General features: G+C 64.0%; 103 protein-coding genes, 1 other RNA gene and 1 pseudogene (2 of these 105 only partly in view). 64 read left to right on the top strand and 41 right to left on the bottom strand.

The window, feature by feature from the left end:
• Nucleotides 1-47 carry the beginning of a glutathione synthase gene (gene gshB, locus HOP53_RS18155; RefSeq protein WP_010626048.1) on the bottom strand. The gene continues 928 nt to the left of window position 1, outside the view, so only the first 47 of its 975 coding nucleotides appear in the window; its start codon is at nt 45-47; its stop codon lies beyond the left edge, outside the window.
• Nucleotides 48-218: 171 nt separating this feature from the next.
• Here gshB and HOP53_RS18160 point away from each other — a divergent pair, with 171 nt between their 5' ends.
• Nucleotides 219-764, top strand: a complete 546-nt coding sequence (locus HOP53_RS18160; protein ID WP_010626047.1) for a VOC family protein — start codon at nt 219-221, stop codon at nt 762-764.
• 20 nt (nt 765-784) lie between these two features.
• Here HOP53_RS18160 and HOP53_RS18165 read toward each other — a convergent pair whose 3' ends face one another.
• The 4 genes from HOP53_RS18165 to HOP53_RS18180 all read right to left on the bottom strand — a co-directional run bounded on the left by HOP53_RS18165 (nt 785) and on the right by HOP53_RS18180 (nt 3,325).
• Nucleotides 785-1,531 (bottom strand): CvfB family protein, encoded by a 747-nt coding sequence (locus HOP53_RS18165; protein ID WP_234271310.1) that lies wholly within the window; start codon nt 1,529-1,531, stop codon nt 785-787.
• A gap of 63 nt (nt 1,532-1,594) precedes the next feature.
• Nucleotides 1,595-2,323, bottom strand: a complete 729-nt coding sequence (locus HOP53_RS18170; protein ID WP_234271311.1) for a 16S rRNA (uracil(1498)-N(3))-methyltransferase — start codon at nt 2,321-2,323, stop codon at nt 1,595-1,597.
• Nucleotides 2,324-2,336: 13 nt separating this feature from the next.
• Nucleotides 2,337-2,861 carry a protein-export chaperone SecB gene (gene secB / locus HOP53_RS18175; RefSeq protein ID WP_010626035.1) on the bottom strand — a complete coding sequence of 175 codons (525 nt, stop codon included), beginning with the start codon at nt 2,859-2,861 and terminating at the stop codon, nt 2,337-2,339.
• Nucleotides 2,862-2,902: 41 nt separating this feature from the next.
• Nucleotides 2,903-3,325, bottom strand: coding sequence for a rhodanese-like domain-containing protein (locus tag HOP53_RS18180; RefSeq protein WP_234271312.1), 423 nt, complete (start codon nt 3,323-3,325; stop codon nt 2,903-2,905).
• Nucleotides 3,326-3,618: 293 nt separating this feature from the next.
• On the opposite strand from HOP53_RS18180, the gene gpmI reads away from it, so the two are divergent.
• The 3 genes from gpmI to HOP53_RS18195 all read left to right on the top strand — a co-directional run bounded on the left by gpmI (nt 3,619) and on the right by HOP53_RS18195 (nt 7,758).
• On the top strand, nt 3,619-5,187 hold the full coding sequence (gene gpmI / locus HOP53_RS18185; RefSeq protein ID WP_234271313.1) for a 2,3-bisphosphoglycerate-independent phosphoglycerate mutase: 1,569 nt from the start codon (nt 3,619-3,621) through the stop codon (nt 5,185-5,187).
• A 58-nt stretch (nt 5,188-5,245) separates the two neighbouring features.
• Nucleotides 5,246-6,388 carry a murein hydrolase activator EnvC family protein gene (locus HOP53_RS18190; protein ID WP_234271314.1) on the top strand — a complete coding sequence of 381 codons (1,143 nt, stop codon included), beginning with the start codon at nt 5,246-5,248 and terminating at the stop codon, nt 6,386-6,388.
• A gap of 71 nt (nt 6,389-6,459) precedes the next feature.
• Nucleotides 6,460-7,758 carry a S41 family peptidase gene (locus HOP53_RS18195; RefSeq protein WP_422677625.1) on the top strand — a complete coding sequence of 433 codons (1,299 nt, stop codon included), beginning with the start codon at nt 6,460-6,462 and terminating at the stop codon, nt 7,756-7,758.
• 97 nt (nt 7,759-7,855) lie between these two features.
• Here the strand turns inward: HOP53_RS18195 and HOP53_RS18200 are convergent, their stop codons facing one another.
• The 4 genes from HOP53_RS18200 to HOP53_RS18215 all read right to left on the bottom strand — a co-directional run bounded on the left by HOP53_RS18200 (nt 7,856) and on the right by HOP53_RS18215 (nt 12,454).
• A complete protein-coding gene (locus HOP53_RS18200) occupies nt 7,856-9,103 on the bottom strand; it encodes a UbiH/UbiF/VisC/COQ6 family ubiquinone biosynthesis hydroxylase (RefSeq protein ID WP_234271315.1) in 1,248 nt (415 codons plus the stop codon).
• A 105-nt stretch (nt 9,104-9,208) separates the two neighbouring features.
• Nucleotides 9,209-10,420, bottom strand: coding sequence for a 2-octaprenyl-6-methoxyphenyl hydroxylase (gene ubiH / locus HOP53_RS18205; RefSeq protein ID WP_234271316.1), 1,212 nt, complete (start codon nt 10,418-10,420; stop codon nt 9,209-9,211).
• A 77-nt stretch (nt 10,421-10,497) separates the two neighbouring features.
• Nucleotides 10,498-11,835 (bottom strand): Xaa-Pro aminopeptidase, encoded by a 1,338-nt coding sequence (pepP, locus tag HOP53_RS18210; RefSeq protein ID WP_234271317.1) that lies wholly within the window; start codon nt 11,833-11,835, stop codon nt 10,498-10,500.
• 43 nt (nt 11,836-11,878) lie between these two features.
• Nucleotides 11,879-12,454, bottom strand: coding sequence for a UPF0149 family protein (locus HOP53_RS18215; protein WP_234271318.1), 576 nt, complete (start codon nt 12,452-12,454; stop codon nt 11,879-11,881).
• Nucleotides 12,455-12,612: 158 nt separating this feature from the next.
• Here HOP53_RS18215 and HOP53_RS18220 point away from each other — a divergent pair, with 158 nt between their 5' ends.
• The 3 genes from HOP53_RS18220 to HOP53_RS18230 all read left to right on the top strand — a co-directional run bounded on the left by HOP53_RS18220 (nt 12,613) and on the right by HOP53_RS18230 (nt 13,793).
• A complete protein-coding gene (locus tag HOP53_RS18220) occupies nt 12,613-12,933 on the top strand; it encodes a cell division protein ZapA (RefSeq protein ID WP_234271319.1) in 321 nt (106 codons plus the stop codon).
• A gap of 36 nt (nt 12,934-12,969) precedes the next feature.
• Nucleotides 12,970-13,154: non-coding RNA, 6S RNA (gene ssrS, locus HOP53_RS18225), on the top strand.
• Nucleotides 13,155-13,163: 9 nt separating this feature from the next.
• Nucleotides 13,164-13,793 carry a 5-formyltetrahydrofolate cyclo-ligase gene (locus tag HOP53_RS18230; protein ID WP_234271320.1) on the top strand — a complete coding sequence of 210 codons (630 nt, stop codon included), beginning with the start codon at nt 13,164-13,166 and terminating at the stop codon, nt 13,791-13,793.
• Between the two features lie 389 nt (nt 13,794-14,182).
• On the opposite strand, the gene ilvA is transcribed toward HOP53_RS18230, so the two are convergent.
• The gene (ilvA, locus tag HOP53_RS18235) at nt 14,183-15,697 is read right to left on the bottom strand and encodes a threonine ammonia-lyase, biosynthetic (protein WP_234271321.1); all 1,515 of its coding nucleotides are present in this window, start codon (nt 15,695-15,697) and stop codon (nt 14,183-14,185) included.
• A 444-nt stretch (nt 15,698-16,141) separates the two neighbouring features.
• On the opposite strand from ilvA, the gene rpiA reads away from it, so the two are divergent.
• The gene (rpiA, locus tag HOP53_RS18240) at nt 16,142-16,816 is read left to right on the top strand and encodes a ribose-5-phosphate isomerase RpiA (protein WP_234271322.1); all 675 of its coding nucleotides are present in this window, start codon (nt 16,142-16,144) and stop codon (nt 16,814-16,816) included.
• Nucleotides 16,817-16,831: 15 nt separating this feature from the next.
• Here the strand turns inward: rpiA and waaA are convergent, their stop codons facing one another.
• Genes waaA through HOP53_RS18255 form a run of 3 tightly spaced genes read right to left on the bottom strand, consistent with a single transcriptional unit; the run spans nt 16,832 to nt 20,650 of the window.
• Nucleotides 16,832-18,133 (bottom strand): lipid IV(A) 3-deoxy-D-manno-octulosonic acid transferase, encoded by a 1,302-nt coding sequence (gene waaA / locus HOP53_RS18245; protein WP_234271323.1) that lies wholly within the window; start codon nt 18,131-18,133, stop codon nt 16,832-16,834.
• The gene (gene hldE / locus HOP53_RS18250) at nt 18,133-19,563 is read right to left on the bottom strand and encodes a bifunctional D-glycero-beta-D-manno-heptose-7-phosphate kinase/D-glycero-beta-D-manno-heptose 1-phosphate adenylyltransferase HldE (RefSeq protein WP_234271324.1); all 1,431 of its coding nucleotides are present in this window, start codon (nt 19,561-19,563) and stop codon (nt 18,133-18,135) included. Before hldE ends, waaA begins: the two co-directional genes overlap by 1 nt.
• Complete coding sequence (locus HOP53_RS18255; protein WP_234271325.1) at nt 19,553-20,650, bottom strand: glycosyltransferase family 9 protein; 1,098 nt, start codon at nt 20,648-20,650, stop codon at nt 19,553-19,555. Before HOP53_RS18255 ends, hldE begins: the two co-directional genes overlap by 11 nt.
• On the opposite strand from HOP53_RS18255, the gene HOP53_RS18260 reads away from it, so the two are divergent.
• Nucleotides 20,649-21,362 (top strand): 3-deoxy-D-manno-octulosonic acid kinase, encoded by a 714-nt coding sequence (locus HOP53_RS18260; protein ID WP_234271326.1) that lies wholly within the window; start codon nt 20,649-20,651, stop codon nt 21,360-21,362. The genes HOP53_RS18255 and HOP53_RS18260 overlap by 2 nt on opposite strands.
• Here the strand turns inward: HOP53_RS18260 and HOP53_RS18265 are convergent.
• The gene (locus HOP53_RS18265) at nt 21,338-22,381 is read right to left on the bottom strand and encodes a glycosyltransferase family 9 protein (RefSeq protein ID WP_234271327.1); all 1,044 of its coding nucleotides are present in this window, start codon (nt 22,379-22,381) and stop codon (nt 21,338-21,340) included. The two genes, HOP53_RS18260 and HOP53_RS18265, sit on opposite strands and share 25 nt — an antisense overlap.
• Complete coding sequence (locus tag HOP53_RS18270; RefSeq protein ID WP_234271328.1) at nt 22,378-23,514, bottom strand: glycosyltransferase family 4 protein; 1,137 nt, start codon at nt 23,512-23,514, stop codon at nt 22,378-22,380. Before HOP53_RS18270 ends, HOP53_RS18265 begins: the two co-directional genes overlap by 4 nt.
• Nucleotides 23,515-23,555: 41 nt before the next feature.
• Between HOP53_RS18270 and HOP53_RS18275 the strand changes: the two genes are divergently transcribed.
• Nucleotides 23,556-24,665 carry a glycosyltransferase family 9 protein gene (locus HOP53_RS18275; RefSeq protein WP_234271329.1) on the top strand — a complete coding sequence of 370 codons (1,110 nt, stop codon included), beginning with the start codon at nt 23,556-23,558 and terminating at the stop codon, nt 24,663-24,665.
• On the opposite strand, the gene HOP53_RS18280 is transcribed toward HOP53_RS18275, so the two are convergent.
• On the bottom strand, nt 24,619-25,398 hold the full coding sequence (locus tag HOP53_RS18280) for a glycosyltransferase family 2 protein (protein WP_234271330.1): 780 nt from the start codon (nt 25,396-25,398) through the stop codon (nt 24,619-24,621). The genes HOP53_RS18275 and HOP53_RS18280 overlap by 47 nt on opposite strands.
• 154 nt (nt 25,399-25,552) lie before the next feature.
• Between HOP53_RS18280 and HOP53_RS18285 the strand changes: the two genes are divergently transcribed.
• A complete protein-coding gene (locus HOP53_RS18285) occupies nt 25,553-27,235 on the top strand; it encodes a sulfatase-like hydrolase/transferase (RefSeq protein WP_234271331.1) in 1,683 nt (560 codons plus the stop codon).
• A gap of 5 nt (nt 27,236-27,240) precedes the next feature.
• Here HOP53_RS18285 and waaF read toward each other — a convergent pair whose 3' ends face one another.
• Both waaF and rfaD read right to left on the bottom strand, forming a co-directional pair.
• Nucleotides 27,241-28,293: a lipopolysaccharide heptosyltransferase II gene (gene waaF, locus HOP53_RS18290; protein WP_234271332.1), complete on the bottom strand. Its 1,053-nt coding sequence runs from the start codon at nt 28,291-28,293 to the stop codon at nt 27,241-27,243.
• Complete coding sequence (gene rfaD / locus HOP53_RS18295; RefSeq protein WP_234271333.1) at nt 28,290-29,255, bottom strand: ADP-glyceromanno-heptose 6-epimerase; 966 nt, start codon at nt 29,253-29,255, stop codon at nt 28,290-28,292. The genes waaF and rfaD overlap by 4 nt, the downstream gene beginning before the upstream one ends.
• A gap of 98 nt (nt 29,256-29,353) precedes the next feature.
• Here rfaD and glyQ point away from each other — a divergent pair, with 98 nt between their 5' ends.
• The 3 genes from glyQ (at nt 29,354) to gmhB (ending at nt 33,181) form a co-directional block, all read left to right on the top strand.
• Complete coding sequence (glyQ, locus tag HOP53_RS18300; protein ID WP_234271334.1) at nt 29,354-30,370, top strand: glycine--tRNA ligase subunit alpha; 1,017 nt, start codon at nt 29,354-29,356, stop codon at nt 30,368-30,370.
• Nucleotides 30,370-32,436, top strand: a complete 2,067-nt coding sequence (gene glyS / locus HOP53_RS18305; RefSeq protein WP_234271335.1) for a glycine--tRNA ligase subunit beta — start codon at nt 30,370-30,372, stop codon at nt 32,434-32,436. The genes glyQ and glyS overlap by 1 nt, the downstream gene beginning before the upstream one ends.
• A gap of 190 nt (nt 32,437-32,626) precedes the next feature.
• Nucleotides 32,627-33,181 carry a D-glycero-beta-D-manno-heptose 1,7-bisphosphate 7-phosphatase gene (gene gmhB / locus HOP53_RS18310; protein WP_234271336.1) on the top strand — a complete coding sequence of 185 codons (555 nt, stop codon included), beginning with the start codon at nt 32,627-32,629 and terminating at the stop codon, nt 33,179-33,181.
• A gap of 171 nt (nt 33,182-33,352) precedes the next feature.
• On the opposite strand, the gene gyrB is transcribed toward gmhB, so the two are convergent.
• From gyrB to dnaA, 4 genes are all read right to left on the bottom strand, one after another.
• Nucleotides 33,353-35,773, bottom strand: a complete 2,421-nt coding sequence (gene gyrB / locus HOP53_RS18315; protein ID WP_234271337.1) for a DNA topoisomerase (ATP-hydrolyzing) subunit B — start codon at nt 35,771-35,773, stop codon at nt 33,353-33,355.
• A 3-nt stretch (nt 35,774-35,776) separates the two neighbouring features.
• Complete coding sequence (gene recF, locus HOP53_RS18320; protein ID WP_234271338.1) at nt 35,777-36,901, bottom strand: DNA replication/repair protein RecF; 1,125 nt, start codon at nt 36,899-36,901, stop codon at nt 35,777-35,779.
• Between the two features lie 150 nt (nt 36,902-37,051).
• Complete coding sequence (dnaN, locus tag HOP53_RS18325; RefSeq protein ID WP_234271339.1) at nt 37,052-38,155, bottom strand: DNA polymerase III subunit beta; 1,104 nt, start codon at nt 38,153-38,155, stop codon at nt 37,052-37,054.
• A gap of 69 nt (nt 38,156-38,224) precedes the next feature.
• The gene (gene dnaA, locus HOP53_RS18330) at nt 38,225-39,697 is read right to left on the bottom strand and encodes a chromosomal replication initiator protein DnaA (RefSeq protein WP_234271340.1); all 1,473 of its coding nucleotides are present in this window, start codon (nt 39,695-39,697) and stop codon (nt 38,225-38,227) included.
• A gap of 513 nt (nt 39,698-40,210) precedes the next feature.
• Here dnaA and rpmH point away from each other — a divergent pair.
• From rpmH to mnmE, 4 genes are all read left to right on the top strand, one after another.
• On the top strand, nt 40,211-40,345 hold the full coding sequence (gene rpmH, locus HOP53_RS18335; RefSeq protein WP_010626003.1) for a 50S ribosomal protein L34: 135 nt from the start codon (nt 40,211-40,213) through the stop codon (nt 40,343-40,345).
• Between the two features lie 13 nt (nt 40,346-40,358).
• The gene (gene rnpA, locus HOP53_RS18340; RefSeq protein WP_234271341.1) at nt 40,359-40,730 is read left to right on the top strand and encodes a ribonuclease P protein component; all 372 of its coding nucleotides are present in this window, start codon (nt 40,359-40,361) and stop codon (nt 40,728-40,730) included.
• Nucleotides 40,731-40,847: 117 nt separating this feature from the next.
• A complete protein-coding gene (yidC, locus tag HOP53_RS18345) occupies nt 40,848-42,533 on the top strand; it encodes a membrane protein insertase YidC (RefSeq protein ID WP_234271342.1) in 1,686 nt (561 codons plus the stop codon).
• 76 nt (nt 42,534-42,609) lie between these two features.
• A complete protein-coding gene (mnmE, locus tag HOP53_RS18350) occupies nt 42,610-43,980 on the top strand; it encodes a tRNA uridine-5-carboxymethylaminomethyl(34) synthesis GTPase MnmE (protein WP_234271343.1) in 1,371 nt (456 codons plus the stop codon).
• 5 nt (nt 43,981-43,985) lie between these two features.
• Here the strand turns inward: mnmE and HOP53_RS18355 are convergent, their stop codons facing one another.
• From HOP53_RS18355 to rdgB, 4 genes are all read right to left on the bottom strand, one after another.
• Nucleotides 43,986-44,831: a 23S rRNA (adenine(2030)-N(6))-methyltransferase RlmJ gene (locus HOP53_RS18355; protein WP_234271344.1), complete on the bottom strand. Its 846-nt coding sequence runs from the start codon at nt 44,829-44,831 to the stop codon at nt 43,986-43,988.
• A gap of 91 nt (nt 44,832-44,922) precedes the next feature.
• Nucleotides 44,923-45,600 (bottom strand): YiaD family glycine zipper/OmpA-like lipoprotein, encoded by a 678-nt coding sequence (locus HOP53_RS18360; protein WP_234271345.1) that lies wholly within the window; start codon nt 45,598-45,600, stop codon nt 44,923-44,925.
• 28 nt (nt 45,601-45,628) lie between these two features.
• Nucleotides 45,629-46,831 carry a radical SAM family heme chaperone HemW gene (hemW, locus tag HOP53_RS18365; RefSeq protein WP_234271346.1) on the bottom strand — a complete coding sequence of 401 codons (1,203 nt, stop codon included), beginning with the start codon at nt 46,829-46,831 and terminating at the stop codon, nt 45,629-45,631.
• On the bottom strand, nt 46,831-47,442 hold the full coding sequence (gene rdgB, locus HOP53_RS18370) for an RdgB/HAM1 family non-canonical purine NTP pyrophosphatase (protein WP_234271347.1): 612 nt from the start codon (nt 47,440-47,442) through the stop codon (nt 46,831-46,833). Before rdgB ends, hemW begins: the two co-directional genes overlap by 1 nt.
• Before the next feature lie 422 nt (nt 47,443-47,864).
• Between rdgB and HOP53_RS18375 the strand changes: the two genes are divergently transcribed.
• From HOP53_RS18375 to HOP53_RS18390, 4 genes are all read left to right on the top strand, one after another.
• Complete coding sequence (locus HOP53_RS18375) at nt 47,865-49,247, top strand: sigma-54 dependent transcriptional regulator (protein WP_234271348.1); 1,383 nt, start codon at nt 47,865-47,867, stop codon at nt 49,245-49,247.
• Between the two features lie 688 nt (nt 49,248-49,935).
• Nucleotides 49,936-50,604, top strand: coding sequence for a LuxR C-terminal-related transcriptional regulator (locus HOP53_RS18380; protein WP_234271349.1), 669 nt, complete (start codon nt 49,936-49,938; stop codon nt 50,602-50,604).
• A gap of 50 nt (nt 50,605-50,654) precedes the next feature.
• Nucleotides 50,655-52,007 carry a sigma-54 interaction domain-containing protein gene (locus HOP53_RS18385; RefSeq protein WP_234271350.1) on the top strand — a complete coding sequence of 451 codons (1,353 nt, stop codon included), beginning with the start codon at nt 50,655-50,657 and terminating at the stop codon, nt 52,005-52,007.
• A gap of 43 nt (nt 52,008-52,050) precedes the next feature.
• Complete coding sequence (locus HOP53_RS18390; protein ID WP_234271351.1) at nt 52,051-53,145, top strand: transporter; 1,095 nt, start codon at nt 52,051-52,053, stop codon at nt 53,143-53,145.
• Nucleotides 53,146-53,218: 73 nt separating this feature from the next.
• Here the strand turns inward: HOP53_RS18390 and HOP53_RS18395 are convergent, their stop codons facing one another.
• From HOP53_RS18395 to HOP53_RS18410, 4 genes are all read right to left on the bottom strand, one after another.
• Nucleotides 53,219-53,842: a hypothetical protein gene (locus HOP53_RS18395; RefSeq protein WP_234271352.1), complete on the bottom strand. Its 624-nt coding sequence runs from the start codon at nt 53,840-53,842 to the stop codon at nt 53,219-53,221.
• Between the two features lie 2 nt (nt 53,843-53,844).
• Nucleotides 53,845-54,543, bottom strand: coding sequence for a C39 family peptidase (locus tag HOP53_RS18400; RefSeq protein ID WP_234271353.1), 699 nt, complete (start codon nt 54,541-54,543; stop codon nt 53,845-53,847).
• A 30-nt stretch (nt 54,544-54,573) separates the two neighbouring features.
• Nucleotides 54,574-54,939, bottom strand: coding sequence for a hypothetical protein (locus HOP53_RS18405; protein ID WP_234271354.1), 366 nt, complete (start codon nt 54,937-54,939; stop codon nt 54,574-54,576).
• Between the two features lie 98 nt (nt 54,940-55,037).
• Complete coding sequence (locus HOP53_RS18410; RefSeq protein ID WP_234271355.1) at nt 55,038-56,225, bottom strand: hypothetical protein; 1,188 nt, start codon at nt 56,223-56,225, stop codon at nt 55,038-55,040.
• A 965-nt stretch (nt 56,226-57,190) separates the two neighbouring features.
• Between HOP53_RS18410 and HOP53_RS18415 the strand changes: the two genes are divergently transcribed.
• The 10 genes from HOP53_RS18415 to HOP53_RS18460 all read left to right on the top strand — a co-directional run bounded on the left by HOP53_RS18415 (nt 57,191) and on the right by HOP53_RS18460 (nt 67,645).
• On the top strand, nt 57,191-57,895 hold the full coding sequence (locus tag HOP53_RS18415) for a LuxR C-terminal-related transcriptional regulator (protein WP_234271356.1): 705 nt from the start codon (nt 57,191-57,193) through the stop codon (nt 57,893-57,895).
• Between the two features lie 20 nt (nt 57,896-57,915).
• A complete protein-coding gene (locus HOP53_RS18420) occupies nt 57,916-58,446 on the top strand; it encodes a curli production assembly/transport protein CsgE (protein ID WP_234271357.1) in 531 nt (176 codons plus the stop codon).
• A 34-nt stretch (nt 58,447-58,480) separates the two neighbouring features.
• Entirely contained in the window at nt 58,481-58,900 is a 420-nt protein-coding gene (locus tag HOP53_RS18425) for a curli assembly protein CsgF (protein ID WP_234271358.1), read from the top strand.
• A gap of 11 nt (nt 58,901-58,911) precedes the next feature.
• Nucleotides 58,912-59,748 carry a CsgG/HfaB family protein gene (locus HOP53_RS18430; protein ID WP_234271359.1) on the top strand — a complete coding sequence of 279 codons (837 nt, stop codon included), beginning with the start codon at nt 58,912-58,914 and terminating at the stop codon, nt 59,746-59,748.
• 212 nt (nt 59,749-59,960) lie between these two features.
• Nucleotides 59,961-60,452, top strand: a complete 492-nt coding sequence (locus HOP53_RS18435; RefSeq protein WP_234271360.1) for a hypothetical protein — start codon at nt 59,961-59,963, stop codon at nt 60,450-60,452.
• A gap of 183 nt (nt 60,453-60,635) precedes the next feature.
• Nucleotides 60,636-61,589: a hypothetical protein gene (locus HOP53_RS18440; RefSeq protein WP_234271361.1), complete on the top strand. Its 954-nt coding sequence runs from the start codon at nt 60,636-60,638 to the stop codon at nt 61,587-61,589.
• A 114-nt stretch (nt 61,590-61,703) separates the two neighbouring features.
• Entirely contained in the window at nt 61,704-64,133 is a 2,430-nt protein-coding gene (gene pgaA / locus HOP53_RS18445; RefSeq protein WP_234271362.1) for a poly-beta-1,6 N-acetyl-D-glucosamine export porin PgaA, read from the top strand.
• Entirely contained in the window at nt 64,130-66,088 is a 1,959-nt protein-coding gene (pgaB, locus tag HOP53_RS18450) for a poly-beta-1,6-N-acetyl-D-glucosamine N-deacetylase PgaB (RefSeq protein ID WP_234271363.1), read from the top strand. Before pgaA ends, pgaB begins: the two co-directional genes overlap by 4 nt.
• Nucleotides 66,085-67,332: a poly-beta-1,6-N-acetyl-D-glucosamine synthase gene (gene pgaC / locus HOP53_RS18455; RefSeq protein ID WP_234271364.1), complete on the top strand. Its 1,248-nt coding sequence runs from the start codon at nt 66,085-66,087 to the stop codon at nt 67,330-67,332. The genes pgaB and pgaC overlap by 4 nt, the downstream gene beginning before the upstream one ends.
• A complete protein-coding gene (locus tag HOP53_RS18460; protein WP_234271365.1) occupies nt 67,325-67,645 on the top strand; it encodes a hypothetical protein in 321 nt (106 codons plus the stop codon). The genes pgaC and HOP53_RS18460 overlap by 8 nt, the downstream gene beginning before the upstream one ends.
• A 36-nt stretch (nt 67,646-67,681) precedes the next feature.
• Here HOP53_RS18460 and HOP53_RS18465 read toward each other — a convergent pair whose 3' ends face one another.
• From HOP53_RS18465 to HOP53_RS18490, 6 genes and pseudogenes are all read right to left on the bottom strand, one after another.
• Nucleotides 67,682-68,059: a hypothetical protein gene (locus tag HOP53_RS18465; RefSeq protein ID WP_234271366.1), complete on the bottom strand. Its 378-nt coding sequence runs from the start codon at nt 68,057-68,059 to the stop codon at nt 67,682-67,684.
• 7 nt (nt 68,060-68,066) lie between these two features.
• The gene (locus tag HOP53_RS18470) at nt 68,067-69,308 is read right to left on the bottom strand and encodes a P-loop nucleotide/nucleoside kinase family protein (protein WP_234271367.1); all 1,242 of its coding nucleotides are present in this window, start codon (nt 69,306-69,308) and stop codon (nt 68,067-68,069) included.
• Nucleotides 69,309-69,336: 28 nt separating this feature from the next.
• Nucleotides 69,337-70,620, bottom strand: a complete 1,284-nt coding sequence (hemL, locus tag HOP53_RS18475) for a glutamate-1-semialdehyde 2,1-aminomutase (protein WP_200825258.1) — start codon at nt 70,618-70,620, stop codon at nt 69,337-69,339.
• A 189-nt stretch (nt 70,621-70,809) separates the two neighbouring features.
• A pseudogene (gene thiD, locus HOP53_RS18480) lies at nt 70,810-71,601 on the bottom strand (bifunctional hydroxymethylpyrimidine kinase/phosphomethylpyrimidine kinase); the annotation flags it as partial.
• Nucleotides 71,602-71,603: 2 nt separating this feature from the next.
• Entirely contained in the window at nt 71,604-72,035 is a 432-nt protein-coding gene (hemJ, locus tag HOP53_RS18485) for a protoporphyrinogen oxidase HemJ (RefSeq protein WP_234271368.1), read from the bottom strand.
• A 116-nt stretch (nt 72,036-72,151) separates the two neighbouring features.
• A complete protein-coding gene (locus HOP53_RS18490; protein WP_234271369.1) occupies nt 72,152-73,915 on the bottom strand; it encodes a chloride channel protein in 1,764 nt (587 codons plus the stop codon).
• Between the two features lie 139 nt (nt 73,916-74,054).
• Between HOP53_RS18490 and argC the strand changes: the two genes are divergently transcribed.
• From argC to HOP53_RS18575, 17 genes are all read left to right on the top strand, one after another.
• On the top strand, nt 74,055-75,089 hold the full coding sequence (argC, locus tag HOP53_RS18495; protein WP_234271370.1) for an N-acetyl-gamma-glutamyl-phosphate reductase: 1,035 nt from the start codon (nt 74,055-74,057) through the stop codon (nt 75,087-75,089).
• A 125-nt stretch (nt 75,090-75,214) separates the two neighbouring features.
• A complete protein-coding gene (gene erpA / locus HOP53_RS18500; RefSeq protein ID WP_234271371.1) occupies nt 75,215-75,568 on the top strand; it encodes an iron-sulfur cluster insertion protein ErpA in 354 nt (117 codons plus the stop codon).
• A gap of 534 nt (nt 75,569-76,102) precedes the next feature.
• The gene (mnmG, locus tag HOP53_RS18505) at nt 76,103-77,998 is read left to right on the top strand and encodes a tRNA uridine-5-carboxymethylaminomethyl(34) synthesis enzyme MnmG (protein ID WP_234271372.1); all 1,896 of its coding nucleotides are present in this window, start codon (nt 76,103-76,105) and stop codon (nt 77,996-77,998) included.
• Nucleotides 77,995-78,660 (top strand): 16S rRNA (guanine(527)-N(7))-methyltransferase RsmG, encoded by a 666-nt coding sequence (gene rsmG / locus HOP53_RS18510; RefSeq protein WP_234271373.1) that lies wholly within the window; start codon nt 77,995-77,997, stop codon nt 78,658-78,660. The genes mnmG and rsmG overlap by 4 nt, the downstream gene beginning before the upstream one ends.
• A 29-nt stretch (nt 78,661-78,689) precedes the next feature.
• On the top strand, nt 78,690-79,460 hold the full coding sequence (locus HOP53_RS18515) for a ParA family protein (RefSeq protein WP_234271374.1): 771 nt from the start codon (nt 78,690-78,692) through the stop codon (nt 79,458-79,460).
• 51 nt (nt 79,461-79,511) lie between these two features.
• On the top strand, nt 79,512-80,426 hold the full coding sequence (locus HOP53_RS18520) for a ParB/RepB/Spo0J family partition protein (protein ID WP_234271375.1): 915 nt from the start codon (nt 79,512-79,514) through the stop codon (nt 80,424-80,426).
• 214 nt (nt 80,427-80,640) lie between these two features.
• Nucleotides 80,641-81,027 (top strand): ATP synthase subunit I, encoded by a 387-nt coding sequence (locus HOP53_RS18525; protein WP_234271376.1) that lies wholly within the window; start codon nt 80,641-80,643, stop codon nt 81,025-81,027.
• Nucleotides 81,028-81,038: 11 nt separating this feature from the next.
• Nucleotides 81,039-81,866, top strand: coding sequence for a F0F1 ATP synthase subunit A (gene atpB / locus HOP53_RS18530; RefSeq protein WP_010625959.1), 828 nt, complete (start codon nt 81,039-81,041; stop codon nt 81,864-81,866).
• A 64-nt stretch (nt 81,867-81,930) separates the two neighbouring features.
• Nucleotides 81,931-82,158, top strand: a complete 228-nt coding sequence (atpE, locus tag HOP53_RS18535) for a F0F1 ATP synthase subunit C (RefSeq protein ID WP_010625958.1) — start codon at nt 81,931-81,933, stop codon at nt 82,156-82,158.
• Nucleotides 82,159-82,231: 73 nt separating this feature from the next.
• Nucleotides 82,232-82,702 (top strand): F0F1 ATP synthase subunit B, encoded by a 471-nt coding sequence (locus HOP53_RS18540; protein WP_010625957.1) that lies wholly within the window; start codon nt 82,232-82,234, stop codon nt 82,700-82,702.
• A 12-nt stretch (nt 82,703-82,714) separates the two neighbouring features.
• A complete protein-coding gene (locus HOP53_RS18545) occupies nt 82,715-83,251 on the top strand; it encodes a F0F1 ATP synthase subunit delta (protein WP_234271377.1) in 537 nt (178 codons plus the stop codon).
• A 16-nt stretch (nt 83,252-83,267) separates the two neighbouring features.
• Nucleotides 83,268-84,812 carry a F0F1 ATP synthase subunit alpha gene (gene atpA, locus HOP53_RS18550; RefSeq protein WP_234271378.1) on the top strand — a complete coding sequence of 515 codons (1,545 nt, stop codon included), beginning with the start codon at nt 83,268-83,270 and terminating at the stop codon, nt 84,810-84,812.
• A gap of 68 nt (nt 84,813-84,880) precedes the next feature.
• Nucleotides 84,881-85,765, top strand: a complete 885-nt coding sequence (gene atpG, locus HOP53_RS18555) for a F0F1 ATP synthase subunit gamma (RefSeq protein WP_010625954.1) — start codon at nt 84,881-84,883, stop codon at nt 85,763-85,765.
• A 67-nt stretch (nt 85,766-85,832) separates the two neighbouring features.
• Nucleotides 85,833-87,209 (top strand): F0F1 ATP synthase subunit beta, encoded by a 1,377-nt coding sequence (atpD, locus tag HOP53_RS18560; protein ID WP_010625953.1) that lies wholly within the window; start codon nt 85,833-85,835, stop codon nt 87,207-87,209.
• 25 nt (nt 87,210-87,234) lie between these two features.
• A complete protein-coding gene (locus HOP53_RS18565; RefSeq protein WP_234271379.1) occupies nt 87,235-87,663 on the top strand; it encodes a F0F1 ATP synthase subunit epsilon in 429 nt (142 codons plus the stop codon).
• A 156-nt stretch (nt 87,664-87,819) separates the two neighbouring features.
• Nucleotides 87,820-89,193 carry a magnesium transporter gene (mgtE, locus tag HOP53_RS18570; RefSeq protein ID WP_086509020.1) on the top strand — a complete coding sequence of 458 codons (1,374 nt, stop codon included), beginning with the start codon at nt 87,820-87,822 and terminating at the stop codon, nt 89,191-89,193.
• 90 nt (nt 89,194-89,283) lie between these two features.
• A complete protein-coding gene (locus tag HOP53_RS18575; protein WP_267955410.1) occupies nt 89,284-90,342 on the top strand; it encodes an SLC13 family permease in 1,059 nt (352 codons plus the stop codon).
• 494 nt (nt 90,343-90,836) lie between these two features.
• On the opposite strand, the gene HOP53_RS18580 is transcribed toward HOP53_RS18575, so the two are convergent.
• Both HOP53_RS18580 and mgtE (HOP53_RS18585) read right to left on the bottom strand, forming a co-directional pair.
• Complete coding sequence (locus HOP53_RS18580) at nt 90,837-91,994, bottom strand: cation diffusion facilitator family transporter (protein WP_234271380.1); 1,158 nt, start codon at nt 91,992-91,994, stop codon at nt 90,837-90,839.
• Nucleotides 91,995-92,064: 70 nt separating this feature from the next.
• Complete coding sequence (mgtE, locus tag HOP53_RS18585; protein WP_234271381.1) at nt 92,065-93,414, bottom strand: magnesium transporter; 1,350 nt, start codon at nt 93,412-93,414, stop codon at nt 92,065-92,067.
• A gap of 499 nt (nt 93,415-93,913) precedes the next feature.
• On the opposite strand from mgtE (HOP53_RS18585), the gene HOP53_RS18590 reads away from it, so the two are divergent.
• From HOP53_RS18590 to HOP53_RS18610, 5 genes are all read left to right on the top strand, one after another.
• Nucleotides 93,914-94,726, top strand: coding sequence for an undecaprenyl-diphosphate phosphatase (locus HOP53_RS18590; protein WP_234271382.1), 813 nt, complete (start codon nt 93,914-93,916; stop codon nt 94,724-94,726).
• A 28-nt stretch (nt 94,727-94,754) separates the two neighbouring features.
• Nucleotides 94,755-95,825, top strand: a complete 1,071-nt coding sequence (locus HOP53_RS18595) for an FAD:protein FMN transferase (protein WP_234271383.1) — start codon at nt 94,755-94,757, stop codon at nt 95,823-95,825.
• A 96-nt stretch (nt 95,826-95,921) separates the two neighbouring features.
• The gene (glmU, locus tag HOP53_RS18600) at nt 95,922-97,289 is read left to right on the top strand and encodes a bifunctional UDP-N-acetylglucosamine diphosphorylase/glucosamine-1-phosphate N-acetyltransferase GlmU (RefSeq protein ID WP_234271384.1); all 1,368 of its coding nucleotides are present in this window, start codon (nt 95,922-95,924) and stop codon (nt 97,287-97,289) included.
• A gap of 21 nt (nt 97,290-97,310) precedes the next feature.
• Nucleotides 97,311-99,146 (top strand): glutamine--fructose-6-phosphate transaminase (isomerizing), encoded by a 1,836-nt coding sequence (gene glmS / locus HOP53_RS18605; RefSeq protein WP_234271385.1) that lies wholly within the window; start codon nt 97,311-97,313, stop codon nt 99,144-99,146.
• A 136-nt stretch (nt 99,147-99,282) separates the two neighbouring features.
• Complete coding sequence (locus HOP53_RS18610; RefSeq protein ID WP_234271386.1) at nt 99,283-100,992, top strand: DUF945 family protein; 1,710 nt, start codon at nt 99,283-99,285, stop codon at nt 100,990-100,992.
• A 43-nt stretch (nt 100,993-101,035) separates the two neighbouring features.
• Here the strand turns inward: HOP53_RS18610 and HOP53_RS18615 are convergent, their stop codons facing one another.
• Nucleotides 101,036-101,638, bottom strand: coding sequence for a phosphatase PAP2 family protein (locus HOP53_RS18615; protein ID WP_234271387.1), 603 nt, complete (start codon nt 101,636-101,638; stop codon nt 101,036-101,038).
• 99 nt (nt 101,639-101,737) lie between these two features.
• On the opposite strand from HOP53_RS18615, the gene HOP53_RS18620 reads away from it, so the two are divergent.
• Both HOP53_RS18620 and HOP53_RS18625 read left to right on the top strand, forming a co-directional pair.
• Entirely contained in the window at nt 101,738-102,604 is an 867-nt protein-coding gene (locus HOP53_RS18620; protein ID WP_234271388.1) for a DUF72 domain-containing protein, read from the top strand.
• Nucleotides 102,605-102,734: 130 nt separating this feature from the next.
• Entirely contained in the window at nt 102,735-104,081 is a 1,347-nt protein-coding gene (locus HOP53_RS18625) for a sodium-dependent transporter (RefSeq protein WP_234271389.1), read from the top strand.
• A gap of 89 nt (nt 104,082-104,170) precedes the next feature.
• Here HOP53_RS18625 and HOP53_RS18630 read toward each other — a convergent pair whose 3' ends face one another.
• The gene (locus tag HOP53_RS18630) at nt 104,171-104,371 is read right to left on the bottom strand and encodes a PA3496 family putative envelope integrity protein (RefSeq protein ID WP_234271390.1); all 201 of its coding nucleotides are present in this window, start codon (nt 104,369-104,371) and stop codon (nt 104,171-104,173) included.
• A gap of 193 nt (nt 104,372-104,564) precedes the next feature.
• On the opposite strand from HOP53_RS18630, the gene hexR reads away from it, so the two are divergent.
• The 3 genes from hexR (at nt 104,565) to HOP53_RS18645 (ending at nt 109,077) form a co-directional block, all read left to right on the top strand.
• Nucleotides 104,565-105,428 (top strand): transcriptional regulator HexR, encoded by an 864-nt coding sequence (gene hexR, locus HOP53_RS18635; protein WP_234271391.1) that lies wholly within the window; start codon nt 104,565-104,567, stop codon nt 105,426-105,428.
• A gap of 209 nt (nt 105,429-105,637) precedes the next feature.
• Entirely contained in the window at nt 105,638-107,845 is a 2,208-nt protein-coding gene (uvrD, locus tag HOP53_RS18640) for a DNA helicase II (protein ID WP_234271392.1), read from the top strand.
• Between the two features lie 143 nt (nt 107,846-107,988).
• The gene (locus HOP53_RS18645) at nt 107,989-109,077 is read left to right on the top strand and encodes a TRAP transporter substrate-binding protein (RefSeq protein WP_234271393.1); all 1,089 of its coding nucleotides are present in this window, start codon (nt 107,989-107,991) and stop codon (nt 109,075-109,077) included.
• A 58-nt stretch (nt 109,078-109,135) separates the two neighbouring features.
• On the opposite strand, the gene HOP53_RS18650 is transcribed toward HOP53_RS18645, so the two are convergent.
• The gene (locus tag HOP53_RS18650) at nt 109,136-109,543 is read right to left on the bottom strand and encodes an acyl-CoA thioesterase (protein ID WP_234271394.1); all 408 of its coding nucleotides are present in this window, start codon (nt 109,541-109,543) and stop codon (nt 109,136-109,138) included.
• Between the two features lie 154 nt (nt 109,544-109,697).
• On the opposite strand from HOP53_RS18650, the gene HOP53_RS18655 reads away from it, so the two are divergent.
• The 5 genes in view from HOP53_RS18655 to phoU are tightly spaced (at most 45 nt apart) and all read left to right on the top strand, a layout consistent with a single transcriptional unit that may run on beyond the window.
• Nucleotides 109,698-110,660 carry a PstS family phosphate ABC transporter substrate-binding protein gene (locus HOP53_RS18655; protein ID WP_234271395.1) on the top strand — a complete coding sequence of 321 codons (963 nt, stop codon included), beginning with the start codon at nt 109,698-109,700 and terminating at the stop codon, nt 110,658-110,660.
• Nucleotides 110,661-110,705: 45 nt separating this feature from the next.
• Nucleotides 110,706-111,839 carry an ABC transporter permease subunit gene (locus HOP53_RS18660; protein ID WP_234271396.1) on the top strand — a complete coding sequence of 378 codons (1,134 nt, stop codon included), beginning with the start codon at nt 110,706-110,708 and terminating at the stop codon, nt 111,837-111,839.
• On the top strand, nt 111,836-113,380 hold the full coding sequence (gene pstA / locus HOP53_RS18665) for a phosphate ABC transporter permease PstA (RefSeq protein WP_234271397.1): 1,545 nt from the start codon (nt 111,836-111,838) through the stop codon (nt 113,378-113,380). The genes HOP53_RS18660 and pstA overlap by 4 nt, the downstream gene beginning before the upstream one ends.
• Nucleotides 113,381-113,397: 17 nt before the next feature.
• The gene (gene pstB, locus HOP53_RS18670; RefSeq protein WP_103968774.1) at nt 113,398-114,213 is read left to right on the top strand and encodes a phosphate ABC transporter ATP-binding protein PstB; all 816 of its coding nucleotides are present in this window, start codon (nt 113,398-113,400) and stop codon (nt 114,211-114,213) included.
• A gap of 23 nt (nt 114,214-114,236) precedes the next feature.
• Nucleotides 114,237-114,271, top strand: partial view of a phosphate signaling complex protein PhoU gene (gene phoU, locus HOP53_RS18675; RefSeq protein WP_234271398.1) — the start only. Its footprint extends 694 nt past the window's final position; only the first 35 of its 729 coding nucleotides appear in the window; the start codon lies at nt 114,237-114,239; its stop codon lies beyond the right edge, outside the window.

Raw genomic sequence — 114,271 nt, forward strand, 5'->3', positions numbered from 1 at the left:
ATCACCACCCCTACCCGCAGGGATCGTGCGCTCGTCTGTCGGCTCATCGGCAGCGTTCCATCATGATCGGGGAAATGAGCGCAGTATGACGCAGGCTTCCCGGCAACACCAAGGCGGCTTGACACGGCACGGGGGCGCCTCTATTTTAGTTTCAAATGAAACTAAAAAGACAAGAGCAGGCCCTGACGTTCCCCAGCCCACCACCGCGAGCCCCCGTCATGATCCAGATCCAGCAGATTCACCACGTCGCCTATCGCTGCCGCGACGCCAAGGAAACCGTCGAGTGGTACCAGGACAAGCTCGACATGGAATTCCTGGTCGCCATCGCCGAGGACCGCGTGCCCTCCACCAAGGCACCCGACCCCTACATGCACCTGTTCCTGGATGCCGGCAACGGCAACATCCTGGCCTTCTTCGAGCTGCCCAACTCCCCCGAGATGGGCCGCGACCCCAACACCCCCGAGTGGGTGCAGCACATCGCCTTCCGCGTGGCCGACGAAGCGGCCCTGCTGTCAGCCAAGGAGCAGTTGGAGAGCAAGGGGGTGGAGGTGGTCGGCCCCACCGAGCACGGCATCATCCGCTCGATCTACTTCTTCGACCCCAACGGCCATCGCCTGGAGCTGACCTACGTGAAGGGCACGCCGGAGCAGATGCGCCAGCTCAAGGAGGTGGCGCCGGCGATGATCGAGGAGTGGTCGAAGACCAAGCGCGCGCCCAAGCATGCCGCCTGGCTGCACGAGGAGGAGTTCAAGGCGCTCGACTGAGCGCCTCATTCAAGCCGAACTCAGGACGGAGCTGCAGTGGCCCCCGGCACCAGGCGGATGCCGTGGGCCTCGATGACGATCAGGCGCCGCTTGTAGAGCCGCCCGATGGCCTGCTTGAAGGCGTTCTTGCTCACCCCCAGGCGAGTCTTGATCGCGGCGGCGTCGCTGCTGTCGGAGAGCGGCAGATAGCCGCCGCTCTCGCGCAGCGCCTTGAGCACCTGTTCACCCACCACGTCGAGGCGCGCCGGCCCCGGCGGCAACAGCGAGAGGTCCAGACGCCCATCGTCGCGCACCCGCTTGACGTAGCCCTGGGTACGCTGCCCACGCCGCAGCGGCCGGGTGACGTCGTCGCGATAGAGCAGCCCCCAGTAACGGTGGTTGACCACCACCTTGTAGCCGAGATCGGTGGCGTCGGCGACGATCAGCTCGACCTCGTCGCCCGGCGTCAACCCCGTCGCCTCGTCCTGCACGAAACGGTCGAGCTTCTGCGATGCCACCGGCCGCCCCTGCTGATCCTCGTAGAGCCGCACCAGCACCCGCTTGCCCGGCGTGGGCCGGAAGCGCTGCTCGCCGAAAGGCAGCAGCACGTCGCGCGGGTGGCCCCAGTCGAGAAAGGCGCCGGTCTCGTTGACCGTGACCACCTCCAGATAAGCCACCTCGCCAATCTGGGCCTTGGGCACACGTGAGGCACGCTCGCGCGTACCGGACGCGGTGGGCCGAGAAGATGTCGGGCGACCCTGGCGGCGATCGTTGGGGGGAGAGGCCATGACAAACTCCGCGTCGATTTGCGGTCATTATGGTGCTTGCCGAGGCGTGAGCAAGCCTGAAGGTCAAAAGTCGCCGAAGCGATACTGCAGCAGCGACAGCGCCACTACCGGCGCGGTTTCGGTGCGCAGGATGCGCGGACCGAGGGTGAGCGGGGCGAAGCCAGTGGCCTTGGCGCTTTCGACTTCGGCCTCGGCAAGCCCGCCTTCGGGGCCGATCAGCAGCGCGGCGTCGGTGGGCGTGTCGGCCTGCTCGAGCGCCCTCGCCGTGCCCGGATGCAGCACCAGCCGCAGCGTCTCGTGGCGCTGGTCGAGCCATTTGGCCAGCGGCTTCGGCGAATGCACGGTGGGCACCACGGCACGACCGCACTGCTCGCAGGCGCTGACGGCAACCGCCTGCCAATGGGCCAGCTTCTTGGCTTCGCGCTCGCCCTTGAGGCGCACGTCGCCGTGCTCGGTATAGAGCGGCGTGATGGCGGCCACGCCCAGCTCGACGGCCTTCTGGATGGCGTAGTCCATGCGGTCGCCCTTGGAGATCGCCTGGCCCAGGTGCACCGCCAGCGGCGACTCGCCGTGGCCTGCCTCGACGGCCTCCACGCGGGCCACCACGCGCTTGCGCCCGGCCTCGACCAGCACTGCCCGGGCCTCAAGACCGGCGCCGTCGAACAGGCGCACCGGCGCGCCCTCGCTCATGCGTAGCACCCGAGCCAGGTGGTGCGCCGGTCCTTCGGGCAGAACGACGTCGCCGCCGACGGTAAAGTCGGCGGCGACGTGAATGCGTGGCGCAGAGGACACGGCGAGCCTGCCCTTACTGGGTGGTCTGCTCGCCCTGCTGCTGGGCCTGCTCGGCCTCGCGCTTCTTCTTCTGGGCGAAGATCGCCTCGAAGTTGACCGGCGCCAGCATCAGGGGCGGGAAACCGCCGCGGTTGACCAGGTTGTCGATGCACTCACGAGCGTAGGGGAACAGCACGTTGGGGCAGAAGGCGCCCAGGGTGTGCTCGAGCTGAGCTCCCTCGATGCCGCTGATGCGGAACAGGCCGGCCTGCTCGATCTCGGCCAGGAAGGAGGTGGTGCCTTCCTCGCTGTGACGCACCTGAGCGGTCACCTTGATCGACACCTCGTAGAGATCCTCGCCGACCTTGCGGCTGCTGGTGTTCAGATCCAGGCCGACCTTGGGCTTGAACGGCTGCTGAAAGACCGCCGGCGAGTTGGGCGCCTCGAAGGAGATGTCCTTGACGTAGATGCGCTGCACGGCGAACTGAAGCTGCTGCTTCTGCTGGTCGGCGGCGGCCTGGTTGCCGCCGGCGGCGTTCTGGCTGTTCTCTTCGGCCATGAGAAGATTCCTTTTACGTTCACTTACGTCTTGTGTGTTGGCTATTTCTTGACCATCGGCAGGCCGTCGGCCTGCCACTGCATCATGCCGCCCTTGAGCTTGAAGACCCGTGAGAAGCCGGCCTTGGCCAGCTTGGCCACGGTGATGCCGGAAGACTGGCCGCTCTTGCACACCACGATGATCGGCTTGTCCTTGAGCTTCTCGAGCTCCTTCATACGCTCGTCGACCTTGCTCTGGGGAATGTTGCGCGCCCCGGCGATATGGCCGGCCTTGAAGTCGCCCGCCTCGCGGGTATCGACCACGACGGCATCCTCACGATTGATCAGTTGGGTCGCCTGGGAGGACGTCACGCCGCTGGCGGCACTGTTGCGGGTCTCGTAGATGATCCAGGCGGTCAGCACCATGAGGAAGGCGCCCACCAGAAGCGGGTGATTCTGCACGAATTCGAACAGCTGATCGATCATGGGTCCGGCACACTCTTTGTCGGAAATAGCGAGAATATCGGTAGGGTAGGGCACCCGAAAGGCGAGAGTATACACCATGCGGCAATGCCCCGCGGCAACGCCGCCGCCAACGTGTCGGGGTCATGACGCTCGCCTGACCGTGCGTTATGATGCCGCAAGCCGACTCAAGTCGCGACCCCCGTCGTCCAGGAGCCTGTCTCGCCGCGCTCTTCACCACCTAGCCCGACCGGCGCGGACAGCCTCCCGGACGGCCCGCTGTCGCGCCCACCACGCTCAAGAGGCTTTTTACCCCGATGACGACTCAGACCGCCCCACGTCCCGTTGCGCTGATCATTCTCGATGGCTACGGCCACAATCCCGACCCCACCGACAATGCCGTGGCTGCCGCACACACGCCCAACATGGACCGCCTGTGGCAGCAGCAGCCCCACGCGCTGCTGCATACCGACGGCAAGTACGTGGGCCTGCCCGAGGGGCAGATGGGCAACTCCGAGGTGGGGCACATGAACCTGGGCGCCGGCCGGGTCGTTTATCAGGAGCTCACCCGCATCTCCAAGGCTATCGAGGATGGTGATCTCGACCTCATTCCCGCCCTGACCGATAGCATCGATGCCGCGGTGAGCGCCGGCCGCGCCGTGCACCTGCTGGGCCTGCTCTCGCCGGGCGGCGTGCACAGCCATGAGGATCACATCCTGGCCATGGCCGAGCTGGCCGCCCGCCGCGGCGCCCAGCGCATCTACGTGCACGGCTTCCTGGACGGCCGCGACACCGCGCCGCGCAGCGCCCTGGCCTCCATCGAACGCACCAATGCGCGCCTCGCCGAGCTGGTCGGCGCCGACAACGGCTTCGTCGCCTCCATCGTCGGTCGCTACTTCGCCATGGACCGCGACAACCGCTGGGACCGCGTCGAGAAGGCCTATCGGCTGCTCACCGAGGGCGTCGGCGAATTCGAGGCCTCCAGCGCCGAGCAGGGGCTGCGGGACGCCTACGAGCGCGGCGAGAACGACGAGTTCGTCTCGGCCACCGTGATCCAGACGGAGCAGGGGCCGGCCAGCATCGCCGATGGCGATGCTGCCATCTTCATGAACTTCCGCGCCGACCGCGCCCGTGAGCTGACCCGCGCCTTCGTCGAGGACGGCTTCAGCGGCTTCGAGCGGCGCGTGTGCCCGACGCTTGCCGGCGGCAGCCTGGTCACCCTGACCCAGTACGCCGCCGACATTCCCGCCCCGGCCGCCTTCCCGCCGGCAGACCTGCACAACACCCTGGGCGAAGTGATGGAGCAGCGCGGCCTGACCCAGCTGCGCATCGCCGAGACCGAGAAGTACGCCCACGTCACCTTCTTCTTCTCCGGCGGCCGCGAGGCCGAGTTCGAAGGCGAGACCCGCGTGCTGGTGCCCTCGCCCCAGGACGTCAAGACCTACGACGAGAAGCCCGAGATGAGCGCCGTGGAAGTGACCGACCGCCTGGTGGAGGCGATCGACTCGGGCCGCTACGACCTGATCGTGTGCAACTACGCCAACGGCGACATGGTCGGCCATACCGGCGACTTCGACGCCGCGGTGAAGGCCATCGAGGCGGTCGACGCCTGCGTCGGCCGGGTGGTGGAAGCCATCGAGCGCGCCGGTGGCGCCGGCCTGATCACCGCCGACCACGGCAACGCCGAGCAGATGGTCAACCCCGCCACCGGCGTGGCCCAGACCGCCCACACGACCTTCGAGGTGCCGCTGATCTACGTCGGCCCCGACGCCGTGAAGCTGCTCGACGACGGCCGCCTGTGCGATATCGCACCGACGCTGCTGACCATGATGCACCAGCCGATTCCCGAGGAGATGAGCGGTCGGGTACTGATCGAGCCGGCATGATCATCGTCTGCGAGCACCACCGGCCATGAGGCGAGCCCGACGGCAACCGCAACGGGCCTTGACCGTCGCCCTGCTCCTGCTGTCGGGTCTGGTCTGGCTCGGGCCGGGGCTGGCCGGGGCACAGGCCCAGCCCAGCGAACGTGAGGCCCAGGAGCGTCTCGACGCCATCGGCAGCGAGATCCAGGCGCTGAGTCGGCGCCTGGGCCAGACCCGCGAGGCCCAGGACGAGGCCAGCCGCGAGCTGCGTCAAGTGGAGACGGCGCTCGGCGAGACCCACCGCCGGCTGGACGGCATCCAGGCCGATCGCCGCAGCCTCGCCGACGAACTTGCCGCACTGGAGTCCGCCCGCGACGAGCTGCAGGTCGAGCGGGCCGAGCAGGTCGAGATGCTCAATGCCCAGCTCGATGCCCTCTATCGCCTGGGACTCACGCCGCAGCTGAAGCTACTGCTCAACCAGGACGACCCGGCCCGCCTCGACCGCCTGCAGACCTATCTCAACCATCTGGCCCGGGCGCGCAACGAGCGCCTCGACGAGATCGCCCGCCTCGATGCCGAACTGGCCGAGAACCGGCGCGAGCGGGAGGCCCGCGGTCGGCAGCTCGATGCCTTGGCCGACGAGCTGGAAACCCGCAGCAGCGAGCTGGCCGAGCGCATGGCCGATCGTGAGCGTCTGGTGGCGGAGCTCGGCGCGCGCTACAGCGACGAGCAGTCGCGCATGGCACGCCTCGACCGTGACCGCAGCGAGGCGGAGCAGGTGCTCGAGCGGGTGCGCGAGGAGCTCGCCCGCATGCAGCGCCCACCGCCTTCCACCGCCATCGAGCGCACCCGCGGCGACCTGCCCTGGCCGGTGCAGGGCAATGTGACCTCGAACTATCGGCGCGGCGACGGCGTTCACTACAACGGCATCCTGATCGAGGCCCGCGAGGGCACGCCGGTGGCAGCCGTGCATGCCGGCCGTGTGGTCTTCGCCGACTGGATGCGCGGCTTCGGCAACCTGCTGATCATCGACCACGGCGACAACGTGATGACACTGTATGCCCATCTGCAGCACTTCGACGCCGAAGTCGGCCGGGCCGTCTCGCGCGGCGACTCGCTCGGCGCGGTGGGCAACAGCGGCGGCCTCGGCACGCCGGCCCTCTACTTCGAAGTCCGCCGCAACGGCGACCCCATCGACCCCCAGGCCTGGATGGCACGAAGATGAACCGTGGTGTTTCACAAGCTCCTGGCCACGGGCTATGCTGGACAGCCTCGCCTCGTAACAGCGGAGTTAGCATGTCTTCACGTACCGCCCGCCGACCTTCCGCCGCCAGCCGAACGATGAGTGCGCTAGCGTCGGCAACGCTGTTGATGCTGGCCCTGGCCGCTCCGCCGGCCCTTGCCCAGTCCTCTGCCGTGGACGAGCTGCCGCTGGAGGACATCCAGACCTTCGCCGAGGTGTTCGAGCGCATCAAGCGCGCCTACGTGGACGAAGTGGACGACAGCACCCTGCTACGGAATGCCATGCGCGGCATGCTCAGCGAGCTCGATCCGCACTCCGCCTACCTCGACCGGCGCGAATTCCAGAGCCTGCGCGAGTCCACCGAGGGCGAATTCGGCGGTATCGGCATTGAGGTCGGCCTGGAAGAGGGGCGTCTGACCGTCATCACGCCGATCGACGACACGCCCGCTTCCCGCGCCGGTCTGCAGGCCCGCGACGTGATTCTGGAGATCGACGGTAATCCCACCGAGCGCCTGTCGCTGCAGGAGTCGGTGACCCTGATGCGCGGCGAGCCCGGCAGCCAGATTCGCCTGAGCATCCTGCGCAGCGGCCAGGAGGAGGCGCTCGACGTCACCCTGACTCGCGAGATCATTCGTACCGAGAGCGTGCGCAGCGAGATGTTGGAGCCGGGCTACGGCTACCTGCGGGTCAGCCAGTTCCAGAGCCGCAGCGGCGAGCAGGTCAACAACGCCATTCGCCGCATGGAGCGCGACGGCCCGCTGCAGGGCCTGGTACTCGATCTGCGCAACAACCCGGGTGGCGTACTGCAGGCCGCCGTCGCCGTGGCCGACGCCTTCCTGCAGAGCGGCCTGGTGGTCTACACCGAGGGGCGCCTGCCGGACACCCAGATGCGCTTCTCCGCCAGTCGTGAGACGGCCGCCCCCGACGTGCCGCTCGTGGTGCTGATCAACGGTGGCAGCGCATCCGCCGCGGAAATCGTTGCCGGCGCGCTGCAGGACCAGCGCCGCGGCGTGATCATGGGCACCGAAAGCTTCGGCAAGGGCTCGGTGCAGCAGGTGATGCCGCTGGGCAACGGTGAAGGGCTGAAGCTGACCACGGCGCTCTACTACACGCCCAACGGCCGCTCGATCCAGGCCATGGGCATCGAGCCCGACGTCAGGGTGGTGCGCGGCCGCCTGGAAGTGACCGAGAGCAGCCGTCAGCTGCGCGAAGCGGACCTGGAGGGCCATCTGCGCTCGCGCAGCGAGCCGCGCGCCATGACCCAGGAGATGACCGAGCGGCTGCGCGAGGACTACCAGCTCGGCGAAGCGCTCAACCTGTTGAAGGCGCTCAACGTGCTCGAGCGCCGCTAGGCTATTGTTGAAGGTTGAACGGTCTGATGGTTGAACGGGCTGAGGGTTAACGGACCACAGGGAGCCGGCTGCACTTGCCGGCTCCCTGCGTCCAGAGTCAACGACAGGAGGCCGGCAGCCGCCCCCGCTCGCCGATGGCCTGACGCATCAGCAGGCGCTTGATCGGCACCAGGCGATCAACCCCGGAAAGTCCCAGGTTACGGGACAGAGTCACCAGCGGGTGACGGGTGCCGAACAGCAGCCGGAAGCCGTCCATCAGCGCCAGCATGGCGCCGTTGTCGCCGCGCCGGCGCCGCGCATAGCGCGCCAGCATTCGCGGTTCGCCCAGGTCGATGCCACGCCGCCGCGCCGTGACGAGTTCTTCGGCCAGCACCGCCACATCCATCAATCCCAGATTCACCCCCTGGCCCGCCAGCGGGTGAATGCTGTGCGCCGCATCGCCCACCAGGGCGAAGCCGGGCTGCACGTAATCCTGTGCGTGACGCTGGGTGAGCGGCACCGATACCGCCCGGTCGACGACCTCCACCGCTCCCAGGCGCGCCTCGAAGGCGACCTCGAGCGCCTGCCCCAGCGCCTTGGCATCGAGTGCCGTGAGCCGCTCGGCTTCCTCGGGGGTGGTCGACCAGACGATCGAGCAGTAGTGCGGGTCGCCGTCGATGGTCAGCGGCAGGAACGCCAGCGGGCCGCTGTCACGGAACACCTGGCGCGCCACGCCACCATGACCCCGTTGGGTACGCACCGTCGTAACCACGGCCACGTGACCGGTGTCCCGGGCCTCCACGCCGATGCCCGCCATCTCGCGCAGCGGCGACTGGGCACCATCGGCGGCCACCACCAGCGGTGCAGTGAGATGGCGGCCATCCTCGAGCAGTACGCTGCGCTCGGCGCCCATCTCTTCGAGCCCGGTCACGCGCCTGCCCAGCTCGACGCAGACCGTGGGCAGCTCGGCCAGACGCCGCTCCAGCGCGGCCAGCACCACGTCGTTCTCGACGATATGGCCCAGCACCGGCACGCCGGCCTGCTCCGCCGAGAAGTTGACCTCGCCGCTGCCCTCGCTGTCCCACACCTGCATGAAGCGATAGGGCGTTACCCGGCGCGCCGCCATCCACGGCCAGGCGCCGAGCCCCTCCAGCAGACGCTGGGAGATCGGCGTCAGGGCGCTGACACGAAGCGCCGGCCTGCCCGTGCCCACCGCCTCGGCGGCCAGCGGCTCGGGGCGCGCATCGAGCAGCGCCACGCTGACGCCCGCCTGCCCCAGCAGCGCCGTCAGGGCAGCTCCCACCATGCCGCCACCGACCACGATCACCTCGAATCGGGCCGCCGTCGGCCGTGCCGTTTCCGTCATTGCTCGCTCACTCGTGAGTGCCTCTTTGGCGTTACCGTCGTCAGACGTGAAACTCGTGCTTCCACTGCCACCCCGGCCTCAGCGCTCCAGCTCATCGCTCCAACCTCATCTCTCCAACCCCATGGCCCGGCGCGCCAGCCCCCGGCGCAGCGGACCGAACAGGTTGAGGCCCACCAGCCCGGCCGCTCGGGCGTGGGCCAGCAGGCCGCTGTCGATGCCGAACAGGCGTACCAGGCCATCGCTGAAGCGTATCACCTGATGGCGGTCGACGATGCGCCTGGCCTCGAAGTCGCGCAGCGTCAGCATGCCGCCCAGCGACTCGCCGCTGGCCAAGGCCTGTTCGAGCGCAGCCGTCAGGTCGGTCACGCCGCGCAGCGCCAGGTTGAAGCCTTGCCCCGCGACCGGGTGCAGCGAGTGGGCGGCGTTGCCCAGCACCGCCAGGCCGGGCCGTATCGTCTCCTTGGCGGTGACCAGGCTCAGCGGATAGGCATGACGGCTGCCGACCCGGCGGAAGCGCCCGACGCGGTCGCCGAAGGCCTGCTGCAGCTCGGCGAGAAAATCGCCGTCGCCAAGCGCGAGGTGGGCCGCTTCCCGCCCGGCAGGCAGGGTCCAGATCAGCGCCATCTGCTGGCCCGGCAGCGGCAGCAGGGCGATGGGCCCCTCGCGGGTGAAACGCTCGTAGGCGATACCGTCGTGAGGGCGGCTGATCTCGACATTGGCGATCAGCGCCACCTGGTCGTAGGACGCCGAGTCGCTGGCGATGCCCAGTTGCTCCTTGAGCCCCGAGCGGCCGCCGTCGGCCAGCACCGTCAATGCCGCCCGCAGCGTACAGCCATCGGAGAGGGTGAGTCGATGCCCGTCACCCTCGGGCACGATCGCCTCGACGCCGGCCGGGCAGTGCCACTCGATGGGCAGCTCGGCCAGGCGGCGATGCAGCACCTGCCCCATCCAGGCGTTGGGCAGTACGTAGCCCAGCGCCGGCTGATCGAGCTCGGCGGCGGTGAGCCGGGTCACCCCCAGACGCCCCCTTTCGCTGACATGAATACGCCGGATGGCAGCGGCCTGCTCGGCCATCTCTTGCCACAGGCCCATGGCGCGAAAGCGCTCCGCCGAGCCCTGGGCAATGGCACTGGAACGCGCATCGAAGCTGGGCTGCCACGCCGTGTCCGCCAGCTCGGGCATGGGAGCGGCCTCGATCACGGTCACCGACAGCCCATGGCGCTCGATCAGCGGCGCCAGAGCACAGGCCAGACTGGCCCCCACCAGGCCGCCGCCGACGATGGCGACATCCACCTGACGCGTAGCAACCGGCGTCATGAGGCCAGACCCGTGCTACAGCCTGCCGTTTCGTAACGTAAATTACGTAATATCATGAAGGAAACGTCCTTTACTGGTTACTTGCTAGCCATCAACGCCTCGATATCGGCCACCCGCTTTGGCACTTCGCCAGTCAGCACCTCGCATCCCTCGGCCGTCACCGCCACGTCGTCTTCGATACGAATGCCGATGCCACGATAGGGCAGCGGGATGTCGTCATCGGCCGGCACGTACAGCCCGGGCTCCACCGTCAGCACCATGCCCGCTTCCAGCGGCCGCGGCTTGCCATCGAGGCGATAGTTGCCCACGTCGTGCACGTCGAGCCCCAGCCAGTGCGAGGTCGAGTGCAGATAGAAGCGCTTGTAGCTTTCGTCCTCGATCCGCGCTTCCACTTCGCCCTGGAGCAGGCCCAGGCGGATCAGCCCGGCCGTGAGGTCGCGCACCACGCCATCATGGATTTCGACCAGGGTCACGCCGGGGCGAACGGCGGCCACGGCGCGCTCCTGGGCGGCCAGCACCAACTCGTAGAGCTCGCGCTGGGCCTCGCTGAAGCGACCACTAACGGGAAAGGTGCGGGTGATGTCGCCGGCATAGAGGTCGAACTCGACGCCGGCATCGATCAGCACCAGCTCGCCGTCACGCAGCGGCTCGCTATTCTCGATGTAGTGCAGCACACAGGCGTTGGCGCCGCCACCCACGATGCTGGCGTAGGCCGGGCCGCTGCCGCCATGCCAGCGGAACTCATGTTCCAGCTCGGCCAGCAGGTGGTATTCGGCCAGACCGGGGCGGGCTGCCTGCATCGCTCGCCGATGGGCACACGCCGAGATCCTGGCCGCGTGACGCATCAGGGCGAGTTCGCCCTCGCTCTTGATCAGGCGCATTTCGTGCAGCAGCGGAGCGAGATCGACATAGCGCTGCGGCGGGCAGGCGCCGCGCCGCACTCGCCCGGCCAGGCGCTCGCGTATCTCATCGGCCAGCGCCATGCTCTCGGCGTCACCGAGCATCAGATAGAGACTGGTGCGCCCATCGAGCAGACTCTCCAGCCGTTCGTCGCGCTCGGCGTTCTCGAAAGCTTGATCGACCCCGAGCTCGCGCACCGCGCCCTCGGCGCCCAGGCGAATGCCGTTCCAGGCTTCGAGGCTCGGGTCGCGGTCCTGGCAGAACAGCACGCTTTCGCCTTCGCTGCGGCCCGGCAGCAGCAGCAGCAGGGCGTCGGGCTCGGCAAAGCCGGTGAGGTAGTGAAGGTCGCTGTTCTGACGGAAAGGGTAGTCGCTGTCGCGCGAACGGGTGACCAGACCGGCGCCGGGCAGCAGCACGGCGCCGTCGGTCAGCAGCTGCGCCATCAGCGCCTGGCGGCGGGCGCGGTATTCGTCGTTGCCGATCGGCTCGGGGCGGGGAAGGGGGGCGGGCAGCATCGTGGCTCCTTGCGTGCTCCGGATGGATGGGGACGGTTCGGGTTCAGTGCCGGGTAGGCTCGCCGTTCTCCACCTGCGGCTGACCGGGATGCTGTTCGGTATAGAGCAGCATGGCGGCCATGCGTGCATGCTCGGTCAAGGCGAACAGGTCGTTCTCGTTCTCGGCGCTATCGTCGATGTCGGTCTCGATGACCGCAAGCCCGGTCAAGTCCTCGATGGCCTCGCGCAACGCCTGGGACCAGTCTTCGCGCTTGGCCTCGTCGGCATCGTCGATGACTTCGAGGAAGCCGAGCGTCCACTCCTGCAGGCCCCGAGCACGTTCGGCCAGCGAGAAGAGCTCGTCGGGCAGCAGCGGCTCGTAGTTGAGGCCGCTGTCAGCCAGCGCTTCGAGGCTCTGCCGGCGCCAGGCCAGCAGCGTCTCGCCGCTTTCGCGATCGCGGGGCTGCTCGACGCCGAGCCCCAGGCACACCTCTTCGAGCCAAGCTTCGGCGGTGACGTCGTGTAGCGCCAGCTCGGCGCACAGCCGGCCATCGAGAAAGGCCGGCGACTGCATACTGCCATGATGCAGGAAGAGGTCGGCCAGGGTGGAAAAATCCAGGCGTTCATCGGGCGAAGACATGCAATGGCACCTCTTGAGAATCGCGGTGAGAGGCCTGATGCCGGCGGCGCTGCGTTGACCGCCTGCGAAGGGCTCTCTTATAGTGGATGATCGAATTGATGTGTCTTGATTCGCCGATGTTAACGCATCGGGCCGACAAGCCGACACCGGAGCCCTCCATGAGCGATGACGCCACTCGCCCCACCGCCCAGGTGACCCTGCTGGGAAGGCACTACGTGTTCGCCTGCAACCCCGGCGAAGAGCGCAAGCTGGAGCGGGCCGCGCGCTATCTGGATCGCGCCATGCACGGTATACATTCGCAGAACAATCTGCTGGCCAGTGAGAGCGTGGCGCTGATGGCCGCGCTGAACATCGCCCACGAGCTGCTCGAGATCCAGGATGCCCGGCGTGACGAGGAGCAGCAGTTGGGGCAGCTCAGCGAACGCCTGGAGCGAGCCATGGCGAGCGCTGCCCTGGGTAACAGAACTCCTGCCGAATGACGTTGGACGCACCCGACAGCTCTGTTAGGATGAAGGTGTTCCCTGGGGTGTTGGCCAGTCGTTGAAGTCCCTCGAGCCTATGAGCAATACCCAGGGCGGCCATTAGCTAGCCGGACCCGTGTGCATGTCCGTGCGTCGGAAAGCCTGACGGTTCGGCTGCGGCCACCCACCTTGAACCAAGGGTTCAAGGGCCAGAACGACAGCGGCATTCTGGGGAACCTCACCTTGCCATGAATCTTCCTATTGACGCTCTCAGCGCCGATGCCTTCTCTTCTCGTCGTGAGCTACGCCAGGAGCTGAGACGCCGACGCCGGGCTCTGAGCCCACGCCAGCGCCAGCAAGCCGATCGCGCCCTGTGTCAGCGACTGAAGCAGCTGCCCGAACTGCACCGGGCCAGGCGCGTAGCGCTCTACCTGCCCAACGATGGCGAGATCGATCCACGACCGCTCATCGCCTGGCTCGACCGACGCGGGGTTCGCATTTACCTGCCGGTGTTGAAGCCACTCTCGGACAACAGCCTGTGGTTCGTCCACTACCACCCGGGCACGCCCATGCGGCGCAATCGCTTCGGCATTCCCGAGCCCCATACCCGCCATGGCGCGCATCGCGCTCGCCGCATGCAGGCCTGGGCGCTGGATCTGATCCTGCTGCCGCTGGTGGGTTTCGACGACCAGGGCCAGCGCATGGGCATGGGTGGCGGCTTCTACGACCGCAGCCTGGCTTTCACCCAGCGGCCCGGCCCGCGGCCGACATTGATCGGCCTGGCCCACGACTGCCAGCGGGTGGACCGCCTGCCGGCAGCCCCTTGGGACGTACCGCTGGACGCCATCGTCAGTGATACCCGGGTCGTGCGCCCCTGAGCCTCGCGATGCCCAATTAAAAAAAGGGCGTAAAAAAACCGGCCGAAGCCTGGCTTCGACCGGTTTCATTGCTTTCGGATCCTGCGCTATCTGATCATGGCACTGCCTGCCGACTCAGCCGCCTGTAAGCGCCTGGGCGTAACCGGTGACGACGACACCAATGCCAAAGGCCAGCACCAGTGCCATGACCAGATCGGGCTTACGCTTCATTGTTACCAGCTCCTGACGTTCCCGTGATTGTACCGTGACGGCGGCAGCCGCGACTGCGCCGACTATAGGGCTTGGCAGGTGTTGATGACAACCGCTTGAAGCGACGATTACAAAAAGAAACCCATGCCACTTCTCGCCTTTGCCGTAAGTCAGCGCTCACCCCACGGTTTTTTCGAGTATCAGGCCATGAACAGCCGATAGGCGTCGTTGTCCGACTCCTTCCAGTAGCGATAGCCGATCTCGTCGAAGTGCTCCTCGACGTGGGAGCGATCGCCGTTGGGAATCTGCATGCCGACCAGTACGCGACCGAAGGCAGCGCCGTGGTTGCGGTAGTGGAACAGCGAGATGTTCCAGTCCTGGGGCAGGTGGGTGAGAAAGTTCATCAGCGCCCCGGGGCGCTCGGGGAACTCGAAGCGGTAGACCTCCTCGTCGAAGTGCTCCTTGGGCCGGCCGCCGCCGAGATGGCGAATGTGCAGCTTGGCCAGCTCGTTGTCGGTGAGATCGACCACCGGGTAGCCGGCTTCACGCAGCTTTTCGATCACCGCCTGACGATCTTCGCCGTCCGGCTTGACCTGCACGCCGACGAAGATGTGCGCCTCCTCGGGGTCGGCATAGCGGTAGTTGAACTCGGTCACCATGCGCTTGCCGATGGTGCGGCAGAACTTCTTGAAGCTGCCGGGACGCTCTGGGATGGTCACGGCCAGGATCGCTTCGCGCTGCTCGCCGAGTTCGGTGCGCTCGGCGATGTGCTGCAGGCGGTCGAAGTTGGTATTGGCACCGGAATTGATGCACAGCAGGGTCTGGCCCTCGACGCCGGTCTGCTGGATGTACTTCTTCAACCCGGCCAGCGACAGCGCCCCGGAGGTCTCGGATACCGCCCGGGTGTCGTCGAAGATGTCCTTCACCGCTGCGCACATCTCGTCGGCGTTGACGGTGATGACGTCATCGATCAGGTCGCGCACGATCTTGAACGGTATCTTGCCGATCTGCGCCACCGCCACGCCCTCGGCGAACACCCCGACCTGCTCCAGGGTCACGCGCTTGCCGGCGGCCAGCGCCGCCTTGAGGCAGGCGCTGTCCTCGGCCTCGACGCCGATCACCTTGATGTCCGGGCGCAGGTACTTGACGTAGGCCGCCACGCCGGCGATCAGCCCGCCGCCGCCCACCGGCACGAAGATCGCGTCGAGCGGCCCGGTGTGCTGACGCAGGATCTCCACCGCCACGGTGCCCTGGCCGGCGATGACGTCGATGTCGTCGAAGGGCGGGATGTAGGTGTAGCCGTGCTCGGCCATCAGCTCCTGGGCATGCTCAGCGGCGGCGGCGAAGGCGTCGCCCTTGAGCACCACCTTGGCGCCCCGGGCGCGCACCGCCTGGACCTTGATCTCCGGGGTGATGCGCGGCATGACGATCACCGCCTTGACGCCCATCAGCTTGGCCGCCATGGCCAGCCCCTGGGCATGGTTGCCGGCCGAGGCGGCAATCACGCCCTTGGCCTTCTGCTCCTCGGAGAGCTGCGCCATCTTGTTGTAGGCGCCGCGAATCTTGAATGAGTAGACCGGCTGCAGGTCCTCGCGCTTGATCAGGATCTGGTTGTTGAAGCGCCGTGACAGGAAGGGGGCCGGGGAAATGGGCGTTTCACGGGCCGCTTCGTAGACGTGGGCCTGGAGGATCTTCTTGACGGTAGCTTCGAGCATCCTGACGTTTCCAAGGGTGGCGCAGAGGGGCGGCAGCCTGTGCTGCACTGCAGAGAACCCCTATAGGTAGCATTCTCGGCGCCTCGCCGTCCAGCTAAGGAAACACTGCACAAGTGCCTGCGCGAGCGAATCGCTGCGTTGCGCGGTGCTGGAGCGCCAGCCCGGTCGAATCCTCACATATACCCCATATGCTCCGGTTGACTCGAAGCCTGCGGCTTCTCGCCCCTTCGGGGCCAGCCTACGGCTGTTTGTCGCTTCGCTCGGTACTGTGCTCCGTGCGCCTTGCGACCCACAGGGATGTGGGAAGTGCGTTGGTTCGTCGGGAACGAACCTAGCCGCTTCATCTCGCTCGGCGATCTGTTCAGCATTCCCTGACGCGTCGGCAGGAAGCGCAACGTGACCTATAATGGCGCGGCACCCGCCATCCACAGATACGAGCAAGACATGACCCAGGACGAACTGAAGGACGCCGTGGCCGCCGCCGCCATTGCCGAAATCGAACCGTGGCTCGAGCGCGACACCATTCTCGGCATCGGTACCGGCTCCACTGCCAACCTGTTCATCGACCGCCTGGCGCGGCTGCGTGACGACTTCAAGGGCGCCGTGGCCAGCTCGGAGGCCAGCGCCAAGCGCCTGCGCGACCACGGGATCGAGGTGTTCGAGCTCAACAGCGTGGGCACGGTGCCTTTCTACATCGACGGCGCAGACGAAGTGAACGCTCACTTGCACATGATCAAGGGCGGCGGCGCGGCGCTCACCCGCGAGAAGATCGTGGCCGCCTGCGCCGACCGCTTCATCTGCATCGCCGACGGCTCCAAGCGGGTCGAGCGCCTGGGCGCCTTCCCGCTGCCGGTGGAGGTGATTCCCATGGCCCGCTCCTACGTCGCACGCGAGCTGGTCAAGCTGGGCGCCGACCCGGTCTACCGCGAGGGGGTGGTCACCGACAACGGCAACCAGATCCTCGACTGCTATGAGTTCATGATCGACGACCCGGTGGCCATGGAGGCGCGCATCAACGCCATCGTCGGCGTGGTGACCAACGGCCTGTTCGCCGCCCGCGGTGCCGACGTGCTGCTGCTGGGCACCGAGCGGGGGGTGGAGCGGCTGACCCCAGCCTGAGCGGTCGGCAGGGGTTCACTCTCCGGGCAACAGGTGCTGCAGGCCGGCCATGGTGCGTGCCAGGGCACCGCGATTGGCGGCCACCACCGCCAGGCCGGCCTCGGCCAGGCGGTGGCGCTCGGCCTCGTCGAGGAACAGGGTAACCAGCGTATCGGCCAGCATGGCGCTGTCTCTCACTTCCACCAGCGCGCCACCCTGACGCAGCGTCTCGGCCACATCGGTGAAGTTGGCCAGCTCCGGGCCGGTCAGCACCGGCACGCCCATGGCGGCGGGCTCGAGCAGATTGTGCCCACCCACCGCCACCAGGCTGCCGCCGACGAAGGCCAGGTCGGCGGCGCCGTACAGCATCATCAGCTCGCCCATGGTGTCGCCCAGATAGACGGCTGTGCGCGCATCGGGCCACTCGTCGCGGGAGCGCCGCGCCAGCGCCATGCCGCGCTCGCGGCAGAGTTCGGCCACCGCCTCGAAGCGCTGCGGATGGCGCGGCACCAGGATCAACAGCGCGTTGGGGTAGGACTGGCGCAAGCGAGCATGCGCCTCGAGCAGCCGCTCGTCCTCGCCGGGGTGGGTGGAGCCGGCCACCCACACGGGACGCGAACCCAGCCGCGTGCACAGCCGTTTGCTCTGCTCGCTGGCGGCGTCGTCCGGGGTCAGGTCGTACTTGAGCGAGCCCACCACGTCGGTGCGGGTGGCCGGCATGCCCAGGGCACAGAAGCGCTCGGCATCGCCACGGGACTTGGCGGCCAGCCAGTCGAGCTGGGCCAGCGCCGAGGCCATCAAGGGCCGCAGACGGCGATAACCGCGAAAGGCGCGCGGCGAGAGACGTCCGTTGACCACTGCCGTGGGCACGCCGCGACGACGACACGCCGTCAGCAGGTTGGGCCACAGTTCAGTCTCGAAGAAGATGGCGAGCTCCGGGCGCAGGCGTGCGACGAAGCGCTTCGCGGCCCCGGGGTAATCCAGCGGCAGGAAACGATGCGCGAGACGCTCGGGCTCGCCTGCCCGGCTTCGCGCCTCCATCAGGGCATGCACCCGCTCGGCGCCGGTGGCGGTCATGGTGGTCACCAGCAGCCGATGGCGGGGGTAGTGCGTCAGCAGCGCCTCGATCAGCGGGCGGGCCGCCTGCACCTCGCCCACCGAGGCGCAGTGCAGCCATAGCCAGGGGCCGCCGGCGGGTGAGCGGGGCAGCAGCCCGAGCCGCTCACCGCGGGAGTTGGTGAGCGCATGCTCACGCCAGACCCTGTGCCAGACGAGAGGGGCGAGCAGGTAGAGCGTCGCCGAGTAGAGCCAGCGCGGCCAGCGTCGCGGCGCCGACATCAGCTCTCGCGGTCGAGAATGGTGGCGATCATGGCGGTGGTGGAGACCCCGTCCTCGAAGCCCAGCACCTTCACCTCACCGCCGGCGGCACGTACCGCCTCGCCGCCGGCGATCTCGTCGACGCGATAGTCGCCGCCCTTGACCAGCACGTCGGGCAGCACCGCTTCGATCAAGCGCTGCGGGGTGTCCTCGCTGAACGGCACCACCCAGTCCACCGCGCCGAGGCCGGCTAGCACCTGCATGCGTCGGGCGAGGGGATTGATCGGCCGCGTGGGGCCCTTGAGCCGACCGATGGAGGCGTCATCATTGACCGCCACCACCAGCCGGTCGCCGAGCTGACGGGCGTGCTCCAGATAGGCCACGTGACCGGCGTGCAGGATGTCGAAACAGCCGTTGGTCATCACCACCCGCTCGCAGCGCATCTGGGCGGCACGCACCGCCTCGACCAGCGCCGCCTCCTCGATGACGCCGAACTCGGCCAGCTTGTCGCCGTGTACGGCGGTGTAGAGCTCGGCGATGGAGAGCGTGGCGGTACCGGGTTTGGCCACCACCAGGCCGGCGGCCAGGTTGGCCAAGGTCATCGCTTCGGGGAAGCCGTGGCCGGCCGCCAGCGCCAGCCCCAGCACGCCGATCACGGTATCGCCGGCGCCGGTGACATCGAACACTTCCCGTGCCCGGGTGGGCAGGTGCAGCGGCTCGTGATCGCCGCGAATCAGAGTCATGCCCTTCTCGCTACGGGTGATCAGCAGCGCCTCGAGCTCGAGGCGGGCGCACAGCGCCGCACCCTTGGCGGCCAGCTCCTCGTCGTCGCGACAGTGGCCGACCACCGCCTCGAACTCGGCCAGATTGGGAGTGATCACGCTGGCACCGCGGTACTTGGTGAAGTCGCTGCCCTTGGGATCGATCAATACGCGCTTACCCGCGCCGCGCACCAGCGCGATCAGCTCCTCGACCCGGCTGAGCGTGCCCTTGCCGTAGTCGGAAAGGATCACCAGATCGCAGTCGGGAAGCCCCTGCTCGACCCGGGCCAGCAGTCCGCGGGTATCGAGCTCATCGAGGCCATCCTCGAAGTCGAGCCGGATCAGCTGCTGGTTGCGGCTCATCACGCGCAGCTTGGTGATGGTGGGAATCCCGGGGCTGCTCTGGAAGTAGGTGTCGACCCCGGCGGCGTCCAGCCGCTCGACCAGCCGGCGGGCATTGTCGTCGTCGCCGACCATGCCGCTGAGGGCGGCATGTGCCCCCAGCGAGGCGATGTTGAGCGCCACGTTGGCCGCCCCGCCGGGACGGTCCTCGCACTCTTCCACCCGAACCACCGGCACCGGAGCCTCCGGCGAGATGCGCGAGGTGCCGCCATGCCAGTAGCGGTCGAGCATCACGTCACCCACCACCAGCACGTGCGCCTGTTCCAGCGCGGTCAGGTCAAGCTTCATCGGGACGTTCCTCTTCCTTGCGGTCGTTGGGGCGCACCAGCAGCGCATCGAGCCGTTCGACGACATCGTCGACACGAATCAGCGCCATGGCATCGGGATGGCGTACGCGCTGGCCCCAAGTAATGTCGTCGGGTTCGCGGTGCATGTAGGCACGCACCGCATCCGGGTAGCGGTTGACCACGTAGTCGCGCCACAGGTAGGGCGCGGCGCGGTCCGGATTGGTAGTGGCGAACAGCCCCACGACCGGCGTGCCCATGGCATTGGCCATGTGCACGGGGCCGGAGTCGGGTGCGATCACCGCCCGGGCGCCGGCGATCAGCGCCAGTAGGCCCTTGAGCGAGGTGGCGCCGATGGCGTCGATCACCGCTCCCGGCCGGCAGAGGGCGGCGATACGCTCGCCCATCTCACGCTCCTGGGTGCTGCCGCCGCCGGTGAGCACCGTCTTCAGACCGTACTGGGCCCAGGCGTGTTCGATGACGGCGGCATAGCCCTCCGCCGACCAGTTACGAAAATTGCGCAGCCGCGGGTTGGCGCAGGGGCTCATCAGCAGGTAGGCGGCTTCGCCGGTCAGCGCCGTGGCCTCTTCGAAGGCCATCTCCGGCACCGGCATGTCCCAGGCCAGCGACGTGTCCTCCACCCCCAGCAGGCGGGCGAAGTCGAGGAACGACTCCAGCACGTGGGCACGGGGATGGGGCGCCAGCTGACGATGCGTGAACCAGTGCTGGGCGTCCTTGGCGCGCGCCTTGTCGTAGCCCACCCGCACCTTGGCCTTGAGCCCCAGCGAAAGCACGCTGGCCCGCAGCGCCTGCTGCATGTGCAGCAGCACGTCGAAGCGGGCATCGCCCAGCTCGCGCCACAGGCGGCGCATGCCGGCCAGCCCCGAGGCCTTGTCGTAGACCACGAATTCGACCCCCGACAGACCAGCCAGTAAACTGTGTTCCGCCTTGCCGATGATCCAGGTGATGCGCACGCCGGGCCACTGGCGCTGCAAGGCGCGAACGGTGGGCACCAGGTTGCAGACGTCGCCGAGGGCGGAGAGTCGCAGCACGGCGATGTGGCGCGGTTGGGCGGGCAGAGGATGCTTCATGCAGTTGGCAACGTGTCGGACGGGAAAGACCTTCATTCTATATGATGCGGACAGTGTATGTGACGCCGAACCGGCGCCTCAAATCGGCCCACCGCTGTTCGACCCCGCGCATTGGCGCCGCAGCGGAAACGTGGTGGGCGAAGCCCCCGGTCGCGGCAGCAGCCTGTTTCTCGACGCCGGACGCGAGCAGTGGGTGCTGCGTCCCTACCGTCGCGGCGGCCTGATCGCCAGGCTGAGCGGGAGCCGCTATCTATGGACGGGGCTCGAGCGCACCCGCGCCTTTCGCGAGCTGCGCCTCACCGCCCATCTGCACGCCCAGGGGCTGCCGGTGCCGCGACCGGTGGCCGCCGCCGTCACACGCGACGGGCCGACCTACACGGCCGCCCTGATCACCGTGCGCATCCCCGGTGCCAGCGCCCTGGCCGAATGCCTGGCCGAGGCCGAGCCGGCGCTGCTCGAACGGGTCGGCGCCAGCGTGCGCCGCTTCCATGAGGCAGGCCTCGACCATGTCGACCTCAACGCCCGCAATCTGCTGATCGATGCCGACGGCCGCGTCTGGCTGATCGACCTCGACCGCTGCCGGCTGCGCCCCCCCGGCGCCTGGCAAGAGGCGAACCTGGCGCGACTCGCCCGCTCGCTGGTCAAGTTCGGCGCTCCCGCTGCGGCCATGGAGGCGATACACCGCGGCTACGTCTCCGACGATGCTGGCTGACGCGCCTTACCACGCTCGGGGTAGAGACGCTCGAGCAGTTCTTCCAACCCCTGCAGAATATCCATCTTGCCCGGCACCTGGCCGTCGCGATGGAACACCGCCTCGTGGCAATCCTCGTAGCGCGGCCAGTAGCGAAACGGCACGGTCATGAAGAAGATGCCCAGCGTCGGGGTATGGGTCGCCAGCGCCAGGTTGCGCACGCCGGTATCCCCCGACACCAGCACACTCGAGGCCGCCATCCACGGCGCCAGCCGCTCCAGGTCCATGCGTCCCTCGATCTCTACGTTGTCGTGACGGGCCGCCACCTCGGCGAGGAAGTCGCCGGACTCTTCGGCCTTGTGACCTTCGAGCAGCACATGACGGTAGCCGGGAAATTCGGTTGCCGCCTGCTCGATCAGCTGGCGCCATGACGCCTGGGACAACGACTTCTCCGCCACGGCGGCATAGGGGAAGTAGACGATGCGCGGTTTCGCCAGGGCGCGCTGATGGCGCGGCATGGCGAATTCCAACGGGTACTGGGGCTTGTGCCCCATGATCTTGAGAAAGTCGAGCAGTACCTCGGCCTCGTAGTGAAAGTCCGAGCGCAGGATGCCGACGTCGAACAACAGCTTGTTGAGCCCGCTACGGTAGGGGAAGCCGAGCTTGACCCGCGCCGGAGTCAGCAGGGTCTGCAGGCGCGAGCGGGCCGTGTCGGCCAGATCGAAGAGCACGTCGATATCGCGGTACTGGCGCAGGGAGTTTACCTGTTCACGCAGCGAACCGCGGGAGTCCAGCACGTGCACCTCGTCGACCAGGTCGTCAGGCACCGCGTACTGATACTTGCTCACCGTACTCAGGGTGATGTGCGCCCGGGGAAATAGACGCCGGAGTTCGACCAGGAACGGCCGTGTCGCCATCATGTCGCCGAAGGCGCACTGGCGGATCACCAGAATGCAGCGCACCTGCTCCACATGTAGACGCGACAGCCATTTGCGACCGCGATTGTTGAGATAGCCGCCCTTTTCGATCCAGGCTTTCATGGTGTTGGCTCCTTCCCGGCGTATTCTCGAATCAGGGCTTCGACATGCTCCGCCACGCCGAAATGGCACTCGGCTCTTGCCCTTGCCGCCTGGCCGAGGCGTTCGCGCAGTACCGCGTCCTGGCCGAGCTCCGCCATGGCGTCGGCCCAGGCCTGCGGATCCTCTGCGGCGGCAAGGCGCCCGCAGTCGGCCTCGAGCAGCTCGGGAATCGCCCCGCTGCCGGCACCGACGATGGCTTTGCCCGCAGCCATGGCCTCGACCACGGTGAGACCGAAAGCCTCGTTGCGCGATGGCACGCAGACGATGTCCAGTGCCTCGAACAGGCGTGGCAGATCTGGACGAAACCCGGCAAAGGTCACGCGTTGCTCCAGCTTCAGGTCCCGGACCCGTGCGCGCAAGTGCGAAACGTAACGTTCGTCACTGCCCTCACGGGCCGAGAGGCCGCCGATCAGCACGCCGTGCCAGTCCAGCTCGGGAGCGCGCTCGGCCAGACAGCCCAGCCCTTCCAGCCACACCTCATGGCCCTTGCCGTCGGTCAGCCGCCCGGGCAGGCCGATCGCCACCTGACCCGGTATGACCCCCAGCTCGCGGCGCAGCGCCTCACGTGCCGGCTCACCCAGCTGCGGGGCGTAGGGTGACAGATCGATGCCCAGATAGAGCCGGCGGATGCGCTCCGGCGGCAGCGGAAAGGCCGCCAGGTTGCGCCGTCGGGTGGCCTCACTGATGGCGAAGAGCCGGCTGACGCGCCCGTAGGCCCAGCGATGGTAAACATCCTTCTTCGGCCGGGTCACGCCCATGTGATCGGTGAAGAACAGCTTGAGCGTCGGCCGCAGGGTCGCCAGCAGCGCCCCCAGGCGCAGGTCGCTGGACTTGTGGCAGTGCAGCACCTCGATGCCATGGCGCTTCAGGTAGCCCAGTATGTGCCCCACCTGCAGCAGCGCCCGGCCGCGCGAGGGCACCGTCAGCGGTGCGATTCCGCTCGACGCCAGACTCTCGGCGACCCTCGAGCCGGCCAGCGCCAGACCATGGGCCTGCCACCCCTGACGTTGCAGCTCGGGTATAATCCGCGCAGGATACATTTCGAGTCCGCCCCAGCCATCCGAGAGGCAGATATGCATGACCTTGTGCGACAAGGCTGTCTCCTTCGTCGGTCAACCGGGGCTCGGGAGCCCAGATGACGTCTTCTTCCCGCGTGGCCGCTCGCCACGCAGCGAATCGGCCGCCGCACATCCTGGTGGTGCGCAACGACAAGCTCGGCGATTTCATGCTCGCCTGGCCAGCGCTGGCCTGTCTCAAGGCCGCCGCCCCGCAAGCGCGGATCAGCGTGCTGGTGCCGGCCTATACGGCGCCGCTGGCCGAGCTGTGTCCATGGATCGACGCGATCATCGTCGATCCCGGTGACGGCGCCGGAAAACAGGCGCAGCGCGAGCTTCTGGCAAGGCTGCGCAGCGAACGCTTCTGCGCCATGCTCACGCTCTACTCCACGCCGCGTATCGGCTGGCTCGGCTGGCGAGCCGGCATCCCCTGCCGCGTGGCGCCCGCCACCAAGTGGGCGCAGCTATTCTACAATCATCGCGTCGTCCAGCGCAGGTCGCGCTCCGACAAACCGGAGTATCTGTACAACGTCGAGCTGGCCGAAGCGCTGCTGGCGGCCCAGGGCCGGCAGCCCCAGGCGCGCCCCTCGCCGCCCTACTGGCCGCTGTCGCCCGACACCGTGGCCGCCCAGCGCGACTCGATGGCCGAGACGCTGGAGCTGGATCCGTCGCGGCCGTGGCTGTTCCTGCACGCCGGCAGCGGCGGCTCGGCGGTCAATCTCTCTGCGTCCCAGTACGCCGAACTAGCCACCGCCATCGACTCCCGGCTTGGCGCAGACGGCATTCGCGCCCCTTGGGTGCTGACCGCCGGCCCCGGGGAGGAGTCCGCAGCACACGAATTGTGCGAGATGCTGCGCAGCAGGCAGTTGCAGGCCGAGGTACTGCCGCCGCGTAAGGGTCTCGCCGATTTCGCCCTGGCGCTCAGCGCCGCCGACCTGTTCGTCGCCGGCTCCACCGGGCCGCTGCATATCGCCGGTTGCCTGAACCGGCCCACAGCCGGTTTCTACCCCGCGCGCCGCTCCGCCACTGCGTTACGCTGGCAAACCTGCAACGACGAGAGCCGCCGCCTCGCCTTCAGCCCCCCCGAGGGCGCCGGCGAAAGCGAGATGTCGGCCATCGACCTCGAGGCCGCGGCCGCTGCGATCAGCGCTCTGGTGTATCGTCGGGCGGCGGAGACGTCCGCGTCCTGACCCACAGGTCGGCGTACTTGGCAAAGGTGGAATGCGCCGACAGCAGCGCCAGCAGCAGCCCCTGGCGGCCATCGAGAAAGCCCGCGCGCAGCAGGTACATGCGCAGGAAGCAGCCCAACCCGTGGACGAGCCCGGCCGCAAGGCTGCCCTTCTTTCCGCGCGCGGCACGCTGCTCGGCCCAGGCCTGAGCGTAGTGGGCCGACTTCTCGAGGTAGTGGCGCAGGTCGCGGTAGGTGTAGTGCAGCAGGTCGCCCTCGAGCGCCCTGACCGGTAGCCCCGCAGGATTGTGCAGTTTTTCGTGCACCAGGGCCGCGTCGTAGCCGGCCTTTCCACGCGGATAGAGACGTGCCACCCGGTCGGGATACCAGCCCGAATGGCGAATGAAGTCGCCGAAACACCAGGACAGGCGCGGCAGGGTATGGATCGTCGGCTCGTCGCTGGCGACGGCGGCCTGGATGCTGCGGCGCAGCTCCGGCGTCACCCGCTCGTCGGCATCGACCATCAGGATCCAGTCGCTTTCGACCATGGCTTCGGCACGCTGACGCTGCACGCCGAAGCCCTGCCAGTCGGCGTTCACCGCCACCTTGTCGGTGAACTCCCGGGCGATGGCGCAAGTGGCATCGTCACTGCCGGCATCGAGGACCACGATCTCATCCACCCAGCGCAGCGTCTCCAGGCAGGCACGCAGATGCGCAGCCTCGTTCTTGACGATCAGTACCGCAGCCAGGCTCATCGCCCTCTCCTCGTCGCTTCGGCGGCTGGCCAGTTTACTGCCGCAGGCCGGCGGCCAGCAAATCGCTGGCCGCCGCAGGCCGCTGTGCGATTCGTGGTGCATGGGGCGCGAGACTTGATAAGCTGGGAAGCGAATTCAATGGATGAATCCTCACATGCCGATTCCCTCCAAGCTATTCGAGTTGCTGCGCCCGCGCTGGTTGTCGCTGTCGATCATCGGGCTTTGCCTGGGCTATGCCATCACCGTGCTGACGCTCGCTCCCACCTGGAGCCTGCCCTTGCTGGCGCTCGTCTGGCTGAGGCTGGGTGCGCTCTTCCGCTGGGGAGAGCCGGACTCACCGGCGCACAGCTACGTCCCGCGCAGATGGTGCTGGTCGCTGCTGCCCATCGCCCTGTGGGGGCTCTATATCTACCTGACCGAGAGCTTCGGCATCGTCGACCTGGCCGCGGTCTTCTTCCACCTGCAGGCCGGCATGGCCGATCATGGCGGAGTCAGCCGCATCGGCGCCGCCTTCATGTATTCCTTGGCGATGGCGGCTTTGCTGGGCTCGGTCATCTGGCTGGTACGTCATGACCGCCGCTGGCGCCGCGTCGAGCCCTTTCTCGCCCTGGTGCTGCTGGCCAGCAATCCGCTGCTTTACGGCGTCGGGCAACGCGGTGCCGCCATCGTCACCAAGCCCGGTGCCTGGCTCGAACGCCAATACGTCGAACCGATCCTGCTCGAGGCGCCCGAGGACCCGCCCAACCTGCTGTTCCTGTACCTGGAAAGCATCGAGCGCACCTACGCCGACCGGGAGCGCTTCGGCGAGGCCTACGCCGATCTGGATGTCATCGGCGAACACGGCCTGGTCTACGAAGGCGTCAGGCAGATCGACAACACCGGCTGGACCATGGCCGGCATGATCGCCAGCCAGTGCGGCACGCCCTTGATGCCGGCCGGACTGCTGCATGACCGCCAGTTCTCGCCGCTGGAAAAGGTGGTACCCGGCGTCGACTGTCTGGGCGATCTGCTCTCCGAACAGGGCTATGAGCTCAGCTACCTGGGCGGAGCCAGCACGGCCTTTGCCGGCAAGGGCCTTTTCTACAAGGGGCACGGCTTCGATACCGTGCTCGGGCGTGAAGACCTGCAGCCTCTGCTGGACGACCCGGAGTACGTCAACAACTGGGGGCTCTACGACGACTCGCTCTATGACTTCACGCTGCAAGAGCTGCGCCGTCTCAACGAGACGGGGCGTCCCTGGGGATTGATCAACCTCACCATTGCCGGCCATGCGCCGCGCGGCTATCCCGCCCAGGCCTGTATCGACCGGCAGGGCGAATTCGACGGCGTCGACATCCTCTACTCGGTAGAGTGCTCAGCCTGGCTGGCACGCGAGTTTCTCGAGCGCGCCGACGCCGAGGGGCTGCTCGACAACACCATCGTGGTAGTTGCCAGCGATCACCTGACCATGCGCGTCTCGGCCTGGGAACAGCTGATCCAGGGCGAGCGCGACAACACCTTCATGCTGCTGGGGCCGGGAATCCCCGTGGGACGCGAGAGCCGCGAGGCCTCCATGGTGGACGTCTTCCCGACGGTGCTCGAGGCCATGGGCTTCACCATCGACTGGCACCGGGCCGGGCTCGGTGTCTCGCTGCTGTCGGGCGAGCCGACGCTGCTCGAGGAGCACGGCAAGCAGTACGTCAACGACCGCATGCGCGAGGAGATCGCGCTGCAAGAGCGCCTGTGGGAAGGGCTGGCTCCGCCGCGCCAGGAAACCGAAGAAGAGGACACGCCTCAGGAGCAGATCGTGGAGGCACCGGACGACACCACCGGCGAGCGCCCGGCCGACGTGCAGTGATGCGCTCAGCCGCGCACGATGACGGCGGCGTCGGCGGCCTTCAGGACAGCGGCCAGCACCCGCTGGGGCGACAACTGCACCAGGCAGTTGGTGTGCCCCAGCGGACAGGTCCGCTCGAAGCAGGGTGAACAGCCGAGCCCCAGGGTGTGAATCTCGGCCCTGTCGGTGAGCGGCGGCGTATAGGCCGGCGACGACGAACCATAAAGCGCATGCACGCGGGTGCCCACCGCCGCGGCCACGTGCATCAGTCCGGAGTCGTTGGTCACGACCTGCTGGCAGTCGGCGAGCAGATCGACCGCATCGGCCAGCCGGGTCTGTCCGCACAGGTTGTGAACGTGTGGCAGGCCTTGGGCAATCGCCGCCCCGGCGGCGACATCCTTGGGACCACCCATCACGCGGACCTCGACGCCCTCGTCCACCAGCCGCTCGGCAAGCTCGCGAAAATGGCCCAGCGGCCACTGCTTGGCCGGCCCGTACTCGGCCCCAGGCATCATGCCGACGGCCGGCCGTGTGGTCAGTCCCAGACGCCTGTGCAGCTCATCGAGATTGTCCGAGTCGACCCGCAAGCGCGGCCGGGGAATGGCGAAATCGCCGCGCCGGGCCTCCTCGGCCGTCAGCCCCAGCGCCACGAAGCGCTTGACGGTCTGGTCCAGCAGGGTCTTGTCGAGTTCGCGGCGATCGTTGAGCAGGCCATAGCGCTGCTCACCGGTGAAGCCGGTGCGACGCGGAATCCGGGCCAGGAACGGCACCAGGGCCGATTTCCACGAGCGCGGCAGCACGATGGCCCGGTCGAAGCGTCCGCGCAGCCGCCCGGCCAGCGCACGCCGGATCGACCAGCCGAATTCGCCATGGCCGACATCCAGGCTCGCCACCTCATCAACTTCGGCCATGCGCTCCAGAATCGGCTGTGACCAGCCCGGTGCCACCACACCGATGCGGCATCCCGGCTGATCCTGTTTGAGGGTCATGAACAGACTCTGGGCCATGACCATGTCGCCGACCCAGGAGGGGCCGACCACCAGGATACGCGGGGCTGTGGCAGCCGCCGCCTGGCTCATCCCCTGGCCCCGGCCAGCCACTCGAGATAGGCCTTCACACCCTCGGCCACGGTGCGGAACTCGCCCTCGTAGCCGGCCTCGCGCAGGCGCGTGATGTCGGCGCGGGTATAGCTCTGGTAGCGCCCCTTGAGCTCGTCGGGAAAGTCGATGTACTCGATGCGCCCACGGCCATGAAAATCGATGACCGCCTCGGCGATGGCCTTGAACGGCTCGGCCCGACCGGAGCCGAGATTGAAGATGCCTGACTTGTCGGGGTTGTCGAGGAACCACAGGTTGACGTTCACCACGTCGCCGACATAGACGAAGTCGCGGCTCTGCATGCCCGCCTCGTAGCCGTCCCAGCCGCCGAACAGCCTGAGGCCCTGACCCGCCGAAATCTGGGTGTGGTTGTGATAGGCCACGCTCGCCATCTTGCCCTTGTGCTGCTCACGCGGGCCGTAGACGTTGAAGTAGCGGAACCCCACCACCTGGCTGGTGAACTCATTCCAGTGCTGACGCACGTACTGGTCGAACAGCAGCTTGGAGTAGCCGTAGACGTTGAGCGGCTTCTCGTGCTCCGGCTCCTCGCGAAACACCTGGCTGCCGCCGTAGGTGGCCGCCGACGAGGCATAGAGGAAGGGGATGCCCCGCTGCTGACAGAAGTGCAGCAGCACCTTGGAGTACTCAAAGTTGTTGTCGAGCATGAAGCGGCCGTCCCACTCGGTGGTGTCCGAGCAGGCCCCCTCGTGGAAGATCGCCTCGATCGGCGGCAGGCGCGAGGGCTCGCCTCGCAGCGCCGCCTCGACACGGGCACGGAAGTCGTCCTTGTCGAGATAATCGCCTAAGGTGCAGTCCGCCAGGTTGACGAACTTGGTGCCGTCGGAGAGATCGTCGACCACCAGCACGTCGTTTCGCCCACGCTCGTTGAGAGCCTTGACCAGATTCGAGCCGACGAAGCCGGCGCCACCTGTCACTACGATCATGTAAACCTCGCTGGGGCGCAAGCGCTGCGCCTATAACCCATGTGCCTGTGATTGTATACTTGACGCCCTGTGAATTCATGGCCAACGGTGCTTCCGCAATGACACTCTCGTCAAACCCGTCGCAGACGCTCTCGACACCCTCGTCGACCTCGGCCTCAGGGTCGGCGCCAGACGCGACCACATTTCAGGGCCTGATCCTCGCCCTGCAGCAGTACTGGGCCGAACACGGCTGCGTGGTGCTCCAGCCGCTGGACATGGAGGTCGGGGCCGGCACCTTCCACCCCGCCACCTTCCTGCGCTCCATCGGCCCGGAGACCTGGAACGCCGCCTATGTGCAGCCTTCCCGTCGCCCCACCGACGGTCGCTACGGCGAGAACCCCAACCGCCTTCAGCACTACTACCAGTTCCAGGTGGTGATGAAGCCCTCCCCCGCCGACCTGCAGGAGCGCTTCCTGGGCTCGCTGGAGCGTATCGGCATCGACCCGCTGGTGCATGACATTCGCTTCGTCGAGGACAACTGGGAATCGCCGACCCTGGGCGCCTGGGGCCTGGGTTGGGAAGTCTGGCTAAACGGCATGGAGGTGACCCAGTTCACCTACTTCCAGCAGGCCGGCGGGCTCGAGTGCTACCCCGTCACCGGCGAGCTGACCTACGGTCTCGAGCGCATCGCCATGTACCTGCAGAACGTCGACAGCGTCTACGACCTGGTGTGGACCATCGCCCCGGACGGCACCAAGGTCACCTATGGCGACGTCTACCTGCAGAACGAGCGCGAGCAGTCGGCCTACAACTTCGAGCATGCCGACGTGCCGGCACTATTCAAGGCCTTCGACCATCAGGAGCGCGAGTGCACCAAGCTGCTCGAGGCGGGGCTGCCGCTGCCGGCCTATGAGCAGGTGCTCAAGGCCTCCCACACCTTCAACCTGCTGGACGCCCGCCACGCCATCTCGGTGACCGAGCGGCAGCGTTTCATCCTGCGCGTACGTACCATGGCCCGCGACGTGGCCCACGCCTATTACGCCTCGCGCAAGGCCGCCGGCTTCCCGCTGGCCCCCGAAGCCCTGCGCCAGGAGCTGCTGGCTCGGGACATGAACGCCGAACAGGGAGACGCGTGATGGCTGCCAATACCTTTCTGATTGAATTGGGCGTCGAGGAATTGCCGCCGCGTGCCATCGACACGCTCTCCGATGCCCTGGCCGAGGGCATTCGCCGCGGCCTCAGCGAGGCCGAGATCGCCTTCGGCGACATTCGCGCCTATGCCACGCCGCGCCGCCTGGCGGTGCAGGTGATGGAGCTGGCCGACAAGCAGCCCGACCGCGAGGTCGAGCGCCGCGGCCCGGCCTTGGCCGCCGCCTACAAGGACGGCCAGCCGACCAAGGCCGCCGAAGGCTTCGCCCGCTCCTGCGGCGTCGCCGTTGCCGACCTGATCCACCTGGAGACCGACAAGGGCACCTGGCTCGGCTATCGCGAGCAGCAGCAGGGCGAAGCCACCACACGGCTGCTGCCGGCAATCGTCGACAAGGCCATTGCCGGCCTGCCGGTGCCCAAGAACATGCGCTGGGGCGCCTCGCGGGTCGAGTTCTCGCGCCCCGTGCACTGGCTGGTGATGCTCTACGGCAGCGAAGTGGTGGCAGCCCAGGCGCTGGGCCTGACCTCGGACCGTACAACCCGCGGCCACCGCTTCCATGCCCCCGAGACCATCGAGCTGGCCCATGCAGACGACTACCTGGCCACCCTCGAGCAGGCCTGGGTACTGGCCGATCGCGATCGTCGTCGCGAACGTATCCGCGAGCAGGTACTGGCCGAGGCTGAGGTCCAGGACGCCCAGGCGGTGATCGACGAGGCACTGCTCGTCGAGGTGAGCGGCCTGGTGGAGTGGCCCGTGGCGCTGTCCGGCAGCTTCGACGAGCGTTTCCTCGAGGTTCCGGCGGAGTGCCTGATCTCGTCGATGAAGGCCAACCAGAAATACTTCCACCTGCTTGACGACCAGGGCCGGCTCAAGCCGCAGTTCATCACCATCTCCAATATCGACAGCCAGGACCCGCAGCAGGTGATCGAAGGCAACGAGAAAGTCATTCGCCCGCGTCTGGCCGATGCCGCCTTCTTCTACGACACCGACCGCAAGCAGCCGCTGGCGGCGCGCATCCCCGGCCTGGCCAACGTGGTGTTCCAGCAGCAGCTCGGCACCCTGGCCGACAAGGCGCACCGCAGCGCCGCCGTGGCCGCCTTCATTGCCGGCCGCATCAATGGCGACGTGGCCCAGGCACGCCGAGCCGCCGAACTGGCCAAGTGCGATCTGGTCACTGAGATGGTGCTCGAGTTCCCTGAACTGCAGGGCATCATGGGCCGCTACTACGCCAGCCACGACGGCGAGCCGGCCGAAGTGGCCCAGGCCCTCGAAGAGCAGTATCTACCGCGCTTCGCCGGCGACGAGATCCCCGCCTGTCGTACCGGCCAGGCTCTGGCGCTGGCCGACCGCCTCGACACCCTGACCGGCATCTTCGGCATCGGCCAGCGGCCCAGCGGTACCAAGGATCCCTTCGCCCTGCGTCGCGCCGCCATTGGCGTGCTCAACATCATGATCAAGGGCGAGCTGGATCTGGACCTGCGCGAGCTGCTCGAGCTGGCCGCTGCGCAGCACCAGGAGTTGCCCTACGCGGAGACGCTGGTCGATGAGGTGCTGGGCTACATGCTCGACCGCTTCCGCGCCTGGGGTCTGGACGAGGGCATTCCCGCAGAGGTCTACCTGGCCGTTCGTGCGCGCCCGGTGACCAAGCCGCTGGATTTTGCCCGTCGCATGCGTGCGGTTTATGTCTTCACCCAGCGTGAGGAAGCCGCTGCCCTGGCCGCCGCCAACAAGCGGGTTTCCAACATCCTGGCCAAGCAGGCCGGCGAGCTGGGCGGGCAGGTCGACGCGGCTCTGCTTCAGGAACCGGCCGAGCGCACGCTGAACGAGGCCGTCTCGACCAGCCGCGAGCGTGTCCTGCCGCTGTTCGGTGAAGGTCGCTACCGCGAGGCGCTGGACGTTCTTGCCGGCCTGCGCACCCCGGTGGACGCCTTCTTCGATGACGTCATGGTCATGGCCGATGACGACGCCGTGCGACGCAACCGACTGGCGCTGCTGGCCGGCCTGCAGGCGCTGTTCCTCGAAGTGGCCGATATCGCTCTGCTGCAACAGTAAGCGTTTCATGCCGAAGCCGGTCGGGTGCAGCCCGGCCGGCTTCTTCATGCCCGCTCATCCGGTTGCTCTGGTACGGCGCCAAACCTACGCCCGTGTTTCACGTGAAACATCCCCAGCCACACGCGCATGCTTGGCATAGGGTGTTTCACGTGAAACACTGCCCCCTTCACTCTTCTGCTTATGGTGCAAGATGCCCAGCGCACCCCGACTCGTGATTCTCGACCGCGACGGCGTCATCAACCGCGACTCCGACGCCTATATCAAATCTCTCGACGAGTGGATTCCCTACCCCTCCTCCATCGAGGCGATTGCCCGACTGAGCCGAGCCGGCTGGAAAGTGGCCATCGCCACCAACCAGTCCGGCATCGCACGCGGCTACTATGACGAAGCCACCCTGACCACGATGCACGCCGAGCTGGAACGGTTGGTGACCGCCGCCGGGGGCGAGATCGCCTACATCGCCTACTGCCCCCACGGCCCGGACGACGGCTGCAGCTGTCGCAAGCCCCTGCCAGGCCTGCTCGAAGAAATACGCACTGCGCTAGGGTTGGATAGCCTGGAAGGCAGCTGGATAGTGGGCGACAGTCTACGCGACCTGCAGGCAGGAGAAGCAATGGGCTGTCGCTCCGTGCTCGTGCGCACCGGCAAGGGCAGCCGCACCGAAACGAAAGGCGCGGGATTGGAAAACGCAAAAATTTTCAATGACCTGGCGACGTTTACCGATTGGCTTCTGAGCCAGGGCTAGGCGCTTTACGAGAACAAGGCCGATAACAGCTGTACTAGGAAATCTGGACGTTACGCCTTTACCTGGCACATATGAAAAAGCCGACCTCCGAAGGGTCGGCTTTTTTCCGCTTATGCCACTCACTGCCAGGCAGAGCAGCGATGTTTCACGTGAAACATCGCCGAACTCGCATCACACGTCCAGGTTGGCCACCAGCGCATTGCTCTCGATGAAGGCACGCCGCGGCTCGACTTCGTCGCCCATCAACGTGTTGAACATCATGTCGGCGGCCACTGCATCCTCGATGGAAACACGCAGCAGGCGTCGCGTATCGGGATCCATGGTGGTCTCCCACAGCTGGTCCGGGTTCATCTCGCCCAGCCCCTTGTAGCGCTGCACCGCAAGGCCGCGCTGGGCCTCGGCCATCAGCCATTCCAGGGCCTGGTAGAAGGTAGTGACCGCCTTCTTGCGCTCACCCCGCGCGATGTAGGCGCCCTCTTCGAGGAGACCGTCCAGCGTCTCGCCAAGCGCTGCCATGGCACGGTAGTCGGCGCTGGTGAAGAAGTCGATGCCCCACACGTAGTCGGAGCTGACTCCGTGCGCCGTCAGCGTGACCGCCGGCAGGAACAGCTCGCGCTCGGTGTCCTCTTCGAGGCGGAAGGTATAGCGCGGGCCGCCTTCGTAAGCGACTAGCGCATCCATTTCCTGCTGCAGGTACTCGATCCAGTTCTGCATGGTGACGCGATCCTTGAGGCTCGCTTCACCTTCCAGGCGCGCGGCGTGGACCACCTTGCGCAGCACCTCGTTGGGGTAGACACGCGAGAGGCGATCGATCCGCTTCATCACGTCGCGGTACTGGCCCACCAGCGACTCCAGCTGCGCACCGGTAACGGGCGGCGCTTCCGGATTGACGTAGAGCCGGGCACCGTCCATGGCCGTGGTGGTGAGGTAATCGATCAGCGCCTGCTCATCCTTGAGGTAGGTCTCCTGCTTGCCGCGCTTGATCTTGTACAGCGGCGGCTGAGCGATGAAGACATGCCCACGCTCGATCAGCTGCGACATCTGACGGAAGAAGAAGGTCAGCAGCAGCGTACGAATGTGCGAGCCGTCGACGTCTGCGTCGGTCATGATGATGATCGAGTGGTAGCGCAGCTTGTCCGGGTTGAACTCCTCGCGCCCGATGCCGCAGCCCAGGGCGGTGATCAGGGTGCCCACCTCGGCGGAAGAGAGCATTTTGTCGAAACGCGCCTTTTCGACGTTCAGGATCTTGCCCTTGAGCGGCAGAATCGCCTGGGTGCGCCGATCACGACCCTGCTTGGCACTGCCGCCGGCCGAGTCACCCTCGACCAGGAACAGTTCGGAGAGGCTCGGGTCCTTCTCTTGGCAGTCGGCCAGCTTGCCCGGCAGGCCGGCGATGTCCAGCGCGCCCTTGCGGCGGGTCATGTCGCGCGCCTTGCGCGCCGCTTCTCGTGCACGGGCCGCGTCGAGCATCTTGTTGACGATCGACTTCGCGTCGTTGGGACTCTCGATCAGATAGTCCGAGAATAGGCGCCCCATCTCCTGCTCCACCGCGGTCTTGACCTCGGAAGAGACCAGCTTGTCCTTGGTCTGGGAGGAGAACTTGGGATCCGGCACCTTGACCGAAATGATCGCCGTCAGCCCTTCGCGTGCATCGTCACCGGACGTGGCCACCTTGGACTTCTTGAGCAGTCCTTCGGACTCGATGTAGCCATTCAAGGTGCGGGTCAGCGCCGCACGAAAACCGGCCAGGTGAGTACCACCATCGCGCTGCGGTATGTTATTGGTATAACAGAAAATATTCTCGGCGAACGAATCGTTCCACTGCATCGCCACCTCGACCACCACGCCGTCCTCTCGCTCGGCTTCGAAGTGAAACACGGGGTTGAGCACGGTTTTGTTGCTGTTGAGGTGATTGACGAACGCTTTCAGCCCGCCCTCGTAGTGGAACAGCTCTTCCTTGCCGCTGCGCTCATCTGTCAGACGAATCGCCACCCCGGAGTTGAGGAAGGAGAGTTCGCGCAAGCGCTTGGCCAGGATATCGTAGTGGAACTCGATATTGGCGAAGGTATCCGGGGAAGGCTTGAAGTGCACCCGGGTGCCGGTCTTTTCCGTCTTGCCGACTACGCTGAGCGGGGCCTGAGGTACACCGTGACGATAGATCTGCTCGTGCACCTGTCCGGCACGCCAGATCGTCAGCTTCAGCTCTTCCGACAGCGCGTTCACCACCGAGACGCCGACGCCGTGAAGTCCGCCCGACACCTTGTAGGAGTTGTCGTCGAACTTGCCGCCGGCGTGCAGCACCGTCATGATCACCTCCGCCGCCGATACGCCCTCTTCCTCGTGGATGTCGGTAGGCACGCCGCGACCATTGTCACTGACGGTGATGGATTCGTCAGGGTGGATGATCACGCGCACTTCGCTGCAGTATCCGGCCAGGGCTTCATCGATGGAGTTGTCCACCAGCTCGAACACCATATGGTGCAGACCTGTCCCGTCATCGGTATCGCCGATGTACATACCAGGACGCTTTCGCACGGCATCCAGGCCCTTGAGAACCTTGATGCTCGACGAGTCGTAAGCTTGCTCGCTCATTGACTACTCCATGATGAAGTCTATCTGTGCCTCTGACCCTAGCTGCCCCGCTGCGGAAGCCGCTTGTTTCACGTGAAACATCGCGATGGGCGTCTGGGGCTCCCATGGCCCCGCCAGGGCATCGTGTTCGACACTCGTGATGAATGCCTGGCAGCGCATCGACTCGAGCAGGCGACAAAAGACGCGCCGATGCTCGGCATCGAGCTCTGCAGGCAAGTCGTCGATCAGGTAAAGACAGTTACGCCCTGTCGACAGCTCAAGCAGCCTTCCTTGCGCCAGCTTGAGCGCACTCACTACCAGTTTCTGCTGTCCGCGGGACAGCACCTCCACGGCAGGCCGTCGCCCCAGCCGGATTCTGAGATCGGCACGCTGGGGTCCATGCTGCGTGAAGCCCACATGAAAATCCTGCTCGCGACCCTGCTCGAGCACGTCGTGCAGATCGCGCTGCTTGTCCCAGCCGCGGGAGTAGCGCAGACGCAAATCAGGCAGCTGGATCAGCCGGCCGAGAGTCTCCTCGAATACCGGCACGAAGCTCGTCATCCATTCGCGGCGCAGCACATCGACGCGCTCTCCCCAGTGGGCCAGCTCCTGCTCCCAGGCAGCCAGACTACTGACGTCCATTCTATCACGCCTGAGGAGCGCATTCCGATGCTTCAGCGCACGCTTGGCGCGGCGCCAAGCGTCGTAGAAGTCGTGTTTCACGTGAAACACACCCCAGTCGAGAAACTCTCTTCGTCCGGCCGGCGCACCCTCGAGCAGGCGGAAGGCATCGGGATTGACTAGCTGCAGTGGAAGGGCCTCGATCAGCTGTGCCAGCCTGGGTACCCGCTCCCCCGCCATGCGCATTTCGAGCTCGCCGCCTTCACGCTCCCGGCGTATGCCGATGGGTACGGGCGGTGTACCTTCGAGCCGGGCAAACAGCGTCATCTCCGCTGCATCATGGGCAATCGCATGCTTCAGCTGCCGCGTGCGGAAAGACCGCCCCATGCCCAGGATGTGCAGTCCCTCGAGCACGCTGGTCTTGCCACTACCGTTGCGCCCAACGATCAGGTTGATACCGGGGCTCGGCGTGACATCGAGCGGGGCCAGATTTCGCAAGCCGGTGAAGGCCAGGCGTTCGATCAGCATACAACGTAGCGCAGGAGGGCGTGGCAACGGTACCCAGCCGGCATTCGCTGCGGCTGTGTACCCAGAGAGGAAAGAGCAGCGTTCGCGAGCCCGGCGATGCCCTGCACGCGCAGCGGTGCGAGAGTCGGCGCGAACACGAGGTCAGCGCTCCTAGAGGCGCATGGGCATGACGACATACATGGCATCGCCGCCACCGGGCTCTTCCATCAAGGCGCTGCTATTGGAATCTGCAAGCGTCATCTGCACGCGGTCCTCTCCAATAACATTAAGAACATCAATGAGATAGCCAACATTAAAGCCAATTTCCAGCGAGTCGCCGCCATACTCGACCGCCACGTTTTCTTCGGCTTCTTCCTGCTCGGGGTTGTTGGCCATGACCTGCAGATTGCCCTCCTGCAGATGCAGGCGCACGCCGCGATACTTCTCGTTGGAGAGAATGGAGGTGCGCGAGAGTACCTGGCGCAGCTCGGCGCGCTCGGCAATGAAGACCTTGTCGCCGCCGCGCGGCACCACACGCTCGTAGTCGGGGAACTTGCCATCGACCAGCTTCGAGGTGAAGGTGAAATCGCCAGTATGGGCACGCACATGGCTCGCGCTGAGCGTCAGCGTCACCGGCTCGTCGCTGTCGTCGAGCAGCCGTACCAGCTCCAGCACACCCTTGCGCGGCACGATCAGCTTGCGCGCCGGCTCGACCTGGATCTCCGCCGAACGCGAGCAGACAGCCAGCCGGTGGCCGTCGGTGGCCACGGTACGCACCAAGCCTGAACGCAGCTCCAGCAGCATGCCGTTGAGGTAGTAGCGCACGTCCTGCTGGGCCATGGCAAAGGAGGTGGCATCGATCAAGTGCTTGAGCGTGCCGCGCGGCAGGCTCAGCTCGACGTCGCCGGCGCTATCCTCGATGTTGGGGAACTCCGCCACCGGCAGCGTCGACAAGGTGAAGCGGGAGCGGCCGCTGCGCAGCACAGCGCGACCATCCTCCAGGCTGAACTGCAGCTCGGCCTGATCGGGCAGCGACTTGCAGATGTCCATCAGCTTGCGGGCAGGCACGGTGATGGCTCCCGGCACTTCGACCAGAGAGGCGGCCGTACGACCGATGAGTTCGACCTCGAGGTCGGTCCCGGTGAGTGCTACCTGATCCTGATCGACCTGAATCAGCACGTTGGACAGCACCGGCAAGGTCTGGCGGCGCTCCACCACGCCAGCCACCAACGCCAGCGGCCGCAGCAGCGCTTCACGGGTAATGGAAAATCTCATGTCGGCTCCACGTCTAGTCCTGTAGATGGGTGTCGGGCATTGATGTCAGACGTCCTGGCGAGCCTGCGCTCAGCTGGTCAATAGCCGCAGCAGGTTCTTGTAGTCCTCGCGGATGTCCGCGCTCTCTTCCTGTAGTGACTGCACCTTGCGGCAGGCATGCAATACCGTCGTGTGATCGCGGCCGCCGAAGGCATCGCCAATTTCCGGCAGGCTGTGGTTGGTCAACTCCTTGGCTAGTGCCATGGCGACCTGACGCGGCCTGGCCACCGATCTCGAACGGCGCTTGGAGAGCAGGTCGGCGAGCTTGATCTTGTAGTACTCGGCCACGGTGCGCTGGATGTTGTCGACGCCGACCTGCTTGTCCTGCAGCGCCAGCAGATCCTTCAACGACTCGCGAATGAAATCCTGGGTGATGGGCTTGCCCATGAAATGGGAGTCGGCAATGACTTTTTTCAGCGCTCCCTCCAGCTCACGCACGTTGGAGCGAATTTTCTGGGCAATGAAGAAAGCGGCGTCGTGAGGCAGATCCACCTTGGCCTGATCCGCCTTCTTCATCAGGATGGCGACCCGAGTTTCCAGCTCCGGCGGCTCGATGGCCACGGTAAGGCCCCAGCCGAAGCGCGACTTGAGCCGCTCCTCGACGCCGCTGATCTCCTTGGGATAGCGGTCCGAGGTGAGGATCATCTGCTGACCGCCCTCGAGCAAGGCATTGAAAGTGTGAAAGAACTCCTCCTGGGAGCGCTCCTTGCCGGCGAAGAACTGAATGTCGTCGATCAGCAGCGCATCGACGCTGCGATAGAAACGCTTGAAATCGTTGATGGCATTGAGCTGCAGCGCCTTGACCATGTCCGCCACGAAGCGCTCGGAGTGCAGATAGACCACCCGCGCATTCTCGCGCCGCGCGGCCAGGGCATTACCCACGGCATGCATCAGGTGGGTCTTGCCCAGACCGACGCCACCGTAGAGGAACAGTGGGTTGTAGGCACCACCGGGGTTCTCCGAGACCTGCCGCGAGGCGGCCCGAGCCAGCTGGTTGGACTTGCCCTCGACGAAGGTTTCGAAGGTGAAGCTGGGGTTGAGCCCGCTGCTGTGCTTGAGGCTACCCTCGACCTGCACTTCGCGCTCGCTGCCGGAACGCCGCGCCGTGCCGCCCTCCTCGCGCAGCTGATCGATCTCACGCTCATCGCCGATGTCGCCGCGAGGCGGCACCTGAACGGCAGGCGCCAAGGGGGAGTGAGGATTGGCCGAGACAGGAGCCCCGAGTTCGCGCGTCTGGGGCTTGACCGCCGCCACCTTGCGACTGCCCACGGCCAGTACCACCCGCGGCGGTTTGGCAGGCGCCAGCTCCCTGAGCAGCTCATTGATGCGCTTGGCATACTTGTCGCCGACCCAATCACGTACGAAACGGTTGGGCGCCAGCAGCCGCAGCTCGTTGGCTTCGCCCTCCTCGGCCTGCAGAGGGCGAATCCATGTATTGAACTGCTGGGCGTTCAGCTCGTCCTGCAGATAATCCAGACACTGTTGCCAGAGAGCAAGAGACACTCGACCTCACCATGACCCGTTGATGCGTGACCGGACATTGTATCCTTCGCCCGCCGGGTTATCCACAGCGGAAAACCCCGCAAAACAGCTGTGGAAAAGCTCAGGTGGCACCGGTGATCATCCTGTCCATCAATGGCGGACCACCCCAGGCTGTGGATGAGTCGGGCAACCATCAACAGCCAAGTCACAGCATGAACACGCCTTTCCCCACGCTTTTCCACAGAACCGGGCATCAGACAATCCTCTGATCAGAATGGGAAATACCACCTTATCAACAGAATTGATCCCCACCATTAGTCACAATAGCTTCAAGAAAACCTCTTATGATGATTGCTCTAGCGCCGTTCTCTGCGGATACCCTGCGATGATGCGGGAAGGTGAGGAACAATTGCGTCGGGCAGCCGAAGTCTCTACAATTTCCGGTCTTGAACCGAATCTGCCCCTGGTTCCAGTCGGGAATCAGGGCATTCCTGTAAGACGATCCGTCAACAAACCACGTGGGAATCAAGAGTTATGAAACGCACCTTTCAACCCAGCGTTCTGAAGCGCAAGCGTGTCCACGGCTTCCGTGCTCGCATGGCTACCAAGAATGGTCGTGCCGTTCTGGCTCGCCGCCGCGCCAAGGGCCGCAAGCGTCTGAGCGCCTGATCGCGGATTGCGCGTGTCCGGTCATGGTTTCCCCAAACAGCTGCGATTGCTGACAGCCGGGGATTATCGAAACGTTTTCGATCACGCGGCACTCAAGGTACATGGCAAGGGGCTGATGGCCCTGGCGTGCCCAAATGGACTGGACCACCCCCGCCTTGGCCTGGTCATCAGCAAGAAGAACGTCCGCAGAGCCGTGGATCGCAACTGCCTGAAGCGTGTGGCGCGCGAGTCCTTACGCCTGCGCCAGGGCTCATTACCCGCCGTGGATATCGTCCTGCTGGCACGTCGCGGCGCGAGCGAACTGGACAAGGCCACGCTGCATCGCCAGCTTTTCGGCATGTGGCGGCGCCTGGAGCGTGACGCGCAGAAGTCGATGACCTCCTGACCGGATGCGGTGTTAGTCTCCGCTTCGATGGCCTGCCTCGGCAGGCTGTCGCCCTCTTTCACATGGCAGCGGATCTCGTTCCAGCGGCATGTTCACTACCCACCGGGCAGAACCCTCATGGACGTAAAACGACTCCTATTGCTGATTCCACTGGCCGTGCTCACCTACCTGCTGGTGGTACAGTGGAACCAGGATTATGGCCAGGTTGCTCCTGAGCCAGATGCTCCCACCATCACCGCCCCGGCCCCTGGGGACACGCAAGCGCCCGATGACGACGCGCTGGCCGTGCCTGCCGCCCCCCAGGCGGAGCAGGAGATGACCGGCGACATGCCGGCGGAATCTGCCGAGCCGACCAGCGCCCGCGACCTGGTCGCCGTGGTGACCGACGTGCTCGACGTGCGCATCGATCCCCAGGGGGGAGACATCGTTTATGCGGCACTGCCCCGCCATCGCATGACGCTGGGCTCGGACCGCCCCTACGTGCTGCTCTCGGACAGCGAGACACGCAGCTATGTGGCCCGCTCGGGCCTGCAGCTGGACGGCCAAGGTGGACGCATCAGCTTCTCTCCGGAGAACACCAGCTATCGCCTGGCCGACGGCGAGGGTCGCCTCGACGTGGACCTGCACGGCGAAGTGAACGGCGTCGACGTGATCAAGCGCTTCTCCTTCGAGCGCGGCAGCTATGCGGTCGAGGTCAGCTACTACCTGGCCAACAACACCGAAGCGCCGGTCACCGCCCGTTTCATCGGTCAGCTGGCCAGGGACAACAGCCCCGATCCCTCGGCGGGCGTTGCGCTGGGCATGAGCTCCTATCTGGGTGCGGCCTACTCATCGCCGGACGAGCGGTACCAGAAGGTCGATTTCGACGACATCCAGCGCGGTCGTTTCAACAACCGCGACGTCCAGGGCGGCTGGGTCGCGATCATCCAGCACTATTTCGTCTCGGCCTGGGCACCGCCCCAGAACCAGCAGAACCTGCAGTACGCCACCACCGACTCGCGCAACCGCAACGTCGCGGCATTCGCCGGCCCGGTGACCACGGTGGCGGCAGACGGAGAGGCGCGCCTGGGTGCCACACTCTACGTGGGCCCCAAGGTTCAGGATTATCTCGAGCAGGTCGCTCCGCATCTGCGCCTGACCGTCGATTACGGCTGGCTGTGGTTCATCGCCAACCCGCTGTTCTGGCTGCTCGACCAGATCCATAACCTGGTGGGCAACTGGGGCTGGTCCATCGTCTTCCTGACCATCCTGGTCAAGCTGGCCATGTGGCCGCTCTCCGCCAAGGCCTACAAGTCGATGGCCCGCATGCGCAAGCTGGGCCCGGAGATGCAGCGCCTGAAGGAGCAGTATGGCGATGATCGCCAGAAGATGTCCCAGGAGATGATGAAGTTCTACCAGAAGGAGAAGATCAATCCTCTGGGCGGCTGCCTGCCGATCCTGGTGCAGATGCCGGTGTTTATCGCCCTCTACTGGATGCTGCTGGAGTCGGTGGAGCTGCGCCACGCGCCCTTCATGTTCTGGATCCAGGATCTGTCGATGAAGGACCCCTTCTTCATCCTGCCGATCCTGATGGGCGTGTCGATGTACGTGCAGCAGCTGCTCAACCCGACGCCTCCGGACCCCATGCAGGCGAAGATCATGAAGATGCTGCCTATCGTCTTCACCTTCTTCTTCCTGTGGTTCCCGGCAGGCCTGGTGATCTACTGGGTGGTCAACAACATCATCTCGATCGCGCAGCAGTATGCCATCACCCGCAAGATCGAGAACGACCCCAGCGTCGGCAAGGGCTTGAAGACCAAGTAACCCTGTCGCGGCACTACCTGGACCCCTGCCTCGGCAGGGGTCCGGCGTTTGGGGCTCATCAGCGAGGAAAAAGCGCATGGCCGAGCGGCTCTACCATCAGGACACCATCGCCGCGCTGGCCACGCCGCCAGGGCGCGGCGGGGTCGGTATCATTCGCGTCTCGGGCCCTCTGTGCGCCACGATCGCCGAGGCCGTGGTGGGTCACCTCCCGGAGCAGCGCCGCGCCCACTACGGCCCCTTCCATGGCGCTGCCGGCATCATCGACGAAGGCATTGCCCTCTATTTTGCCGGGCCGCACTCCTTCACCGGCGAGGACGTGCTCGAGCTGCAGGGGCACGGCGGACCGGTGATCATGGACCTGCTGCTGGAGCGCTGCGTTCAGCTCGGTGCCCGCCTGGCCCGCCCGGGGGAGTTCTCCGAACGCGCCTTTCTCAACGACAAGCTCGACCTGGCTCAGGCCGAGGCCATCGCCGACCTGATCGAGGCCAGTTCGAGAAGCGCCGCCGAGAACGCCCTGCGCTCGCTACAGGGGGAGTTCTCGCGCCGGGTGGCGAGCCTGGTGGACAAGCTCATCGAGCTGCGCATGTACGTCGAGGCGGCCATCGACTTCCCCGAGGAGGAGATCGACTTCCTGGCCGACGGCCGGGTCGCCGAGATGCTTGCCGCGGTGCAGGCGGAGCTAGCCGAGGTGCGCACCGCCGCCGGCCAGGGGGCGCTGATGCGTGAAGGCATGAACGTGGTGATCGCCGGGCGGCCCAATGCCGGCAAGTCGAGCCTGCTCAACGCCCTCACCGAACAGGAGACCGCCATCGTCACCGATATCGCTGGCACCACTCGCGACGTGCTGCGTGAACACATTCATCTGGACGGCATGCCGCTGCACGTGATCGATACCGCGGGACTGCGCGACACGCCGGACGCAGTGGAACAGATCGGCGTGGCCCGGGCCTGGGCCGAGATCGAAAAGGCCGACCGCGTACTGCTGCTGGTGGATGCCGCCACCACCGCGGCGACCGATCCCATGGCGATCTGGCCGGAGTTCGTCGCCCGCCTGCCCGACCCGAACCGCCTGACCCTGGTGCGCAACAAGATCGATACCAGCCAGGAGCAGGCCGGCTACGACGGCGCCGACGCCACCCCGGTGATCCGCCTGTCGGCCCGCACCGGGGCAGGCCTGGAGAGCCTCAAGGCGCATCTCAAGGCGGTGATGGGATTCACCGCCACCACGGAGGGACGCTTCTCGGCCCGGCGCCGTCATCTGGACGCCCTGGACCGGGCGCAGCAAGCGCTTACCAACGGCGAGGAGCAGCTATCGGGCTACGGCGCCGGCGAACTGCTGGCGGAAGACCTGCGCGATGCCCAGCAGGCGCTGGGCGAGATCACCGGCGAGTTCAGCGCCGACGACCTGCTGGGAGAGATCTTCGGCAGCTTCTGCATCGGCAAGTAGCCGCCCTACTCCCCCACCCACCAGTCGGCCCGGTAGCGGCTGGTCTCGCTCAGCCGCGACGTGACCCGCGCCATGGCGGCGGCAAGGCGCTCGTCCAGCCCCCAGGGCGGGTTCACCACCAGCATGCCGCTGCCGTACATGCCGCGCTCCTCGCCCGGATCGCGCAACATCAGTTCGCTGCGCCAGATCTTGCGCAGGCCGCCGTCGCGCAGCCGCTCCAGCAGTTCGAGATGACGCGCCGCAGGAAGCAGCGGATACCACACCAGCACCACCGCATGGCGCGCCTTGCGCATGGCGCCGAGCACGCTCTCGGCCACTTCGGCGTACTCGGCCTTCAGTTCATAGCTGGGGTCGAGCAGTGCGCACACCCTGGGCGTGGCCACCGGCAGCGCGGCGCTCAGCCCCGCCAGGCCATCGGCGTGGATGCGCCGCACGTTGGCCGGTAGCGCCTGCTGCGTCAGATGCTCGTGCTCCCCTGGATGCAGCTCGAACAGCTGCAAACGGTCGTCCCGCCGCAGCCGCTGGCTCAGCCACCAGGGCGAGCCCGGGTAGTGTTCGAGGCGGCCGGCAAGGGGCTGCAAAGCGGCGATCGCCTCCAGCCAGCCGGCCAGCAACGGCTCGTCGCTCAGCGACTCTCGCGCCTGCCACAGCGGCAACACGCCGTTGCGATACTCGCCCAGGCGCTGGGTCTCGCTCGCCTTCAGCGGATAGAGGCCGCGACCGGCATGGGTATCGAAGAAGGTGATCGGCGAACTCTTGCGCAGCAGATGATCGATGACTGCGTAGAGGGTGAGGTGCTTGTGGACGTCGGCGAAATTGCCGGCATGGTAGGCATGCTGATAGGAGAGCATGGCGAATCGCCTTCGGCTGGTACGGAACGAAAATGCACAGGCCCGTCACCTGAGCGATGACGGGCCTGTCGACGCCACGGATACGTCGTGCTTACTGGAACTGCGACTCGATAGGAGTCAGGGTGATCTCGACGCGACGGTTCTGGGCGCGGCCCTCTTCGGTTGCGTTGGTGGCAATCGGCTGGCTGGGGCCGTAGCCGGTCATGTAGAGGCGATTGCGCGCCACGCCGGACTGGGCCAGGTAGTTGCCCACCGACTCGGCACGACGCTCGGAAAGACGCTGGTTGTAGCTGACACTGCCGGTGCTGTCGGTATGACCGGCGATGTTGACCCGGGTATCGGTGTACTGGGTCAGCACGTTGGCTACGTCGTTGAGGGCGTTGCGCGCCTGCACGGTCAGCTCGCTGGAGTCGAAGCCGAAGGTCACGCTGCTGGGCATGTTGAGCACGATGTCGTCGCCACGACGCTCTACCTCGACACCGGTGCCTTGCATGCTCTCGCGCAGCTGCTGTTCCTGGCGATCCATGTAGGCGCCGATACCGGCACCCGCCGCGGCACCCACGGCCGCGCCGATCAGTGCCCGATCGCGGCGGCTGGTGCTGCCGCTACCCGAGAGCGCCCCGGCGGCGGCACCCACGGCCGCCCCGACACCTGCTCCGGTAACGGTGCTGGAGCGCTGGGTCTGGCCCGAGTAGGGGTCGGTCGTTGCGCAGCCAACGAGCAGGATGGCAGCGGCAAGAGGGGCAATGAGTCGAGACGCTTTGAACATGGACAATCTCCGGATCAGGGGAACGAGCTCATTCTGTGCCAGCTTCACTCACGAGCGCCAGCAGCTCGTTCAAGAATAATAGACCTTGGGGCGAAGCCTGAAGCCTTTGCGCATCTTCCACCAGAAGTCCTTTTTTACGTGCCGCCACGAGCCGTTCACCGAGCAGCGTGCGCGGGCGACCGGTATGCGCCGCCCAGTCCGCCATGGCGACCCCGTCGACGAGGCGCAGCGCATTCATGGCGAACTCCAGCGGCAGCTCGTCGTCGCCGACCTCGCCGCGGCCGGCAACGAAGCCCCGGGGATCCTCGCGGCGCCGCAGATAGGCCTCGGGCTGGCGCGTCTTCCAGCGCCGCTCGATGTGCAACCGCCCCGACTCGCCTTCGGCGATACTGAGTTTGCCGTGGCTGCCGGCACCGATGCCCAGGTAATCACCGAAGCGCCAGTAGTTGAGGTTGTGTCGCGAGCGCCGCCCGGGCCGCGCGTAGGCGGAAATCTCGTAGCGCGTCATGCCCGCCGCCTCGAGCCGTTCGTGGCCCAGGTCCTGGATGTCCCACAGCACCTCCTCGTGGGGCAGAACCGGCGGATGCGAGTGAAATTCGGTGTTGGGCTCGAGGGTGAGCTGATACCAGGAGAGGTGCTCCGGCTCCAGCGCCAGAGCACGCTCCAGATCGGCCAGGGCCAGCGCCGGAGTCTGGTCAGGGAGACCGTGCATCAAGTCGAGGTTGAGGTTGTCGAACCCGGCGACACGCGCCTCCGCCACCGCAGCCACCGCATCGTCGCCGCTGTGAATGCGCCCCAGCGCGCTCAACTGAGCCGACTGGAAGCTCTGCACGCCGAGCGAGAGCCGGTTGATACCGGCCTGACGATACCCCTGGAAGCGACCGCGCTCCAGGGTGCCGGGGTTGGCCTCCAGAGTGATCTCGATGTCTTCGGCCAGCGGCAGCCGCTGCGCCAGGGCATCGAAGAAGCGCGCATAGAATTCCGCCGACATCAGGCTCGGCGTTCCCCCGCCGATGAAGATGCTGACCAGCGGGCGGCCCGCGGCCAGCGGTAGGTCGGCGTCGAGATCGGCCAGCAGGGCGGCCAGGTACTCCGCTTCGGGCAGCGCCGCACCACGGCCCACGCCATGGGAGTTGAAGTCGCAGTAGGGGCACTTGCGCACGCACCAGGGCACGTGGACGTAGAGCGCCAAGGGCGGCAGCCAGGGTGTATCTGGAGGCGAAGTGGGCATCAGCGGCGTGACGTTTCGCGCAGGGCCGCCAACATGGCCTCGAGGGCTCGGCCACGGTGGCTCAGGCGATTTTTCTCCTCGGCATCGAGTTCCGCCACGCTCTTGCCCAGCGACGGCAGCCAGAACAGCGGGTCATAGCCGAAGCCGCCCTCGCCGCGCGGCTGCTCGAGGATCTCACCTTCCCAGCTACGCTGCACGATCAGCGGCACCGGATCGTCGGCGTGACGCAGATAGACCAGCGCACACCAGTAGCGTGCGCTACGGTCGCTCCCGGTTACCCCCTTCAGGGACTCGAGCAGCTTGGCATTGTTGCGTTGATCGCTCTTGGGTTCGCCGGCAAAGCGGGCCGAGTAGATGCCCGGCTGCCCCGCCAGGGCATCCACCTCGAGTCCGGAGTCGTCTGCCAGTGCCGGCAGGCCACTGGCCCGGCTGGCTTCGCGCGCCTTGAGCAGCGCATTCTCGACGAAGGTCAGACCGGTCTCCTCGACGTCGACCACGCCGAAATTGGACTGGGGTCTGATGCGTAACCCGAGGGACGCGAAAAGCTGGCCGAACTCCCGAATCTTGCCAGGGTTACCGCTGGCCAATACCAGTTCGTCCGTAGATGTCACGATGGCTCCTTGGGCAGGTCGTTGTCACCGGGACATATTTTACACGAGGCGGGTGGCGGGCCGAAGCAGAACCGCTGCGAATAAAGAGGGAAGCCGCAAGCCGCAAGCAAATCGGTTCGGCACATAACCCACCGAGGCTTGTAGAAAACGAACCTGTAACCTATCTTTACAATCTATCCAGAAGCTTCGCCGCTACAGAGGTTGACGAGAAACCAGGCATCATCGCTTTTCAAGCGTCTATCCGATTGGCATCTCACTGATTTACATGAAAAATCCTTGTAATAGGAAATAATAAATTCATCTTTCTGTTGGCTTATGGCGTAAGACCAGCGAAAAAAAGATCTAGCAATAGCACTCTATTTGTAATGAAAAGAAAACAACGCTTGCTTCAATGTCGAAGGAATCGAAAGGGACGAGCGACAATGGATAAGATGGAGAACAAGGCAAGGCTCTTGATGGTGGGCACGTTAGGCAGTGGCCAGCAGCGGCTGATACAACGCATGACGGACAAGGGGTGGAACGTCAGCACGGCAGGCACGCTGGCCCAGGCGGAGTCTCGGCTGGTCGAAGGTGAGCACGAAGCAGGTATCTTCTGCCTGCACGACAGCGGCATCAGCGATCTGAAGCGGGTCGAGCGACTGGTCGTTCGCTCGGACATGGAATGGATGGCACTACTGGGTGAGCCGGAACTGGACGACCCGCTACTGTGCAGAACGCTGGGTGATCTTTTCATGGCCTACCAGCCGGAGCCGGTGGACATCGATCAAATCGACTGTCTGATGCAGCATGCCGTGGTCATGAAGCGGCTGCGTTCGGAGGCGGCTGCATCCGTGGTGCTCCCACGGGCCGAATTCGGAATGGTCGGCACCGTACCGGCCATGCACAAGGTATTCGAGACCATACGCCGGGTCGCCTTGGTCGATGCCCCGGTCTTCATCAGCGGTGAGTCGGGAACGGGCAAGGAGCTTGCCGCCCGGGCCATCCACGAACGCTCACCGCGTGCTTCGGCACCCTTCATTACCGTCAATTGCGGGGCACTTCCCGGCAGCTTGATCCAGTCCGAGCTTTTCGGCCACGAAAAGGGGGCCTTCACCGGGGCCAGCCAACAGAAGATCGGCCAAATCGAGGCGGCCGCAGGTGGCACGCTGTTTCTGGACGAGATCGGTGACCTTCCCCTCGAGCTGCAGGTCAACCTGCTGCGCTTCCTGGAGGAGAAGACCATTCAACGCATCGGCGCCCTGGATGAGATCCACGTCGATGTCCGGGTACTCTCGGCAACACATATCGACCTCGAGAAAGCCGTCGAGAAGGGTCGATTCCGTGAAGATCTCTTCCACCGCCTCAACGTACTGCGGGTCAATATCCCCCCTTTGCGTGAACGTCAGGAGGACATCGAGATCCTGGCTCGCTACTTCTTCAACAAGTTCATCGAGGAGAAGTCGATGAAAGTTCGCGGTTTCAGCCTGGAGGCACTGGCGCTGATGCGCCAGTACCACTGGCCAGGCAACATCCGCGAACTGATCAACCGGGTACGCCGCGCCATGGTCATGTGTGAACAGCGATTGGTCAAGCCGACGGACCTGGGACTGGAGCGGCGCGCCTCGATCCGCCATGCCATCACGCTGGAGGAGGCTCGCAACTGCGCCGACAAAGAAGCTCTGATCGGCGCCTTGAACCGCCACAAGCACAAGGTCAAGAAAGCGGCCGACGAGCTGGGCGTATCCCGAGTGACCCTCTATCGCCTGATGGAGAAGCATCAACTGGGGCGCAAGAACGAGCAAGCCATCTCCCTCTCCGCCACCTGATCGGGTCCGCACCATGCTGAGGAACTCGCTTCATCGGCAAGGAAAATCCCACCTACACCCAAGGCGGCGACAGGAGCACACCGGGCCACAGCGAAAAGGACGCGGTCAGCATGGCGTGCTTACCCATCTGGGCCAGTTACTAGACTTTTCCGGTGCTGGCGCTGTCGGCGATGCGAGTGTTCATCGACTCGTCCTCCGCGTGACTCGTCTGGTACTGATCAATGTCCATATTGAGCCCATAACGCATTGTTTTGAATCGATTACAAGAAATCGCGACAGCAGAAAGGTGTACGCAACACGGAACCAGGGCTGAGAAACCCCTTGGAAAAAGAAGCATGATATGAGCCAGACCGCATGCATGGATCTAGTACTACTGACAAAAAACGACGACTAGGTACCTGGCTTAACAAGCTAGTGGGAATTCATGGACAAGTATTTTCCAAACAGCTGATGTAAAAGAGATTTTCATACCAACCTATGAGGGTAAGAATGCCTCGGCAGGAGGACTACGGCTGACTGCTACGCTGTAACGAGTATGAAACGTTAAATCCAAATGGAATAAGTCTTCATAAAGCAATGCAAAAAACGTATTAACGCATTCTCACTTTTTGTCCGAGACTCCAGAGACCAGTCGCGCACTTACACTTTTTTACATTTATAAAAACGAATGCAAGGGAGGGTGGGAACAATGGCCAGTCAGCAGTCTCGAATCCTGCTCGTAACTGATATCAACCCCCAGTCCAAGCTGTTTATCGAGCACCTTCAACAACAGCTGGGGCACGCGGTAACGGCCACCGAAACGGAGGCTATGCCGGATTTAACAGTGGACAACATTCTGGTCATTCTCGACCTGGATCATCTGAGCGAGGCCGGCATGCAGAAATGGCAGGCGGCAGTGGATGGCAAAGACAATATCAGCCTTGCCGCTTTCAATGTACGTGGCGAAGACCATGCCGTAGAGCTGCTTTCATCGCTCAATCTTCAAGGGATATTCTACCGCAACGACAGCGTCGAGCTGATCTGCAAGGGAATCGAGGCCCTGCAGAGCGGTAGCCTATGGATGTCCCGCGCGCTGATGTCACGAATGATTCAGTTGCTTCGGCGCCAGCAGATGAATTCGTATCGGCCGGCCTGCGGCCTGACGCAGCGTGAGCTGGAAATCATCGGCCTGCTCGGCACCGGTGCCACCAACGCAGAAATCGCCGAGAAGCTGTTCGTCAGCGAGCATACGGTGAAATCGCATCTCTACAACATTTTCAGGAAAATCAAGGTACACAACCGGCTGCAGGCCATGAACTGGGCTCGGCGCAACCTGTTCAGCGTTCCCCCGAGCTACAAGCGCGAAACACGACATTGATATGACCCGGCGCGATACCCCTCAGGAGTGCACCGATAGGGATACAGGTCATGGAGACGCACCCCCACGTAATACTGGTGGACCGGAAACCTGCCCGGTCCCGGGACATGCTGGACGCACTGAGCGCTCATGGCTACCGAGTAACACAATGCGAGGATCCCGAGACGGCATCTCAGCTCAGTCCGACTAGGCTATTGCGTGCCGGACTCCTGTACCTCGAGAATGACGACCTTGACGCCCTGCCGGCGGTGGAAAAGCTCATCGCCGCCAGCGACTTCGAGTGGGTGGCATTGATCGATCCCCAGCGCTCCACGCACCCGAAAGTTCGGTACGCGCTGGGTCAGCTGTTTCACAGCGTACACCCGCCCAACGACATTCCCGGCCTGCACTGTCTGCTGCTGCATGTCGTCAGGCGGCACGCCATAGCCGCCAGCGCGAGGGAACGTCCACCGCTACTGGTGTCCGGCAAACGAATGGTCAGCCGTGCACCATGCATGCGTCGCGTCATCGAGCAGATCCAGGTCGTCGCCGGCGTCGATGCGCCGGTTTTCATCACCGGTGAATCGGGTACCGGCAAGGAACTTGCGGCGAGAGCCATCCATGAACTGTCTGCCCGTGCCAAGGCCCCCTTCATAGCCGTCAACTGCGGTGCGATTCCACCCAATCTGATCCAGTCCGAGTTGTTCGGCTACGAGAAAGGAGCCTTTACCGACGCCCACGATCGCCGCATGGGAAAGATCGAGGCCGCGTCGGGTGGCACCCTGTTCCTGGACGAGATCAGCGAGCTTCCCTATGACCTTCAAGCCAATTTTTTGCGCTTCATCGAGAGCGGCAGCATATCGCGCCTGGGCAGCCACCGGGAAACCCAGACAGACGTGCGCATCATTGCAGCAACCAACCGGGACGTGACGTTGCTGGCAGAGGAGGGGCATTTTCGGCAAGACCTCTTCTACCGCCTCAACGTGCTCGAGATCGAGATGCCACCGCTGCGGGAGCGCAAGCAGGATATCGAGCCGCTGGTCGAACTCTTCTTCGAACGCTTCAAGCAATACCGACCGCCTGGCCTGAAGGGAGTCAGTACTCAGGCCATGCGCCTGCTTCGCGAGCATGACTGGCCGGGCAATATCCGTGAGCTGATGAACACCGTGTGTCGCGCCATGCTCATGTCGGATAAGCCATACATCGAAGCCACGGACCTCCCCATCGGTAACCCGGACCGACCACAACGCCCACTGTCATTGGAGGAGATACGCCAACAGGTGGAACGCACCACCATCGTCAACGCCCTCAAGCGAAGCCGATACAACATCGCGCGCGCATCGCGGGAGCTAGGGGTCTCTCGCGTCACGCTGTATCGCCTGATGGACAAGCACGACATCCAGCGCCTTGACGATCGGTCCTGATCACACCGGTTCCTTGGAACCAGCCAGCGAGGGAAGCGAAATCATGAGCAGAAGAATAACCACACGGTTGGCCGCCGCAGTTGGCCTGGGGCTGGCCTTGTCTCACACAGTGGCCGCCCAGCAGACGACAGCACCCGGTGGCATCACCTCCCCCGTGGGCCAGGCGCCGGCGGCGGAGCAGCCGCAGCAGCCCGAAGTGCAGGCCATCGCCGATATCGGCGGCGTGCTGACGCCACGCGGTCGCCTGGTCATCGAGCCCTCCCTGCAGTATTCCCATTCGGGGGTCAATCGACTGACGTTTCGCGGTATCGAGATTCTCAGCACCCTGCTGATCGGGGTGTTCAGCGCCGAGGAGGCCGAGCGCGACATCTGGACGGCCGCCCTGACCGGCCGCCTGGGCGTCACCGACCGGCTAGAGCTGGAGCTCAAGGTACCCTACGTCTACCGAGACGACACTCTGAGAGCCACGGTTCCCACAGTAGGAGACGATAGCTTCGACATTGACCGCGACCTATCGGGAAACGGCCTGGGGGATATCGAGCTCACTGCTCGCTATCAGCTCAACCGCGGCCATAACGGCTGGCCCTTCTTCGTCGGCAACCTGCGCTACAAGACCACCACGGGAGACGGCCCCTTCGATATTGCTCGAGACTCCGACGGCATCGAACAGGAGCTGGCCACCGGCTCAGGTTTCCACGCCATCGAGCCCAGCATCACGGCGCTGTTCCCCTCCGACCCGGCGGTGTTCTTCGCCAACCTCGGCTATCTCTACAACTTGAGCGACAACGTCGACACTCAGATCACCGATGAATTACGTATCGCCAAGGTCGATCCGGGCGATGCGGTGCGGCTCAGCTTCGGCATGGCCTACGCCATCAATCCGCGCGCCTCCTTCACCCTGGGCTTCAAGAACGATTTTATCGACAGGACCAAGACCACCTATTTTCAAGATGGGCGCACCTCTACCCAGAGCTCACGCACGCTGAACGTCGGCTCGCTGCTGCTGGGCTGGTCCTACCAGCTCAACCCGGACGTCTCGGTCAATCTGGGGCTGGAGCTGGGTGTCACAGACGACGCCCCCAATACCGTGATGACCCTGCGGGTACCCTTCGGCACCAATGCATTGTCGAGATGGTAGACGAGAGCGTGGGTCGGAAACGTGGACGTGGGTCGGTGCCGGGCACCGACCCACGTGATGACTGAGATAGGGTTCAGCGTGCCAAGGATTCGGTAATGGCGTGACGCTGCTGCGCTGCCCGCAGCGCGGGCAGGTTATTGATCTGCACGCCAATGTCGAGCCGCTGTTGGATGTCCCGCTCCGAAGCGTCGCTGACCACGCTGCCGAGAATGGCGTTCTTGGTGACCGAGTGGAATACCGAGGTGAAGCCCTTGGTATCGTTCACCACCAGCCCGGTGAGATCCTGCATGCCGACCAGACTGATGCCGTTCGGTGTCAGCTCCATGATGGTATTGCCGCTGCCCTGACCTACCCGACTGACCACCTGGCCTTCTATCGCTCCTTGCTGGCTGACGGTCTGCGACACCATTTCCGCCCCGGTGGGATGGATGACGAACACGGTATCCATGCGCACGTTGTCGACCAGGGTCTGCAGCGTGGCGCCGAAGCTCATGTCGAGCCCTGCCAGCTGAAACCCTCCTCTCAGCTCCTCGAGCTCCACCTCGTCGAGAGGTGGCAGGCGAGAAAAATCGGCCGCCTGGAGCGTGGAACTGGTGACCCATAGCGAGGCGATGCATATCCAACCGAGAACGCGGAATCCGGCTGCGCATGCCGGATGACGGGCTTGCGTCTTCCTGGGGAATCGGCGTGCTTTCATTTCTATCGTCCCAGTTCATTGATGGCGGGCAGCTGCAGCAGCATCGAGGCGACGTCGGCACGACCGATACCCTTGCCGACGGGAGCCGATGGGCGAATCTGCCAGTCACGCACATGGTTGAAGTTGGCTCTGGCAATTTCCGTTTCGGCTCGTGCGCCCAGCACCAGGCCGCTCCAGATCGACTCGAAGTGGTCCTTCGGCACCGCCACCGTACCTACCGCGGGGTCCCCCACCAGCACGGCTCCGTCATCCATCCCCTTGATGACGACGAAGTGGCGGTAACCGCCGGTGTTGATCAGCGTGATGGCGGGAATTCCGATGCGCGCAAGATCGTCGAGCCCCACGCGAAAGCCGTCCGATTGCAGCCCTTGGGCGTCCAGATAGCGTTTCATGTCGAGCATGGAGAAGCCGTGCTCCTTGATGTGCTCCACCTCGCCGGCATGAATCATCGCCTCGAACACCTCGGCTTCGGAGGTCGGCCTGTCGTAGTGGTAGGTCAGCAGCGTGGCAACCGATGCCGCACCGCAGCTGTAGTCATACTGCTGGGCGACGACACCGTCCCAGCGCATCTCCTGATGGCTCCTGGCCGGAACCGTCAGCGAACCGAAGCCGCCATTCAGCGCTATCGTCACCCCCGCCTGCGACGGCAAAGTCTGCAGCAGTGTGACGAGACACAATGACGGCACACTCAGCCAGCGCATGGTTCTTCCCCCCCTTGCCGTCTCGCGCCCCTACTGGGGGGCATAGATACTGATGCTGACCCCCGTCGAGACGGCATTGGCATGCCCCGTCATGAGGTTCATCAAGGTGATACCCGAAATCCTGTCCATGGCATTGGCCTCGATGGTGATATTGCCAGAGACGATGGTATCGGCCGAGAAGGACGCCCCCTTTGCCGCCGACTCCAGGCTCTGGATGCTCTGTACGTTCACCAGATCGCGGAAACCCTCTCTACCCGAGACGGTCTCGAGTTCACTGGCGTCGATGTGCTGCAGCTCGGCGAACCCTGTCGCATGCGCGTCCGCCAGCGCCAGGGAGCTGACTGCCCCCAGTCCCATCAGTAATGTAATACCGACTCCCTGCCCGATTCGTTTCATGGCCGCACTTCCTCTTCGGCTTTCTATCCAGGCTATCCCAAGGTCGAACAGGGCCGGCGGAGTCACCGCCGGCCCGTGGCTGTGGCCTCTCGGAGCCATCAGTTGCCGATATGCACGTTGCTGTGTGCCGCCACGTTGGTACCTGCAAGCTGCGAGTTGTAGATACCGGTGGAGAGGTTCATGTTGGCGATGCCGCCAAAGGTCCCGGCACCGGCTGCCATCGAGGCACCGCCGGTAACGAGGGAGGCATTGCCGCCGTTGCCACCGGCACCGCCATTGCCGCCGTTGCCGGCATAGGCATTGGCATCACCGCCAGTCCCGGTACCGCCGCCACCGCCGCCGCCGTTACCGGTTGAGCTACCGCCATTGCCGGCCAAGGCATCGCCACCGTTACCGCCTGCGCCACCGGTGCCGGTTCCATTGCCGGTGCCGCTACCAGTGCCTGTGCCGGCACCACCTGTGCCACCTGCAACTGTCGGCGAAGCCGTTGTGTCACCATTGCTGCTGCCGCCTGCCGATGAGCTGTTGCCACCCCCCGCATCGTCTTCAGCCCAGGTACCTGTGCCGGCGATACCGCCATAGGAACTGCTGCCGGCACCACCGCTGCTGTTGCTGCCATCGGCGTCGCCGCCCTGACCGGCGCCCAGGCCCAAGCCCAGACCCAGGCCAGTGCCATCACCGCCGTCACTGCCATCACCGCCAACCGCCACTGAATGACCGCCGTCGCCGCCGTAGCCGCTTCCGCCGGCACCACCGACGCCCACGCCGGCACTGATGGCCAAGGCATCGCCACCGCTGGCGCCGGAACCGCCGCGCGTGCCGTCGCCGGCATTGATATTGATACGTGCACCGGTGACGGTGGACTGGAGATCCTGAATCGCCACGACGCTGGTGCTGGTATTGTAGGACTCGCTCATGGCCCAGGCATCGCCACCATTACCAGCAGCACCGCCGGCACCGCCAAACCCGCCGGCACCACCGCTACCTGCGCCACCCCAGGCATTGCTGCTGGAAGAAATCGTTGCCTCACTCCCGGCGTCGGCTCCATCGTCCATATCACTGGCGTTGTTCCAGGCACCGGAACCGGCGGAGCTGTCATTACTGCCCCCGCTCCCACCGTTACCGCCATAGCTGTTGCCTCCACTGCCTCCGATCGCCTTGGCGGACGAATTGACTTGCTGGTCGACGGACTCGGCGGCTCCCGAGCTGGGGTTGGCATGCGCATTGGAAATGGCCAGCACCAGTGCCAGCAGCGATGACCCCGCGATTACGTAATACTTTTTCATGGTACATCTCCCTTCATGCATGATGATGACTTCCAGAAAATGACCAAGTTGGCTGACGCTTTTCGGCCGGACTCTTCTCGGGAATACCTTCCCGGTCCCCTCTCCACTTCCGTCGAAAGCATGGAGCTAACGGTCGGGGAGTCAATCGCATGTTTTATGCCGATGGTTAAATACAGGTATATGAATCAATAAAATAAAGGATTGAAGAGCGGGCACCATGAGCCAGCACAAGGAAAACGAGAAGCGTGAAAGACACAAAATAACAAAAACCGTATCGCAGCGTTAACAGGAAAAATAACAAAGGCAGGCTTTCCTTGGAAAACAGCCTCACATTCAGACAGCTACGGAAACCACGCGATGTCCCAACTTCATTACACAATGGCACTTAAAAAATTAACCCATTGATGCCTCGAAGAATTTTATCGGAACACTACATTGTCAGCTGTCGGGCTAAACGCGACAGACCTTTATCTGCATGGCCCAAGGAACTGTAGTCGCTGGGCCAGCACTACCAGAAGAGCAGCACCCGAGTATCAAATTCCCAATATCGCAGCAGGAAGAATTGAACCCGTACCTGCCGGCTCCGGTGAGGCAGTACATGGAAGATGGCAGCATCCTGGCTGATAGCCGATACAGAGCATGAAAAAAGGCCTGAGGTGCGGCATGACGAACATCGACAGGTTACCGTAATGTAACATAACACCGAAAATGTGAAAAAAATTCATTCATCCCCGTTTTTGCTTTCATTGTACTCATGACAGAATAAGCAATAATTATTATATCCTTATGTTTTATAAGCAATTTATCAACGAGCATGAGAAAAATCAGCATCTGTACACTAAAGGAACCATGCTGTAACATAGATTTACAAACTGGCTTTCTTGGACGAGGCTTCCCCGTACCCTTTTCATCGGGGCTTGGAAATATCACACCAGGAAAGTCAGGTACATAAGGAGAATTCAAGCATGGAAACAGGTAAAGGGATCGTCCTGCTAGCTACCGAAGTCAACCCTCAGACCCAGCTTTTCGTCAACTACATCTACCAGGAATTGCAACGCAACTTGAGCATCGTCTCACCTAACTCATCTAGGGAAGCCACCAGGATCGTGGGTGAAGGAGGAGAGGCTTGCAACGTCGTGCTGCTCGATATCGATCATCTCGATGAAACGGATCTGCAGGCATGGCAGTCTCAGTACCATAACCAGCCTCAATGGGTACTGACTGCATTCAATCTCAGGGATGAAGAGCATGCTGCACAGCTGCTCAGCTTCATGCAGCTCAAGGGCGTCTTCTACCGCAGCGACAGCCTCGAGCTGATCTGTAAAGGCATTCAGAGCCTTCTCCATGGTGATCTGTGGATGTCGCGTGCGCTGATGACACGACTGATAGAGTTTTACCGACGTCAGCAGTTCAACTGCTATCGTCCTGTCTGTGGCATCACCCAACGCGAACTGGAAATCATCGGACTGCTGGGCTCGGGCGCATCCAATACGAAAATTGCCGAAATACTCTTTGTGAGTGAGCACACGGTCAAGTCTCACCTCTACAATATATTTAGAAAGATCAATGTCAGCAATCGCATACAGGCAGTGAACTGGGCCAGGCAAAACCTGGGCCCCCCTCCCCCCTTATCACTTCAGCGTTACGAAAGAACCTCACCCAGACACTGACAAGAGAGCGGGCTATCGCCATGGCTTTCATCCCCAAGACACCGGCAGTGGGCATCGTCCTGATCATGTATGGATCCCTTGCCTTGGCGGAGTCTCAAGCCCCAGCACCACATCTACCGACGATCCCGGGTGAGTCGCAGCCACCCCAAAGCGCCATAGAGGAAGAGCGCCTGGAAGAAGAAGAGGCCGGAGAAGCATTGTCCCGCCAATTTCGTCTCGGCGAGCCAGGCCTGTCAGGCGTCATCGTCGACCGCACCATTACCATGATGGGGAAGACGTTTTACCGGCGTTTCAGCCAGTTAAGTCAAGACAGCCATATCTTGACCAGCACGACACTGTCCGTGCACGAACGGCCCGACGCACGCTGGGGAAGCCAAATCTGGGTATCGGAGAACAATCGCATTCTGTTCCAGGCGACATTGCCACCCAGACAGAGTGACATCGACCGGTATGCCGAGGCAGCCGCTGAGCAGGTGGAGCAGCTGCTGGTACAGCGCAGCATCATGCAGGCGCTGGAGAGCGACCCGGACCTGGCTGACGACGAGATCTAGCGGAAAGAGCCAACGTCACAAGAAGGAGAGCATCATGAAGATCCGTACACTGAAATTTGCCTGCCTATGCTGTCTGCTGCTGCCCTCGGCAGGAGTGGTGGCAGGAGAGCTCATTTATCGCCCCATCAACCCGTCATTCGGTGGCGACCCCCTGCTTGGTAATCATCTGCTCAATAAAGCACAGGCACAGGATACCAATAGAGATCCCAACGCTCCTGATTTCGGAAGGTTTTCGGAAGTGGATTTCTTCCTTCAAGACCTGCGTGCCGACCTCATCAACCGAGCCATCGACGACGCGCTCGATCCTAACAATCCCGGCGGCAGCGAAAGTGTCATCGACAACTCCTCCCTCAATGTCAGGTTCGTCAACGTGGGTGGCGGCGCATTTCAGATGGTCATCACCGACAAGAGAACCAACGAAGTGACGCGCATCGACTTCGGAACACCATTCTAAGGGGGATGAGCATGAACGTACTCAGAATCGGTCTCATGTCAGGTCTGATCTTCCTCGGCGGGTGTGTCGGTATGGTCACTTCCCCGGAGGGCCTGGAAGGAGCACCAGCGACCCTGATTCCTCGGTCTGGCACCTACGTGGACCTTACCAACCTTCCCCGACCTGCAGCTCCTATCTTCACGGCCGTATATGACTTCAGGGATCAGACGGGGCAGTATCGTCCTCAGCCCGCCAGTACCTTCTCGACGGCTGTGACCCAGGGCGGCGCCGCCATGCTGAGTTCAGCTCTGGCCGACTCTGGCTGGTTCGTGCCGCTCGAACGCGTCGGCTTGCAGAATCTGCTGACGGAGCGCCGTATCATTCGCGCGAATCTTGAGCGCAACGGGCGAGAACATGAGCTTGGTTCGCTCAACGCGGCGCGTATTCTGATGGAAGGCGGCATCATCGCTTACGACTCCAACATGAAGACAGGCGGTGTAGGAGCGGAATATTTCGGTATCGGCGCATCCGGCCAGTATCAAGTCGACCAGGTGACCGTCAACCTTCGCGCCGTGGATATCGCAACGGGAGAAGTCCTCGCCAATGTGAATACCAGCAAGACGGTTTATTCCTATGAGGTACGGGCAGGCGTCTATCGTTTCGTCAGTTTCCGCCGCTTGCTGGAAGCCGAGGCGGGATATACTCACAATGAACCGGTGCAGATGGCCGTGATGTCGGCGATCGAATCCGCCGTCATTCACCTCGTCACTCAGGGAGTCGATCGAGGCCTTTGGAACTTGGCAGACCCATCCGAATATGACAACGAAGTACTCATGGCTTACCGCGACGCTTCCTCCCCCATGCTGTGAACAACACGCATATTTTCAGGCGCCATATTCTGGCGCCTTTTTTTTACAGTTGCGTTTCCGTACGGTTAATTCGAGGAGAGAAAAAACTAATTCTTCAGGAAAAACCACAAGTGCTAAAAATTTAATACCCAAAATAAAACTTCCGAGTTATGGAAGGAAAGCACCCATATACCGACACTGTAACGGAACGTAAAATCGCTAGAGTAAGTGCCATGAAGAAAAATGGAATTGTTACATTTTTTGTAGGGATGGCTCTAATTGCGGCCCAATCCGCCTTGGCTGGCGATCTCATGCCAAGTTCAGAACTCGATGTCGAATCATCGAGTGTCGCGTCTCGACAGGTAGCGACCATCTACCAGGCAGGCCAAGGAAACGAAGCCGCTATCCTGCAGCAGGGGAGTCAAAATGGCGCGCACATCATGCAGCAGGGTTTTGCCAACCTTGCCAGCACAAAGCAAGCCGGACACGCCAACGAAGCTCGAATAGTACAGAGCGGCGCTCACCTGGAAGCGTCGATTCTGCAAAACGGCCTAGGCCACGACGCCGGCATCGTACAGGTCGGGTACGGCAAAGAAGCAACCATTAACCAGCATGGTGCTTATGGCAGTGCAGAAATTCATCAGTTGGGTACTCATCGCACGAGCCCAATCACCATCACCCAGTTCTCACGTGGACAGGCAGCCGTTCAAGTCTATCGTTACTAGTTTCTTGGCTAACGACGACTGCCCGGAGCCTGCCATGGAGAAGCTCAAGAAGCATGATTGATAAAAAGATAAATGCTTGATTCCGTAAGTGGCAAATGGAAGCGATAGCCACGCTATCGAATCCTGAATCCACCCTGGCGGCAACGAAGCTCAACCAGGGATTTCAAACGAGAGGGAATTAACATGAAATTCAAGATGACCGTCATGGCAGCCGCTATCGCTTTCTCCGGTACGGCACTTGCCAATGGAAACGTATCCAATGTCGATCAAGCCGGTTACAACAACGACGTCAGCGTATCCCAGCTCACGCAGTTCCTGGGGGGTAACAATACCTCGGGTGTGAGCCAGGATGGCGTAGCCAATGGCGCGACCGTCCATCAGCAGGGCTGGTTGGGACATAACGTATCGGACATCGAACAGGCGGGCTGGGGCAACGATGCGGACGTCTTCCAGAACGGCACCAACAACAGCGCCTCTGTCAGTCAGGAAGGCATGTTCAACGCTTCCGACAGCCAGCAGATCGGTACGAAGAACGTCTTGGAAGTGAGCCAGGAAGGTGCAAAGAACAGCGCCTCCACCTACCAGAACGGTTGGAACAACTTTGCCGAGATCAGCCAGGATGGCTTCGCCAACAGCTCCGACGTGGTGCAAGACGGCAAGTTCAACGTCGCACAGGTCCAGCAGGAAGGCCTCAAGAACGCTTCCGACGTCACTCAGTCTGGTATCAACAACTACGCCAATGTCGATCAGAGCGGCAGCTTCAATGATTCCACCGTCGTCCAGACCGGAACAGCCAACATCGCCGATGTTTCCCAGCGTGACCTGAAGAACACCTCCGACATCACTCAGTCTGGCATCAACAACTATGCCAATGTCGACCAGAGCAATTTCAACAACGATGCTGTCATCGTACAGAACGGTCGTAATCACGTCTCCGAGGTAACTCAGAGCGGCTATAACGACCTGGCCGACTCCTTCCAGTCCGGCAAGAACCACTACTCCTCCATCACCCAGTCTGCTGCAGGCCTGCTAAGCCTGGCCAGTAACACGGCCACTCACGTGCAGTTGGGCAGCAACAACGCAGCGACCACCACTCAGGTGGGCGGCGGCAACACTGCTCATGTATTCCAGCACTGAGTCTGACTGAAAAGGCCCCGCTCGGGCGGGGCCTTTTCACGCCATCATCGCCGAGACACGGCATGAGCAATACCCCGAGATTCGCCCGATGCCACCTGCGCGAGACGAGGCCTGATGAAACGCTTGTTACTTGCCGTTGCGCCTCTTTGCTTGATTGCGCTCCACCCAGCGATCTCCTTTGCCGAGACGTCGATCGACACTCAGCGTCAGGCGCTCGTGCAGCAAGCCATCGACAGTGGTCAATGGGAAGCGGCGATACAGCGTCTCGATACGCTCTACTCACACACGGGTGACGTTGCGGTACGCAGTGACCTGATCGCGCTGCTGATACGCGCCGATCGACTCGATGAGGCACTCTCCGTTTGTCCACAATGCCCGGTAGGTACGTACACGAAAAGTGAATTGCTCGATTTGGGCGGTGCAGCACGCCGGCAGGGGAATGCGGAACTCGCACTGAGTTTCTTCTCGCAACTGGCCCTACAAGACCCCGAGGATCCGGCTGCCTGGCTGGGGCAGGCCCTGGCGCACACCGACCTTGGACAGTATGCACTAGCCGAAAGCGCATTGAGTCGCTACGAAATGCTTTCCGGCACCACGCTGGAAGCCATGGAAGCGAGAGGCTACCTGGCGGCCGAGACCGGCAATGTCCTCGCTGAACTCCAGGTACGTCAGGCTCTGGTCGAAACAGGCCCGGACCAAACCAACGAGATACGCGCCCTGTATCGTCTGGCCTTGAGACTCGGCGCCAGCGAGCCTGCACGACGCATGATCGAGCAAAACCCCGAACTCTTTACCTCCAGCGATGCGCTCTGGCTGCGCTACTACGAGGGCGTGAATGCCATCCGCCTCGGTATTCACATCGACGATCATCGCAGTATCGAGCAGGGTCTGGCACTGCTCGATCAGGTACTGGCGGCAGAAGACCTGCATCCCGATCTGGAAAGGCTGGCGAACTTCGACCGCGTCGTGGCACTTGCTCAACTGCGTCGCTTCACACAGGCCGAGGCATTGAGCGAGAGGCTACTGCACCAATACGGCCACCTGCCCAACTACGTCCTGCGAGCCAGGGCGCATGCGCTCGACGGGCTGGGGCGTCCCGAGCAAGCCATCGCGATCTATCAACTCCTTATAAGGGAAGAGCCAGAGCGGGGGGCGGATCTCAGCGATCCTCTCTATGAGGCGCTGTTCTTCAGCCATACGGATGCCAGACAGTTTCGCGAGGCGCAGCGCCTGCTAGAAGCTTGGCGCCGTTCCGAACCTCCCTATCGTCGGGATTTCACCGGCACCACCCATATCGAGAACCCCAATCTATCGAAAGTACTCATGCTCGATAGCATGCTCGAGGCCTGGCGGGGTAACGAGCGGGGGGCGCTGGCTCAGGTCGACGCCTATCTGGCCGAAGCACCAGCCAATGCCTATCTATGGCAGCTACGGGGCGATATCGGACGCTGGCGCGGCTGGCCGGAACAGGCCCAGGCCGACTATCGCCAGGCCGTTTCATTACTGGGACCCGACCATCACGATACGGCTCGCCACGGTGAGTTGACGGCCAGGCTTCAGCAGGGTAACTGGCAAGGCACGGTCACACAGGTACGGCAGGAACTCGACAACGCCAAACCCAGCGTATCGAAAGACAACCTCGAGCGGGAGTGGCGAGAGCAGCGCGCCGCTGAGCTCAGCATTTCCGTCGAGCAAAGCGATGGCCAAGGTGGGGGTGGCACCCAGGCATCCAGGGAGTGGCGCAGCGATGTCATTTTTCGCTCGCCCCGCAGCGACAACGGGTCGCGATACTTCCTGCAGCATCGTCATCAGCAGGGCACCTTCGACGAAGGGCCACTGCGCGCGGGATATGCCATCGCTGGCTTCGAGTGGAACCTCTTCCCCAGCCAGCTCACGCTGGCTGCCGGCCATGGCCTGCAACTCAATGACGAGCCGCATTTCAGCGCGACGCTGCGCCATGACTTCACCGACCATCTCGCCGTCACGCTCGGCGCCGAATACAACAGTCTTACCACGCCGGTACGTGCCTTGAACGACGACGTCAATGCCGACCGCTACCACGCAGCATTGACCTATCGGCGTGATGAAAGACGCAGCCTGGGCACCGAGGTGAGCCTGACCGATTTCGACGATGGCAACCTGCGTCGCAGCGCGCTCGGCTATTGGCAGGAGCGGCTCTATCACCGCGACCGCTGGCTGCTTGCAGCAACCGGCTGGCTCGGCGGTTCTCTCAACGATGAGGTGGATGCCAGCTACTACAACCCCGAGCGGGACACCTACCTCAGTGGAGAGCTGACGCTCGAGTACGCCCATCCCCTGGGCTATCGCCGGACCTTCACTCAGGGCATCACGGCCGGTATCGGTCGGTATTGGCAGCAAGGCGAAGACGACGACGACACCTGGAGCCTCGGCTACCACCAGCGCTGGGAGCTGTTGCCCAGCGTATCCATAGAATACGGCATTGCCCGCCAGCGAGCCGTGTACGACGGCCAGGCCGAACACGACACGGTAGTGACAGCCACCCTGGTATGGAGATTCCCATGAGCGTCCGGATGGCCCTTCTCTTCGGCCTGCTCTGCCTCTGTCTTCTCGCCCAGCCCACCCTGGCGGCCCGGGAGAGCAATGACTTCGTGGTGATCAGCTACCATGACGTGGTCGATCTCGATGTGACACCGGAGCTTGCCCTGCTACCGCAGACGATCACACGAACGCGTCTCATCGAACACTTCAACCTGATTAGGGCACAAGGCTACCAGCCCGTTTCCTTGCAACAGGTACTCAACGCCGAGGCCGGCATCACCCCCTTGCCCGACAAGGCCGTCATGCTGGTCTTCGATGATGGTTATCGCAGCTTTTACGACATCGTCTACCCGCTCCTGCAGCTCTATCGCTACCCTGCCGTCACGGCGATAGTCGGCAGCTGGATCGATGTTTCGTCAACCGACCCCGTGCCCTATGGCGACGGCTTTCTCGAACGGGACCGCATCATGACCCGGGAACAACTACGGGAGCTGCATGCCGATCCGCTGATAGAGATCGCGTCGCATACCTATGACCTCCACTATGGAGTGATCGGCAACCCCCAAGGCAATGAGCAGGCGGCCGCCGTCACCAGCCGCTGGCAGACAGACGGTTACGAGAGCGAGGCCGACTATCTGCAGCGAATACGCGACGACATGCATCGGGCCAGCGAGCAGTTGAAGGAGATCACCGGCACGCCGCCGCGCCTCATGGTGTGGCCCTATGGGGCCTACAGTCAGGCCACTCTGGACATTGCCGCCGAGTACGGCATGCCCCACAGCTTCAGCCTCCTCAGCCAGCCCAACCGTATCGGTGACGGCACCAGGGTCATGGGGCGCTACCTCATCGATCAGGAAACCAGCCTGCAGACCTTCGAGGAGATACTCAGCAACCGGGTGTGGGAACGCGACGTCCTGCGTATCGTGCATGTGGATCTCGACTACGTATACGATCCCGACCCCCTTCAGCAGGAAGCCAATCTGGATCTGCTGATCGACCGCATCTACCGCTTCGGCGTCAGCACGGTCTACCTGCAGGCTTTTGCCGACCCCAACGGCAATGGCGTGGCCGAGGCACTCTATTTTCCCAACCGTCATCTCCCGATGCGCGAGGACCTGTTCAATCGCGTTGCCTGGCAGCTGAAGAAACGCGCCAATGTCAAGGTCTATGCCTGGATGCCGGTGCTCGCCTTCGACCTCGGTCCGGGGCACGCCTACGTCACGGATGCCAGGACCGGGCAGCAGGCACCGGAACACTATCTTCGTCTCTCACCCTACTCGGTATCCAATCGACAGCTCATTGCAGAGATATATGAAGATCTCGGCCGCATGACCAAGTTCGATGGCCTGCTCTTCCATGACGATGCATTCCTGACCGATTTCGAAGATGCCAGCGATGAGGCTCGAAGTGTCTATGCCGCCGAATGGAATCTACCGCCCGATGTCGACAGCATACGCTCTGATGAAGCGCTATTTAGCTTATGGACCCAACGAAAGACGTCGTTCTTGACGCAGTTCACCCTCGAGCTGGTCGAGGCTGCCAACTACTATCGCCAATCCGACAATAAGATATTCACAACTGCTCGAAACATCTTTGCCCTGCCAATCCTGGAGCCTGAAAGTCAGGCCTGGTTCGCACAATCACCAGAGGATTTTGCCTCCGCCTACGACTATGTCGCGGTCATGGCCATGCCTTACATGGAGGCGGCTGACAATCCTCAGCACTGGCTGGGGGAACTGGCACGGGCATCGCTGGCTGCCGTTCCTGCCGATCAGCTGGTGTTCGAATTACAGACTCGCGACTGGCGAGACGATTCGCTGGTTTCCAACGAAGTCCTGATCGACTGGGTCGCCACCGTGAAGCAAAACGGTGTCAGGCACATCGGCTACTATCCAGACGATTTTCACATCAATCACCCCGATATTTACATGTTGCGTCCGACCTTTTCCCTTGGCCAGCGATTTGGGGCGAAGCAATGAATATCCTTGATGCCATATCGATATTTACCTATGCGTATCCCAGCGTCATGGCTACGATATGGATCTGCGGTGGGCTCTACTTTTACCTGCATTGGGAGCGGAAGCAGGCTTGGCCTGCACCCCAGATATGGGATGAGGCATGCCCCAATGTAACCCTGTTACTTCCTTGTTATAACGAAGCCGCGAATATCCGGGAAACCATTGAGCATCTGAAGCATCAAAACTACCCAAAGCTGGAAATTATCGCCATCAACGATGGCAGCCGAGACGCAACAGGGGAGCTGCTGGAATCTCTCAAGCTCACCTGCCCGAACCTTAAGGTCCTTCATCAGAGCAATCAGGGAAAGGCCAGCGCTCTCAACCATGGGCTCGAGGAAGCCACTGGCGAGATCATCGTTGGCATCGATGGCGATGCCATTCTCGATTACGACGCCATCGGCTACATGGTGGGCCACTTCCTGCAAAGTTCCAATGTAAGCGGCGTAACCGGCAATCCCAGGGTGAGAACGCGCTCCACGGTGATCGGCAAGATACAGACCGGCGAGTTCTCCTCCATCATCGGATTGATCAAGCGAGCCCAGCGAATCTACGGCATGGTGTTCACGATTTCCGGCGTGGTTTGCGCGTTTCGACGGAGCGCATTGGAAGCCATCGACGGATGGAACACCGACATGATCACCGAGGACATCGACATCAGCTGGCGTCTGCAAATGGCAGGCGGACAGGTCCGCTACGAGCCGAGAGCGCTGTGCTGGGTGCTGATGCCGGAAACCCTCCGCGGTCTGTTTCGTCAGCGCCTGCGTTGGGCCCAGGGCGGTGCAGAAGTGTTTCTGCGCTACTTCACGCGGACGGTGAGATGGCAGAACCGGCGCTTCTGGCCACTGATGCTGGAGTACATGGTCAGTGTGGTGTGGTGCTATTCGGCTTTGTTCATGCTGCTGTCCTGGCTATTTTCCTTGGCCTTCCTGACATCGTCAGCGATCTACTCGGGCACACTGCTTACCTACATTGCCAGCACCCTTATCATACTGAGCTTCATTCAGTTTACCGTCAGTTTTGCTATCGACAGTCGTTATGAACGGGGCATGTTACGTTGCGCATACTGGTGTGTCTGGTATCCGCTCATCTACTGGTTACTGAACATGGCAACGGTTGTCTTGGCAGTTCCCAAGGCGGCAAAGCGACAGAAAGGCCGATTAGCTACCTGGACCAGCCCGGACAGAGGAGAGATTTTTCATGAATAAGTTGCATCCCGTAGTCATCAACAATCCAGGCAAAAGGAGCCTGTCCTATCGAGCCAGGGACTTATCCATCACCGCACTGACCTTGGCCGTTTGGCTGACGCTGATCGTCAAGACGACCCTCTCCATCATCAGCAGTGATGTCTGGATTATGACGATTGCGACATCGTGGATGCCAAGACTCATTGTCCTGGGGTTCGTACTGACATTCCTCAGCTTTCACTGCTGGGCCATTTACAAGCGATATCTTTATCACCGCAGGCAGGTGCGCAAGCCCGACCTGCATGCTGCCAGGCAATCCGACGCCATGGCCTGACCGAGGAAGGGGCGAAGAAGGGGCGAGATCGGAACGCTATCTGACCCGAAGTCTGATTTCGCTCCCCTGCCCTTGGGAGCTGGAACGGCTGACATTTCCCCGCTTACGAACCTCGACGCTCAGAGCGCCTTCCTGGCTCGTCTGGCGGATGCGTGCTTCCAATACCTCCCCTTTATAGCGGTATTCGCTGGGAACGCTCTCTTCCAGCTCGTGAGTAGTGATCTGCCCCCCATCATCGATCGTCAATGAAGCTTGAAAGCGAGTGTTCGGTACGCCATCGAAGACGATTACGATCTCACTTTCGGGTGGATCACCCCGGCTTATCTGCTCCGACATGGCATTCGCTCCGGCAACGGTCAACTTGAAGCTGAAACCTATCAAGCTGGCCAAGAGGATCCATGAAAGCCTGTTCATTAGGTCCTCAGCTATAGCTCAAATTGAAATGCTTCTCGACCAATAAGGCCAATGTATCACCGACATGTTCCGCCGTGGTATCTATGCGCAACAAATTACGCCTTTCGTCAGGAGAAAAATCCTCGAAGCCGTCCATTTGGCCCTTCAGTACGGCAAGGCTTTCATCTGGATCTACCCCATACTCCCCTGAACGCTTGACGATACGCTTCTTCAAGGTTGCCTCGTCCGCTTCGAAGCTGACGATGAGCACCGGCAGGCCACGCGCCTCGCCCTGCTGGCGCAGCAGCTGCCGCTGCGCTCGTGTCAGGCAGGTGGCATCGATGCAGGTGGGTATGCCGGCATTGAGCAGGAGGCCGGCAAGGCTGGCCAGACGCTGGTAGGTACGCTCGGTGGACTCGGGGCTGAAGATATCCACAGTCGTTTCGGGCTCTACCTCCTGTGGATCGATTCCGAAAAGCCGCCTGCGCTCGGCATCCGAGCACAGCCTGACGGCCCCCAGCCGCTCGACGATCTCGGCCATGAAGCGGCTCTTGCCGCTGCCCGAGACGCCAACCCCGATGATCAACGGCGGAAAGCGGAAGTTGGACACCTGTTCGGCCAGGTCGAGATAGCGACGACACTCGGTCATGATCTCCGCCAGGCGAAATGCCGGCTCACGTCCCGACTCCGAACGCCGCAGCGCTCGCCGCGCCCCTGCCAGGCAACGACACACCGCAAACACCGAGATCAGTCGCATCAGGGAGTAATCACCGGAGAGACGCAGATAGCGATCCAGGGCGTAGTGCGCCAGTCGCGTCTCGTCGCGGACATACAGGCCCACCAGCAGCGAGACCAGGTCGAACCCCGGGTCGAGGCAACGTCTGGCCATGGGATCCGCTGGCTCGAGATCGAGGGCGCTGGTCATGAGGAGGCGCTGGCGATCGCACAGCGGCAGTACCTGCCGGCCCACGATCCAGCTCGGACGCGGTTCGCCACGCTCGTCGAACCATGGTTCGAGCCTCACCATCTCCTGCTCCAACCAGGCCTTGAGCCGCTGCAGGTGCAAGCGATCCTCCTCACCGCTCAGGCGTACATCGAGCACGCCGACCTCCTCTTCGACCAGGGCCCGGGTTGCCGCCAGGGAGCCCGACGACCCCGCATAAGGCAGATCATCGACGAACGAGCGGTGAGACGCCACCAGCGAATCGATCAGCTCATCCAGCTCGAGGGCGGTGGCTGAGGTCGAGCAGGGCACTGAAGTGGCGTCCATGATCACTCCTGTTATCTGTTCATCAAGCCTAGCGTACCTTGGCAAATGCCTTCTCGGCAGCGTCCAGCGTGAATTGAATGTCTTCCGGCGTATGCGCGCTCGACATGAATCCCGCCTCGTAGGCCGAGGGTGCCAGGTAAACGCCCTCTTCCAGCATTGCCGCAAAGAAGCGGCGGAAGGCCTCGGCATCGCAGGCCGTGGCCTGGGCAAAATTGTCGACCCGAGTCTGTCCGGTGAAGAACAACCCGAACATGCCACCCACGCGCTGAGTGATCATGTCGACCCCGGCGGCATCGGCGCGCTCCTGCAGCCCGTGGCAGAGGGTTTCCACGCGCTGCGCCAGGGCATCGTGGAAGCCGGGCTCGCGCAGCTTGGTCAACAGGGCGATACCGGCGGCCATGGCCAGCGGATTGCCCGACAGCGTACCCGCCTGGTAGACCGGCCCCAGCGGTGAGATCTGCTCCATGATCGCACGCTTGCCGCCGAAGGCGCCCACCGGCATGCCGCCGCCGACGATCTTGCCCAGACAGGTCAGGTCGGGCTCGATGCCGAAGTGCGCCTGGGCCCCACCCAGGGCAACGCGAAAACCGGTCATCACTTCATCAAAGATCAGCACACTGCCGTACTCGGTGCAAACCCGGCGCAGGGTTTCGAGGAAACCCGGCTGCGGCGGAATGCAGTTCATGTTCCCCGCCACCGGCTCGACGATGATGCAGGCGATCTCGCTGCCGATCTCCTCGAAGCAGGCTTCCACCTCATCGAGATCGTTGTAGGACAGCGTGATGGTGTGCTCGGCCAGCGACGCCGGCACGCCCGGGGAGCTGGGCTCGCCATGGGTCAGGGCACCGGAGCCGGCCTTGACCAGCAGCGAGTCGGAGTGGCCGTGGTAGTTGCCCTCGAATTTGACGATCTTGTCGCGTCCGGTATAGCCACGCGCCAGTCGAATCGCCGACATGGTGGCCTCGGTGCCCGAATTGACCATGCGCACCAGTTCGATGGTCGGGATCATCTCGCAGATCAGCTCGGCCATGGTGGTCTCGATGGCCGTCGGCGTGCCGAACGAAAGGCCATGGTCGAGTCGGCTGCGCACGGCCCCCAGCACGTCCGGATCGGCGTGGCCGGTAATCATCGGCCCCCAGGAGCCGACATAGTCGACATAACGCTTGCCTTCGACGTCGAACAGGTAGGCACCCTGCGCCCGCTCCATGAACACCGGCGGCCGGTGCAGGCCCTTGAAGGCCCGCACGGGAGAATTGACGCCACCGGGAATATGGCGGCGAGCCTGTTCGAAGAGCGTTTCGGAAGTGGTCATGTAAGCCTCTTTGCTGTCACGAGAATGGTGTAACCCCGTCACGGGAAGTGCCAGGCTCACGCTGCCCGGTCTGTGGATAACTTCTTGGATAACCTTGGAATGCGTGGTGAAGTTACGGTGATCTTCGCTCATTGAAGGGGCTTTGGCCACGCCCTGTAAGGGATCGTGCCAGCTGCCCTGGGCAGCCGTTCGCCGCGGCAGCGCCTGAGCATTACCCGGCTGCCAGGCCTTGGCCAGCGCCTGCCAGGTGAAGCGCTGAGCCTGCTCGCAGGCAACCTCCATGGACTCACCGGCCGCGAGCCGTGCCGCCAACGCTGCGGCCAGCGTGCAGCCCGAGCCGTGAAACCTGCCTGCCAGCCGCGGCCAGCGCCAGGCACGGTTCTGTTCTGATGCATACAGCACCTGCTCGACGACATCCTGCGGCACGTTGCTATCGGGGTCATCGCTGCCGGTCACCAGCACGGCACGACAGCCCAGCGCCATCAATCGACGCGCACGCGCTTCGTCATCCTGTGGCTCCGTTCCGGCCAGGCGTTCGAGCTCGAGACGATTCGGCGTCAGGATATCCACAAGCGGTAGCAGACGAGAGCGGAAGGCCTCGACCATGGTGGATGTGGATAACTCCTTTCCGCCACCCGCCTTGAGCACCGGATCGACCACCACGGGGATGCCTGGATGCGCTTTGATGATGTCGACCACGGCATCGAGCGTCTCGCGGCTCACCAGCAGGCCGACCTTGATCGCCGCCAGGTGAAAGCCGGAGAGCCGCGCCGCCATCTCGCGAATCAGCTCGGCCGGCACCGGTACCACGCGGTGCACGTCGCGGCAGTCCTGTATCGTCAGCGCCGTCGGCACCGTCAGCGCCCAACCGCCACAGGCGGCGATCGCCTCGCCGTCGGCCATGATGCCCGCGCCGCCGGTAGGGTCGTGGCCGGCCATCACCAGCACCACGGGCAGCTGTGCGTTCGTTTCGCCGGCCATGGTCAGAACGGCTTCAGTACGGCCAGGATCACGATGGCCAGCAGCACGACCACCGGCAGCTCGTTGAACCAGCGAAAGAACACGTGGCTGCGACGACAGCGCCCCGCGGCGAACTGCTTGAGATAGACCAGGCAGACATGGTGGTAGGCCACCAGCAACACCACCAGCAGCAGCTTGACGTGCATCCAGCCCATGCCGAGCCAGTGCGGCATCAGATAGAGCAGCCACAGGCCGAACACGATCACCGCGATCATCGAAGGCGTCATGATGCCGCGATAGAGCTTGCGCTCCATCACGCTGAAGTAATCGATGGCCTGCTGCTCGCCCTTGTCGCGCGCCATGGCGTGATAGACATAGAGGCGCGGCAGGTAGAACAGCGCCGCGAACCAGGTCACCACGGCCACGATGTGCAGCGCCTTGATCCAGAGATACATGCAGTCTCCTCAGAGATGACGACGACGATCGCTGCCGCCTCGTTTCATTGAACGTACTTCAAGTACTAGCCCGGCCCACTTCAATGACTCGCTTCAGCGACTCTCACTTCAGCGACTCACTTCAATGAATAGTAACGCTCGATGGAGCCGCGGGTGATGATACCGGAAATTCGCTGCTGCTTCGGGCGCCGTCCCTGCTCGACGAACAGCGCATCGACCGCCTGATCGTTGAGCCTTTCGAACGCCTCCGACAGGGTTGCCTGATGATGGATCGGCGCCATTTCCAAACGCAGCCCCGGTACCTCGAGCAGATCGATCAGCGCCTCTTCGTCTTCGCCAACCGCTTCGGCTTCCTGCGTTTCGTCCATCAAGGCACGGGCCAGGTCAGCGGCCTTGAGCGCCAGTGTCGGCTTGTCGTCGCTCGAACGTACGATCAATATCCAGGCCGGTCTGGCATCGAGCAGCACCCGCGCCTGATCGCGGGTAACCATGCGCGGCGTGGCGACGAAGCTGCGCTCCATCACCGCCGGCACCGAGACCCGCGACAGCGCCTGCATCAGCGGCTGTTGCAGCGGGTGCAGGCCATGGCGGGTCACGCTGATGAAGAAGCCGTCGCAGCGACACAGCTGGCGTGCCGTCAGTCCCGACACCACCACCGCCAGCATGCCCGGCAGGATGATGTTGGGGTTGTGGGTCAGTTCCAGCAGTGCCATGAGCGCCGCCAGAGGCGCCTGCAGCACCGCCCCCATCATCGCCGCCATGCCCAGCATGGCGTAGAACCCCGGCTCCATCTCAAGTTGCGGGAACAGCCAGGCGCCCAGCAGCTCGGCCAGAGCGCCGGCGGCGGCCCCGACCACCAGCACCGGGCCGATGATGCCGATGGGAATACCGCTGGCCACGGTGATGGCGGTGAGCAGCAGCTTGGCTACCACCAGGGCCAGCAGCACCTCGACGGCCAGATTGCCGGCCAATGCGGCTTCCATGCTGTCGTAACCGATGCCCTGGACTTCGGGATACCACCACGCCACCGTTGCCGTGGCCAATGCCACCAGCGCCAGACGCAGCGGCACCGGCAGCCCGGCGATGCGTTCGCTGCGCGCCACGTGGATGAAGAGTCCGGCCAGCAGCCCGATGAACAGCGCCGTGACCACGATCCACGGCAGATTCATCAACGAGCCCAGGCTGACGCTGGGTACCTGGAAGGCCGGCTCGGAACCGTATACCAGCATGGCCACCAGCGCCCCCATGGTGGAGGCCAGAATCACGGGCATGAAGCCGGCAATGGTGTACTCCATCATCACCACTTCCATGGCGAAGATGACACCGGCAATCGGGGTATTGAACGAGGCCGAGATGCCCGCCGCCGTGCCACAGGCCACCAGCACTCGCAGGCTGTTGTGCGGCAGGCGCAACTGCTGGCCCAGGCCGCTGGCCGCGGCCGCGCCTAGATGTATCGCCGGCCCTTCGCGGCCGGCGGAGAGGCCGCCCAGCACCGTGGTCACCCCCACCCACCACTGATTGATCCAGTTGCGCAGCGGAAAGCGCCCCTGATGATAGGTGAGCCGCTCGATCACGTGACCGACGCCCAGCTTGCGAGCGGCGGGCGGCTGACGCCACAGGAAAATGCCGATCACGGCCACGGCGATCAAAGGCAGGCTCGTGCGCACCATCGGCGGCAAACCCTCGAAGGCCTCGTGATCGCCACCGGGCATGAACAGCACGCCCCCCAGCTCGAGCAGCAAGCGGAAGGCGACCATCACCGCACCGGTAACGAGCCCCGAGACGACGCCCAGCACACACAGCTGCGGCAAGGCATCGACGCTGGCCAGCTGGCGGCGAAACCTCTCGAGACTGAAGCTAGGTAGCGAAAGACGCGGCACGGCAGTTTCCTGTCCAGGCATTCCTTGTGAGTGGGACGCGCCGGCTGGGTGGTCGCCCCCTCTCTTGTGTATCATATCCGGACAGAGCGGTCCCGTTGGCAGCCGCTCCCTGCCAGGCAACCATCGAAGGAGTCGCATCGTGATCAAGGTCGGAATCGTCGGCGGCACCGGTTACACCGGGGTCGAACTGCTCAGGCTGCTGGCGCAGCACCCGCAAGTCGAGGTCGAAGCGATCACCTCGCGCTCCGAAGCCGGTGTGCGCGTCTGCGACATGTACCCCAACCTGCGCGGTCACTACGACGAGCTGGCCTTCAGCGAGCCCGACCCGAAGCGTCTGGGAACCTGCGACGCAGTCTTCTTCGCCACTCCCCACGGCGTCGCCCATGCCCTGGCCGGCGAGCTGCTCGAGCGGGGCACCCGAGTGATCGACCTCTCCGCCGACTTCCGCCTGCGTGACGCCGAGGTATGGGCCGAGTGGTACGGCCAGCCTCACGGCGCCCCGGAGCTGCTCGAAGAAGCCGTGTACGGGCTGCCCGAGATGCACCGCGAGCGCATCCGCCAGGCGCGCCTGATCGCCGTGCCCGGCTGCTATCCCACCGCGGTGCAGCTGGGCCTTCTGCCGCTGCTGGAAGCCGGCCTGATCGACGCCGACCACCTGATCGCCGACTGCAAGTCGGGCGTCACCGGCGCCGGCCGCGGCGCCAAGGTGCCCTCACTGCTGGCCGAAGCCAGCGAATCGATGAAGGCCTACGGCGCTTCCGGCCACCGCCACCTGCCGGAAATCCGCCAGGGCCTCGCCGATGCCGCCAACGGCCCGGTGGGTCTGACCTTCGTGCCCCACCTGACGCCAATGATCCGCGGCATTCACGCCACCCTGTACGGACGCCTGACCGGTGAGCCCGGCGATCTGCAGGCGCTGTTCGAGCGGCGCTTCGCCGACGAGCCCTTCGTCGACGTGATGCCCGCCGGCAGCCACCCCGAGACGCGCAGCGTCAAGGGCGCCAACGTCTGCCGTCTGGCCGTGCATCGGCCGGGCAACGGCGACACCGTGGTGGTACTCTCGGTGATCGACAACCTGGTCAAGGGCGCTTCCGGCCAGGCGGTGCAGAACCTCAATCTGATGTTCGGCTTCGACGAGCATGCCGGACTCGCCGCCCCCGCCCTGATGCCCTGACCCTTTGCATATACCCTTACTGCCGAGGCTCACCGCCAGGTGGCCCTCGGCAATAGTTGACCCTTTTGCTAGGAATTGAAGATAATCGACTGTTATCCATTCATTCGGCTCACGGGAGGATGCCCATGAGCGGCGCAGAATCTTTCGTCCCCACTCCCATGATGCTCAGCGCAGCCGCCAGGAAGCGGCTCCAGACGCTGATTGCGGAGGAGGGCAAGCCCGAACTCAAGCTGCGCGTCTACGTGACGGGCGGCGGCTGCTCGGGTTTCCAGTACGGCTTCGACTTTGCCGACACCACAGGCGAGGACGATACCGTCATCGAATTCGGTGAGGTGGCCCTGGTGGTCGACGAACTCTCTTATCAGTATCTCGTAGGGTCCACCGTCGACTACGAAGAGGGACTCGCGGGCGCTCGCTTCCTGGTGCAGAACCCCAACGCCACGACCACCTGCGGCTGCGGCGCTTCCTTCATGGTCTGAGCCTACTCCCTCTCTTCAAGCCCGATCGTAAGCCCTGTCGTTCCCGACAGGGCTTTTTTTTCGCCTGTGGATAAATTTTCTCCCATGGCGCTCCCCAGGGGCTGGCAAGCCGCATGAGCCCGGGCTTTTGCCGTTTCCAGCTCGACTGTTCACAGCTGCGGTGACAAGCACGGTAGGCAACGGTGGAAAAGCGGTGTAGCGTTGGCGCTGTGGAAAAGCCCCTCTTTTATACACAGCCTCGCCACCGTTCGCCCTCAGCTCGTCATCCTCTTCTCACCATGAAAGTCAACAATGCAAGAACATGAAATCTATGTGGTATCAACTGTTATCCACAGATTTTGTCCACACCAGTAGTCACAACCACAATAGAACTTCTCTCTTTTAATCATTCTGTTTTGTTTAGTGAGTGGTAGATCGCGTCTGACGAGCAAACCCGGTGTGGAAAACCCTGACGGTTACCCACAGTCGGTTTATACTGGCAGGCTGTTTTTCATCCCTAGGCAATATCCGCGCGCAAGCGCAACGAGGTGCACCTTGGAGTATCCCGACCGCTTTGACGTCATCGTCATCGGCGGCGGCCATGCGGGAACCGAAGCCGCTCTGGCCTCCGCCCGCATGGGCTGTCAGACCCTGCTGCTGACCCACAACATCGAGACACTCGGTCAGATGTCCTGCAATCCCGCCATCGGCGGGATCGGCAAGAGCCATCTGGTCAAGGAGATCGATGCGCTGGGCGGTGCCATGGGCCTGGCCACCGATCTCGGTGGCATTCAGTTCCGCGTACTCAACGCCCGCAAGGGTCCGGCGGTGCGTGCTACTCGCGCCCAGGCCGACCGTGTGCGCTACAAGGCGGCCATTCGCGGCATGCTGGAGAACGCCCCCAACCTGACGATCTTTCAGCAGGCGGCCGGGGATCTGATCGTCGATGGCGACACCGTGCGTGGCGTGGTCACCGAGACCGGCATCCGTTTTCGTGCCGAAACCGTGGTGCTGTGTACCGGCACCTTCCTCGGTGGGGTGATCCACATCGGGCTCGAACAGAGCCGCGGCGGCCGCGCCGGCGACCCGCCCTCCAACGCCCTGGCCAACCGCCTGCGCGAGCTGCCGTTTCGGGTCGATCGCCTCAAGACCGGCACCCCGCCGCGGCTGGATGCCAAGAGCGTCGATTTCTCGGTGCTCGAGGAGCAGCCCGGCGACACGCCGACCCCGGTGATGTCCTTCCTCGGTAATCGCGAGATGCACCCGCGTCAGGTGAGCTGTCACATTGCGCACACCAACGAGCGCACCCACGAGATCATCTTTGCCAACCTCGACCGCTCGCCGATGTATTCCGGCGTGATCGAGGGTGTCGGGCCGCGCTACTGTCCATCGATCGAGGACAAGGTGCACCGCTTCGCCGACAAGGCGAGCCACCAGGTGTTCATCGAGCCCGAGGGCCTCGACACTCACGAGCTCTACCCCAACGGGATTTCGACTTCGCTGCCGTTCGACGTGCAGCTGCAGGTGGTGCGCTCGATCAAGGGACTGGAGAACGCGCATATCACCCGCCCCGGCTATGCCATCGAGTACGATTTCTTCGATCCGCGCGATCTCAGGCACTCGCTGGAAACCAAATTCATCCACAACCTGTTTTTCGCCGGTCAGATCAACGGCACTACCGGCTACGAGGAGGCCGGCGCCCAGGGGCTGCTCGCCGGCCTCAATGCCGCGCGCCGTGCCAAGGGGCTCGAGGCCTGGTGGCCGCGGCGCGACGAGGCCTACCTCGGCGTGCTGGTCGACGACCTGATCACCCTGGGCACCAAGGAGCCCTACCGCATGTTCACCTCGCGCGCCGAGTACCGCCTTCTGCTGCGCGAGGACAACGCCGACCTGCGCCTGACCGAGGCCGGCCGCGAGCTGGGGCTGGTCGATGACGCACGCTGGGCCGCGTTCAGCGTCAAGCGCGAGGCGATCGAGCGCGAGAGCGCCCGGCTCAAGGCCAGCTGGGTGCAGCCCGGCAGTCCGGCCGCCGAGGCCATCGAGGTCAGGACCGGCAAGCCGCTGGCCCGCGAGTACAGCCTGCTCGACCTGCTCAAGCGCCCCGAGCTCGGCTACGCCGACGTGGCCCACCTCGCCGGCGAGCCGGTGAACGACGAGGCGGTGGCCGAGCAGGTACAGATTCAGGCCAAGTACCAGGGCTATATCGACCGTCAGCAGGACGAGATCGACAAGCTCAAGCGTCACGAAGCCACCCCGCTGCCGGCCGATCTCGACTATGCCCAGGTCGAGGGGCTCTCCCACGAGATTCGTCAGAAGCTTGCCGAGGCGCGTCCCGAGACCCTGGCCCAGGCCTCGCGGATCTCCGGCGTGACCCCAGCGGCGGTCTCTATCTTGCTGATCCACCTGAAAAAACGCCGTCTTCTCGACGACACGCGAGTGGCCAACGCATGAGCGAAGCCATCACGCCTCAAGTGGCGGCTCGCCTCGACGAAGGCTTCGCGGCACTGGGTATCGAACTCGGCGCAGAGAAGCGCGAGCGACTGCTGCGCCTGGTCGAGCTGTTGCACAAGTGGAATCGCGCCTATAACCTCACCGCGATACGCTCACCGGAAGAGATGGTGTCAAGGCACCTGCTCGACAGCGCGGCCGTGCTGCCTCATGTCGGCGCCGCGCCGCTGCTCGACGTCGGCGCCGGCCCCGGGCTGCCGGGGCTGGTGTTGGCGATCCTCGAGCCGAGCCTGGCGGTCACGCTGCTCGACAGCAATGGCAAGAAGGTGCGCTTTCAGCGCCAGGCGGTGATGGAGCTGGGATTGACCAACGTCACCCCGGTGCAGGCCAGGGTCGAGGCCTTCAAGCCACCGCCGGGAGGCTTCGCGCAGATCGTCTCACGCGCCTTCGCCAGCCTGGCGGATTTCGTCGCGCTGACCGAGCCGCTGCTGGCCCGCGACGGACGCTGGCTGGCCATGAAGGGGCCGGCCGCCGATGACGAGCTGGCGGCGCTGGATGCCGGCGTGGTCGTGAGCGAGCGCCACGTGCTGGCGGTACCGTTTACCGTGGGGGAGCGTCAGCTGTTGATCGTCGAGCGAACCGATTCCAACCCAGGCCGCCGTTGAAGCGAGCCGTCGACGCAAGGAAGTCGCCCGTGAGTCAAATCATCGCCTTGACCAACCAGAAGGGCGGCGTGGGCAAGACCACTACCGCCGTCAACCTGGCCGCCAGCCTGGCCGCGCTGGATCGTCGCGTGCTGCTGGTGGATCTCGACCCCCAGGGCCATGCCACCATGGGCAGCGGCATCGACAAGCACTCGCTCGAGGGCAGCGTGCTCGACCTGCTGCTGGGCGAGAAGAGTGCTCCCGAGGTGATGCTCGACTGCCCCACCGCCGGCTACTCGCTGCTGCCCGGCAACGGCGATCTCACCGCCGCGGAAGTGGAACTGCTCGACCGCGCCGAGGGCCGCGAGCGCAGCCTGACCGAGGCTCTGGCCAGCGTTGCCGGCGAGTACGACGTGGTGCTGATCGACTGCCCGCCTTCGCTCAACATGCTCACCGTCAACGCCCTGACCGCCGCCAATGGCGTGCTGATCCCGCTGCAGTGCGAGTTCTATGCCCTGGAGGGACTCTCGGCGCTGCTCGACACCGTGGAGCAGATCAAGGACAGCGTGAACCCCGACCTGGCGATCTATGGCATCCTGCGTACCATGTTCGACGGTCGCAACAGCCTGACTCGGGATGTTTCCAAGCAACTGCGCGACTATTTCGGCGAGGCGCTGCTCAAGACCACGATCCCGCGCAACGTGCGGGTGGCCGAGGCGCCGAGCCACGGCCTGCCGGTGACCAAGTACGCGCGCTTCTCGCGCGGCAGCCAGGCCCACCGGGTGCTGTCCAAGGAACTGATTCGTCGCCTGTCGCTGTAGTGCGCCGGGTGGAGCCTACTGTCGTGACCCGCTCGTGATGAGGGAATGCTGATGACGCGAAAACGCGCCCTGGGCCGCGGCCTGGATGCCCTGATCGGTGCCGGCGCCCGCCGCCGCGAGAATCTCGAGCTGCCCGAGGGGCAGGCCTTGCCCGACGCTGCGAGCGAACCGGCGGTGGTAGCCGAGATCGAGGAGCGACTCGAACGCCTGCCGCTGAGCCAGCTCACCCGCGGCAAGTATCAGCCGCGTCGCGACATCCAGCCCGAGGCGCTGGAGGAGCTGGCCGACTCGATCCGTGCTCAGGGCGTGATGCAGCCCATCGTGGTACGGCCCATCGGCGAGTCGCGCTACGAGATTATCGCCGGTGAGCGGCGCTGGCGCGCCTCCCAGTTGGCCGAACTCGACACCATCCCGGCGGTGATCCGCGAGGTCAGCGACGAAGTCGCCCTGGCCCTGGCGCTGATCGAGAACATTCAGCGCGAGAACCTCAACCCGGTGGAAGAGGCGATGGCGCTCAAGCGGCTGCTCGAGGAGTTCGAACTCACCCAGCAGCAGGTGGCCGATGCGGTGGGCAAGTCCCGCGCCCAGGTCGCCAACCTGCTGCGCCTGCTGGCGCTGGACCCGGAAGTGCAGACCCTGCTCGAGCGCGGCGATCTCGACATGGGCCATGCCCGTGCCCTGCTCGTGCTGCCCGCCGCCAAGCAGCGTCGCGCGGCCCACGAGGTGGTCAACAAGGATCTCACCGTGCGCGATACCGAAGCGCTGGTGAAGCGTCTGACCCAGGGCGAACCGAAGAGAGTCGCGGCGGCGGCACCCAGCCCCGACGTTGCGCGTCTGGAGACCCGCCTCGGCGAAGTGCTGGGGGCTCCGGTCAGGATTCAGCACGGTCGCGGCGGCAAGGGGCGGGTCACCATCCGCTATTCCAGCCTCGAGGAACTGGACGGTATTCTCGAGCACATTCGTTGAGTGATGCGGCCCGTGAGATGTCGACAATGACTTCCACCTTTGGTCGCATAGCTACGTCATTCGAGCCTAAAAGCGTCCTGGCCGGTTGAAGGGCCAGAGGCGCTTCCCTATAATCCGCCGTTGTTTGCCTGAGTGTCACGCTCGGCCAAGCCGGCACCCAAACCCTGCCTAGGCAGGGGCAGGAAATGTCGACAGGATGCACGGACAAGCTGCCATGAGGCGCCGGCGCCCGGATTTCACCCGCCTCTTTCTGGCTCAGGGCTTCGCCACCTTGCTGGTCGCCCTGCTGGCTGGCCTGCGACATGGTCACGAAGGGGTGCTGTCGGCCCTGATGGGCGGCTTGGTCAGCCTGCTGCCTTCGCTCTATTTCGTCTGGCGCGGGCTGCGCGTTCGGGACGGCCGGCGACCGCGGGTCAGCGTGATGAATCTCTATCAGGCAGCGATGGGAAAGTTCGGTTTGACGGTGGCACTGTTCGTGATCGTGTTCGTCCTAGTGCCCCCCTCAAACCCGGCTTTTTTCTTTGTCGCATATGTGGCGGCGCAGCTCATGCACTGGCTGACACCCTGGCTACTGCGTGACCGACCGACCCAACGAACCTGAGGTAGCAGCGTATGGCAGCAGGTAATGAAATAACCGCCATTTATTACATACAGCACCACCTTCAGAACCTGACCTTCGGCAGGCATCCCGAGCTCGGTTGGAAGTTCGCCAGCACCTCGACCGAAGCCCAGGAGATGGGATTCATGGCCATTCACGTGGACACCATGGGCTGGTCCATCGCCATGGGTGTGCTGTTCCTGTGGCTGTTCCGCAAGGCCGGCCAGATGGCGACTACCGGCGTGCCCGGCGGGCTGCAGAACGCTGTTGAGATGGTCATCGAGTTCATCGAGAACCTGACCCGTTCGACCTTCCATGGCAAGAATCCGCACATCGCGCCCATCGCGCTGACGCTGTTCATGTGGATCCTGCTGATGAACACGCTGAAAATCCTGCCGGTCGACTACTTCCCCGAGCTGTTCGGCCGCCTCGGCGTCGAATACATGAAGATCGTGCCCACCACCGACGTCAACGCCACCCTCGGCATGGCGCTGGGCGTGTTCTGTCTGATCGTCTACTACAGCTGCAAGGTCAAGGGTGTCGGCGGCTTCGCCAAGGAGCTTTCGCTCACGCCTTTCAACCACTGGCTGCTGATCCCGTTCAATCTGGTCCTCGAAATCGTCGGCCTGATCGTCAAGCCCATCAGCCTCGCACTGCGACTGTTCGGCAACATGTTCGCCGGCGAAGTGATCTTCATCCTGATCGCGTTGCTGCCGTTCTGGGCGATCTGGGTGCTCGACGTGCCGTGGGCCATCTTCCACATTCTGGTGGTATCGCTGCAGGCCTTCATCTTCACGACCCTGTCGATCGTGTACCTGAGTGCCGCTCACGAGCACCACTGAACCAAGCAACCCTTGCAACGAAGTACTGAAACTAACCTCAACCTGACCTACTAGGAGCAACATCATGGAAATCGTCTACCTTGCCGCCGCCATCATCATCAGCGTCAGCGCCCTGGCTACCGGCATCGGCTTCGCCATGCTGGGCGGCAAGCTGCTCGAGTCCACCGCTCGCCAGCCGGAGCTGGGCGACCAGCTGCAGACCCGTACCTTCATCATGGCCGGCCTGCTCGACGCCGTGCCGATGATCGGCGTCGGTATCGCGATGTACCTGATCTTCGTCGTTGCCGGTTAAAGACAGCACCGAGCGCTGAGGCGCTCGGTTCGCTTCTCTCCGGTTGCCACGAACCCGTCAGAGGTACATACCCGTGAATATCAACATGACGCTTATCGGGCAGACGATCGCCTTCGCGATCTTTGTCTGGTTCTGCATCAAGTACGTGTGGCCGCCGATCAGCTCCGCGCTCCACGAGCGCCAGAAGAAGATCGCCGATGGCCTCGACGCGGCCAGCCGGGCTTCCCGCGACCTCGAGCTTGCTCAGGAGCAGGCTGCTCAGACGCTGCGCGAGAGCAAGGAGCAGGCCTCCCAGATCCTCGAACAGGCCCACAAGCGCTCCACTCAGATGATCGAGGAAGCGCGTGAGCAGGCCCGTGCCGAAGGCGAACGCCTGGTGGCTGGCGCCCGTGCCGAGATCGATCAGGAAATCAATCGCGCCAAGGAAGAGCTTCGCGCCCAGGTGGCGACACTTGCCATCGTCGGGGCCGAGCGTGTTCTGGAAGCCTCCGTCGACGAGAAGGCGCACCGCAAGCTGCTCGACAAGCTTGCCGCCGAACTGTGAAGGAGGTGACCCATGGCGGAAACGTCAACCGTCGCACGCCCCTACGCCAAGGCGGCTTTCGAGTATGCGCGTGACCACAAGGCGCTGGAAGCCTGGTCCGACATGCTGGTCAAGCTGGGCCAGGTCGTAGCGGAGCGTGATGCGCAGAAACTGTTCGCGAGCCCCAAGCTGACCGACGACCGCAAGGTCGAGCTGGTCATCGAGCTGGCCGAGGCCAAGGTCGACGACGCAGGCCGTCGTTTCCTGGAGTCGCTTGCCGAGAAAGGGCGTCTTACCGCCCTGGGTGCCATTGCCGAGCAGTTCGAACGTCTGCGCGCCGAGCATGACAAGCGTGTCGACGTCACCGTAGTCACGGCCTTTGCGCTCGACGACAAGCAGCAGGACAAGCTCGCAGGCGCGCTCAAGAAGCGGCTGAATCGCGAAATCTCCATTACCACTCAGGTGGATCCGAAGCTTATCGGGGGCGTTATCCTGCGCGCCGGCGACACCGTCATCGACGGGTCGGTGCGCGGTCGACTGAACCGCCTCTCCGAAGCCCTTACCGCCTGAGTCTGAGGGACATGGCATGCAGCAACTGAATCCTTCCGAGATCAGCGACATCATCAAGCAGCGTATCGAAAAGCTGGATGTCGCATCCGAAGCCCGCAATCAGGGCACCATCGTCAGCGTCTCCGACGGCATCGTGAAGATTCACGGTCTCGAGGACGCGATGTTCGGTGAGATGATCGAATTCCCCGGCGGTATCTACGGCATGGTGCTCAACCTCGAGCGCGACTCCGTGGGCGCCGTGGTGCTGGGCGACTACCTGAAGCTGGAAGAGGGCATGACCGCCAGCTGTACCGGTCGTATCCTCGAGGTGCCGGTGGGCCCCGAACTGGTTGGCCGCGTGGTCGATCCGCTGGGTAACCCCATCGACGGCAAGGGCGACGTGGGCGCCAAGCTGACCGACGCGGTGGAAAAGGTCGCCCCGGGCGTCATCACCCGTCAGTCGGTTGACCAGCCGATCCAGACCGGTCTCAAGGCGATCGACGCCATGGTGCCGATCGGCCGCGGCCAGCGTGAGCTGATCATCGGCGACCGTCAGATCGGTAAGTCGGCCATCGCCGTCGATGCCATCATCAACCAGAAGGGCAAGGGCGTCATCTGTATCTACGTGGCCATCGGTCAGAAGCAGTCGACCATTGCCAACGTGGTGCGCAAGCTCGAGGAGCACGGCGCGATGGATCACACCATCGTCGTCGCTTCCGGCGCCGCCGACCCGGCCCCGATGCAGTTCCTGGCGCCCTACGCCGGCTGCACCATGGGCGAGTACTTCCGCGACCGCGGTCAAGATGCGCTGATCGTCTATGACGATCTGACCAAGCAGGCCTGGGCCTACCGTCAGGTGTCCCTGCTGCTGCGTCGTCCGCCGGGCCGTGAAGCCTACCCGGGTGACGTCTTCTATCTCCACTCGCGTCTGCTCGAGCGTGCCGCTCGCGTCAACGCCGACTACGTGGAGAAGTTCACCAACGGTGAGGTCAAGGGCAAGACCGGCTCGCTGACCGCGCTGCCGATCATCGAGACCCAGGGCGGCGACGTTTCCGCGTTCGTTCCGACCAACGTGATCTCGATCACCGACGGCCAGATCTTCCTGGAAACCGACCAGTTCAACGCAGGTATCCGCCCGGCCATCAACGCCGGTCTGTCGGTATCCCGTGTGGGTGGTGCGGCCCAGACCAAGATCATCAAGAAGCTTGGCGGTGGCGTGCGTCTGGCACTCGCCCAGTACCGCGAGCTGGCGGCCTTCTCTCAGTTCGCTTCCGACCTGGACGAAGCCACCCGCAAGCAGCTGGAGCACGGTCAGCGTGTCACCGAGCTGATGAAGCAGAAGCAGTATTCGCCGCTGTCCGTGGCCGAGATGGGCGTGTCGCTGTATGCCGCCAACGAAGGCTTCCTGGATGACGTCGATGTGAGCAAGGTGCTGGACTTCGAGCGTGCCCTGCACGAGTACATGAGGTCCGAGCATGCCGAGCTGCTCGACAAGATCAACCAGACCGGCGACTACAACGACGAGATCCAGCAAGGGCTGAAGCAGGGTCTCGAGCAGTTCAAGGCCACTCAGAGCTGGTAATTCCGCTGGCCCGCCCGGCACGGGCGGGCCCTGGAGCTTTCTGAGGGCCACGAACGGAGTAGATCGCTATGGCAGCTGCAAAAGAGATACGCACCCAGATCGGGAGCATCAAGAATACGCAGAAGATCACCAGCGCCATGGAAATGGTCGCTGCGTCGAAGATGCGTAAAGCGCAAGATCTGATGAAGGCCAGCCAGCCTTATGCCCGGCAGATCCGCAACGTGGTGGGCCATATCGCCGACGCCAACCCCGAGTATCGCCACGATTACATGATCGAGCGCGACGAGGTGAAGCGGGTCGGCTACATCGTGGTCTCCACCGACCGCGGCCTATGTGGCGGCTTGAACGTCAACTTGTTCAAGGCCGTCATCAAGGACGCCATGGCGTGGCGCAACGAGGGCGCGGAGCTCGACTTCTGCGCTCTGGGCAGCAAGGCCGGCGGCTTCTTCCGCAACTACGGCGGCAACCTGGTGGCAGCCAAGAGCGGCCTGGGCGAAGCGCCCGAGGTCGAGGCTCTGATCGGCAGCGTCAAGGTGATGTTGGACGCCTACGACGAGGGGCGGGTCGACCGTCTGTTCGTGGTGTACAACGAGTTCGTCAACACCATGACGCAGAAGCCGGTGGTTCGTCAGCTGTTGCCGCTCTCCCCCGACATGGGGGCCGATGCGGATGACGAGGACAACAAGCGTCCCGGTAGCTGGGACTACCTGTATGAGCCGGATGCCAAGGCGCTGTTGGATAGCCTGCTGGTTCGCTTCATCGAATCGCAGGTCTATCAGGCGGTGGTCGAGAACGGGGCCTGCGAACAGGCGGCCCGGATGATCGCCATGAAGAACGCCACCGACAACGCCGGCGGACTGATCGACGATCTGGAGATGGTGTACAACAAGGCCCGCCAGGCCGCCATCACCCAGGAAATTTCCGAGATCGTCGGCGGTGCCGCCGCCGTATAGCGCCCGGGGAGAGCCCACGGCTCTCCCGCTACAGGTTTCATTTGCAGGTATTTGAGAGGATCGCAAGATGAGCGGACGTATCGTACAAATCATCGGCGCGGTGATCGACGTCGAGTTCCCGCGGGACTCGGTTCCCAAGGTCTACGACGCGCTCAACGTCGCCAACTCCGAGACCGTGCTCGAAGTCCAGCAGCAGCTGGGCGACGGCGTGGTGCGTACCATCGCCATGGGCTCCACCGAGGGCCTGAAGCGCGGCATGGAGACCACCAACACCGGAGCACCGATCTCCGTGCCGGTCGGCAAGGAGACCCTGGGTCGCATCATGGACGTGCTGGGTCGGCCGATCGACGAGGCCGGCGACATCGGTGAGCAGGAGCGCATGCCCATTCACCGTCCGGCACCCACCTATGCCGAGCAGGCGGCTTCCAACGAGCTGCTCGAGACCGGCATCAAGGTCATCGACCTGGTCTGCCCGTTCGCCAAGGGCGGCAAGGTCGGCCTGTTCGGCGGCGCCGGCGTGGGCAAGACCGTCAACATGATGGAGCTGATCCGCAACATCGCCATCGAGCACAGCGGTTACTCCGTGTTCGCCGGCGTGGGTGAGCGGACCCGTGAAGGTAACGACTTCTACCACGAGATGACCGAGTCGAACGTTATCGACAAGGTATCGCTGGTATACGGTCAGATGAACGAGCCGCCGGGCAACCGTCTGCGCGTGGCCCTGACCGGCCTGACCATCGCCGAGAAGTTCCGCGATGAAGGCCGCGACGTGCTGCTGTTCGTCGACAACATCTATCGCTACACCCTGGCCGGTACCGAGGTATCCGCACTGCTGGGCCGTATGCCCTCGGCGGTAGGCTACCAGCCGACCCTGGCCGAGGAGATGGGCGTTCTGCAGGAGCGCATCACCTCCACCAAGGTGGGCTCGATCACTTCCGTGCAGGCCGTCTACGTGCCCGCGGACGACCTGACCGACCCGTCGCCGGCCACCACCTTCGCCCACCTGGACGCCACCGTGGTACTGGCGCGTTCGATCGCCGAACTGGGTATCTACCCGGCCATCGATCCGCTGGACTCCACGTCGCGCCAGCTCGACCCGCTGGTCGTCGGCGAGGAGCACTACAACACCGCCCGCGGCGTGCAGAACGTGCTGCAGCGCTACAAGGAGCTCAAGGACATCATCGCGATCCTGGGCATGGACGAACTGTCCGACGAGGACAAGCAGACCGTGGCCCGTGCGCGTAAGATCCAGCGCTTCCTGTCGCAGCCGTTCTTCGTGGCCGAGGTATTCACCGGTGCACCCGGCAAGTACGTATCGCTGAAGGATACCATTCGCGGTTTCCAGGGCATCCTCGAGGGCGAATACGACAACCTGCCGGAGCAGGCCTTCTACATGGTGGGCAGCATCGACGAGGCCGTCGAGAAAGCCAACCAGATGAAGTAAGGCCGTCCACCAGGGGGACTTCGCTATGGCGAATAGCTTCAAGTGCAACATCGTCAGCGCCGAAGAGGCGATCTTCTCGGGTGAGATCGAGCAGCTCGTCGCTTCCGGCATCATGGGCGACCTGGGCATCCTGCCCGGGCACGCCCCGCTGCTGACCGAGCTTCAGCCTGGTCCGGTCCGCGTCATCCGGGAAGGCGGTGCGGAAGAGAACTTCTACGTCTCCGGCGGCTTCCTCGAAGTGCAGCCCGACGTGGTGACCGTACTGGCCGACGCAGCCTCCCGTGCCGGCGACCTCGACGAGGCCGCTGCCGAGGAAGCCCGTCAGCATGCGCTCAAGGCATTCAACGACAAGTCGTCGGAGCTGGATTACACCCGCGCCGCCGCCGAACTCGCGGAAGCCGTGGCCCAGCTGCGTACCATTCAGCAGCTGCGCAAGAAGGCCGGCAAGGGCTGATTCCAGGCCTGTCTGTCACGAAACGCCCCTCGAACAGTGTTCGAGGGGCGTTTTCGTCTCTGTTATGATGAAGCTCTGGTACCGGAGGCCCGGTCCACACTCATGCCATCACGCAACGACTGCCTGGCAGCTGCGTGAAGGACTCAGGAGAATGCCATGGAGTTGAGCGAACAGCTGCAGGAACACAAGCAAACCCTCGTTGCCGCCATCGAGCAGGAGGATCGCGAGCTGCTCGACCAGTGGCTACCGGAGCTGCGGGCGGCAGATCTTTCCGAAATACTCGAAGAGATGGCCGAGGACGATGGCGACCTGCCGACGGTATTGAAGGTGCTCGATTGCCTGCCGCTGGAACGTCGCGCCAACGTCCTGGGCTATCTCACTGGCGAGGTCCAGGTCGAGGTTGCCGAAGCCATGTCCGATGAAGTCCTCCTTTCGGTGCTGGAGGAGATGGGCTCGGACGAGCGTGCCGACCTGTTCAACCTGCTCGGCGAGGATCGCCAGGAAGTGCTGCTGCGGCGCATGGCCCGCCAGGAGCGCGAGGATCTCAAGCGGCTGGCGAGCTATGAAGAGGGCACCGCGGGTTCGATCATGACCTCGGACTACGTGGCGATTCCCAGCGGCATGACCGTATCCAAAGCAATGATGCGGGTGCGCCAGACCGCACCGGATGCCGAAACCGTCTATCAGCTCTATATCATCGACCAGGATGGCAAGCTGGCGGGCACGCTGTCGCTGCGCCAGCTGATGGTGGCGCGCCCAGGCGCCCAGGTCGACGACCTGATGATCAAGGACGTGATCAGTGTGTCGGTGGACGAGGCGCAGGAGGAGGTCGCCCGCCTGGTCGCCCGCTACGACATGCTGGCGGTGCCGGTGATCGACCACGATGAGCGCCTGGTGGGCATCGTCACCCACGATGACGCCATGGACGTGGCCGAAGAGGAGGCCACCGAAGACTTCCACAAGGGGATGTCCATCGGCCAATTGGAAGACGGCGTCAGCCGCGTGCCGATCTGGAGTCTCTATCGCAAGCGCGTAACCTGGCTGGTACTGCTGGTATTCGCCAATCTCTTCTCCGGTGCCGGTATCGCCTACTTCGAGGACACCATTGCTGCCCAGGTGGCGCTGGTGTTCTTCCTGCCGCTGCTTATCGGTAGCGGCGGTAACGCCGGCGCCCAGGCCGCCACGCTGATGGTGCGCGGCATGGCGACGGGGGACGTCGGGGTCAAGGATTGGAGCAAGCTGTTGGGGCGAGAGCTGCTGGTGGCGGGCTCGCTGGGTCTAACCATGGCACTGGCAGTGGCCCCCATCGGCGTGCTGCGCGGTGGCGAGGCGGTAGCCATCGTGGTGGCCATGAGCATGGTCACCATCGTGCTGTTCGGCAGCCTGCTGGGCATGTGCCTGCCTTTTGTGCTCAATCGCGTGGGCTGGGACCCGGCTACCGCCTCGGCGCCTCTGGTGACGACCTTGATCGATGCCTGCGGTGTAGTGATCTATTTCACCATCGCCACGGCGATTTTGACGGGGCTGTAGAAAGCGGTACCGAACTCTATCCTGGCCCGACAAGGGGAGACGACCGAGCTGCGCCTACTGTTATCGAGGCTGCGCCAGGAGCTGCTGCTCTTGGTGCTGCTGGCCGCCTTGCCGCTGCTGTTGCTGGCATTGCCCGAGCAAGCGGGTGATCTGCACCATCTGGTGCACTGGGACACGCTGGCTGCCCTGGCGGGGCTGATGGTGCTCTCCCGGGGGCTCGAGGAGAGTGGAGCGCTGACGCGAGTCGGTCGCCGTCTGCTGGCACGGGTCGACACTGAGCGCTATCTGGCGCTGGTTCTGACACTGCTTTCAGCGGCGCTCGCTGCCGTGGTGACCAATGACGTGGCACTGTTCATCGTGGTGCCGTTGACCCTGGGCCTGCGGTTGGTGGCGACGTTGCCGATAGGCCGGCTGATCGTCTTCGAAGCCTTGGCGGTCAATGCCGGCTCGACGATCAGCCCCATCGGCAACCCGCAGAACCTGTTCATCTGGCAGCAGGCAGGTGTCGATTTCACGACGTTTTTCCTTGCCATGACGCCCTTGGCCTTGGCCATGATGGCGCTGTTGATCGCTGCGATTCCGCTGGCCTTCCCCGCCAAGGCCATCCATATCGAGCCGGGGGGATCCCCACCGGCGCTCAAACCCAGGCTGGCCGGAGTGTCGCTGGCGTTGTACCTGCCGCTGCTGCTGGCGATAGATGCCGGACTGGCGCTACCCGCTGCCGTGGCGATCATCACGCTCTACCTGCTGTTTCAGACCCGTGTGGTGCGCTACGTCGACTGGCTGTTGCTGCTGGTGTTCGTGCTGATGTTCATGGTGCTCGGCCTTGCCGCCATGCTCGACCCGGTGGTGAGTCTGGTCGGGCATCTGGCCGGATGGCCCGGTGGCATGATGACCACGGGGGCGTTGTTGTCTCAGGGCATCTCCAACGTGCCGGCTGCCATTCTGCTGGAGGGTTTCACCGATGACTGGCGGACCCTGGCATGGGGCGTCAGCGTGGGCGGTTTCGGCCTCGCCATCGGTTCCATGGCCAATATCATTGCCTTGCGTCTGGCACGGGAGAAGGGACTGTGGCGGGACTTCCATCGCTGGTCGCTACCGATGCTATTGGCGAGCTGGCTGCTGGCGCTGTTATTGCCCTCCATATGATAGCCGTACCCTGGGGCACCGTTTCATCACTTCCTCCAGGACGATCAAGCGCCTACCGTGTAGATTCTGAATCGAGGTGGGCCCACGGCTGTCGCTGCTGGACGAAAAAGTGCTGATCGATGCTCTTTTCGAAGGGGAGTTGGGCGGGGAGAACACTCGTGCCTAGCCCTAGCCCTAGCCCCTAGCCCCTTACGCCTTCTGATGTCGTCAGGCCGGTAATACGCAAAGAAGAAGACGGCTCACGCAGCCGTCTTCTTCATTTGTCTGCAAATAGCTGCCGCGCCAGTAGACGTATTATTTTCGACTCTGAAAGAACGAGCGAATGGCGACGAACAGAATGACCGTCAGCAGCAGCGAGAAGGGAATGAGGATGAGCGAAACGGCAGGCACGATCATGTCGGCGGCCATGGCGAACTCCTTGAGAACGGCGGGTGGGGAGCGCCGGCGCTAGGCGTCGACTGGACAGGTGATGATAGCACGGCGGACGCCGGGTTTCAGCGCACGTTCTGCTTGATCTCGACCTCTGCCAGCCACGGTACGTCGTGAATGAGCTCGCTCAGCTGACGGGGCAGCGCCGCGAGTTCCGAGTAAGACAGCTGGCCATCCATGAACACGTCGACGCTGATTCGTCCTTCGAGATAGTGCAGCCGATAATGTTCGATAAGGGGCCAGCAGGGGTGAGACGACCAACGCTGCTGCAGCACCCGGTCCACCTCGGGTCGCAGCGGCAGGCCGGGGAAGCGGCTGGGATCGCCCTCGCCAGCGTCGTCCTCGGGGTCGATGTGAAAGGTCACGTCGCTGAGGGCGGGATAGGCGAGGCGCAGCCGGCGGCTGACCTCGTTGCCGATCTCGTGAGCCTCCGAGACGCTGATGCGAGGGCCCACTACCACGTGCAAGTCGACGATGGCGTGCCCCGCCGACTGGCGGGTGCGCAGGTCGTGCACGCCTTCCACACCGGGCACCTCGAGAGCCACCTGATGCATCTGCTGTTGTGCATCGGCCGGCAGGGCGGTATCGACCAGCTCGCGGGCCGACTCCCACAGTAGATCCCAGCCTACCTTGCCCACCAGCAGGCCGACGATCACCGCTGCCACGGCGTCGAGCCAGCCGAAGCCGAACTGGGCGCCGATGAGTGCTAACAGCACCACCGCAGTGGAGAGCACGTCGGAACGCGAGTGCCAGGCGTTGGCCTCTAGCAGCTTCGACTTCACCCGCTTGGCAACGCGCATGGTGTAGTGAAACAGCCACTCCTTGGCGAGCAGGGCCGCGAGCGCCAGCAGCATGGCCCAGATCCCCGGAGCGGCGATCTCGGTGCCGGCGAGCAGCCGCTGCAGGCTCGACCAGGCGATGGCACCGGCGACGAAGATCAGCACGCTGCCCAGCAGCAGGGTGGCGAGGGTCTCGATACGGCCGTGACCGTAGTGGTGGTCATGATCGGGGCCCTGGCGGCCATAGTGAGTGGCTGCCAGCACGAAGCCGTCGGTGACCAGATCGGAGAACGAGTGGATGCCGTCGGCCACCAGGGCCGCCGAACCGACCAGGGCACCGACTACCACTTTGGCACAGCCCAGCAGGCCGTCGAGCCAGACGGCGATATAGGTGGCGCGCTTGGCATCGCGGCTATGTAATGCCTGATCGTCAGTCGAGATCATGGTCGTTCGAGCTCCCTGCTTCCAACTGCTATATGTTCTCATTTACATCGAGACAGTTGAAGCGTCAGGCCTAAACCGGTAGGCCCAGCACGGCGGTGGCAATGGCAAAATAGATCAGCACCCCCGAGGCGTCGGCGATGGAGGTCACCAGCGGCGCCGAGGCGGTGGCCGGATCGACGCCGAAGCGTTGCAGCAGGAACGGCAGGATCATGCCGATCAGGCTGCCGATGATCACGATCGCCACCATGCTCATGGCCACCACCATGGCAATCTCGGTGCCGGCACGGAAGATGCCCACTACCGACACCGCCAGCGCCATGGTCAGGCCCAGGCCGATGGCCACGGTGACCTCTCGGCCCAGCAGCTTGGCCCAGTCGCGACTGCGTACGTCGCCGGTGGCCATGCCCCGTACCATCAGGGTAGCGGCCTGGGAGCCGGCGTTGCCTCCGCTGTCCACCAGCAGCGGCAGGAAAAACACCAGCGCAATGTAGGCCTCGATGGTCTCCTCGAAATAGGCGATACCGGCACCGGAGAAGATGTTGGCGAACACCAGCAGCACCAGCCATACCACCCGCTTGCGGTAGAGCTCGTAGAGGCTGGCGCTGCGCAGCCCACCCTCGATCTTGCCGATGGACATGCCCTTGTGCATGTCCTCGGTGGCCTCTTCCTCGGCCACGTCCATGGCGTCGTCGTAGGTAACGATACCCACCAGGCGCTCCCCGCCGTTGATTACCGGCAGCGCCAGAAGATCATAGCGAGCCACCAGTCGGGCCACCTCTTCTTGAGCGGTATCGGCAGTGACGAAGACTACCTCCTCGGTCATCAGCTCGGCGACCTGGCTGTCGGGGTCGGCCAGGATAAGCTCGCGCAGGGACACAGTGCCGAGCAGGCGTCCGTCGGTATCGATGCAGTAGAGCTGATAGACGGTTTCGGCATGCGTGCCGGTGTCGCGCACCGTGGCCAGAGCGCGGGTAACGTCGTAGTAGGCCGGAATCGCCACGTAGTCCGAGGTCATGATCGCCCCGGCGGTGCCTTCCTCGTAGCTGGAAAGCTTGCGCAGGTTTTCTTGTTCGGCACGTGGCATGGTGTGAAGCAGCGCCTGCTGACGATCCTCGTCGAGCAGCTTGAACAGGTCGGCACGCTCGTCGGCGTTCATGTGCTGCAGCAGCTCGCCCAGCTTTCTGTCGGTCAGCGTGGCGGCGAGCTCCTCCTGCAGCGCCACGCTCAAATAGCCGAACGCCACCGCACGCTGGTCGAGCGGCAAGTGCTGCAAGAGCGAGAGCACGGTATCGGTGTGCTCATGCTGGACGAATTCGGCCAGGTCGGCCGGCTGCATTTCGGCGATCAGGCGCTCGATGGCTTCCTGGTCGCGACGCTGCATGGCGCTGCGCAGAGAGGCAGCGAGAATGGCATAGCTCATGGTTGGGCTCCTGGCGCGCATCGGCACGTGCGCGCAGAAGCCGTGGCGGGACCTTAGAGAGGCAGGTCCGGCAAGGGCCAGGGCGCGCGCGGCGGTGCAGCGCTGCTAGCTGGAATGTCCGTCGTTGTCTGTCGACTCGGAGGTTCCATAACGTCCTCGGGAAAATGGGGTGTCGCCGCCATTAGGGAAGTACTGAACAAATCGGCGAGCGAGATGAAGCACAAGGCGCACGGCGCACAAGAACCGGAGCATATTGGGGTATATGTGAGGATTCTGAGCACCGCGCAACGCAGTGATTCGCTCGCGCAGGCATTTGTGCAGCGCTTCCTTAGGTGGCGCGGGCATTCTAGGCCGGTCATTGCCGGTCCGCAATATCGGCACGAGCCGCGGAATTGTAACGAGCGACGGCGGACAATCGGCAAGGGGGCGTGTATCCTCTTCGCGTCCGGTCGTGCGTTTGCTGCACTGCATATGCTTTGTCATCGGGAGAGTGCCAGGAATGGATTGGCTCCAGGTCGTTGTATTGTCAGTGGTTCAGGGATTGACCGAGTTCCTGCCGATTTCGAGTTCCGCCCATCTGATCCTGGTGCCGGTGCTCACCGACTGGGATGACCAGGGCTTGACCTTCGATGTGGCGGTGCACCTGGGCAGCCTGCTGGCGGTGGTGCTTTACTTCCGTCACGATCTGCGACGCATGGGGGCGAGCTGGGCCATGTCGCTACGCCAGCGCAGCCTGCGTGAGGGCGTCGAAGATCCGGATGCCCGGCTGGCGTGGTGGGTGCTGCTGGCTACTGTTCCGGTCTGCGTGATCGGCTTCCTCTTGCATGACATCATCAGCGTCAGCATGCGTTCGCCGATACTGATCGGCGCTACTCTGATCGGCTTCGGCCTGCTGCTGGGCTATGCCGACTGGAACAAGCGCGCCGGAAAAAGTGAGTACCAGCTAACTCTGCGTGACGCGATGGTGATCGGTGCCGCTCAGGCGCTGGCACTGATCCCAGGCACGTCGCGCTCCGGCATCACCATGACCGCGGCGCTGCTGCTGGGCATGAGCCGCGAAGGAGCGGCACGCTTCTCCTTCCTGCTGTCGATCCCGGTTACCGCTCTGGCCTCGGCACTGGAAATTCACGGGGTGCTGCAGGCCCCGCGTGAGATCGACTGGCAGGCGATGGCGGTGGGTGTGGTGCTGTCGGGGGTGAGTGCCTATCTCTGTATTCACTACTTCATCGCCTTCATCAAGCGGATCGGAATGCAGCCTTTCGTTGTCTACCGCATCGTGCTTGGGCTATGGCTGCTGTGGATCTTCTGGTAGACCGTTCTAATCGAGGAGTCCTGTTATCATGACCTCTGTCCTGCGACCCGTGGTGGCTGTGGCTCTAAGCCTGGCGCTTCTGCTCAGCGGATGTTCGGAAAACGACCGCCCGCTGGATTCGCCAGTACGCCTCGAAGGCGCCATCTTTGGCTCCTTCTACCAGGTGACCATCGCCGACAGTCTGACCCAAGGGCAGGCGCGCGAACTGGAAGAGGGGCTACTCGAAGTACTCGAGCAGGTGGATGCGTCCATGTCGATCTATCGTGAAGACGCGGAGCTGATAGCCTTCAATCAGTCGCCGGTGAGTGAATGGCAGCCGCTCTCCAACGAGCTGATCGAGGTGCTGGCGATCAGCCAGTCGGTGGCCGAGAGCAGCAATGGTGCCTTCGACGTGACCATCGGCGGGCTGGTCAACCTGTGGAGTTTCGGCTCCGAGGCGCGTCCGCGGGAAGTGCCGGACGACGAGACCTTGCAGGCGCGCCTTGCTGAGGTGGGGCCCGACAGTATCGAGCTCGACGAGAACGCCATGCAGGCACGTCGGTTGCGCGACGTGTTCGTCGATCTCGGCGGTGTAGCCAAGGGTCATGCGACCGACCGGGTTGCCGCCTACCTCGATGGCGAAGGCATCGAACACTATCTGGTCAACCTGGGTGGCGATCTGATTGCACGCGGCTTTCGTGATGCCGACGGCGAGGCTTGGCGTATCGGCATCGAGGCACCGCTGGACGACCGTCAGGAAGCGACACAGATCGTGCCTGTGCACGATATCTCGATTGCCACGTCCGGCGATTACCGCAACTATTTCGAAGAGGAGGGGCGGCGCTTCTCGCACACCATCGACCCTCGAAACGGTCGGCCCATCGAGCATCGGGTGGCCTCGGTGACGGTGGCGCATCCCTCGAATGCTTGGGCCGACGCCTGGGCCACGGCGATGCTGGTGCTGGGTGAAGAGGAGAGTCTGGCCCTGGCGCGTGAGCAGGACCTCAAGGTACTGCTGTTGGTACGTGAGGACGAAGGCTGGCGAAGCGTGGCGAGCCCGGCCTTCGCGGAACGCTTCGGTGGGGAACTGAGCGAAGAGATGGGCCTAGAGGTGCGCTGAACCGCCGGAAAAGAGCGGTGCACGGCCCATATTGAGCGATGGGTGCCGTTTGGTCCCTGATGAACTGAAGCCAATCGAATGGACAAGGAGTCTTCGATGACCCTGGATGTGGTGATCCTTGCCGCCGGGCAGGGTACGCGGATGCGTTCGACCCTGCCAAAGGTGCTGCATCGCCTGGCCGGCAAGCCGATGGTGCGTCACGTACTCGATACCGCCCTCGAACTCGAGACGGAGCGCCTGCACGTCGTGGTCGGCCATGGTGCCGAGCGGGTGCGCGAGGCACTCGGTGAATACCCGGTACGCTTTGCCCTGCAGGCCGAGCAGAAGGGCACTGGCCATGCCGTGGCCCAGGCGCTGGATGGCCTGGGCGAAGGCAAGGTGCTGGTGCTGTACGGCGATGTGCCGCTGATTCGTCGCGAGACGTTGGCGGCACTGCTGGCCGAAGTGAGCGAGTCGCGCATGGCACTGCTCACCGTGACCCTGGACGACCCCACCGGCTACGGCCGTATACTGCGCAACGCCGACGGCGAGGCGGTGGCCATCGTCGAGCAGAAGGATGCCAGTGAGCGTGAGCTGGCGATCCGCGAATGCAATACCGGCATCATGGCCATGACCGCGGCCCAGCTGAAGCGCTGGCTGCCGCGGCTCTCGGCCGACAACGCCCAGGGCGAGTACTACCTCACCGACGTCATTGCCATGGCGGCCGCCGAAGGGGTAGCCATTGCCACGGCCCAGCCGGCCGATGCCATGGAGGTGGAAGGGGTCAACAATCGCCAGCAGATGGCACGCCTGGAGCGCTCCCATCAGATGCGAATCGCCGACGAGCTCATGGCCAAGGGAGTGGCGTTGATCGATCCGGCACGCATCGATGTGCGCGGTCGCCTCAGTTGCGGTCATGACGTGGAGATCGATGTCGGCTGCGTGTTCGAGGGCGATGTGGAGCTGGGCGAAGGGGCACGTATCGGGCCTCACTGTGTGATTCGCGACAGCCACATCGGTGCCGAAACCGTCGTCGAGCCACACAGCGTGATCGAAGGGGCCGTGGCGGCCGGCCACAACCGCATCGGGCCCTTTGCCCGGCTGCGTCCGGGAACCCGTCTGGCAGTGGGCGCCAAGGTGGGCAATTTCGTCGAGACGAAAAATGCCGAAGTGGGCGAGGGCAGCAAGATCAATCACCTGAGCTATGTGGGCGATGCGCGACTGGGGCGCGGCGTCAACGTCGGCGCCGGTACCATCACCTGCAACTACGATGGTGCCAACAAGCACCATACCGACATTGGCGATGACGCCTTCATTGGCTCCAACACCGCCTTGGTGGCACCGGTCAGCGTCGGGCGTGGTGCCACGGTGGGGGCTGGTTCTACCATCAGCAAGGACGTGCCCGACAACGCCCTGGCCGTTTCCCGTGGGCGCCAGATCGGCAAGACCGACTGGGTGCGACCGGCCAAGAAGACCCGAGACTGACAACCAGCGCGAGGAATCGTCATGTGTGGAATCGTCGGTGCCGTTGCCGAGCGCAACGTGGAAGGCATCCTGCTCGAAGGCTTGCGGCGCCTGGAGTATCGCGGCTACGACTCGGCAGGGATGGCGGTGATCTCTGCCGATGGCGAGCTGCAGCGCCGCCGCGCGCTGGGCAAGGTCGCCGCTCTCGAGACCATGCTCGATGAGGCAGCCCTGCCGGGGCGTTGCGGTATCGCCCACACCCGCTGGGCCACCCACGGCAAGCCCAGTGAGGACAACGCCCATCCGCACCAGTCGGGAAGCCGGCTGGCGCTGGTGCACAACGGCATCATCGAGAACCACGAGCCGCTGCGCCGCGAGCTGGAAGCCGACGGCTATGTCTTCTCCTCGCAGACCGATACCGAGGTGGTGGCGCACCTGCTGGAGCGCGAATACCGCCATGGCGGTGGCCTGCTGGCCGCCGTGCAGCGAGTGCTCGCTCGCCTGGAAGGTGCCTATGCCCTGGCCGTGGTGCATGCCGATGAGCCCGATGTCGTTGTAGGTGCGCGCAAGGGCAGTCCGCTGGTGGTAGGGGTGGGTATCGATGAAGCTTTTCTGGGCTCCGACCCGCTGGCACTGCTGCAGGTTACAGACCGTTTCATCTACCTGCAGGAGGGTGACGTGGTGCGGCTCTCCGATGGTGGTCGGATCGAGATCCACGATGCGCAGGGACAAGCCGCCAAGCGCGAGACCCATACCTTCGAGCACGGCGATGGCGCCGCCAGCAAGGGCGAATACCGTCACTACATGCTGAAGGAGATCTTCGAGCAGCCAGCGGTGATCGCTGCGGCACTGGAAGGCCGGCTGGGCGAGCGCTCGGTGCCGGTCGGGTGCTTCGGCCCCGATGCCGAGGTGCTGTTCGAGCGGGTCAGGCAGGTGCATATCATCGCCTGCGGCACCAGCTATCACGCCGGCCTGGTGGCGCGCTACTGGCTGGAACGCTATGCCGGCATCCCCGTGCAGGTGGAAGTCGCTTCTGAATACCGCTACCGCACGGTGGTGGTGCCGGACGACACCCTGTTCGTCACGCTGTCGCAGTCCGGCGAGACGGCCGATACCCTGGCGGCGCTGCGTTTCGCCCGCGAGCGGGGCTACCTCGGCAGTCTGGCCATCTGTAACGTGCCGGGAAGTTCCCTGGTAAGGGAGTCCGACCTCACCCTGATGACCCAGGCCGGTCCCGAGATCGGCGTGGCCTCGACCAAGGCCTTCACCACCCAGCTCACCGCCCTGATGCTGCTGACGCTGGCCCTGGGGCGGGTCAAGGGGCTGGCGGCCGAGACCCAGGCCGAGCTGGTGGCCGGGCTGCGCTCTCTGCCGCAGCTGGTGGGCCAGGTGTTGAAACTGGATGACGCCATCGAGCGGCTGTCGACCGCCTTTGCCGAGAAGCATCACGCCCTCTTCCTCGGGCGCGGCGCGCATTTCCCCATCGCCCTGGAGGGTGCGCTGAAGCTCAAGGAGATCTCCTACATTCACGCCGAGGCTTATCCCGCCGGCGAACTCAAGCACGGTCCGCTGGCGCTGGTGGACAGCGAGATGCCGGTCATTTCCGTCGCCCCCAACGACGAGCTGCTCGACAAGCTCAAGTCCAACCTGCAAGAAGTACGCGCCCGCGGCGGTGAACTCTTCGTCTTCGCCGACGAGCAGGTCGGCCTCGAGGAGGAAGACGGCGTCAGGGTGCTGCGGTTACCCCACGTGCATGACGCTTTGGCGCCGATTCTCTATACCGTGCCACTGCAGCTGTTGAGTTATCACGTTGCGGTGCTCAAGGGCACCGACGTCGATCAGCCGCGTAATCTGGCTAAGTCTGTAACGGTGGAGTGAACTCAGGATACTTCAGCTTACTTTTCTCGTTACCTGTCGTTAAACTTCGCCCTTGAACTGGGCAGCAACAAGTCATTACAAGGCACTTGTTGCTGCCTGATTTCAATTAAACGAAGAACGAGAAAAGGACATCGACTTGGGGAACGGACAGAAACGTCAGGGAAGTTTCCTGAAACGCTTGCTGGTGATCGGCGCAGGGCTCGTGCTTGTGGTGGGTTTGGGAGCCCCCTATTGGTTGGGCCAGCAGGTGGAAAAGCATTACGCCGACTATCTGCAACAGTTGCAGCGCTTCGGTTATATACAGGTCGAGAACCTGGTTTATGAACGTAACTGGTTTCAAGCCGGTGCCAGCTATGAACTCATCATGGAGCCTGAACTTGCGCAGGCGTATGAGCGTCTCCTTGGCGCAGAAATGGGGCTGTCGTTCGACGGAGAGCCGCTCAGGATAGTCGTCAACGACCGCATCACCCACGGCCCCTTCATGGGCGCTCTGGCCACCTTCGAGGGGCGAGCCGAGGCGTCGGGCTGGCTGTTCGAGCAGGCGATCCAACTGGTAGAAGACGAGGCTTTCACCCGCTATGCCGGCAGGGTCGGCTTCGACCAGATGGTCGAGGGCGAGTGGGAGCCCATGGCGGTAACGCTGGCCTCGGGTCCGCTACTCGATGATCTCGGTGTGGAGATACGTTACGAGGGCGAGTACCTGGGCGGTGAGTTCCGCTACGACCCAGACTCGGGTGAGTATCGCAGTACGAATCGTCTGGGGCAGTCCCGGTTGGTGGAGCCCTCGGCCGTTCACACCTTCGAGGGCTCAACCACCGATCTGATGATTTCTTTCCCCCAGGGAGTGCTGCGCGAAATCACGCTGCGCTCGGACGATGCGCCGCTGTCGACGCAGAGCCGCGATCTGCAAGAGGTGAGCAACTACCGCATCGAAGGGCAGAGTATCGAGGTCAAGTTCCTGTTCGACGACCAGGGCCGCTTCGCTGACCTGATGGCGCACTTCGAGATGCAGGGGTTCGAATCCGAAGCGCCCGACCTCTATCTCACCATGGATGGTCTGGCAGCCGATTTCACGGCGACTCGCCATGGCGATAGCAGCTGGTATGGCCAACTGGGCCTCAGTCTCGACGGCCTGGCGGTGCGCGAGCAGTACTCGCCGGGCTTTACCGCGCAAAGCGCCACGGTCCGTCTGGGGCTGGTGCCGGAATCCGAGGCACGCTTCCAGCTGGCGCAGCTGTGGGCGGCCGAGGGGCTACAGATTCAAGGCCTGGAAGAGTCGATCGCCTTCCATGTTGAGTCCAGCTACGGGAAGCTGTCGCGCACCGAGTACGACACCCTGTGGAGCTTGATCTACGAAGCCATTGCCAGCTTCCAGTGGGACGATCCTGAGGCCCTGCTGCCCATTTTCGAGCGCATGGAGGAGGCCGGCGAGGCGCTGATGGCGGGCCGATCCGTACTCACCATCAAGCCGGCGTCGTTCAGCATGGGCGATGCGGACATCGCCCTGGCGCTGGAAGCCGACCTGCTGCTTCAGGACATTGCCGGTTTTGACGACAGCTCTCTGCTCGATGCGGAAAACCGCCTGGACCTGAGCGTGGAGGCTTCCGCCATGCTGTTGCATCGGGTGACCCGTGAAGTTCTGCGTCAGCAGTACAACGGCATGCTGTCGGGCAATGAGCTCGATGCCATGGCCAAGGAGGTGGTGACCGGAAGCGTGGAGCCGATGCTCGAGATGGGCGTCGTTCGCCGCGAGCAGGACGGGAGCTACACCTTGAAGGTGCAGCTACAGGACGGCCAGCTGCTGGTGAACGGCGAACCCGGCGAGTGGCTGCTGGGGCAGTTCTGAGTCACACCGAAGCTACGTTGAACTCTGCGGCAGGGTGGCGCGCTCAGCGCACCACCCAGCCGCGGCGAATCAACGGCGAGAACAGCAGTCGATAGAGCCGCATGGCCACCCGGTGATAGAAGGGCAGAATCAGCCAGCTGCGGCTGACGCCTACCAGCGTGGCCATCGCAGCCGCCAGTATCAGGGCGCCCAGCATGTCCTGGGGGAAATGTACGCCGAGGAACACCCGCGCCCAGGCTACCGGTAGTGCCAGCAGCAGCAGGTAGCGCCCGATCCGCCGGGTGCCGGCATGCAGCAGCAGGCTGAAGGCCATGGTCAGCATGATAGTGGCGTGGTTGCTGGGAAATGCCGGGGTCGGAGCGTGTTCCAGGAAGGTCTGTCCCACGGGCATCATGAAAGGCCGTGGCGTCGGCCATAGCCAGCCGATCATCCAGCTCGCCGCCAGGGCGAGCAGAGTAGCGATGAAGGCCTCCCACAGCGGGCGTTTCAGGCGCTCACTGCCGCGTAGCCAGCCAATGACCAGCAGAGCCGGCACCAGCCAGATCAAGTATACGGCGAAGACTTCCGCCATCAACAGCAGCCGTGGGTCGCTGCCGGGCGCCGCGTTGAGTTGGGCGAACAGGGCAAGGTTGAGTGTCGTTTCCATGGGCTAGGTGCGCTGGGCGCTCTTCCTTGTTCATTATGGAGCAGGCAGCCATGCTGCCATTCGCCGGGCGGCGTTTCCGATTAATTTTGTTACAGGAGCATGACAAGGTTGTCCAGACTGTATCTGGGTTTGGCGATGTGGGCCAATCCCGACTGGTGTGGCTCCCTGTACCCACCCTATGGCGGCCAGGAGGGTTGGCTGAGCGACTATGCGCGGGTGTTCAACGCGGTGGAGGGCAACACGACCTTCTACAGCGGGGCGCCCCGGGCCGAGACGGTGGCTGGCTGGTTGCGCCAGGCGCCTGCTGGTTTCCGTTTCTGCTTCAAGCTGCCGGCGGCACTGACCCACGAGCGCCGGCTCGAGGGTGTCGAAGCGGACTTCGATGCCTTCGTCGAGGCGCTCTCTCCACTGCACGATCGCTTGGGTCCTCTGCTCGTCCAGTTGCCTCGGGACTTCGGCCCTGACCTGCTGCCCCGCCTCGCAGCGCTGCTGGAGCGCTGGCCTGCGACGATCCCCTGCGCCGTGGAGGTCCGGCATCCTGAATTTTTCCACAAGGGGGCGGCCGAGGTTGCTCTCAACCGCCTGTTGATAACTCATGGTGCCAACCGCGTCATGCTCGACGTGCGGCCGCTGTTCTCGACCCCGGCAACGGGCAGCCCTGCGCTTGCACAAGCGCAGAGTGAAAAGCCACGCTGCCCATTACACGTGCTTTCCACGGGAAATGAGCCGCTTGTCCGCTTTATCGGACACCTCGATGAGAAGATCAACCTCAGCTACTTCCGGCCCTGGATCGACCAGCTAAAGCTGTGGATAAAACAGGGGAAAACCCCTTTTCTCTTTGTGCATACCGCGAATAACCGACAGGCCCCCGAGCTCGCTCGCCGACTCCATGGCGAGCTGATCGCCCCTCTCGACCAAGCGCCGCTCAACGACTTCGCCGGCGAGCGTCAAGCCACGCTGTTTTGAATCCACCGCCGCTGGCCTTCGAGCGTATGATCGGATAGATTTGCCACCATTCGGTGCAAATACCCATCGTTTTTCCGGGTTTTTGCGCTTGAGACAGATCAACAATCCGATACATAACAACAGGTGACTCATGTCTAAACTCGTCCATGCGCAGTGGTCATCGAAGATGACCTTCGTGCTGGCGGCCGCCGGGTCGGCCGTCGGGCTAGGCAACATCTGGCGCTTCTCCTACATGGTGGGAGACAACGGTGGCGCCGCTTTCGTACTCGTCTATCTGGCCTGCGTGGCCGTGGTGGGTCTTCCCGTGCTGGTGGCCGAGTGGTTGATCGGCCGGCGGGGCCAGAAGAACCCGATCAACGCCATGGCTGAGCTGGCCGGCAAGAACGCCCAGCCCAAGGCGTGGGCACTGGTGGGTGCCAGCGGCGTGCTGGCAGCCTTCCTGATCCTCTCCTTCTATAGCGTGATCGGCGGCTGGTCGCTCTCCTATACCCTGGGGTCGGTCACCGGTACCTTTACCGGCCAGGATGCCGACGGCGTCGGCGCCATCTTCGAGGGCTTACTGGGTAACCCCTTGCTGTTGCTGCTGTGGCACACCGCCTTCATGGCGCTGGTGGTGTGGATCGTGGCACGCGGCGTGGTCAAGGGGCTGGAGGGTGCGGTACGCACCATGATGCCGGCGCTGGTGGTGCTGATGGTGGTGCTGGTCGGCTACGGCATGACCACCGGTCATTTCGGCGAGGCGCTGGCCTTCATGTTCCGCCCCGACTGGGGCGCGCTCTCCGGCGACGTGGTGCTGGCCGCCATGGGCCAGGCCTTCTTCACCCTGTCGCTGGGCATGGGCATCATGATGGCCTACGGCTCCTATCTGGGTGAGGACGTCAATCTGCTGGGCACGGCGCGCACGGTGATCATCCTGGATACCGGCATCGCCCTGCTGGCCGGCCTGGCGATCTTCCCCATCGTCTTCGCCAACGGCCTGAGTGCCGGGGAAGGCCCGGGGCTGATCTTCGTCACCCTGCCGCTGGCGTTCGGCAACATGACCGGAGGCATGCTGCTGGGGCTGATGTTCTTCCTGCTGCTGACCTTCGCCGCGCTGACTTCGGCCATCTCGCTGCTCGAGCCGGTGGTGGAATTCGTCGAGGAGCGCACGCCGCTGACGCGGGTCATGGCCACCCTGGTGAGCGCCGTGGCGGTGTGGCTGCTGGGGATTGCCGCGCTGATGTCGTTCAACGTCTGGCCCGAGCCGGTGATGTTCGGTCTCAACGTGTTCGATCTGCTGGACACCTTCACCAGCAAGATTCTGCTGCCGCTGACGGGGCTGGGCGCGATCGTCTTCGTTGCCTGGTGTCTGGATCGCCGCAGCGTGGCCGCGGAGCTGAATCTGACCGGCGGTAGCGAGCAGGTGTGGCTGGTGGTGGCGCGCTACGTGGCGCCGCTGGGGGTGATACTGGTGTTCGTCAACTCCCTGTTGGGATGACCCCGGGTTTATTGGGGGGACGAGCCCACCTGGCCCCGCATGCCGGGGCCGAATTACCTGCTTGTTGCGGCCGCCGCTGGGCGGCCGCTTCAGTGTCTTTCGTCGTCGACCAGGTCGGCGATGTCCCGCTCCAGCTGCTTGAACTCCTGGTGCAGCTCGATTCCGCGGCGGGCGCGCAGGTTTCGCTGGGCGGCGCTGCGAGAGCGCTTCTCATGCTCGGCGACGTTGATGCTCATGAAGATGTCGAGAAGTTCATTCTTGACGGAAGTGACTCGTTCGACCTTACTCATGATCGACCCTCCCTTCTTCTTCTGTGCCTTATCTTCGTCTGTACGGCAAGATCAAATCACAGCATCTTTACTATACCCTACTTGACAGAATGATGACGAAGTGGGCCATTCCACGCTGTGGAGCGAAACTCCCCCAAGCGAGTCGGGATCGTGCATACTGAGATTCTGCGTTCGTCAAACCAAGGAGTTCAGCGTGAGCCGCGCCCTGTTCGATGAAATGAGACGCCGCATGGAGCTTTTCCGCCGCTCCGAGCAGAAAGTGGCGCGCTTCGTGCTGCGCAATCCCGAAGAAGTCATTCACATGCGTATCGTCGATCTGGCCACCGAGGCCAAGGTCAGCGAGCCGACCGTGGTGCGCTTCTGCCGGGCGCTGGGCTGCAACGGTTTCCAGGACTTCAAGCTCAAGCTGGCGCAGATGCTGGCTTCGGGCAGCCAGTTCGCCCAGTTCTCGATGAACGACGACGACTCCGTCGCCGAGTTCTCCCAGAGCATCTTCGACTCCACCGTGGGCACCCTGTTGTCGGTGCGCGACCGCCTCGACAACGAGGCCCTGAGCCGGGCGATCCAGGCGCTGGCCATGGCCAACCGGGTCGAGTTCTACGGCTTCGGCGCCTCCGGGGCGGTGGCCTTCGATGCCCAGCACAAGTTCTTCCGTCTGCAGATCTCCACCGCGGCCTACGCCGACCCCCACATGCAGAACATGTCGGCGGTGACTCTCAAGGAGGGCGATGTGGTGGTGGCGATCTCCCAGACCGGACGTACCCGCGCCCTGGTGGCCAGCGTGCGCCTGGCCCGCGAGGCCGGTGCCACGGTGATCGGCCTGTGCCCCAGCGGTTCGCCGCTCTCCGAGGAGGTGACCCTGCCGCTCTACATCGACGTGCACGAGGACACCGAGATCTACACGCCGATGAGTTCGCGCGTTGCGCACCTGGTGCTGATCGACGTGCTCGCCGTGGGCGTGGCCAAGACCCGCGGACCGAAGCTCGCCGAGCAGCTCAAGGCGGTCAAGAAGAGCCTGACGCCGTTGAGGTTTCCGGAGCAGGAAGGCAAACCCTGAGGAAAGGCTGATTTATTGCTGCGCTCGGGCCCTTGTGAAGACAGCTGGCCGCCGGCGGTGCCGATGCGTCGGACCGTCGCTCTTAGCTTGTCATGGGGCGCCGGCGGAACAGCCGCGAACGATGACTTTCGGCGTGTAGCGCCGCTCATGTCGAGGCGGGCGGATATGCTAAGCTGGGCGCTCATTTTTTCCAGCGGCAGACCCCTTCCATGGACGACGTCACGGCGATTCTCGATCAGTTGAACCCGGCCCAGCGCGAGGCGGTGAGCGCCCCCCAGGGCAACATGCTGGTGCTGGCCGGAGCCGGCTCCGGCAAGACCCGGGTGCTGGTGCATCGCATCGCCTGGCTGATGCAGGCCGAGGGGCTCTCGCCCTACGCCGTCCTCGCCGTGACCTTTACCAACAAGGCGGCCCGCGAGATGCGCACGCGGCTCGAGGCGCTGCTGGGGCTGTCGCTGCGCAACGTCTGGGTCGGCACCTTCCACTCCATTGCCCATCGCCTGTTGCGCACCCACTGGCAGGACGCACGGCTGCCGCAGCATTTCCAGATCATCGACTCCGACGATCAGCTACGCCTGATCAAGCGCCTGCTCAAGGATCACCAGATCGATGACGAGCGCTACCCGCCGCGCCAGGTGCAGTACTTCATCTCCGGCTGCAAGGAGGAGGGGCTGCGCCCGCATCAGGTCGACGTGCACGGTGACGCCTACATGGCCCAGATGGTCGAGCTCTACGAGCGTTACCAGCTCACCTGCGAGCGCGGCGGTCTGGTCGACTTCGGCGAGCTGCTGCTCAGGAGCCTGGAGCTGCTTCGCGATACCCCGGCGTTGCTGGCTCACTACCAGGAGCGCTTCGCCCATGTGCTGGTCGACGAGTTCCAGGACACCAACACCCTGCAGTACGCCTGGCTCAAGCTGCTCACCGGCATGAAGACCCCAATGACCGTGGTCGGCGACGACGACCAGTCGATCTACGGCTGGCGCGGCGCGCGGATCGAGAACATCCGTCGCTTCGAGCAGGAGTTCCCAGGCACCCATACCGTGCGCCTGGAGCAGAACTACCGCTCCACCAGCGCTATTCTCGATGCCGCCAACGCCCTGATCAGCCACAACGCCGAGCGCATGGGCAAGGAGCTGTGGACGGCCGGCGCCCGCGGCGAGCCGATCTCGGTCTATGCCGGCTTCAATGACCTGGACGAAGCGCGCTTCATCGTCGACACCATCAGGGAGAAGGTCGACGAGGGTTACCGGCGTCGCGACGTGGCCATCCTCTATCGGTCCAATGCCCAGTCGCGGGTGCTCGAGGAAACCCTGATCCGCCAGGGCATGCCCTATCGCATCTATGGCGGTCATCGCTTCTACGAGCGGCTGGAGATCAAGAACGCCCTGGCCTACCTGCGTCTGCTGCTCAACCGCGACGACGACGCTTCGCTGGAGCGCATCATCAACGTGCCGCCGCGGGGCATCGGCACCCGTACCGTGGAGCAGCTGCGCGAGCGGGCGCGTGTGGCCGGGGTGTCGCTGTGGCAGGCACTGCACGATGGTCTGGCCGACGGTTCGCTGAAGGGACGCGCCGGGGCGTCGCTGCAGCTCTTCGCCGATCTCATCGAAGTGCTCGACAACGACACCGCCGGCCTGAGGCTGCACGAGATCATCGATCATGTGAACGAGCGCTCCGGGCTGGTCGAGCATCATCGCAACGAGAAGGGCGAGAAGGGACAAGCCCGCGTCGAGAACCTGGAAGAGCTGATCAACGCTGCCCGCGCCTTCACCCAGGGCGAATCCTTCGATCCGCCCGAGGCCGGCGAGGGCGCTGTGGCGCTGGAGGCCTTCCTCGCCGAGGCGGCGCTCAACGCCGGCGAACACGAGGCCGACGAGTTCGAGGACAGCGTACAGCTGATGACCCTGCACTCGGCCAAGGGGCTGGAGTTTCCTGTGGTGTTCATTGCCGGGGTCGAAGAGGGGCTGTTCCCGCACAAGATGTCACTGGAGGAGCCCGGTCGTCTGGAGGAGGAGCGGCGGCTGTGCTACGTCGGCCTGACCCGTGCCATGCGCAAGCTCTACCTCACGCATTCGGAGATTCGCCGCCTGCACGGCAAGGAGACCTTCCAGCGGCCGTCGCGCTTTTTGCGCGAGATCCCCGCCGAGTATCTGGAGGAGGTGCGGCTGCGTGGGCAGATCTCGCGGCCGGTGACGGCCATGCGTCCGGCGGTGGGGCTGTCGCGTCAGACCTCGGTCGACGGCGGCGACGACCTGCCCAGCCTGAGTCTCGGCCAGCGGGTGCACCACCCCGTCTTCGGCGAGGGGGTGATTCTCAACGCCGAGGGCGAGGGCGCGCGGGCCCGGGTGCAGGTCAGCTTCGAGGGCGAGGGCGACAAGTGGCTGGTGCTGGGGTTTGCCAAGCTCACTCCATTATAGAGAGCTCAGCGTATTCCTGGGTACGTTGACGTCTACGTCAAAAGCCGCGCTTGCTGCCCAAATTGCCATTAAGCATACTCACTGGCGGACACATCGCGCTTGATTAGACGCGACTCAGAATAACCACCTGGAGTCATGCCAGCATGCAACGCCGTAAATTCCTCAAGACCGCCGGCCTCGGTGCTGCCGGCGTCGTCGCTGCCCCCTTCGTCTCCACCGCCAAGGCGCAGGAAACCATCACCTGGGACATGGTCACCTCCTGGCCGACCAACTTCCCGGCCCTGGGTACCGGTGCCAATGCATTCGCGCAGCGTATCGAACAGCTCTCCAACGGCCGCATGCGCGTGCGCGTGCACGGTGCCGGCGAGCTGGTACCGGCCATGGAAGTGTTCGATGCCGTGGCCGCCGGCACCGCCGAGATGGGCCATTCCGCTTCCTACTACTGGCGCGGCAAGGTCGCCGCTTCGCAGTTCTTTACCGCTGTGCCCTTCGGCATGAACACCACCGAAATGAACGCCTGGCTCTATCACGGTGGCGGTCAGGAGCTGTGGGACGAGATCTACGCCAAGCACAACCTGAAGCCGTTCGCCGTGGGCAACACCGGGGCCCAGATGGCCGGCTGGTTCAAGCGCGAGATCAACTCGCTGGCCGATATGCAGGGCATTCGCCTGCGCCTGCCGGGCCTGGCCGGCGAGGCCATGAACGGCATCGGCGTGACCACCGTCAACATGCCGGGTGGCGAGATCTTCACCTCCATGCAGACCGGCGTGCTCGACGCCGCCGACTGGGTCGGCCCCTACAACGACATGGCCTTCGGCCTGCACCAGGTGGCCGATTACTACTACACCTCGCCGTGGAACGAGCCGACCGCCGTGCTCGAAGGAACCGTCAACCTGGACGCCTGGAACGCCCTGCCCGACGACCTCAAGGCCGTGGTTCGCGAAGCCGCCAAGGCGTCCAACCTGGATATGATAAGCGAGTTCGCCTATCGCAACGCTCAGGCGCTGGCCACCCTGGTGGAGGAGCATGGCGTGCAGCTGCGCACCTTCCCGCAGGACGTCATCGAGGCGCTCTACGAGTCGTCGCAGCAGGTCATCCAGCAGCAGGTGGAGAACGACCCCGACTCGGCCAAGGTCTACGAGTCCTACCGCGCGTTCCAGGCGCTGGTGCGGCCGTTCAGCGACGTGGGCGAGTACGAGTATCTCAAGACCCGCGACACCATCGTCAGCTGATCGACGACGTCGAAAGCAGCGAGGGCGCCTATTGGCGCCCTCGCTGCGTTGGAGGATCTCAGCCGGTCTGACGTACCGCGCGGATGCGCCCCTTGTCGTCCAGCGCCACCATCACGAAGCGGGCCTCAGTGACCTTGTGCAGTTCGCTGCTCTCGCGTTCGTGGAGCTGTCGGATCCAGACTTCGACGTCGATCTTGATCGAACTGTGGCCGATCTCGCGCACGGCAGTGAAGATGTTGACCATCGAGCCGACACGCACCGGACACAGGAAGTCCATGGTCTCGATGGCCACGGTGGCAGTGCGACCACGCGCCTCACGGCCCGCCGCCAGCTCGGCGGCCTGGTCCATGTGGCGCACCAGCCAGCCACCGGGGATGTCGCCATAGAGGTTGGTATCCTGGCGATCGGCCAGCAGTTTGAGTGTCAATTGCCCCTGGGGCGCGGGAACGTCGTCGAGGTCGGTCATGGAATGTCGTATGCTCGGCTTGTTGTTGTGGGCGGCGATATTGCGTTGCAGCGCTTGCTGGGGGCCATCTTATACGCCAAGCCCGGGCCTCACCAGCGCTGCGACAAGCCGTCACTCGTGAGCTATCGTCCCAGTCCGCGGCAAGGAGCCTCTCATGATCCCTTTCGGCAAGGCGCGTGGTCGGCGCAGGCTATGGCACAGCGCTTTGGCGCTGCTGTTGGCCTGGGCCATGTCCACGGCCCACGGCGATGAGCCGGTGGGTACGCTCGGCGTGGTGGGCTCCGACACCATGGCCGGGCTGATGCTGCGCTGGGGCGAACAGCTCAGCGAGCGCCATCCGGGCATTCGCCTGCAGCTCCAGGCCAGCGGCTCGGCCAGTGCTCCCACGGCGCTGGCGGCCGGCACCACCCGACTCGGGCCAATGTCGCGGGCCATGAGCGACAGCGAGCGTGAGGCCTTCCACCAACGGCACGGTTATCCGGTGCTGGAAGTGGAGGTGGCACGAGACGCTCTGGCGGTCATCGTGCACCGTCACCATGCGCTGGAGTCGCTGCGGCTGGAGGAGATCGACGCCATCTTCTCGACCACGCGCCGCTGCGGTGGCGACGAGGCGATCCTGCGCTGGGAGCAGCTCGGCGTCGCGGGGCGAGGGGGCAGGATCGAGCTCAACGGGCGCAATCCCGCCTCCGGCAGCTTTGGCCTGTTCCGCCAGCAGGCCCTGTGTGGCGGCAGCTACAGCCCACGGCTCAACGAGCACCCGGGCTCTGCCGCCGTGGTGGCGGCGGTCACCGAGAGCCGCGAGGCCATCGGCTATGTCGGACTCAATCATCTGACTCCCGGAGTCAAGGCTCTCGCCATCGAGGATGGCGAGGGGCGCCGACATGCCCCCGCTGCCGAAACGGTGCGCCAGGGCGAGTACCCGCTTGGCCGTGCGCTCTTTCTCTACGTCAACCTCCCCCCCGGAGAGGCGCTCGCCGGGCCGGAGCGGGCCCTGCTGGATCTCATTCTGTCTTCTCAGGGGCAGCGTACGGTCGCCGAGATGGGCTTCGTGGCGCTGGCGGAGGAGCATCTGACCGCCCAACGTGAGCTGCTGGGCCTCGACGTCACGCGGCCCTGAGCGCGTGTCACGAAACTGTCATCAAGCCGCTATAGGCTGCCGATCATGATAGAGCCCCCAAATCTCGCTTCCGCTCCCCGCTCGCCCTGGCGCCGACGTTTCGATCGACTGGCCACGGGGCTCATCGCGGCGGGCGGTATCGGCGTGATCGTGGCCGTCATGGCGATCGGCGCTTTTCTCGTCGTCGAAGTGTTGCCGGTCCTGCTCGCTGGCCGGCTGGACATGGAGCGGGTGCGGGTTGCGCTGACGCCAATGGCCTGGGGGACGCTGAAGGCGGCCCTATGGGCGATGCTCTTTGCCGTGCCGCTGGCGCTGGGGGCCGCCATTCATTCGGCGCTGTTCATGACCCAGCGCTTGCGTAGCCGCATGAAACCGACTCTGGAGATGATGGAGGCCATGCCGGGCGTGGTGGTCGGCTTCGTGGCCGGGCTGGTCATGGCCCCCTGGGTCGAGCGTCATCTGGCCGGCGTCCTGACGCTCATGCTGGCGTTGCCCCTGGGGGTGCTGCTGGCGGCGGGCCTCTGGCGCCGCTTGCCGTCGGGCTGGCGGCGTGGGCTGTCGTTGGCGCGCGCCGGGCTGTGGCTCGTTCCCTGGCTGCTGCTGCTGGCGCTGGTGACCTTTGCCCTCGCCCCCTGGCTCGAAGGGCTGCTGTTCGGCGGTGACCTGCGGGTGTGGCTGGATCGTGAACTGGGGCTCGACTATTCCACGCGCAATGCCATGATCGTGGGCGTGGCCATGGGCTTTGCCGTCATGCCCAGCATCTATGCCCTGGCCGAGGATGCGCTCTCCGGCGTACCGAGCCGACTCGGCGAGGGCGCCCACGCACTGGGTGCCACCCGCTGGCAGACGCTGTGGCGGGTGGTGCTGCCGGCGGCGTCGCCGGGTATCTTCGCGGCGGTGATGATCGGTACCGGTCGCGCCGTGGGCGAGACCATGATCGTGCTGATGGCCAGCGGCAACGCCGCGCTGATGAGCTTGAGCCCGTTCGAGGGCATGCGCAGCATGGCGGCCGGTATCGCCGTCGAACTGCCCGAGGCCGTGCCGGGCAGCGAGGCCTATGTGCTGCTGATGCTGGCGGCCCTGCTGCTGTTCCTGTTCACCTTCCTGGTCAACACCTTGGCCGAGGTGGTACGCAGTCGCCTGAGGCGGCGTTATCGCTGGCTGGGTGGTGCGGCATGAGGCGCCGGCTGGCGCGCTCGGAAGGGCCCTGGGCCTGGCTGGCCGCCGGCAGCGTGGCGCTGTCGCTGCTGATGCTGGGAGGGTTGCTGTTGTTGCTGGCCGTACGCGGCTTGGGGCACTTCTGGCCCGTCTCGGTGACGCTCGTCGAGCTGGAGGATGGCCGTCTGCTGGCGGGACAGGCGGTGCGCGAGTTGCCGCTGGAACATCGAGCCGGGCGCGAGCGGCTCTACTTCACCGGCAATCGTGATCTGGACGGCCATGTCTGGCACTGGCTGCCGGTGGATAGCATCGTGGCCAGCGAGCGGCCAGCCGAACTGGTGGTGCTGGAGCGCAGGCGGCACGGCGCCTTCATCGGCCGGCTGGTGGCGGTGGGGGAGTCCGATGCGCTGCCGTCGGCGCAGTCCCGTGAAGCGGCCTGGGCCCGGTTGGAGGCGCGATTGGCGGAGCTCGGGGGACTGCGTGATGAGTATGACCGGCTGCGCCGAGACGTGCTGCGACCGCTGATTCGACGCCTCGATGCCCGCCCGGACGACACGGCTGCCCGACAGGCGCTGGCCGAGGCCAATGCACGAGTGCGTGAGCTGCAGCAGGCCATGGACGGTCAGGCGGCGCTGCTTGAAAGCGTCGATGGACGGCGTCTGGTCCAGCCTCTCGACGAGGTGCTGCGCGCCTGGCAGCCCAACGCCATGTCGCTTGGCGAGAAGGCCGGGGCCTGGGCGCGAGGGGTATGGCGCTTTCTCTCCGAGGGGCCGCGGGATGGCAACACCGCGGGCGGGGTGTGGCCGGCGATCTTCGGCACCGTGCTGATGGTGCTGCTGATGTCGCTGCTGGTGACGCCCTTCGGCGTGCTGGCTGCGGTCTACCTCAACGAGGTGGCCCATCAGGGACGGCTGACGAATCTGGTGCGTATTGCGGTACGCAACCTGGCCGGGGTGCCCTCCATCGTCTATGGCGTGTTCGGGCTGGGCGTGTTCGTCTACGGTATTGGCGGCACGCTCGACGACTGGTTCTTCAGCGATGCTCTGCCGTCGCCCACCTTCGGCACCGGCGGTCTGCTGTGGGCCTCGCTGACCCTGGCGCTGCTGACCCTGCCGGTGGTGATCGTGGCCACCGAAGAGGGCCTGGCGCGGATTCCGGTGCAGCAGCGCGAGGGCGCCCTGGCGCTGGGTGCCACGCGTCTGGAGACCCTGACCCGGGTGGTGCTGCCGATGGCGGTGCCGGCCATGCTCACCGGGGTGATCCTGGCCGTGGCCCGCGCCGCCGGCGAAGTGGCGCCGCTGATGCTGGTCGGGGTGGCCAAGCTGGCACCGCAGATCCCGGTGGACGGCGAGTTTCCCTTCATCCATCTTGATCGAAAGTTTATGCATCTCGGCTATCACATCTTCGATACGGCCTTTCACGGCAACGACGTCCAGGCGGCGCTGCCGCTGGTCTATGCCACGGCGCTGCTGCTGGTCATGGTGATCCTGGTGCTTAACCTGACTGCCATATTTCTGCGGCATTATTTTCGTTCGCGCCACGGCGTGCAGCCGCGCCCATGAGGAGAAAACGCTCACCGATGACCCTACTGTCGCGATTTCAGCCGTCCGCCTCGGGTTCGATCATCGACTTCGATCCCACCGCCAGCTGCTTCGAGATCGAAGGGGTGAGTCTGGCCTATGGCGGCAAGCCGGCGCTGCGCGACATCTCCCTGCGCGTGCCGCGGCATCGGGTCACGGCGTTCATCGGGCCCTCCGGATGCGGAAAGTCGACGCTGCTGCGGCTGCTGAACCGGCTGCATGACCTCAACGAAGAGGTCAGTCACAGTGGCCGGATTCTGCTCGAAGGCGAGGACATCCACGCCCCCGAGGTGGCCGTGGACGAGCTGCGGCGGCGAGTCGGCATGGTGTTTCAGGTGCCCAACCCGTTTCCCATGTCGATCTACGAGAACGTGGCCTTCGGCCTGCGCCTGCAGGGCGGACTGACGCGCCGGCGCATGGACGACATCGTCGAGTGGGCGCTGCAGTCGGCGGCGCTGTGGGATGAGGTGAAGGATCGTTTGCGAGCATCAGCCTGGTCGCTGTCCGGCGGTCAGCAGCAGAGGTTGGTGATCGCCCGCTCGCTGGCGGTGCGCCCCGAGGTGCTGCTGCTCGACGAGCCGGCCTCGGCGCTGGATCCGATCTCCACCCTGAAGATCGAGGAGCTGATCCGCAGCCTCAAGTCGCAGCTCACGCTGATTCTGGTTACCCACAACATGCAGCAGGCGGCGCGGGTCTCCGACTACACCGCCTTCCTGCAGGATGGCCAACTGGTGGAGTACGCCCCCACCGATACTCTGTTCACCAACCCAAGTCTGCGCAGTACCGAGAACTACATCACCGGTCGTATGGCCTGATCAGGCCGCTCGAGGAGAGCACCATGGACATCACCAGCGAAACTCACAGTCAGCATAT

It is taken from the genome of Billgrantia ethanolica, assembly GCF_021404305.1.
In the GTDB taxonomy this organism is placed as follows: Bacteria; Pseudomonadota; Gammaproteobacteria; order Pseudomonadales; family Halomonadaceae; genus Halomonas; species Halomonas ethanolica.

Coding starts and splice junctions, on each gene's coding strand:
- HOP53_RS18160 (WP_010626047.1), top strand. CDS start 219: ATGATCCAGATCCAGCAGATTCACCACGTCGCCTATCGCTGCCGCGAC.
- HOP53_RS18165 (WP_234271310.1), bottom strand. CDS start 1,531: ATGGCCTCTCCCCCCAACGATCGCCGCCAGGGTCGCCCGACATCTTCT.
- secB (WP_010626035.1), bottom strand. CDS start 2,861: ATGGCCGAAGAGAACAGCCAGAACGCCGCCGGCGGCAACCAGGCCGCC.
- HOP53_RS18180 (WP_234271312.1), bottom strand. CDS start 3,325: ATGATCGATCAGCTGTTCGAATTCGTGCAGAATCACCCGCTTCTGGTG.
- gpmI (WP_234271313.1), top strand. CDS start 3,619: ATGACGACTCAGACCGCCCCACGTCCCGTTGCGCTGATCATTCTCGAT.
- HOP53_RS18195 (WP_422677625.1), top strand. CDS start 6,460: ATGTCTTCACGTACCGCCCGCCGACCTTCCGCCGCCAGCCGAACGATG.
- HOP53_RS18200 (WP_234271315.1), bottom strand. CDS start 9,103: ATGACGGAAACGGCACGGCCGACGGCGGCCCGATTCGAGGTGATCGTG.
- ubiH (WP_234271316.1), bottom strand. CDS start 10,420: ATGACGCCGGTTGCTACGCGTCAGGTGGATGTCGCCATCGTCGGCGGC.
- pepP (WP_234271317.1), bottom strand. CDS start 11,835: ATGCTGCCCGCCCCCCTTCCCCGCCCCGAGCCGATCGGCAACGACGAA.
- HOP53_RS18215 (WP_234271318.1), bottom strand. CDS start 12,454: ATGTCTTCGCCCGATGAACGCCTGGATTTTTCCACCCTGGCCGACCTC.
- HOP53_RS18220 (WP_234271319.1), top strand. CDS start 12,613: ATGAGCGATGACGCCACTCGCCCCACCGCCCAGGTGACCCTGCTGGGA.
- HOP53_RS18230 (WP_234271320.1), top strand. CDS start 13,164: ATGAATCTTCCTATTGACGCTCTCAGCGCCGATGCCTTCTCTTCTCGT.
- ilvA (WP_234271321.1), bottom strand. CDS start 15,697: ATGCTCGAAGCTACCGTCAAGAAGATCCTCCAGGCCCACGTCTACGAA.
- rpiA (WP_234271322.1), top strand. CDS start 16,142: ATGACCCAGGACGAACTGAAGGACGCCGTGGCCGCCGCCGCCATTGCC.
- waaA (WP_234271323.1), bottom strand. CDS start 18,133: ATGTCGGCGCCGCGACGCTGGCCGCGCTGGCTCTACTCGGCGACGCTC.
- hldE (WP_234271324.1), bottom strand. CDS start 19,563: ATGAAGCTTGACCTGACCGCGCTGGAACAGGCGCACGTGCTGGTGGTG.
- HOP53_RS18260 (WP_234271326.1), top strand. CDS start 20,649: ATGCAGTTGGCAACGTGTCGGACGGGAAAGACCTTCATTCTATATGAT.
- HOP53_RS18255 (WP_234271325.1), bottom strand. CDS start 20,650: ATGAAGCATCCTCTGCCCGCCCAACCGCGCCACATCGCCGTGCTGCGA.
- HOP53_RS18265 (WP_234271327.1), bottom strand. CDS start 22,381: ATGAAAGCCTGGATCGAAAAGGGCGGCTATCTCAACAATCGCGGTCGC.
- HOP53_RS18275 (WP_234271329.1), top strand. CDS start 23,556: ATGACGTCTTCTTCCCGCGTGGCCGCTCGCCACGCAGCGAATCGGCCG.
- HOP53_RS18280 (WP_234271330.1), bottom strand. CDS start 25,398: ATGAGCCTGGCTGCGGTACTGATCGTCAAGAACGAGGCTGCGCATCTG.
- HOP53_RS18285 (WP_234271331.1), top strand. CDS start 25,553: ATGCCGATTCCCTCCAAGCTATTCGAGTTGCTGCGCCCGCGCTGGTTG.
- waaF (WP_234271332.1), bottom strand. CDS start 28,293: ATGAGCCAGGCGGCGGCTGCCACAGCCCCGCGTATCCTGGTGGTCGGC.
- rfaD (WP_234271333.1), bottom strand. CDS start 29,255: ATGATCGTAGTGACAGGTGGCGCCGGCTTCGTCGGCTCGAATCTGGTC.
- glyQ (WP_234271334.1), top strand. CDS start 29,354: ATGACACTCTCGTCAAACCCGTCGCAGACGCTCTCGACACCCTCGTCG.
- glyS (WP_234271335.1), top strand. CDS start 30,370: ATGGCTGCCAATACCTTTCTGATTGAATTGGGCGTCGAGGAATTGCCG.
- gmhB (WP_234271336.1), top strand. CDS start 32,627: ATGCCCAGCGCACCCCGACTCGTGATTCTCGACCGCGACGGCGTCATC.
- gyrB (WP_234271337.1), bottom strand. CDS start 35,773: ATGAGCGAGCAAGCTTACGACTCGTCGAGCATCAAGGTTCTCAAGGGC.
- recF (WP_234271338.1), bottom strand. CDS start 36,901: ATGCTGATCGAACGCCTGGCCTTCACCGGCTTGCGAAATCTGGCCCCG.
- dnaN (WP_234271339.1), bottom strand. CDS start 38,155: ATGAGATTTTCCATTACCCGTGAAGCGCTGCTGCGGCCGCTGGCGTTG.
- rpmH (WP_010626003.1), top strand. CDS start 40,211: ATGAAACGCACCTTTCAACCCAGCGTTCTGAAGCGCAAGCGTGTCCAC.
- yidC (WP_234271342.1), top strand. CDS start 40,848: ATGGACGTAAAACGACTCCTATTGCTGATTCCACTGGCCGTGCTCACC.
- mnmE (WP_234271343.1), top strand. CDS start 42,610: ATGGCCGAGCGGCTCTACCATCAGGACACCATCGCCGCGCTGGCCACG.
- HOP53_RS18355 (WP_234271344.1), bottom strand. CDS start 44,831: ATGCTCTCCTATCAGCATGCCTACCATGCCGGCAATTTCGCCGACGTC.
- HOP53_RS18360 (WP_234271345.1), bottom strand. CDS start 45,600: ATGTTCAAAGCGTCTCGACTCATTGCCCCTCTTGCCGCTGCCATCCTG.
- hemW (WP_234271346.1), bottom strand. CDS start 46,831: ATGCCCACTTCGCCTCCAGATACACCCTGGCTGCCGCCCTTGGCGCTC.
- HOP53_RS18375 (WP_234271348.1), top strand. CDS start 47,865: ATGGATAAGATGGAGAACAAGGCAAGGCTCTTGATGGTGGGCACGTTA.
- HOP53_RS18380 (WP_234271349.1), top strand. CDS start 49,936: ATGGCCAGTCAGCAGTCTCGAATCCTGCTCGTAACTGATATCAACCCC.
- HOP53_RS18385 (WP_234271350.1), top strand. CDS start 50,655: ATGGAGACGCACCCCCACGTAATACTGGTGGACCGGAAACCTGCCCGG.
- HOP53_RS18390 (WP_234271351.1), top strand. CDS start 52,051: ATGAGCAGAAGAATAACCACACGGTTGGCCGCCGCAGTTGGCCTGGGG.
- HOP53_RS18395 (WP_234271352.1), bottom strand. CDS start 53,842: ATGAAAGCACGCCGATTCCCCAGGAAGACGCAAGCCCGTCATCCGGCA.
- HOP53_RS18400 (WP_234271353.1), bottom strand. CDS start 54,543: ATGCGCTGGCTGAGTGTGCCGTCATTGTGTCTCGTCACACTGCTGCAG.
- HOP53_RS18405 (WP_234271354.1), bottom strand. CDS start 54,939: ATGAAACGAATCGGGCAGGGAGTCGGTATTACATTACTGATGGGACTG.
- HOP53_RS18410 (WP_234271355.1), bottom strand. CDS start 56,225: ATGAAAAAGTATTACGTAATCGCGGGGTCATCGCTGCTGGCACTGGTG.
- HOP53_RS18415 (WP_234271356.1), top strand. CDS start 57,191: ATGGAAACAGGTAAAGGGATCGTCCTGCTAGCTACCGAAGTCAACCCT.
- HOP53_RS18420 (WP_234271357.1), top strand. CDS start 57,916: ATGGCTTTCATCCCCAAGACACCGGCAGTGGGCATCGTCCTGATCATG.
- HOP53_RS18425 (WP_234271358.1), top strand. CDS start 58,481: ATGAAGATCCGTACACTGAAATTTGCCTGCCTATGCTGTCTGCTGCTG.
- HOP53_RS18430 (WP_234271359.1), top strand. CDS start 58,912: ATGAACGTACTCAGAATCGGTCTCATGTCAGGTCTGATCTTCCTCGGC.
- HOP53_RS18435 (WP_234271360.1), top strand. CDS start 59,961: ATGAAGAAAAATGGAATTGTTACATTTTTTGTAGGGATGGCTCTAATT.
- HOP53_RS18440 (WP_234271361.1), top strand. CDS start 60,636: ATGAAATTCAAGATGACCGTCATGGCAGCCGCTATCGCTTTCTCCGGT.
- pgaA (WP_234271362.1), top strand. CDS start 61,704: ATGAAACGCTTGTTACTTGCCGTTGCGCCTCTTTGCTTGATTGCGCTC.
- pgaB (WP_234271363.1), top strand. CDS start 64,130: ATGAGCGTCCGGATGGCCCTTCTCTTCGGCCTGCTCTGCCTCTGTCTT.
- pgaC (WP_234271364.1), top strand. CDS start 66,085: ATGAATATCCTTGATGCCATATCGATATTTACCTATGCGTATCCCAGC.
- HOP53_RS18460 (WP_234271365.1), top strand. CDS start 67,325: ATGAATAAGTTGCATCCCGTAGTCATCAACAATCCAGGCAAAAGGAGC.
- HOP53_RS18465 (WP_234271366.1), bottom strand. CDS start 68,059: ATGAACAGGCTTTCATGGATCCTCTTGGCCAGCTTGATAGGTTTCAGC.
- HOP53_RS18470 (WP_234271367.1), bottom strand. CDS start 69,308: ATGGACGCCACTTCAGTGCCCTGCTCGACCTCAGCCACCGCCCTCGAG.
- hemL (WP_200825258.1), bottom strand. CDS start 70,620: ATGACCACTTCCGAAACGCTCTTCGAACAGGCTCGCCGCCATATTCCC.
- hemJ (WP_234271368.1), bottom strand. CDS start 72,035: ATGTATCTCTGGATCAAGGCGCTGCACATCGTGGCCGTGGTGACCTGG.
- erpA (WP_234271371.1), top strand. CDS start 75,215: ATGAGCGGCGCAGAATCTTTCGTCCCCACTCCCATGATGCTCAGCGCA.
- rsmG (WP_234271373.1), top strand. CDS start 77,995: ATGAGCGAAGCCATCACGCCTCAAGTGGCGGCTCGCCTCGACGAAGGC.
- HOP53_RS18520 (WP_234271375.1), top strand. CDS start 79,512: ATGACGCGAAAACGCGCCCTGGGCCGCGGCCTGGATGCCCTGATCGGT.
- HOP53_RS18525 (WP_234271376.1), top strand. CDS start 80,641: ATGAGGCGCCGGCGCCCGGATTTCACCCGCCTCTTTCTGGCTCAGGGC.
- atpB (WP_010625959.1), top strand. CDS start 81,039: ATGGCAGCAGGTAATGAAATAACCGCCATTTATTACATACAGCACCAC.
- atpE (WP_010625958.1), top strand. CDS start 81,931: ATGGAAATCGTCTACCTTGCCGCCGCCATCATCATCAGCGTCAGCGCC.
- HOP53_RS18545 (WP_234271377.1), top strand. CDS start 82,715: ATGGCGGAAACGTCAACCGTCGCACGCCCCTACGCCAAGGCGGCTTTC.
- atpA (WP_234271378.1), top strand. CDS start 83,268: ATGCAGCAACTGAATCCTTCCGAGATCAGCGACATCATCAAGCAGCGT.
- atpG (WP_010625954.1), top strand. CDS start 84,881: ATGGCAGCTGCAAAAGAGATACGCACCCAGATCGGGAGCATCAAGAAT.
- atpD (WP_010625953.1), top strand. CDS start 85,833: ATGAGCGGACGTATCGTACAAATCATCGGCGCGGTGATCGACGTCGAG.
- HOP53_RS18565 (WP_234271379.1), top strand. CDS start 87,235: ATGGCGAATAGCTTCAAGTGCAACATCGTCAGCGCCGAAGAGGCGATC.
- mgtE (WP_086509020.1), top strand. CDS start 87,820: ATGGAGTTGAGCGAACAGCTGCAGGAACACAAGCAAACCCTCGTTGCC.
- HOP53_RS18580 (WP_234271380.1), bottom strand. CDS start 91,994: ATGATCTCGACTGACGATCAGGCATTACATAGCCGCGATGCCAAGCGC.
- mgtE (WP_234271381.1), bottom strand. CDS start 93,414: ATGAGCTATGCCATTCTCGCTGCCTCTCTGCGCAGCGCCATGCAGCGT.
- HOP53_RS18590 (WP_234271382.1), top strand. CDS start 93,914: ATGGATTGGCTCCAGGTCGTTGTATTGTCAGTGGTTCAGGGATTGACC.
- HOP53_RS18595 (WP_234271383.1), top strand. CDS start 94,755: ATGACCTCTGTCCTGCGACCCGTGGTGGCTGTGGCTCTAAGCCTGGCG.
- glmU (WP_234271384.1), top strand. CDS start 95,922: ATGACCCTGGATGTGGTGATCCTTGCCGCCGGGCAGGGTACGCGGATG.
- glmS (WP_234271385.1), top strand. CDS start 97,311: ATGTGTGGAATCGTCGGTGCCGTTGCCGAGCGCAACGTGGAAGGCATC.
- HOP53_RS18615 (WP_234271387.1), bottom strand. CDS start 101,638: ATGGAAACGACACTCAACCTTGCCCTGTTCGCCCAACTCAACGCGGCG.
- HOP53_RS18620 (WP_234271388.1), top strand. CDS start 101,738: ATGACAAGGTTGTCCAGACTGTATCTGGGTTTGGCGATGTGGGCCAAT.
- HOP53_RS18625 (WP_234271389.1), top strand. CDS start 102,735: ATGTCTAAACTCGTCCATGCGCAGTGGTCATCGAAGATGACCTTCGTG.
- HOP53_RS18630 (WP_234271390.1), bottom strand. CDS start 104,371: ATGAGTAAGGTCGAACGAGTCACTTCCGTCAAGAATGAACTTCTCGAC.
- uvrD (WP_234271392.1), top strand. CDS start 105,638: ATGGACGACGTCACGGCGATTCTCGATCAGTTGAACCCGGCCCAGCGC.
- HOP53_RS18645 (WP_234271393.1), top strand. CDS start 107,989: ATGCAACGCCGTAAATTCCTCAAGACCGCCGGCCTCGGTGCTGCCGGC.
- HOP53_RS18650 (WP_234271394.1), bottom strand. CDS start 109,543: ATGACCGACCTCGACGACGTTCCCGCGCCCCAGGGGCAATTGACACTC.
- HOP53_RS18655 (WP_234271395.1), top strand. CDS start 109,698: ATGATCCCTTTCGGCAAGGCGCGTGGTCGGCGCAGGCTATGGCACAGC.
- HOP53_RS18660 (WP_234271396.1), top strand. CDS start 110,706: ATGATAGAGCCCCCAAATCTCGCTTCCGCTCCCCGCTCGCCCTGGCGC.
- pstA (WP_234271397.1), top strand. CDS start 111,836: ATGAGGCGCCGGCTGGCGCGCTCGGAAGGGCCCTGGGCCTGGCTGGCC.
- pstB (WP_103968774.1), top strand. CDS start 113,398: ATGACCCTACTGTCGCGATTTCAGCCGTCCGCCTCGGGTTCGATCATC.